We start from the raw sequence: 100,431 nt of genomic DNA, 5'->3' as shown, positions 1-100,431 counted from the left end.
TAAGGGTCATGTGCGGCTCCATTGAATGAGTTGACCGGTCAGTCTAGTCTTAAGTCCGAAAAAAGCCGCGTGAAAGCGACTTTTGCTGTTCGGCGGCGGCCTGTCCGGGGGGATCAGGCGGCGGGAATCGTCTCGACCGAAAGGCCGAGCGTGCGAAAAATGCCGTCCTTCAGGTCGCGCCGGAGCGGTTCGAGATCGTTCTCGATCCGCGCCAGCATCACGCGGCCCATGAGATAGGTGAACATCTCGTCCGCCTTGGCCTTGACGTCGGACGCGGCGGGCAGCAGGCCCTCCGCGACGAGATCGCGGATGACATTCTGGTAGTAGCGGGTCTTGTGTCGCCGCTGTTCATCGAATTTGGCGCGGATTTCCGGCTCCTGCGCCCCCATTTCCGACCCGAGGGACGCACAGGGGCAGCCACAGGCGTGGCCATATTTCTCCGCCGCCTGCTTCTGGCTGTCGTAGATGAAGGCGGCGAGCTCTTCGAGCCGCTGCAAGGGCGGAGAGGCCGGCGAGAAGATGCGGTCGTAGGTGGCGCGCAACTCCTTGTCGGCATGGTCCATGGCGGCGACGGCGAGATCGGCCTTGGACGGGAAGAAGTGATAAAAGCTGCCCTTGCGCACATCCGCGGCCTTGCAGATGTCGTCGACGCTGACGGACCCATAGCTGCTGCGCCAGATCAACTCCAGCGCGGCGGCGATCAGCCGTCTCTTGGTTTCGGGAATTTGGCCGCCCATCACATTGCTCCTGACAGGCAATTTAGTCCTGTTGACCAAATAGTCAAGAGCGCTGCGACTGTCGTTTTTCTGCGTTCAGACCCAGACCCAAACAGCTAGATCCCGGCGCCGATGGACGCGCCGCCGGCCGCGGACGGCGACAGCGCGCGCAGCGCATCGCGGCACGCCTGTTCGCAGGCGTGGCAGGTTTCGGCGCAGATGCGGCAGTGATCGTGCTTCTCGGCATGGCCCTGACACGCGGCGCCGCAGGCCCGGCATGCGTCGCAACAGACCTGGATCACCTGCCGAAGCACGCGGTCATCGCCATCGCCGGCGCGCCGGCCGCCGACGCGCGCCATGACGTCGCAGAGATCGGCGCAATCGAGATTGAGCCTGATGCAGCGCACGAGTTCGGCGACCATCGGCTCGCCCAGACAGGCGTCGGCGCAGATGCGGCAGCTTTCCGCGCAGTCGATGCAGGCTTCGATGCAAAGCTCCAGCGGTTCGGCGAGCCCGTGGGCGTGTGCGGGATGGGATGACAGCATGGATTGGATGTGCATGAGCGACCTCTCTGGCTCCGGCGCGCGCGCGCATCCCCAGGAACTCGGCCGCGTCGAGCGGCGTTCCGAACGCGCCTTGTTTTCAGGGAGAGGCGGATGCGTGTGTGCGAGACCATGACCCGAGACGTCCAGGTGGCGCAGGCCGACGACACGATCGCGCGGGCGGCCGAACTGATGGCGGCGCATGACGCCGGGGTGCTGCCCGTCCGCGACAACGGGCGCCTTGTGGGCATCATCACCGACCGCGACATCGCCGTGCGCGCCGTCGCCGCGCGAAAGGGGCCGGAGACTCCCATCCGCGAGGTGATGTCGCGCGACGTGACCTTTTGCTTTGAGGACCAGGATATCGAAACGGTGGCGCGCGCCATGGGCGAGGTTCAGCTCAGGCGCCTGCCGGTGATGGATCGCGGCAAAAGGCTGGTTGGCATTGTCTCGATCGGCGACGTGGCGGTGGTTGCGCCGGAGGCGGCGGCGGGCGGCGCGCTGATCGGCATTTGCCGCCCCGGCGGCGCGCACAATCAGACATGATGGTGTTCGGCGACGGCGAGCGCAAAACCTCGCCGCACGCCGAGATCGCGCGCATTCGCGGCATGGATTTTTCTTCGCGCGAAGCGGACGAAATCACCTGCGCCTTCATTCTCGCCTGCGAACTGGCGCAGGGTTTGGCCGACTCAGGCTTTGAAACCATGCAGGTCCCGCGCGCCTTCGCCCAGCTTTTGCTTGACGGACCGGAGGGCGACGCCGCTCCCGCGCTGGAGGCGCTCGAAACCCTGGCGGCTTCGCCCTTGCCGGACCGCATTACCTGCCGGCGCCAGGAAGGTTTCGCCTTCTACGGGCTCCAGCCCGCCCGTTACGCCCAGGCCGCCCAACAAGCCAGGGGCGTGGAGGCGGTGATCGGCATTCGCAGCATTGGCGTGGCCCTCGCGGCCTTGATCGCTGCAGCGACGCATGCGCCCTTCGTGACCAGCGTGCGGCCGGAGGGCCCGCCGTTTCGGCGCGCATGCCGTTTTTCGCCGGACGTGGCCGCGCGGCTGAAGGCGACCACGGGCGTGATCGCGGTGGCGGACGAAGGGCCTGGCCTTTCCGGAAGTTCGTTCCTGTCGGTGGTCCGGGCGCTGGCGGATGTGGGTGTCCCGCTCTCCCGCATAAATCTGTTTCCGTCGCACGGCCACGGACCGGGACCGGAAGCCGACCCGCCCATGCGCCAAATCTGGGACACGCTCGTCCGCCATGTCGCGGAGGACGACGACAAACCCTGGGCGCAATGGACCGACATCACCGGCCCCTTGCGCGCGCCGCCGCGCGACCTCACCGGCGGCGCGTGGCGGCGCGCGCGAAAAGGCCTCGACCAAGCCCCCTCCGCGCCAATGTGGGAGCGGCGCAAATTTCTTCTCGAGGGCGCGCGCGGGACCTTCGTGTTGCGCTTCGCCGGGCTCGGCCCCTACGGGCGCGAAATTTTTCCGCGCGCAAAAATGCTGGGGCAAAGCGGCTTCTCCCCTCGCCCGCTCGGCTTTCGCGGCGGCTATCTCATCGAGGAATGGATCGCCGACGCCATGCCGCTCGACCGCGCGCCACAACCAGACTTCCCCGATCGCCTTGCAGATTATCTCGCCTTTCGCGGCGGCTTGCCCGCGGGTCCACATGGCGGCGCCGCGCTGGTCACGCTGGCCGAGATGCTCTGCCGAAACACCAAGCTCGCCCTGGGCGTCGACCTCCCGAAGCGCGACTGGGCGGCGCGGGCAAAAAGACTCGAAGGCAGGGTGCGCCGCGTCGCCACCGACAACCGCCTTCACGCCTGGGAATGGCTGAACACGAACGGGCGCATCTTGAAGGCCGACGCCAGCGACCATTGCGCCGACCACACGCTGATTGGCGGCCAGGACCTGGCCTGGGACGTCGCCGGCGCCCTCTGCGAATTCGCGCTCGACGAGGAAGCCCTGCTCCATCGGCTCGCGCAGCGGGGCTGCTGCATCGACCGCGACCTGCTCGCCTTCCTGCGTCCCTGCTATCTCGCCTTCCGGTCCGGGCTTTGGCGCATGTCCATGGACCAGCGCGCAGCCGCCGCCCTCTACGAAGGCTATCGCGCGCAGCTCGCGGAACAGCTGCAGCTCAATACTTCAGCTCAAGAACCCTCTTTATAATCAAATGTGAAGCTGGAACCGTCGCGCGCGACTCTCCGTTGTCAGCTCATATTGACATGTCACTAGGGTTCAATGGAGTTGCCCATGTCCGAAGGCAAGACCACCACCGACCACGCGACGATCCGCCAGTGGGTGGAGGCGCGCGGCGGTCGTCCCGCGCGGGTGAAGGGCACCGGCAGCGCGCGCGACGCCGGCCTGCTCCGCGTCGATTTCGGTCCGCAGGAAGACCGGCTGGAGCCGATCAGCTGGGAACAGTTTTTCGAGACCTTCGAGCGCAGCAAGCTGGCTTTTCTCTACCAGGACAACCAGGACAGCCGCTTCACAAAACTCATCCGCCGGCACAGCCACTGAGTCGGCGCCCATGTCGAACATTCTCATCACCGGCGGGGCCGGCTTCATCGGCCGCCATGTCGCGCGCGCGCTTCTCGCCAGGGGCGACAAGGTGCGGCTCTACGATGCGCTGATCGCGCAGGTCCATTCAGGCGCAGCCGATGCGCCGCCCAACGGCGCCGAATTGGTCGTCGGCGACATCCGCGACGCCGCCCGCCTGCGTGAGGCGCTGGCCGGGGTCGACAAGGTGATCCACCTCGCTGCGGAAGTCGGCGTGGGTCAAAGCATGTACGCCATCGACCGCTATGTCGGCGCCAATGATCTTGGCACCGCCGTCTTGCTGCAGGCGCTGACCAGCACACCGGTCGCGCGCGTGGTCGTCGCCTCGTCGATGAGCATCTATGGCGAAGGTCTTTATCGCGACGCAGAGGGACGCCCAGTCGAGGAGGTTTCGCGGGAGGGCGCGAGACCGGGCCATTGGGACCTGCCTGATCTCACGCCCGCGCCCACGCCGGAGAGCAAGCGCCCCAACCTCGCCTCGGTCTATGCCTTGACGAAATTCGTGCAGGAACGGCTGACCCTCAGCGTCTGCGCCGCCTATGGCATGGAGGCCGTGGCGCTGCGGCTGTTCAACGTCTACGGGCCGGGACAGGCGCTTTCAAATCCCTATACCGGCGTGCTCGCCATCTTTGCGTCGCGGCTGCTCAACGGACGGCCGCCGCTGGTGTTCGAGGATGGGCTGCAACAGCGCGATTTCGTCCATGTCTCCGATGTCGCCGCAGCCTTCCTCGCCGCACTCGATGCGCCGCAAGCCGCGGGCCAGGTCTATAATATCGGCAGCGGCGAGCGGCGCACGATTCTGGATGTGGCGCGCACGCTGGCGCAGGCGATGGCGCGCCCCGAAATCGCCCCCGAGCTCACGGAAAAATGCCGCGCCGGCGACATCCGCCATTGCTTTGCCGACATTTCCAAGGCCAAGGCCGAACTCGGCTTCACGCCGCGCGTCGAATTTTCCGACGGCCTCGCCGAGCTGGTGGACTGGCTGCGCGCGCAAAGCGCGGTGGACGGCGCCGAAGAGGCGCGGCGCGAGCTGGAAGCGCGGGGGCTGGTGGCATGAGCGCGCCCGTTTCCAGCGCGCAAGCGCCCATTGTCGTCACCGGCGGCGCCGGCTTCATCGGCGCCAATCTCGCCGATAGGCTCGCCAGCGACGGCGAGCATGTCCTGGTGTTCGACACGCTCGCGCGGCCCGGCGTCGAGCGTAATGTGGCCTGGCTCAAGCGCCGCCATCACGGCCGCATCGCGTTCCGGCGCGCCGACATTCGCGACCTCAACGCCTGCGCCGAAGCCGTTTGCGGCGCCACGGCGGTGTTTCATTTCGCCGCGCAGGTGGCGGTGACGACCAGCCTGGAAAATCCGGTCGAGGATTTCGCCGTCAATGTCTGCGGCGCCATCGGGCTCCTCGAAATCCTGCGGCGGCGCTCGCCGCGCACGCCGCTGATTTTCGCCAGCACCAACAAGGTCTATGGCGATCTCGCCGAGGTGCCGCTGCGCCTGAGCGATGAGGCCTACAGGCCGGTCGACGCATCGCTGGCGGCGAACGGGGTGAACGAAACCCAAAAACTCGATTTTCATACGCCCTACGGCTGCTCGAAAGGCGCTGCGGACCAATATGTGCTCGATTACGCGCGCTGCTTCGGCCTGCGCACGTCCGTGCTGCGCATGAGCTGCATCTACGGACCGCGCCAGATGGGCACGGAGGACCAGGGCTGGATCGCGCATGTCCTGCGCCGCGTGTTTTCCGGCGAGGCGATCACCATTCATGGCGATGGCCGCCAGGTCCGCGACGCGCTTTATGTCGATGACGCCGTGAGCGCCTATGCCGCCGCGTTGACACGCATCGACGACATTGCGGGCTGCGTCTTCAACCTCGGCGGCGGCCCCGCCAACGCCGTCTCGCTGCGGGACGTGATCGCCTGCGCGGAAAACCTGTTCCAACGCCCGGCGCGCCTGGTCTTCGAGCCCTGGCGCGCCGGCGATCAACGCTGGTACGTGTCGGATGCGCGCCGGGCGCGCGACGCGCTGGCGCTCGCCGATCCCCTGCCCTGGCGCGACGGCCTCGCGCGGCTCGCGGACTGGATCGCGGCCGAGGCGCCTCAAGCCCGTGCGGAGGCTTAAGATGCGCGTGGCGCTGGTCAATCCCTGCTGGCGGTTCGACCGCTCCATCTATTTCGGCTGCCGCGCGCCGCATCTGCCGCTCGAACTCGGCTACGCCAAGGATTTCTTGGACCGCGCGGGCCATGACACGCTGCTCTGCGACGGCGGCCTGATGGGACAGGACAATGACGTTTTGGCGCGCGAGGTCAAAGATTTTGGCGCCGATCTCACCGTGGTCGCCACCGCGCCCAGCTATCTGTTCTGGCGCTGCGCCCCGCCCGAATTGCGCTCGCCCCGCGCCTTCCTGCTGGCCCTTGGCGAGGAGGGCGGCCGCAAGATCATTGTCGGTCCCCATGGCTCGGCGACGCCGGAGACCACGCTGACAAAACTCGGCGCGGATATTGTCGTGCGCGGCGAATGCGAGGAAGCCATCGTCGAGATCGCGCAAAAACCTGTCGCGGACATTCCCGGCCTCGCCTTTCGCGACAACGGAGTCATCAAGGTCAATGGCGACCCGCGCGCAGCGCGCTTCACCGACCAGCCGGCGCTGTCATGGCCGGACGAATGGATCGCCGCGCATCCGCACCATCACCACCGCTTCGACGCCCAGCCCGACGGCCCCGGCGCGGAAGTGGAGGCGTCGCGCGGCTGTCCCTATCATTGCAGCTTCTGCGCCAAGATCGACTTTCGCGAGTCCTACCGCCGTCGCGACCTCTCGCCGCTGCTGCACGAAATCGACCGCCTGATCGCCCAGGGCGTGACCTATCTCTATTTCATCGACGAAATCTTTCTTCCGCAAAAAGCCCTGCTCGAAGCCATGGCGTCGCGACAAATCCCGTTCGGCATCCAGACGCGGATCGATTTGTGGAAACGCGACATGCTTGACCTGCTCGGGCAGGCGCGCTGCGTCTCCATCGAAGCCGGCGTCGAAAGCCTGACGCCGCAGGGGCGCGCGGCGCTGGACAAGAATTGCCGCGTGTCCACCGACGAACTGGCCGCGCGGCTGATCCATGCGCGCAAGCGAATCCCCTTCGTGCAAGCCAATCTCATTCAATCCCCGGGCGACGACCTCTCTCTCGTTCACGACTGGCGCGAAAAACTCAGCGCCGCCGGCGTCTGGGCCAACGATCCCGTACCGCTCTACCCCTATCCGTCCTCCCCCGACTACCGCCGTCTCTGGGGCGCGCCGGACGGCGAAGCCTGGGAGCGCTCGCACGCCTGGTATCTGCGCGAGCACGCGCGCTTCAGCGACATCCAGGACGATTCCCCCCTCCCCCTGCCGGTGCTGGAGGCGTCATGCGCGCACTGCCGCTAAAACTGTTCATGACCGCAGACGCCGTCGGCGGCGTGTTCACCTATGCCCTCGACCTCTTGCGCAGGCAAACACGCCTCGGCGTGCGCGCCACGCTCGCCGTGCTTGGCCCGGGCCTGAGCGAGGCACAACTCGCCGCCGCGCGCGCAGTGGACGGGCTGGACATCATCGAAACCGGGCTGCCGCTCGACTGGCTCGCCTCATCGCCGCAGGAAATTCTGTCGACCGCGGAACAGGTCGCGGCGCTCGCCCGCAACAGCGGCGCCGACCTCGTCCATCTGAACACCCCCACTTGCGCCCTGGCCAGCTTTGACGCGCCGGTGGTCTGCGCCCTGCACTCGTGCCTCGCGAGCTGGTGGGCGAGCGTCGAGGGCGGCGCGCTCCCGCAAGATTTCGTCTGGCGCACGCAGATGCTGCGCGACGCCCTGCGCCGCGCCGACGCCGTCATCTGCCCCAGCCGCGCTTATGCGGCCCGCGTCTGCGATCTCTACCGCATCGCCCCCTTCGTCGTGCACAATGGCCGCGCCGCCCCAACGCCGCCCGCCTTCCCGCCGCCCGCCGCGCCCGCTTTCGCCTTTTCCGCCGGGCGGCTGTGGGATCGGGGCAAGAACGCCGCAACGCTCGACGAAGCCGCAGGCGAAATGCGCCTGCCCCTGCTGCTGGCCGGCCCCTGCGCCAGCCCGCAAGGCGAGCGCTTTTCCGCCAGGCGGGCGCGGCTCACCGGCGCGCTGGAGGCCCCGGTCTTGCGCCAGATTCTCTCGGAACGTCCGGTTTTCCTCTCGGCCGCGCTCTACGAACCTTTCGGCCTCTCCGTGCTCGAGGCCGCGCAAGCCGGCTGCCCGCTGGTCCTCAGCGACATCGAGACCTTTCGCGAACTCTGGCAGGGCGCGGCGCTGTTCGCGCCGCCGCGGCTCGCGAGCGCCTTCGCGGCGAACGTCAACAGGATCGTGGTCGACGGCGACCTGCGCGAGGAGCTGCGCAAGGCGGCGATGCGCCGCGCCCAAACCTACAGCGCGGCGGCGATGGCCGAGGCGACAATGGCGATCTATCGCGCCGCTTTGGCGCGCAACACGGGAGCGGTGGCGTGAAGATCGTCTATTTCACCCATTCGCTGCTGTCGTGCTGGAACCACGGCAACGCCCATTTCTTGCGCGGCGTCTTGCGTGAACTGGCGTTGGCCGGACATGACGTCCGACCGATGGAGCCGGAGTCGTCCTGGAGCCTCGGGCACCTGCTCGCCGAGCATGGCGAGGCGGGGCTCGCCCCCTTTCGCGCGGCCTATCCGGACTTGCGTCCCACGCGCTGGTCGTCGCCGGCGCAGGTTCGCGCGGCGGTGGACGACGCCGATCTCGTGCTCGTCCACGAATGGAACGAACCGCAACTCGTCTCCGCGCTCGGGCGCATGCGGATGCGCGGCGCTCCCTTCACACTGCTGTTCCACGACACCCATCACCGCGCCGTCAGCGATCCCCAGGCGATCCGCGCCTTCGATCTGTCCGGCTATGACGGCGTGCTGGCTTTTGGCGCGGCGCTCGCCGAAATCTACGAAAAAAACGGCTGGAAGGAGCGCGCCTTCATCTGGCATGAGGCGGCGGATACAAGGCTGTTTCGTCCGCCGGACCACGACGTCGCCCGGTCCGGACTGGTATGGATCGGCAATTGGGGCGACGGCGAGCGCAGCGCCGAAATCGAGGATTTTTTGCTCAAGCCCGCGGCGCGCGCGGGACTGCCGCTGGACATTTACGGCGTGCGCTATCCCGACGCGGCGCTCGCGACCTTGCGCAAATACGGCGCGATCTGGCGCGGCTGGCTCGCCAACGCCAGCGCGCCCGAAATTTTTGCAAGACATTTGGCCACCATCCATGTGCCGCGCCGCTATTACACAAGCGTGCTGCCGGGCATCCCAACCATCCGCGTGTTCGAGGCGCTGGCCTGCGGCATCCCGCTCGTCAGCGCGCCCTGGTCGGACAGCGAGGGCCTTTTCCGCCCGGGCGATTTTCTCGTCGCGCGGGACACGGACGAATGCGCCGCGCATCTCGCGCGCTTGCGCGATGACGCCGGTCTTCGCGCCGAACTGGCGGCCAGAGGGCTGGAAACCATTCGCGCGCGGCACAGCTGCGCCCATCGCGCGGCGGAGCTGCTGGCGATCGCGAAAAACCTCTCGAACAGGGAGGCCGCCGCGTGAACATCGCCTTTTACGGATCGAGCCTGCTGTCCTCCTATTGGAATGGCGCCGCCACCTATTATCGCGGCCTGCTGAAAAACCTTTTCGACCTCGGCCATTCCGTCACCTTTTACGAGCCGGACGCCTACCAGCGCCAAGACCATCGCGACATGGAGCCGCCCGACTGGGCGCAGGTCGTGGTCTGGCCGGCGACGCCCGAGGGCCTGCGGCATGTGCTCACGCGCGCCGGCGACGCCGACGTGGTGATCAAGGCGAGCGGCGTCGGCGTGTTCGACGACGAACTTTTGCGCGGAGTGCTGGCGGCGGCGCGGCCGCAGGCGTTGCGGATTTACTGGGATGTGGACGCCCCGGCGACACTGGCGGACATGCGCGCGACCCCGGACCATCCGCTGCGCAGCGCCCTGCCCTCGTTCGACATGGTGCTGACCTATGGCGGCGGCGACCCCGTGGTGCGCGCCTACGAAAAACTTGGCGCGCGGTTCTGCGCGCCCGTCTATAACGCGCTCGATCCCGACACGCATTTTCCTGTCCCGGCGGAGCCGCGCTTCGCCTGCGATCTCGCCTTTCTGGGAAACCGCCTGCCCGACCGCGAGCACCGCGTTGAGACGTTCTTCTTGGCGCCCGCCCGGCGCATGCGGGAAAAAACCTTTCTGCTCGGCGGCAATGGCTGGGGCGACCATGCGACCCCACCCAATGTGCGCCGGACAGGACATGTGTTCACGCGCGACCACAATGCGCTGAACTCCAGCGCGGGCGCCGTGCTCAACATCGCCCGCGACAGCATGGCGGCCAACGGTTTTTCGCCGGCGACCCGCGTGTTCGAGGCCGCCGGCGCCGACGCCTGCCTCATCACCGACGCCTGGGAGGGCATAGACATGTTCCTGGCGCCGGGTCGGGACATCCTGGTCGCGCGCGACGGCGCCGATGTCGAGGCGATCCTCGCCGAACTCACGCCGGCGCAGGCGAGAGCAATGGGCGAGGCGGCGGGCGCGCGCATTCGCCGCGAGCATACTTACGCGCAGCGCGCCGCGCAGGTCGATGTTCTGCTGCGGCGCGCGGCCGAAATGAAACGCGAGAAGGCGGCGTCATGAGCGCCTACGACCTCGTCGTTCTCGGCCTCAGCCTGTCCTCCTCCTGGGGAAATGGCCACGCCACCACCTATCGCGGTCTGCTCAAAGCCTATGCGGCCAAGGGCTTTCGCATCCTGTTCCTGGAGCGCGACCAGCCCTGGTATGCAGAAAACCGCGACCTGCTCGCGCCCGATTATTGCAGTCTCGCGTTTTATCGCGATCTCGACGGGCTCGAAAACTATCGAAACGAGATCGCCAAGGCCGGCGCCGTGATGGTCGGCTCCTATACGCCTGATGGCGCCGCCGTCTGCGCTTTCGTCCAAACTCACGCCCGCGGCGTCACCGCGTTTTACGACATCGACACGCCCGTCACCCTTGCAGCGCTCGATCGTGACGAATGCGCCTATCTCTCGCCAAAGCTCATCCCGGGCTTCGACCTCTACCTGTCCTTCACCGGCGGCCCGATCCTCTCGCACTTCGAACGCGCCTTTGGCGCAAAGGCGGCGCGCACACTCTACTGCGCCGTGGACCCGGAGCTTTACCGGCCCCTGCAAACACAACCGCAATTCGACCTCGGCTATATCGGCACTTACGCCGAAGACCGCCAATCCGTGATCGAGCGGCTGTTGATCGAACCGGCGCGACGCGCGCCCGACCTGCGCTTCATCGTCGCGGGTCCGCAATATCCGGAAACCATCGACTGGCCGGCAAACGTCCTGCGGATCGATCATGTCGCGCCGAGGGATCATTCCGCCTTCTACAACAGCTGCCGCTTCACGCTCAACGCGACGCGGCGCGACATGGTCCGCGCCGGCTATAGCCCGAGCGTGCGGCTGTTCGAGGCGGCGGCCTGCGGCGCGCCGATCATTTCCGACGCCTGGGACGGACTGGAAAGCCTTTTCGCCTTCGGGACCGAGATCACAGTCGCGCGGGACGTCGCCGACGTGTTGCGCGCATTGCGCGAAATATCTGAACCCGAGAGAAAAAAAATAGCGAAACGCGCGCGCGAAAAAGTGCTTGGCGCGCATACCGCGGCGCATCGCGCCGACCAATTGGCGGGCTATATCGCGCAAGCCGCGCGCGCCGCCGCGCCGGCCTGAGGAAGGGGTCGCAATGGGCCAACAGCAAGAGACTGTCGCGCTGGTCGCGGGCGGCGCGGGGTTCATCGGCTCGAACCTCACCGACGCCTTGCTGGCGCGCGGATGGCGGGTGCTGTGTCTCGATAATTTTCTCACTGGCCGATACGACAACTTGCGCCATTTGGAACGTGAGCCGCGCTTCGACATTCTGGACGCCGACGTCACCGAACCGCTGCCGCCGCGGCTCACCCGCTCCGGGCGCCGGATTTCCTACATTTTCAATCTCGCCTGCGCCGCATCGCCTCCGCATTATCAGGCCAATCCCGAACACACGCTGCTGACCAATGTGCTGGGCACATGGCGGCTGCTCGGGCTTGCCCAGGCGCATGGCGCGCGTTTCCTCCAGGCCTCGACCAGCGAGGTCTATGGCGATCCAGAAACCCATCCGCAACGCGAAAGCTATTGGGGCCACGTCAATCCGACGGGGCCGCGCGCCTGCTACGACGAGGGCAAGCGCGCGGCGGAAACCCTGACTTTCGACTTCTTGCGCGCGCAACGCGGGGATGTTCGGGTGGCGCGCATCTTCAACACCTACGGGCCGCGCATGCGCGCCGACGATGGCCGCGTGGTGTCGAACGCCATCACCCAGGCGCTGTCAGGCGACGACATCACCCTTTATGGCGGCGGCGAGCAGACCCGCTCGTTCTGCTATGTCGACGATATGGTGGATGGACTGATGCGGCTGATGCTGCACGAGGACCCCTATCGCGGCGCCATCAATCTCGGCAATCCCGAGGAGATCACGGTGCAGAATCTCGCCGCGCGCGTGCTGCGCCTCACCGGCGCGCGCTCCGGCGTCACTTTTCGGCCTCTGCCGATCGACGACCCGCGCCGGCGCCGCCCCGATATTTCCGTGGCCGAAAAAGTGCTAGGCTGGCGGCCGCGCGTGTCGCTCGATACAGGCCTGAAGCGCACCATCGCGCATTTTTCCGGCGTCGCCCGCGAGGCGGCGATGATCCCGCTCAAACGGCGGGGATCGGTGAAGCCGCCGGCGTGATCCTGTCGCTGGCGTAGCGCCGCACCATGCGCGCGCAAAATTCGGCATATTCCTCGGGGACGAGCGGCGCGCTGGTATGATGCGCGGCCATCCCGCAATGCTCCGGCGTAAAACAAAAGGTGACGGTGACGTCAAAAGGCTCCAGCGCGCCCATCATCCGGTCGAAGAATTTTTCCGCGCCAGGCCGGAAGGAATCGGCCCAGGACAGGCCCGTCCGCAAATGGCGCACGCCCAATCGCTTCATCCAGGCGACGGCCTCGTCAAGGCGCGGATCGTCGAAGCGAAACCATTGCATCAGCCCAAAAGTTTGCGCATGGCGGGCGAAAACCTCCAGCGCCTTCTTCGGCGTTCCATCGGCGCGGATCAGGCCCATGTGGAAATGGCGGTAGTACGAAGACCCTTCCGCCTCCTTGTGGCGGGTGGTGGCGCCCCAGCTCTGCGGGAGATCGAACAGCGAATACCAATGCAGGCGAGGCGCGCGACCCGCCAGCAGCTGAGCGGTGCGCTCCAGCCCCCAGGCCTGCACCTCCTCGGCGCCGAAGCTGGAGACTCCGACTTCGGTCACCCAGATCGGCAGATCGGTCACGGCCTTGATCTCCGCGATCTTCTCAGGCCAATCGTCGATGGCCCAAAGATTCCAGTCGAGCGGAAAGCCATGGACGGCGACGGCGTCGACATGGCCCAGCACGCCGCGTCCCTTCATATTGGCCATGAACGCGGGGTCGATGGGAGAGATGCCGCCGAGCACGCGCGTCAGCGAAGGATTTTCGGCATGGATCGCTTGGCCCGCGAGACCGGCCATTCGTGCGAACAAGGCCCAGTCGGGATCGATCTCCGGGTCCCAATGCGATTTGTTGTTGGGCTCGTTCCAGATCATCGCGGCTTCGATCATCATCTTCCTCGCGCAGGATAGACCGCGCCCTCGCCAGCGGGCGCGCCCGCGCAACGGCACAGGTAGACGTCATCTTCGGGATGGCTTGTGATCTCGAAGCCGGAGGAGCGCAGCATGGCCTCGACGCAGGCCCGATTGGGCGTCCACCAATTGGTGGGATCATGGGCGTAGCGATGCTCGATGAAATGCAGTTTTGGATAATCCGCCCGATCGAACGGGCGCCTGTCGAAGAAATCCGCATCCGCAGGGATCGGCTCGACCTGCATGGAGCCGCGCAACATGCACTGGAACAGCATGGAGCCGCCGACGACATGCTCGCGAATGAGATCGAGCGCGAGCAGCGGATGGCGCAAGTGGTAGAGCACGCCCATGAACAGGACGATATCGAAACGCTCGCCCAGGCTCGCGACATCATAGACCGACATGTTGCGGAATTCGACATCGAGGCCGCAGATGGCGGCGGCAAATCGCGCCTGGCGCAAATAGGCCTTGTCGAAATCGATTCCCACCACGCGGGCGGCGCCGCGCCTCTTCATCTCGAGACTGTAAAAACCGGCGTTGCAGCCGATGTCCAGCACGCTCCGTCCGCAGAGGTCTTGCGGGAGCGCGTGGCAAAACCGATTCCATTTCGCGCGCGGATAATCGCCGAGAAAATGGTCGGGCGCGGTCATCACCCCGTTGAGATCGAGATTGTGGAACCAGGGGCCGAGCGCGGTCACTTGCGTGCGAATTTCGTCGGTCGAGAGCGCCATCACCAGATCACTTCGTTGAGGCCGGCGAGTTTCATCTCCCCCGGCCCCGCAGCGAGGCGGGTGATCGAGGCGAGCGCAATGTCAAAGCGTGGCCCGGCGTCGAGCGGCAAACCAAGAACGCCGCAGACCACGGTTTTTATGACGTCGGCATGGCTCACCAGCGCCACGCGCTCCGCCGTCAAGGTTTTGATATGCGCGAGGGCGCGGGCCTGAACCTGTTCCATGCTGTCGCCGGCCGGCGTGCGCGCCATCGCCCGCTGCTCGTTCCACTTGCGCCACGCGGGGTCGGCGTCGAGCGCGTCAAAAGTCTTGCCGGTCCAGGCGCCGAAATCGATTTCGTCGAGCCCATCGGCGATGCAAGCTTCGCCCAGGCCGCTGGCGCGGGCGATGGCCTCGGCCGTTTCGCGGGTCCGTTCGCGCGGACTGGTTTGGACGGCGTCAAGCTTTTCCGAGGCGAGGCGCTTCGCCAGTCGCTCGGCCTGGGCGCGTCCGGCGGCGCCCAGACGCACGCCCGGCATTCGCCCCGCGAGAAAGCCGCCAACATTGTCATGAGCGGCGTGGCGCACCAACAAAATGGTCCTCACGCCTTTTTCCTCGCAGGCGGGCGTTCGGCGCCGGCGACAAATCGGGCGACAAGCTCCCGCGCCTCGGCGTCGGAAAACTGTTGCGGCGGCGATTTCATGAAATAGCTGGACGGGCCGATCAGCGCGCCCGCCTCGCCGCGATCCATGGCCAGCTTGGCGCAGCGCAGGGCATCGATGACCACGCCGGCCGAATTGGGGGAATCCCAAACCTCCAGCTTCAGTTCGGCGCTGATCGGCGCGCCGCCGAAACCCGAACCCTCCAAGCGAATGAAGGCGAATTTTCGATCCGCCAGCCAGGGCACATAGTCGCTTGGACCGACATGCAGGTTGTCCGCGGGCAGCGGCTCGGCGCATTGGCTGGCGACCGCCTGCGTCTTGGAGATTTTTTTCGAGACCAGGCGTTCGCGCTCGAGCATGTTGCGAAAATCCGCGTTGCCGCCGACATTGAGCTGGTAGGTGCGCTCCAGGCGCACGCCGCGCTCGGCGAACAGACTCGCCAGGACGCGATGGACGATGGTCGCGCCCACCTGGCTCTTCACATCATCGCCGATGATCGGCAGGCCGCGCGCCTCGAATTTCGCGCGCCATTCGGGACGCGAGGCGATGAAAACCGGCAGGCAATTGACCACGCCGCAGCCCGCGCGCAAAGCCTGAGCCATGTAAAATTCCGTCGCGCGCTGCGCCCCCACCGGCAAGTAACAGAGCAGCACGTCGCACCGGCTCTCGCGCAAGACGCGCGCGACATCGCAGGGGCGCGCGGGCGATTCCTCGACCACATCGGCGAGATAGCGGCCGATGCCGTCAAGCGTCGGCCCCCGCGACACCGTCACGCCAAGCGGCGCGACAGTCGCGAAAATCTGCGTGTTGTTCGGGGCGGCATGGATCGCCTCGGCGACGTCGCGGCCAACCTTGGCGGCGCTGACGTCAAAAGCCGCGGCGACCTCGATGTCGCCGACGCGATAGCCGCCGAGATCTGGCGACATCAGCCCGGGAATCGCCGCGCCCGGCGCGGCGTCACGATAATAGGTCAGCCCCTGAATCAGGGAGGACGCGCAATTGCCCACGCCGACCACGCCCAGGCGAATTTTTCCTCCCATGAAACGCTCCGGCGCAAAAGATTGTCAGCACGAACCCAGCTTCAACCCGCGCCTCCCCGCCTTGTTCCCGAGCGGTCACAAATCCGGCGGAACTCAGCGCTTCATCGCGGCGTTGCCAAGACCAACAAGAGCACAAAGACAAACAAGAGCACAAACAAGCGATTGGCCTCCCCATGCCCAGCAACGGCAAGAAACCGGATCGCGCCAAACCGGATCGCGTCGACGTGCAGCGCGCGCAAAAAAAGCTCGCGCGCGCCGCCGGGCTCGTCATCATCCGTCGCGAAAAGCTGGCGATCACGCGCAAGCGCTGCGGGCGCGGCTATCGCTATTTCGATCCCTCCGGCGCCGCCATCGTCGAAAAAACCGTGATCACGCGCCTTGCCGCGCTCGCCGTTCCTCCCGCCTATCGAGACGTGCGCTTCGCCGACGAGCCGCGCGCGCATTTGCAGGCGGTGGGCCGCGACGCCGACGGCCGCGTGCAATACCGCTATCATCCCGACTGGACGCAGGTGCGCGACCAGATCAAAGCGGAGCGGTTGGCGCATTTCGCGCAAGCGCTGCCGCGCATAAGGCGGCGGATCGCCCGCGACCTGCGCGGCGCGCCAGGCGAGCGCACGATGGCTTTGGCCGCCGTGGTGGAGCTGGTGGCGCTCACCGCCATCAGGCCGGGCGGCGAGCGCTATGCCAAGGAGCGCGGCACGCGCGGCGCCGCCACCCTGCTAAAATCCAATTTCTGCGAGAAAGACGGGCTGCTGCAGCTGAGCTTCCGCGCCAAGGGCGGGCGCGATGTGGCCTGCGAAATTTACGACGCGCGATTTCGCGACGTGATCGCCGGGCTGAAGACTCTGCCGGGGCGCCGCATGTTTCAATATCGAAGGAATGGCGAAGCCCGGCCGGTGAGCGCCGCAGATGTCAATCTCTATCTGAAGGCGATTTCCGGCGTCGCGGTTTCGCTCAAGGATTTTCGCACGCTGGTCGCCTCCGCGCGCGTGCTGGAGCAATTGGCGGGCGTCGAGCCCGCGCCCGGCGCGCGGCGGCGCAAGTCGCAGATTCTCGAGGCCGTGCGCGACGCCGCCGCGACCCTGCACAACACGCCCGCCATCTGCCGCAAGAGCTACGTGCTGCCGGCAATCGTCGGCGCCTTCGAGGCCGGCGCGCTATCGCGTTTCTCCGATGCGATCAAGCGCTGCCGCTCTCCGGAGCGACGCGCGGCGCTGCTCGCCGAACTGATCAGGGACGAGGCGTGAGCCGATCGAGCAGCGCGCCAAGCCGGCCTCGTCCGTAAGCGAGCGCCTCGTAGATCGTATAGGCGGCTTGCGCCCAGAAAAGGTAGAGCCAGAGCGCATCGAGGCTGCGCGCCAACAGATAGACGCGCGCGCTGTCGCGCGCGATGCGGCGCCGGGCCCGATAGATGAGCTTGCGCCTGAGCGCCAGATCGGTCGAGGGCGTCACGCGTTTCCGGGGGACGATCCCGTGGCGCCTGCGCAGCGCCAGGCGATAGGCGAGCCCCTCGCGGCGATGGCGCAGTCCCGCGGCTTGCGTGCGCGCAACGAAATCGGCGTCCACGTCGTCGAGCCGCAGCCGCCCTTGCGCCCTCGCCTGTCCCACGAGGTCGAGAAGGACGGGCGAGCGGATCACGACGACATTGGTCCCGCGTCCATCCGAAGCATAGGGCTCGACCCAGGCGTCGCCAAAACTCATGTCCGCGGTCTCGGCCACGACATCGTCGCAGACATCGCAGGCGGGGTGCTGGAAAAAGCCGGCGCCCCAGTCGCCGCCGGCCAGATGCATCCAATCTTTCTCATGCGTCGCGCCCGCCGCGTCGGTGGCGCGGACGCGATACCAATTGGCGGGGCGGCGCGGGTCTTTCACGCGGTAATCGATGCCCGCCAACTCGCCCGGCCGCACGCCGATCTGCCAGGCCAGACTCTCGCCGAAATGCGCGCTTTTCATGTGGCCGCAGAACAGGCCGAGCGTGAAGACGATCCGCGCATGCAACAGCGGGTCGCGGCGGCGCAGCAGATGGACCGCCTTGATGAAACAGGGAACGCCGACGACCGCGTATCGCCCCGGCCGGGCCCGGATTTCCTCAAGAATGGGCCAGAGCGTCACGGGATGATAGCGCGATTTGGCGCCGGCCCTGACATCCTCAACGTTGCGGGAGATTTGATATGCAAACAGCGGCGGTTGCGGCGTGACATGGGCGACGCCATCCACGAGACCTGTGCGCAGAAGTTCGACGGCGACCCAGCTCGCCATGCCGCCCGAACTTCCGTGAGCGCGAAACTCCGGCTCGACGACATGGCCGACGCAGCATTTGTCGAAACGTCCAACCGCCGCCCTGTTGTTTGTCGCAGTTGGAAAACGCCGACGCGAAATCTCGTCCTCGTTGGGCGTTTGCGGTGAGAACGGGCAGATGGCGGAAACGTCCGTCGCGCCAAGCGGCGCGCACCGCCCATAGGCGTCCAGCGCCGTCGGGCCGCAGGCGCCGCAGCCGACACACAGTTCGGAACGTCTCATGTCCTGCGGCGTCACGGCGGAATCGCGCGGGTGAGAAAAGCTTCAGACGTCGCACGCAAACCCGCAAGACGATCTTGAACTTGGACGCCCAGCGGCGCCGACAGCGCTTCCGCGACCGCCCCGGGCGCCGCAGCCAGCCGCGCCTCAAGCCCGAGCAGCGCGCAGAGATCGCGCAGCTTGGTCTCCCGATATGACGTTGCGACGCAGGCGAATGGCTTTTGATAGGCCAGGGCGAAAACGCAGCCGTGAAAGAAGTCGGTCGCGACCGCCGCGCAAGACGCCATGAGCGCGCGAAACAGCTCGGGGTCGGCGTCGATCCGCTGCTCGTCCGTCCAGGCGTTGCGATAGCCGATGCTCACGAGCCTGAACCCGCGCCTCCGCGCCCAGGCGCTGGCGGCTGCAGCGAACCAGTCGGGAAAGCCGTGGCCGTAGACCACGACGAAGGGACTCGCCGCGACATCCGCCTGCGGCGGGTTGAGGAGGCAAGGATCAAGCACGATGTCCGGTTCGGGAAGACCGGCTTGAACGAGCAGCTTCCGGCTGGTGAGATCGCGCGCGGACAGCGCGGAAAAATTCGCGAGCCTGGCGCGCCAGGGCGGATCAAGCGCCCCGCCATTGCCAAAGCTTGCAGCATAGGCGACGCGCGGCGGTCGAAAACCTTCGCCGAAAAAGGCGGGGACGCCGCCGTACCAGGGGTGGCGCAGATTGAAAATCTCGTCGCTGCCGATCAGGATGAGATCGCACTGTTCGGCCTTTTCCGGCGCGTCCAGCGGAAAGCGCGCAGACAAAGGCAGGCGTTCCACAGCCGTGCGAAAGCCGCGGATTTTTCGCATATGGGCTCGCACGTCCTCGTGCGTCTGCTGGGGCGCGAGCGCGCAGCGCAGTTCGGCGCGGCGCGCGGCGAAGGAGGCGTGGTCGAGCAAGACCGCGCGCCTTCGCCGGCCAACCCATTCGAGCAGGCAACGCGCCTGCCAATAGGACCCGTAGTTCACGCATCGATGAAAGGTGAGGAGGCCCACCGGCGCCATGGCTCACGCCAGCCCGGCGAGCTGCCGGATCGCCTGGGGCGCGAAAGCGCCCAGCGCCGCCCCCCTCGCGTTGAGCGCGTCGAGCGTCTCCGGCTTTTCCTCGAACAGCGTCATGGCTTCTCGACGATCAAGCCGACATCGCCCACGCGCGACAGCACCGAAAAAGCCGCGGAAGCGCCGGCGCGCAAAATTTTCAAATCAAGCACGCCGTCGCGCAGGCTGATGTGGCGGATGACCAGTTCATCCAAAAAGTCCGGAAGGGACGGACGGTCGAAGGTGACGCGACCGCGGCCTACATCGAAGCCAAGACCCAGGGCCGCCTGCATCAAGGCGAAAGGCGCGGCGGACGCCCAGGCTTGTGGCGCGCAAGCAACCGGATAAGAAACCGGCCCCAGGTTGCGGGCTCGTGGAAAACCGCAGAACAATTCGGGGAGGCGCCGCAGGTCGAAAGAGATGGAGGCGCGAAACAGGCCCTCGAAGATCCGCAGCGCCTCGGCCTTGAAACCGTATCGCGCAAAACCCATGGCGATCAGCGAATTGTCGTGCGGCCAGACCGAGCCATTGTGATAGCTCATCGGATTGTAGCGGGCGGATTCCGCCGAAAGCGTGCGCACGCCCCAGCCGGAAAACGAGGCGGTCGACATCAGCGCCTCGACCACCCGGCCCGCCCGCTCGGGTCGGGCGACGCCGGTGAACAGGGCGTGGCCGGCGTTGGAGCTGCGCACGCGACAAGGCCGCTTCTCGCCATCGAGCGCGAGCACATAGGTCCCCAAGCCTGCGTCGAAAAAAGCGGCGTCGAAACGGTCGCGCAACACGCCCGCGCGCGCCTCATGCGCCGCGGCCTCGCGGTCGAGCCCGAGGGCGCGGGCCAGACGCGCGGCGCCGAGCCAGGCGGCGTAAACATAGGCCTGCACTTCGACCAGCGCGATCGGGCCTTTCGCCAAAGACCCGTCTTCGTGGGAAATGCTGTCGTGGCTGTCCTTCCAGCCCTGATTGGCAAGGCCTTCGTCGGTCTGGCGGTGGTATTCGACAAAACCGTCGCCATCGCGATCGCCGTGAACGGCGATCCAATCCAGCGCCGCCTTGAGCGAAGACCAAAGCGCGCGCACGGTTTCGACATCGCCGGTGCGCTCGAAATAACTCGCCGCGAGCATGACGAACAGCGGCGTGGAATCCACGGATCCGTAATAGCGCCGGAACGGAACTTCGCCCAATTCGGCCATTTCGCCGTAGCGGACCTCATGAAGGATCTTGCCCGGCTCGGCGTCGGCTACGGCGTCGAAATCCTTGGCCTGGTTGGCGGCGAGATGCAGCAGCACGCCGCGCGCGATGGTGGGGTCCATCCACAGGGTCTGGAAGGCGGTGATCAGCGCGTCCCGGCCGAACACCGTGCTGAACCAGGGCACGCCCGCGTAAGGATAGGCGCCCTCCGGCGTGTCGGTGACGAGAATGGCGAGATCGCTGGCGGCGCGGTGGAGGCCGTCGTTAAAATATTGGTTGGAGGAGGTGGCGACGGCGGCGCGCGCGTTGCGCTCGCGAAGCCGCGCGCGCGCGCTGTGCAGCGCCGAGCGAAAAGCCTGCCGGGCGGACCGGCCGCCGTCGCGCGCCTCGCAGCTGATCTCGATATAGAGGCCGAGGGTTTCGCCGGGGCCCAGCGCGATGCGGTACAGCGCCCGTTCGCCGCTCAGTTCCGAGGGCCTCGGCTCGAATTGCAGCACGGTGCGCCGTGTCCGCCCGTCGAGGCCGGTATAGGCGAGCGCGACGCTGTCCTGCGCCACCCTGGGAGCGTGGAACTCGCCCTTTCGCGCGCGCCGCGCGCCGCGCACTTCGAACAGATCGGCGAAATCCGCGGAAAAATCGAAGGCGATCTCAATGTCGCGGGGCGCCACGTCAAAATTGTGCAGCGTCAGGCAATCGTGGCACGCCGCGCCGAACAGAAAACGCTGGCGGCGCAGGTGAATGAGACTGTGCTGCAAATCCGCCGATCCGTCTCGCGCGGCGAGATGCGGATTGGTCATGTCGCAGGTGAAAGTGGCGTTGTCCTCGCGCACCGTCGAACTCAGCAGCAGCGGCCGCACGTTGCAAAAGCTGAGGAACAATTTCGAGAGATGGCGGGTGTCGCGGTGGAACAGGCCGAGATTGCCGCCAAGCTCCGGCGCAGCATCGCCATGCGCGTCGAACACCGCGAACGTGTCTTCGCTCTTGAGGCTGCGCGGGGTGATCTCGATATGCGACGTCTCAGCCGCGATCACATAGTCCAGCGCCGTCGGGTCTACGACGTCCTTCACCGCTTCAGAGAGAGGCATTGTAGTGACCGTTGATCGCCGGGATCGGAGTCCTGGCCTTGGCGAAAATCCGCATGCGCTGGTAGATCTCGACATAGTCGCTGGCCATGCGCTCGGCGGAAAAACGCCGTTCGAAAGTGCGGCGGATCACGGCGCGGTCGAGCGTCCGCACGTCCTCCACGCGCTTGACCGCCTCGTCGATGCTGCCGACCAGAAAGCCGGTGACGCCATCCTCGATCACCTCGGGCACGGAGCCATGGCGGTAGGCGATGACCGGCGTCCCGCACGCCAGCGCCTCGATCATCACCAGACCGAACGGCTCCGGCCAATCGATGGGAAACAGCAGCGCCCGCGCGCCGCCGAGAAATAGCGCCTTTTCGCGTTCGTCGATCTCGCCGACATATTCGACGTTCGGCGCGGCCTTCACCATGGGCGCGATCTTCTGCTCCCAATACTCCATGTCGGCGCTGTCGATCTTGGCCGCGATCTTCAGCGGCGCGCCGGCGCGCACTGCGATTTCGATCGCCCGGTCGGGCCGCTTCTCCGGCGAGATGCGTCCCAAAAAGGCGAGATAGCCGTTGTCCGACGCCGAGAAGGGCAGCAGGCTGACGGGCAGGCCGTGGTGGACCGTGCCCACCCAATTGGCGTCGGGGATCGGCTTGCGCTGATGCTGCGAAATCGACACCAGCGGGAATTCCTCGAACATTTCGTGCATGCGCACCAGCAGCGGCAGGTCGAGGCGGCCGTGCATGGTCGTCAGGCAGCGCGCGGTATGATCGCGCAGCATGGCGTAATGCAAGAGATCGAGGTGGACATGGACGATGTCGAAAGCGCGAACGCCGCGCCGCACCTCCTCCAGCATGATCAGATGGCTGGCGAGCGGATCCTTCGGCGCGGGCGCGAGGCGCAGGCCCATTTCGCACATCGGCCGCAAGTCGGCTTGCGTGAATGAATCCGCGCTGGCGAACAGCGTGACCTCATGGCCGGCCCGAACCAGCTCCTCCGTGAGATAGGAGACGATGCGCTCCGTTCCGCCGTAACGTTTCGGGGGCACGCTCTCCATCAGAGGCGCAATCTGGGCGATCCGCATGGTCAACTCCTGGCCGCGTGCAACGATGTGTGATTTCGGAAAATCCTTTTTTAGACAACGTCGTACAGCGCCTCAGGTTTCGCCTGAGGCAAGATTTTGTGAGAGCGCCGCCGCCGACCGTACGGGCCGGCGACGGCGCCAAATCGCCGTGCGATTCAAATCCCGCGAGCGCTCGCGCGGGCGTCACGCAGCCTTCTTGTTGATGCTGGAATCGGCGAGCCGGGTGAGCAAGGCGTCGGTTTCCTTCTCCTCCTTGAGCGTCTCCTCGAGCAGCGGCACCGCATCCTTCATGCCGAGCTGCTGCGCCCAGGTCTTCAAGGTGCCATAGCGCGAGATCTCATAATGTTCGACGGCCTGCGCGGAGGCGAGGAGTCCCGCATCCAGCGTCTCGGCGCCGCTGAAATCCTCCATCACTTCCTTGGCCTCTTCGAGCATGCCGACGATGGCGTGGCATTCCTTGCCGCGCGAGGCCTTGCCGACCATTTCAAAGACTTTTTCGAGACGTTCGATCTGATCTTCCGTCTGCTCCCGATGGTGCTGGAACGCCTCGCGCAATTCATTGGAATGCGCGGCTTTCGCCATCTTCGGCAAGGCGCGCAGAATCTGCTTTTCGGCGTAGTAGATGTCCTTGAGCGTCTCGGTGAAGAGATCCTGAAGCTGTTTTTCCTGAGGCATGGGTTTGTCCTTCATTGTGGTCCCGGCCAAAAACCTTGCGCCGGCGGCGGGGTTCCCAGCGGTCTGACATTTCGCGTCTAGGTTGGACGCTCTTCCTGCTCCGCCTTGGCGGCGCGCACCTCCTGCTTGAGTTCGCCCAGTTCGGCCTCCGTCAATTCCTCGGCCGCCACCACCCGATCGGTGGCGTGAGCGGTGGCGCGCACGAGTTCATCGAGCTTGAGGTGAATGGCCGCGGTATCGCGGTTCTGCGAGGTCTGGATCAGGAACACCATCAGCAGCGTAACGATGCTGCTGCTGGTGTTGATCACCAGCTGCCAGGTGTCACTGAAGCCGAACACCGGTCCCGTGACCGCCCAGACGACGACATAGAGCACCGCCAACGCGAATGCGTTGGGGTGGCCGCTCAGCAGCGACATTCTGGTGGCGAATCGGCGAAACCGGTCGGCGTGACTCGAGGCCTCGCCGACCGAAGGGCTGACGCTCATGGAAACAGCCGCTCCTATTTCTGCGCGTGTGCGCCGAGGTCCTCGGCCATCTTCAAGTGCTTCTGCAGCGTGGGAACGTTCTGCTCCGCCCATTTCTTCAGGTCGGCGTTGTCGCCGCTCTTGGCGTAACGCTCGAACACGTCCACCGTATCCTTGTGGCCGCTATATTGGTCGTCACGATAACGACGATCGAAATCCGCGCCTTGCAGCGTCTTCAGCTTGTCCAGCATGGACTGCTGCGCCGCGCTCACGCCGGTGGGAATGGTGACTTTGATCTGTTTGGATTGCACGAGATCCTTCAGCTCGGTGTCCAGCTTTTGATGATCCTCGATCATTTTCGACGCGAAGGTCTTCGACATCTGGTCGCCGCGTTCCTGCGCGAGCTGGCTCGATTGGATTTCAAACTGCCCGGAATTGGCGGCCTGGGTGACAAAATCCTGCGTCGTCGGCGCAAGGCCCAGGGCGGAGTTGATGCCGAGCTTTTCGCCGGTGGTTTCGGCAAGCGCCACGGTGCTGACCAGAGCAAAGGCGGTGAGCATAGCAATTCTTCGCATGGTGTTCTCCCCTGACACCGGAATGCAACGGGACACAATCAGCTTTGTTCCCTCGCTCATCGACGTAATCTGAGCGCCGTCAGCGCCTCAACCACCGCCATTTCGCTCTGCTGGTCACTTTTTTGCTTGGCAACCCGCTCCTCACAACGCGCGTTTCTTTGCTCAAGCTTGAAGCCCGCCCAAATGACGCTTGAACCCTCGGGATCGGACATTGCCTTGCGATTGGCTTTGACGCTGCTGGCTTGCGGCGCGCTGGGCCTCGACCGCAGTTCGCGCGGGCGGACGGCGGGCCTGAGAACGTTGATCCTGGTGGGGCTCGCGGCCGCGACCGCGACGATCCTGATGAGCCTGTTGACGCCGCTGTCGGGAAAGGCGCCGGATTCCTTCGTCATGCTCGACCCCATGCGGCTGCCGCTTGGAATCCTCACCGGCATGGGCTTCATCGGCGGCGGCGTCATTCTCAAGCGCGGCGACCTCGTCATCGGCGTCACCACCGCCGCCACCCTTTGGCTCGCCACAGTGCTCGGACTTTGCTTCGGCGCGGGCGAGCTCCAACTCGGCGGCGCGGCGGCCGGGCTGGGACTCGCCACCGTCTGGGGACTGAAGCGCGTCGAGGAGAGACTGCCGCGCGAGCACCGCGCCGTCGCGCGTCTCACGCCCCTGTCGGATGGCAAGGGCTTCGAGGAGATCGAGCAGCGCGCGGCCGCGCTCAATTATCGAATCCGGCCGCTCGGGCGCCGCCGCGAGGCGGAGACGACCACGCTCGTCTGCGAAATCATCTGGACCGGCGCGCGCCGCTTCCCCCTCGATCTCATGCGCGAACTCGACGCCATCGCCGTGGTGCATTCGCTCGACATCCCGGCCGAGCCGGAATGATGTTTCTCGCATGGAACTGGCGTCGCGATCGGGCGTTCGTCGTCGTCTGCATCGAAGGAGCCGCATATGGGCGAAGCCTTTTTCCGCATTGCGCCCGCCGGCGACGAATGGCGCCTTGACTCCGAGCAGGAAGATCAGGCGCAGCACGTCGCCTACATGACCAAGGAGGCGGCCTTCGAAGCCGCCGTCGTCGCGGCGACGCGGGCGATGCGCCAGGCTCACGCCGTGCACATCACCGTCGATCCCGCGCCAAACGTCCTGGCCGGCCAGGACCAGAACCGGCCAAACCCGAACTGAACCCTCGAAAGAACAACCATGGCGCAAGCTTTCCGACCCCTCGCCGTCGTCACCGGCGCCTCGAGCGGCATAGGCCTTGGCCTTGCCCGCTGCTGCGCCAGCGCCGGCCATGATCTGGTGATCGCCGCGGATGACGCGGAGATCGAAAAGGCCGCACTTTCGCTGCGAAGTTTTGGAGTCGCCGTCGAGGCGGTCGAGGCCGATCTTTCCACGAAGGACGGCGTCGATCTGCTCTGCAACGCCGTGAGCTGGGGCGGACGCGCGCCGGAAATTTTATGCGCCAACGCCGGGATCGGGCTGGGCGGCGGCTTCTTGGACCAGGACCTTGCGAAGGCGCTGAAGGTCGTGGACACCAATGTCAGTGGAACCCTGCGGCTCCTGCACCGGATGGGCCGCGACATGCGCGCCAATGGAGCCGGCCGCATCCTGATCACCGGCTCGATCGCCGGCTTCACGCCTGGCGCGTTCCAGGCGGTGTACAACGGCACCAAAGCGTTCCTGGACTCGTTCTCCTTCGCCCTGCGCGCCGAGTTGGAGGGGTCGGGCGTGAGCGTCACCTGCCTGATGCCCGGCGTGACCGACACCGAATTTTTCGCCCGCGCCGAACTCGAAGACACGAAACTCGCTCATTCGAAAAAGGACGACCCCGACGAGGTCGCCCGCATCGGCTTCGACGCCATGATGCGCGGCGAGGGCGATGTGGTGAGTGGCTGGTCGAACAAGCTGAAGACGGCGCTGGCGCTGATCACCCCCGCCGAAATGCTGGCGCGGACCCACAAGCGCGAAGCTGAGCCCGGATCGGCGCGAAAGGAGTGAGCATGAAGCAGGCGAGCGAGAAGGAGCGGCGCGACGCGCTGAAGGCGCAAAGCCGGCGCGAGGGCCAGCAGCCCTATGCGACCGAGCTGGACGACCGCAACCACGAGCAGGCGAAGAAGGAAGAGAAGGACAAAAAGACCGAGGGCGGCCCTCACGGACCGCCCTCGTAACCTCACTTCTTGCTGACGGCGTCCTTGGCGTGGCCCGCCGCCTTCTGCGCCGTTCCCTTGGCTTCCTGGACGGCGCCCTTGGCGCGCAGCTCCTTGTCGTCGACGGCCTTGCCGACAGCTTGCTTGGCCTTGCCGGCGACCTGATTGGCGGCGCCGGAAATCTTGTCACTGGTTGAGGAGGACATGAAAAGCTCCGTTGCTGGACGCCCGCCTTGGCCTTCGCCTGACGGGACATCGTGCATGGGGGCGGCTTGGCGCCACCCCCTGCTCAAACGACGCTCAAGTCTTGATTTTGTTCCGCTATTTTCGTCGACCGCCCCGCAGGCAGGTAGGGGATGTATTTGCGGTCGCTGTCCTGAATATGATTGATGAGCCAGTCCTTCAAAAAATTCATCACGTCCAGGGACAGCGCGCCGCGGACCCCGTCCCGCACCTGCGCCTGGATCTCCAGGACACGTGTGGCCAGGCGCTCATGCTCGCGCTTGTGCTCGGCGCTGTGCGGATAACCGGCGTCGGAGAAAAGCGCCTCCTCATGGCGGAAGTGGCTTTCGGTATAGGCGACCAGGCCATCCAGCACGCGCCCCAGCACATCGTTCGCCTTGCCGGCCTGGATCGCGTCATAGAGTTCGTTGACCAGCCCGACGAGCTTTTTGTGCTCGTTGTCGATGCCGACGACGCCGAGGCTCATCTTCTCGTTCCAGGTCATCAGGGGCATGCGGTCCTCTTTCATGCCATCGCCGCGCCCGGCGAACTTCGGCGCGACCGCGCTCGTCGAATTCTCGGATAAAGCCGAATTCTCGGATAAAATGGCTGTGTCGCTCAGGCTCCAAGCCTGCGCCGCGAGGCTTGCGCCAAGCTTGCGTCTTTTACGCACGCGAGGGTTGCGGAATCCGTCGATTCAGGCGGCGGTGGCGGGGTCGCCCTTGGTCCGCGCGTTGAAGAACAGCGCCTGGCTGATCACCGCGCGCACCATGTCTTCGTTGAACGGCTTGGCGATCAGGAACGCCGGCTCGGAGCGCTCGCCGGTCAGCAGCAGTTCCGGATGCGCGGTGATGAAGACCACGGGAACATCGAAGGATTTCTGGATGTCGTTCACCGCTTCGACGCCGGAGCTGCCATCGGCGAGATGCACGTCGGCCAGCACCAGGCCCGGGCGCAAGCGGTTGGCGAGGTCCACCGCCTCGCGCCGCGTGCGGGCGATTCCCGCAAGCGTGTGGCCGAGACCCATGACGAGATGTTCGAGATCCAGCGCGATCAGCGGCTCGTCCTCGATGATCAGGACGTCCGCCGCAACCTGCGCGCCGATTTCGCGGCCCGCCGTCTCCAGGAGCTGTGAAAAGGCCGCGGGCGCGCATCCCAACACCCGCGCCGCCTGATCGGGCGAAAACCCCTCCACCGCGGTCAGCAGGAACGCCTGACGCGGAAGGGGCGTGAGCTTGTCCAGTCGCTCGTCCGAGGCGCCGCCGCGCGCGCGCGGTTCGCTGGCGTTGACCGGCAGCGCGTTCCAGATGCGGGTGAAGGCGCGGTAGGTCGCCATGCGGGAATCGCCCTGGGCGTCGAACAGGCCGGGGTCTTCGACCAGCGCCTCCAGCATCGCCACGACACAGGCGTCGCCGCCGCCCTGGCTCCCGCTCAGGGCCCGCGCGTAGCGCCTCAGATAAGGGAGCTGCGGGGCGATCATCGCGGCGAGAGTCATTGGGGGCTCCGATTCAGGTCCGCTTAACGACGCCCGAGCGCTTCCCCGGGTTCCCAAAGATTTTGGGGAACGCCGGGGCGTGTTGGGCGTTGAAACCGCGAGCGTGGCGCAAGACCGCGCCTCCCCACCTTTATTTGCGATGGATTGACATGACTGAGAAGGAAGAGGTCGTCGGAGCGCCGCTCGACAAGACTTTGCAGGCGCATCTCGGCAGGCAGCTGCGCCGGCTGTTCAATGAAACCGCCGCCGAACCCGTGCCGGATCGCTTCGTCGATCTGCTGGAGCGTCTGGACAACGAGTCGCCGCGTCCGCCGCATCCCCAGCAGGCGCGCGCTCAGGAGGCGCTCTGATGGCGGAAGCCCCGCGGCCCGACGCCGACTTCAAATCCGCGCTGCTTGCGGAAATTCCGCAATTGCGCTTTTTCGCCCTGTCGCTCTCCGGCCATCACGACCGCGCCGACGACCTCGTCCAGGAAACGCTGATCAAGGCCTGGGCGGCGCAACAGCGTTTTACGCCCGGCAGTTCGCTGCGGGCGTGGCTGTTCACCATCATGCGCAACACCTTCTACTCGAATTACCGGAAGGCGCGCCGCGAGGCCCCGGACCGCGATGGCGATTCCGCCGCGCGGCTGTTCGTCAATCCCGAACAGAACGGCCATCTCGATCTCGACGACCTGAAGACCGCCCTGGCGAAACTGCCCGAAGAGCAGCGCGTGGCGCTGCTTCTGGTCGGCGCCACCGGCCTGTCCTACGAGGAGGCCGCGCAGATCTGCGGCTGCGCGCTGGGCACGATCAAGAGCCGCGTCAATCGCGCGCGGCGCAAGCTGATGGCGCATCTCGCCATCGACTCGGTGGGCGAATTCGGCGCCGAGTTCCTGGCGATCAACGGATCGTCGGCGCCGGGCGAAGCGGCCTGAGTCCGGAACAAAGGCGTCCCGCTCACGTTGCCTGTCTTTGCCGAGACGGAGTTTGAACCATGGGCATCGACATCAAGGCGGAACGCGACGAATTGGCGACGACGATCAGCGACGCGGTGGTCGCGATCCGGGCCGCCCTGGCGGAGTTTTCCGAAACCGCCGCCGCGCGCCGCGACGAGGCGGCGGACGCGGTGAAGCAAGCCGGCGCGCGCGCCGCCGACCAGGCCGGACATGTGGCGGCCGAGGCGCGCGCCACCGCCGATCGCGGCGTCGAGACGATTTCGGACACGGTCGCAAAGAATCCGCTGGCGGCGCTCGCCATTGCGGCGGGCTTCGGCTTCATTCTGGCGCATCTGACCCGGAGCGACCGCTGAGCCACGCGTCCGGTCCTTCGCCGCGGTCACGGGCGTCGAGGCCGAAACGCAAGCTGACGCGGCACCCTGCGCCCTCGCGCGCATAGCCGATTTCGCCCTGAACGTTCTGGGCCAGCGATTTCAGGATTTTGGAGCCGAGCCCCGTGCCCTTAGCTTGCGCGCTCGGATCGAATCCCGCGCCATCGTCGGACACGGAGAGGACGGCGCCGTCGCCCTCCCGTTCCACGGCGATGCGGATCTCGCCCGACGCGCCCTCGGCATAGGCGTATTTATAGGCGTTGGTGACGAGTTCTCCCACCATCACCCCCAGCGACACCGCCTTGTCCGTGGTCACGGTGATCGGTTCGACCGCCGCCACCAGCCTGTGGCGGTCGCCAAGCTGCGTGCGCAGGTCGTCGACCAAGGATTCCAGATAATCCTTGAGCGCCACCAGACCGATGCGGTTGTGCATATAGAGTCTGCGATGCACGCCGCCGACCGCGGTGATGCGGGCCTGCGTCTCCTGCAGCGCCTGGATGGCGGCGGGATCGCTGAGCGCGCTGGTCTGCATCCGCACCATGGCGACGATCAGGCCGAGACTGTTGGCGATGCGGTGATTGACCTCGTGCAGCAGCATTTCGGCGCGATCGCGCGCCTCGCGCACCGCCTTCTGTTGCTCGTCGCGAATCCGCTTCAGCCGCCAGCGCTCATAGACATGTTCGATCGCCGCGGTCAGCAGTTCGAAAAACTCATCGCCGCCATCCTTCACCACATATTCGTCGGCGCCTGACTTGAGCGCGGTCACCGCGGTGCGCGCATTCATGTCGCCGGTGACATAGACGATGGGCGGGCGGGTTTCGCGGGGCCCGAGTCGCGCCATAATATCGAGACCGGTTTCGCCGACCAGCGTATGGTCCAGGGTGATGACATCGACGCCGCCGGCGGCGACCTGGGCGATGACCTCATCGCCGCTTTGCAGGACCGTGGTGTTGTGACCGCGCAATGAAAGGCGCTTGCGCACCAGCACGCCGAACCCTTCGTCGTCATCGACGAACAGGATGCGCAGATCGGAACGATATTCTGAACCAAAGGGCATGGTCAGTCTAGGGGTCCGCCTTCAATCGATTGGAACCTGGATCACCGACAGGAACAAGCCCAACTGCCGGATCGCGTTCGCGAAACTATCATAGTTCAGCGGTTTGACGATGTACACATTGGCGCCGAGATCATAGCACTTCTCCACCTCGTGTTTATCGTCCGTCGTGGTCAGCACGATCACCGGCGCCCGACGGGTGTTGTCGTTCGACTTGATCGCGGAGAGAAGGTCGGCGCCGGTCATGTCGGGCAGATTGAGATCGAGCAGGATCAGATAGGGACGCGGCAGCCTTGCGTTCAACAGATAGTCCAGCGCCTGCGACCCATTGCCGAACGTGACGATGTCGTTGGCGACCCCCGCGCGGCGGATGTTCTTTTCGATCAGTCGGGCATGTCCCTCGTCGTCCTCGATCATCACGATCGAAACGGCGCGGTTGCGGTCAGACATTTCTGTCCTCCCTTGGTTCATGGTTGAGAAAGGTCCTGAGGTCGTTAGGCAGCGTCACAGTGAAGATGCTGCCCGACCGGCCGTCGGAGCGCACGGCGATGTCGCCGCCCATGCGGCGCGCCAGCGTGCGCACATGCGCGAGGCCGATGCCGTCGCCGGGCCGGTCCTGGGCGCCCGCGCGGCGGAACAGTTCGAAGATGCGGCTTTGATCCTTCAGGTCGACGCCCCGGCCATTGTCCTCCACCTCGACGATCGTCTGCGCCGCCGTCTGCCGGCCGCGCAGCACGATGCGCCCGACGCGCGCGTCGGAGAGATATTTCGCCGCATTGTCGAGCAGGTTGGCGAACACCTGGGACAGCGCGTCGCGGTCGCCGACGAGGCTCGGCAGGCGGCCCTCGATCTCGACCTGCGCGCCGGCGCCGTTGAGACGGTGCGCCACGGTGGCGATACAGTCGCGCGCCAATTGATCGAGGTCGATGGCCTGGGGTTGCAGCGCGAGTCCGCCGAGCCGCGACAGTTTGAGAATGCCCGCGATCAGCGCATCCATGCGGCTGGTGGAGGAGCGAATGAACTTCAGCGCTTCGGGAATGTCGTCCCTCACGGCCGCCAGGGCCTTTTCGGCGAGCGCCTTTTCGGCGCCGGGTTCGTCGCACGCCGTCTCCACCAGCGGCTTCACGGTGGCGAAAGCCGTCTCCAGCTCCCGGGCGAAACCGATGATGTTCACCAGCGGCGCGCGCAGGTCGTGGCTGACGATATAGGCGTAACGCTGGATTTCCTCATTGGCGCGCTTGAGGTCGCGCGTGCGCGCGGCCACGCGATGTTCAAGCGCATCATTGGCGGCGGCGAGGTTCTGCTGCGCCGAAGCCAGAGCGCGGGAATGGCGGAACTGCTGCGCCACGGCCAAGGCCGCGAGCAGGAACACGGCGACGGAGCCGAGCACGTCGGCCACACTCATCTTGTCGGCGCTGTCCTGAAGCTCGACGATCCATTGCTTGCGCATCGTCGCGAGGCGATCCAGCTCGGCGTTTGTCCGTTCGCGGATGCGCGACATCAGCTCGCGTCCATGATTGGCGCGCACGATGTCGATCGCGGCGTCACGTTGGCCCGCCTGCGCCAGCGCGACAGTCTTCTCCAACTCATCATATTTCTTCGACACGATCTCGCGCAGGGCGTCGAGGCCTTGGGCGTCGATGTTCAATTGCCCGAGTTTTTGTACCGCGATCGCGAGATTCTCTTCGCCGCGGGCGCGCGCGGCGCGAAACGGATCGAGATAATTGGGATCGTTGACGAGCAAATAGCCGCGCTGGCTCGATTCCGCTTCCAGGACCTGGGTGTAGACGCCGGAGATCCTCACTTCGGCGACAGCGAGTCGGGCCACGTCCTTGGCGAGACTCTCGGTCTTTTCCGAAAACACATGCGCGCCATAGGCGAGCGCGAGCAGCACCGCGACGCCCGCGGCCGCCAGCGCTGCATTGAGGTTTGTCAGACTCGGCTCAGCCCGTTTCATGCCCCGCCAAACACCTGCATGACGAGCGAGACGAGGAAGAACACCAGGAAGACGCCGAAGATGATGCGCGCGACGCCCGCGGAGGCCGAGGCCAAACTGGTAAAGCCAAGCGCGCCGGCAACCAGCGCGACCACAAGAAAGACGAGCGTCCAATAGAGCATTTTCGCGCCTCCAAGCCGTTCAAAGGCAACGGCCTAGAGCGACGCATGGTTCCGCTTGCGCGCCGGTTCGCGCCAGACTTTTCGCGGCCTTTACGGGGAACGCGCGCCGACGGATGCGGTTACCTCAACTGAACGTTGCAACAAGCGAAGGACCTTTCATGGCCAATGTGGAAATCTTGGGCGCAAAGCCCCGCGTCGAATCCATCCAATCCGGAATCGACCCGGCCGCCCGCACAAAGATTGCGGAAAGCCTCGCGGAGATCCTGAGCGCCACTTACAGCCTGGTCGTCAAGACGCATGTCCATCACTGGAATGTGGTGGGGCCGCTGTTCCATTCCCTGCACGAAATGCTGGAGGAGCAATATGGCGAATTGTTCGAGGCCACCGACCTGTTCGCGGAGCGCATTCGCGCATTGGGTTTCCCGACGCCTGTGCCCGCCATTTCGGTGCAGCCCGCCGCGCGCGAAATGGGCGCGGAAGAGATTGTCGAGGACCTGATCGCGGACCACGAGGCCGCTGTGCGCGTCATGCGCCAGGCGGCGCTGAACGCGGAGGACCAGAAGGACGTGGTCACCCACGACATGCTGGTCGCGCGCATGGAATGGCACGAGAAAACCATCTGGATGCTGCGCGCCGTCATCACCAAGTGAGGAGGGGACAATGGGACGTGGACTTCTGCTTTGGCTGCTTGGCGTGCCGATCCCGATCATTCTGCTGATCGCGTTTCTCTACCGCTGACAGGCTGCACGTCTTGAAGGCGTCGCCGACGGCGGCGCCTTTTTCCATTTCGATTTCGTCTGCTCGTTTAATTGACGGATTCGGCCGGGCTGTCCGCGCCTTGAGCGCGCGCGGACGGCGTCGCTGTTAACCTTTTGTTAACTGTTTCGCACCTACAACCCGGAGGTGACGTACGTAATGATGACAACCTAACGTAATGAGGTCCTGCGTGACGACCACGAATATCATCGATCGCGCCATCGGGTCTCGCCTCCGCTCGGAAAGGCTCGCCCGTCAATTTGACGCGCCATCCTTTGCAGAAAGCGTCGGCGTGGCGCCGGAGCGGCTCGAAGCCTTCGAAACAGGGATCGAACGCATCGATGCGCGCACGATGGTGACCATTTGCAAGCGGTTGAATGTCAGCATTCGTCATTTCTTCGAGCTCTCCGGGCTGCTGGGCTCGAACAAATCCGACTATCCCCTCGCCGCCGAGTGAGTCTTCAGGCCGTCCCTTTTCCCGTAGTCTTCCGCCTTTTGAGCACGCACGCTCTTGAGCGCCTGCTCGATATGGCGGATGGCGCGGGTCAAGGCTGAACGGTCCGTCGCGCCCGTTGCAAGTTCCGCTTGCGCGAACAGCAGGTCGATCTCGATCAACTCGGAAAAGTGATTTTTGACGGCGAACATCGGCCCTCTCCGTGGATGATGTCCATGGTCGCCGCCTAAGCTTTCGCCAAGCTTGTCCGCAAGAACCAAAAAAGCGCGCCCCGAGGGGCGCGCTTTCTGCATGACCGGGCTTCAGCTCAGGCTGCGCCGCGCTGTTGCATGGAGAACACGCGGGTCTGCAGGTCCAGGATCGCCGTGGCGAAGCTGGTCGCATTGTCGGCGAATTCGCCCCAGATCGAGGCGGCGCTCGGCGCGCGCGCGACGAGCTTGCCCGAGACGTCGTCGGTCTCGAAGCGCAGATCGGCCGAGAACTTCCGCGCCAAGCCCTGCATGGCCACATTGCCCGACAGGCAGGTCATGTAGAGCGCGTCGGCGCGGCGGTTTCGGGCGGCGCGCACGATGCGCGACATCAGTTCGGTGCCGACGCCGCGACGGCGCCATTCCTTTTCCACTGAGAACGCCGCTTCCACGGAGCCGCCGATGATGTTGTTGCCGACCGATCGCAACTCACCCGCGCCCCGCAGCACGCCGTCCACGTAATAGCCATAGATCACGTCGTCGATGCCGAAGCAGCGTTCTGCGTAGCGGATAAGAAAATCGTCGTTGACCGCCATTGCATAGCGGTCGTACCGGCTCTTGGCGTCCAGACGCAGCAGATGGTCACGGAACGCCGGCAGGTCGGCCGGCCAAAGTCTGCGAACAACGCCTCCATGGATCATAGCCTGTTCCATGTGGTCTTCCTATTCCTCTGCGCGGCCGCTAGGCCGCTGTGGATCAATGCCCCCCTCGCAGAGCGTTTCCCCTGTTATGCTTATTATGGTGCAGCGCAGCAAAAAGTTCAAGGGTCAACATTGAGCAGGTGACCGAAGTCATGGTTTTACCTAGATTTGACCATGATTCCTGTCTACCAAGCCAACCTTGCCCGGAGTTGGCCTTACTTGCCCTTACACTTTCTATTGCGCTGCAGCACGCTTGACGCATCGGCCTGCGGCGCCATTTTTCCGATCGGCATCAAGCCAGTAATTCAACCAGTGCGGGAATCAACGGCTCATCTGCTGGAGGCATCGAATAGTCCCGCAGCCTGGGCGGCGCAACCCATTTCAGCCTTTGACCTTCGCGTGCGGCAATATGTCCTTCCCATCGACGACAGATATAAAGTGGCATCAAAAGATGAAAATCTGGATAACCATGGCTGGCGAAAGTAAGTGGCGCAAGGCAAGCCTCTTTTACAGAGATGCCGAGCTCCTCGCGTAATTCGCGGATCAGCGCCTGTTCCGGGCGCTCGCCCGGATCGATCTTGCCGCCCGGAAACTCCCAGAGACCGGCGAGCGTCTTGCCCTCCGGCCTCTGCGCGATCAGGACGCGGTTGTCGGCGTCGACCAGGGCGACGGCGACGACAAGCAGCAGCTTCATGGCATGTCCTTGGAAAGCGCGCCTATGACCGGTAATCGCCGTTGATGGCGACATAGTCCTTGGTGAGATCGCAGGTCCACACTTTCGCCGAACCCTTGCCGATGTCGAGGTCGGCGCGGATGACGATCACGTCCTGCTTCATCACGTCGGAAACGGCGGCCTCGTCATAATCGGGGTCGCGCAAGCCGTTATGCGCCACGCGGATTCCGTTGAACCAGATCGACAAGCGATCGCGTTCGGCCTTCTCGCCGGCCTTGCCGACCGCCATGACCACGCGGCCCCAATTGGCGTCCTCGCCGGCCACCGCCGTCTTCACCAGCGGCGAATTGGCGATGGAGAAGGCGACGCGTTTCGCCGCCTTGTCGCTGTCGGCGCCGGTGACCTGCACCTCGATGAAGTGCCGCGCGCCTTCGCCGTCGCGCGCAACCTGCTGGGCGAGATCGACCAGCAGCGCGTCGAGCTTTTCGGCGAAATCGGCGAGGTGTTCGTCGCGCGCCTTGCGGATTTTCTTCTGGCCGCGCGCTTCCGCCGCGCCGGTGGCGAACAGCATCAACGTGTCGGAGGTCGAGGTGTCGCTGTCCACGGTCACCGCGTTGAACGAGGTTTTGACCCCCTTGGACAGCAGCTTCTGCAGCGCGTCGGAGGAAATGGCCGCGTCGGTGAAGACATAGGAGAGCATGGTCGCCATATCGGGCGCGATCATGCCGGCGCCTTTGGCGATGCCGTTCAGCGTGACTTCGACGTCGCCGATCATGGCCTTCGCGGTGGCGACTTTCGGAAAGGTGTCGGTGGTCATGATGGCGCGGGCGGCGTCCAGCCAGGCGTCGGCGCGCGCGTCGGCGGCGAGCCGATCGAGCACGCCCTCGAATTTCGACGCGTCCAGCGGTTCGCCGATCACGCCGGTCGAGGCGAGGAAAATCTCGCTCTCGTCGGCGCCGATCGCCTTGGCCGCCAGTTTCGCCGTCAATTCCGTCGCATCCTTGCCGACCTTGCCGGTGAAAGCATTGGCGTTGCCGGAATTGACCACGAGCGCGCGGGCCTTGCCGCCCTTGAGCATGTCGCGGCACCAATCCACCGGCGCCGACGGGCATTTGGAGGTGGTGAAGACGCCGGCGACGGAAGCCGGCTTGTCGAACACGGCGAGCACCACGTCGGTGCGCCCCTGGTAGCGGATGCCGGCGGCGCCGGCGGCGAGGCGCACGCCGTCGATCGGCGGCAATTCGGCAAAGATCGTGGGCGCAAGGGGGGAAAGCGGGGCGGGCGCGGCCATCGTAAATCCTCGGGCTGTTCGCGCCGCCTCTCAAGGACAAGGCGGCGCAAATTCGTCCTCGTTTGCGTCGCCTGAGCGGCGCCGTCAAGCAGGAACCTGCGCGACGGCGTTTTGCGCGCTTGCATGACAATAGGATGACCGCGCATCCGCGAAGATGCTCAACAAAAAGCCCCACCGAAGCGGGGCTGTTTGCTCAACAAGACGCCCCGCCGAAGCGGGGCTTTCGGGGCGAAATCACTTTTTCGCCGGTTCGTCCGTGCGGGTGATCTTGGCGCCGTCGCGCAGCTTCATGATGGCTTCGCTCTGCACCTTCTGTTGCACGAAATGCTCGACCTGCGGCTTGACTTCGGCAAAGGTGGGGAACGGCTTCTGGCGCTTGTCCAAGACCTTGATCACATGCCAGCCGAACTGGGTCTTGACCGGATCGGAGACGTCGCCGGGCTTGGTCTTGAAGGCGACCTCGGCGAATTCCGGCACCATGCGGTCTTTGGTGAACCAGCCGAGATCGCCGCCCTTCGAACCCGGGTCCTTGGACAATTCGTCGGCGAGTTTGCCAAAATCCTCGCCCTTCTTCAGCCGCTCCTCGACCTTTTTCGCCTCGTCCTCGGTGGGCACGAGGATGTGCAGGGCGTGGATTTCCTCTTCGGGCTTCTGCGCTTTGGCGGCGTCGTCATAGACCTGCTTTTCCGCCGCTTCGGTCACGCCTTCCTTGGTCACCTTGGCCAGATAGGTCTCCATCAGCAATTTTTGACGGAAATAAGCAAGTTTTTTGGCGAATTCCGGGGTCTGGTCGAGCTTGTCGGCCACGGCCTTCTGGTTCACCAGCGTGACGTCGATCAGATAATCCAACAGCGCCTTCTGGCGGGCCGCCTCGTCCATCTGCTTGGGCAGGGAGCTGCCGACATCCTCGGCCGCCGTGGCAAGATCTGCGTCGGTGATCTCGACGCCGTTCACCGTGGCCAATACCTTTGCGGCGGCGGGGTTCAGCGCGAGCGCGCACAGCGGAAGGGCGAAAGCGGCGCGGCGCAGGCCGGCGACGAAGGGAAAAGCCATAGGGTGCAAACTCCAAGAGTGAATGGCGCGGACGTTGTGCCTGAAATCGCGCGCCGTCACAAGTTCTGTGAGGTCAGCGAGCGATTGCGCGGGACCTTGCTATGGTCTAGACGAAGGGGATGGAGTGCGACATGGCCGAGAAAAAGATAGACTGGACCAACGCCCGAACCCTGATCGCCCTGGCGATCCTCGTCGGCACCGAACTCGTCGGCGCCTCCTGGGCCGCCGGATGGGCGCTCAGCGGCCTGTTCCAGCTCGGCGCGACCGTCGGCCGCGTGATGGAGGTGGTCTTCATCGTGATCGGCTTCATCGGTCTTTATTATTTCATGCGCCAAGCTGTCGAGCACGAACCGTTCCGCCGCTGATCCTTCAAGGCCTCCCATGACATCTCCCTTCGATCGCAGGACGTTCTGCAAGAACTTTGCTTTGTCCGCCGCCGCCGGCCTCGCGGGTCTGGGAGGCGGCGCCGCGATCGCCGCCGCGCCCGGGCTGAAACTCGGCCCGGAAAAGCCGTTCACCTTCGAGGCGCTCCAGGCGCAGGCCAAGAAAATGGCCGGCGAGGCCTATGTCGGCCCGGAAACGCCCGCGCCGGACGTGCTGCAAAAGATCGACTACGAGGCCTGGGGCAAGATTCGTTTCAACAACGACTACGCCCTCAACGCCACGGGGCCGAACCGGTTTCCGGTGACGTTTTTCCATCTCGGCCGCTTCTTCAAGAAGGCGGTGGCGATCCATGTCGTCGAGAACGGCAAGGCGCGCGAGATCATCTACGACCAGTCCTATTTCGACATGCCCGCCGATTCCCCCGCGCGCCAACTGCCGAAGGGCGTTGGCTTCGCCGGCTTCCGCTTCCAGGAGCCGAAGGACGGGAGCAAATACGACTGGCATACCAATGACTGGGTGGCCTTTCTCGGCGCCTCCTATTTCCGCGCCATCGGCGCCCTGCACCAATACGGCCTTTCCGCGCGCGGCGTGGCTCTCGACACGGCGGTCGCCGACCGCAACGAGGAATTCCCGGATTTCACCAAAATCTGGATCGGGCCGCAGCAGGGCGATTCCGTCACCGTCTACGCTTTGCTCGAAGGCCCCAAAATCGTCGGCGCGGTCAAATTCATCATGACGCGCAGCGAAGGCGTGGTGATGGACATCGACCAGTCCTTCTGCCTGCGCGGCAATGTGGTGCGTTTCGGCGTCGCGCCGCTCACCTCGATGTACTGGTTCTCCGAAACCGCGAAGCCGACCGCCATTGACTGGCGCCCGGAGGTGCACGATTCCGACGGCCTCGCCATGTGGACGGGCTGGGGCGGCCGGCTCTGGCGCCCGCTCAACAATCCGCCGCACATCATGGCCTCGGCCTTTTCCGACATGAACCCCAAGGGGTTCGGCCTGCTGCAACGCGACCGCGTGTTCGACCATTACATCGACGGCGTGAATTACGAAAAACGCCCAAGCCTGTGGGTCGAGCCCAAGGGCGAGTGGGGCAAGGGGGCGATCCATCTGGTGGAGCTGTCCACCGATGACGAGATTCACGACAATATCGTCGCCATGTGGGTTCCGGACGCTCCGGCGGTCGCCGGCTCCGAATTCCATTTCTCCTACCGGCTGCACTGGCAGGCGGACGAACCCTTCTTCCCCGCCAATCTCGCTCGCGTTGTGGCGACGCGGCTTGGCCGAGGCGGCCAGCCCGGCCAGCCGCGCCCGCCGGGCGTGCGCAAATTTTTGGTCGAATTTTTGGGCGGGCCGCTGGTCGATCTGCCCAAGGGGACCATGCCGGAGCTCGAGGTCCAGGCCTCGCGCGGAACCTTTGGCGAGTACCGCCTGATGGAGGCGGTGCCCGACGACGTGCCCGGCCATTGGCGCGTGCAGTTCGATCTCGCCAATGTCGAGGGCAACGACCCCGTGGAACTGCGCGCCTATCTGAAACTCGGCGACCGCGTGCTGTCGGAAACCTGGATGTTCCAGTATCATCCGCTGCAACCGGGAACGTAAGGGAGACTTCCTTCTCCCCTTGCGGGAGAAGGTGGCGCGTCAGCGCCGGATGAGGGGGCGCCTCCGTGTGACGAACCCCTCATCCGTCTCGCGGCTTCGCCGCGAGCCACCTTCTCCCGCAAGGGGAGAAGGGGACAAGCGGCATGGCATCGGACTCTCACGGACACGCGCACGCGCATTCCCACAACCACGCCCCCGCCCCGCGCGAGGCCAGCTTCTCGCTGCTTCGCCTGTCCGCCCTGCAGCGCATCGGCCTCACGCTGATCGTCGTAACCCTGCTGTGGGGAGGCGTGTTTTGGGCGCTGTCCTGACTCCCCCGGCGATAACAATTCGCGATCTCACCCTCGGCTACGACCGCCATCCCGCCGTGCATCACCTCGACGGGACCATCCCGCCCGGCGCGCTGCTCGCCATCTGCGGCCCCAATGGCGCCGGCAAGTCCACGCTCATCAAGGCGCTGGTCGGCGTGGTCAAGCCGATGGGTGGCGCGATTGAATTCGGCGGCGGCCGCGAAAAGAAAAAAATCGCCTATCTGCCGCAAGCCGCGCAGATCGATCTCAGCTTTCCCATCGACGTCTTCGACATGGCCGCCATGGGTCTGTGGCGCGGCATCGGCATGTTCGGCGGCCTCAGCAAGGCGGACTCCCAAAAGGTGCGTCAGGCTTTGGCGGCGGTGGGCCTCACCGGTTTTGAACGACGCCAGATCGGTGCGCTGTCGGGCGGCCAAACCCAGCGCCTGCTGTTTGCGCGCCTGATGCTCCAGGACGCCCCGGTCATCCTGCTCGACGAACCTTTTTCGGCGATCGACGAGCGCACCGTGAGCGACCTGCTCGCCCTGATCGGGCGCTGGCGCGACGAGGGTCGCACCATCATCGCCGTTCTCCACGATTTTGATATGGTGCGCCGGAGTTTTCCCGACACCCTGCTGCTGGCGCGCGAAAAAATCTTTTGGGGCGCCACCGAGCAGGCGCTGTCGCCGGAAAATCTTTCGCGGGCGCGCAAAATGATCGAGGCGTTCGACGATCAGGCGAGCGCCTGCGCCCGGGCCGGTTGATTTTCAGCGCGAAGACACCCGATCCGGCATGTCGATCGCCACCCAGACATTCGGGTCCTCGCGCGACTGGCGCTTGACAAAACGATAGCCGGTCGCGGTCCAGGGGCGGATGTCGTCGCTGAGATTGTCGAGAACGAAATCGCCGCGGTCGGTGGCGACCGTTAGGATGGCGTGACCCTGCCCCTCCAGGTCCCGGACAATGGTCATCAGCAGCGCCTGACGGGGAAAGCCCGCGTCGATGAGCTGCTTGCGCTTGGCGAGCGCAAAAATCTTGCAGTCACCCTTGCCGTCGGTCGGATAATCCCAGTGGTCGAGGATCGTGCCCCAATGGTCGAGGTTCGACACCGGCTCGATCGAGGCATTGACCTGCCGGTTGACGCGATCCAGCGCCTTCCACGACGCATCCGTCAGTTTGACATCGCGCGCGGGAAGCGCCGGCTGCTCGCATTCGCTCGGCCGCCGGCCGCAGAAATCCACCCAGCCATAGGGAATGGAGGTCTCGCCCAGCGTCTTCGCGGCGCTCGCATGCGGCAGAGCACTCGCCGCCTGCGCGGCCGGGACGCCCGCGATCAGCAGCACTGTGGCGATGACAAGACGTAACGACATGTTCGGCTCCGGCGCCGGCTGTGGTTTTCGACGCCAGAGTGATGAAGAGGGCCTTGCCGCCCGCGGAAAAAATTCGGTTGGATTTTACGCAACGCCCCACCCCTCCGAGACAGGGTGAATAGCGCGTCAAGAACCTCCAAGAACCTCAATGCCGCCCGGTTTGACGGCTATGGTCGCGCATTGGGATACAGGGAGACCATGGCATGCGGAATTGGCGTCGATTCTGGAGCGCCGCCACCGTGGCGATGGGCCTGGGCGTTGCGCCCGCCCTCGCCGACAGCGGCGCCATTCGCCTCACCATCGTCAAGGGCGGCTGGTTCCTCGGCGCGCATGGCGGATCGGGCGTCCTGGTTTTCCACGGCCGGCGTTACCCGCTCTCGGTCGGCGGCGTCGACGCCGGCCTGGTGTTCGGCCTGTCCAAGACCGATTTTCATGGTCGGGTCACCCACATCCGCACGCCTTCGGATGTCGCGGGCGTCTATGGCGCCGGCGGCGCCGGAGCTGCCCTGGTCGTCGGCGCGCGGGTGATCGCGCTCACCAACGAAAAGGGCGCCGTGCTGGAATTGCAGGGCCGCCAGATCGGCCTGATCGCCAATCTCGACCTGAGCGGTCTCGTCATTTCGCTGCGCTGACCGAAACTAACCCTCTGTTAACCGCCATATTTCCGTCGAACGCGGGGCTTAGACCCCCGCGCCCAGGCAGTCAAAACAGAGAGCCACATGCGCAAAATTCTCGTTTCCGTCGCCTTTGCCGCTTGGGCGGGTCAGGCCTGCGCGGCCGATCTTCCCTCGGCCAAGGCGCCGCCGCCGCCGCCCGTTTTCACGGCCGTCCCGGTCGCGTTCAGCTGGACCGGCTTTTACGCGGGCATTGAGGGCGGCGCCAGTTTCATGAACGCCCGCGGCGACTTGAACGCCAATGGCGTCCCGGCGTCCTATGGCAAGAACGCGACCGCCGGGATGCTCGGCGGCATGGTCGGCTACAACCAGCAGCTCGGGTCGGTGGTCCTCGGCGTCGAAGCCAATGGCGACGCCATTCTCGGCGGCAAGCACACGACCACGGCCACGGACGCGCTCGGCAACCCCTATGCCGTCAGCGCCACGCACAGCTATGACGCCGATCTGCGCGGCCGCCTCGGCTTCGCCATCGACCGCGCCCTGCTGTTCGCCGCGGGCGGCGTCGCCTTCGGCAATGTCAATATGGGCTATGCCGGGCCGGCCCTGCCCGGCGGCGCAACCTTCAATTCCGACCGCGTCGGCTGGACGGTCGGCGGCGGCATGGAATACGCCTTCACCAACACCATCATCGGACGCGCGGAATACCGCTACACCGATCTCGGCTCGGCCACGCATTTCAATGCGGCGACGGGCGTGTCCGACAAGACCCGCTTCGACTCGAACGCGGCCCTGCTCGGCCTCATGTACAAATTCGGCGCCCCGTCGCACTAAAAAATTCGCTCCATGGCGCTATACTGGCGCCATGGAGCCTCGCCAAACCGCCCCCGCCGTCGCCCGCAACCGCGACGCCATCCTCGCCGTGCTGCGCGGCATTCTTCCGCAAACAGGCCTCGTGCTGGAAATCGCCAGCGGCACGGGCGAGCACGCCGTCCATTTCGCAAAAAATTTCCCCGACCTCACCTTCCAGCCCTCGGACCCGGACCCCTTCGCGCGCAAAAACATCGCGGCGTGGATCGCGGCCGAAAACCTGAAAAATGTCGCGCCGCCGCTCGCCCTCGACGCCTCCGCCCCGGACTGGCCGATCGCGCGCGCCGACGCGCTGCTGTGCATCAACATGGTCCACATCTCGCCCTGGGCGGCGACGCTCGGCCTGTTCGCCCAAGCCCGAAGACTCCTGCCGGCCGGCGCCCCGCTCTATCTCTATGGCGCCTACAAGCGCGGCGGCGCCCACACCGCGCCAAGCAATGTCGCCTTCGACAATTGGCTGCGCGCGCAAAACCCGGAATTCGGCGTCCGCGACCTCGAAGCTTTGGTGGAGACAGCCGCGCAACACGGCTTCGGCCCGCCCGAGATCATCGAAATGCCGGCCAACAATTTGAGCCTGATCTTCCGGGCCCCTTGCCAAGCGGCGCAAAACCCCGTTTGAACGTTTTCGCGCAGATCCGGACTCCCTCATGACCACTTCCCTGACCCAGCACGTCTCCCCCATCGACGCGAAAGCCGAAGTCGTCGGCGCCTTCTTCCTCGGCCGCCTGCCGGTCCTCGTGCTGGCCAATGGCGAGGTCGTGCTCGCCGAAATCGGCGCGGAAACGCGCCTGAAAATCCACGAGGACGGCGCGATCCTCACCGCCGCCAGCGACGGCAAGCGGGTTTACACCGGCGGCGACGACGGCAAGGTTTTTTCAATCGACGCCGCCGGAAAAATCGAGGCGATCGCCCAGGAAAAGGGCTGGATCGACGCCCTCGCCGCCCGCGAAAGCGACGGCGCGCTCGCCTGGTCCTCGGGCAAGACGGTGCGCGCCCGCGACGCCAAGGGCGAGATCAAGACGCTCACGGCGCCCTCTTCGGTGCGCGGCCTCGCCTGGTTTCCAAAAGGCTATCGCCTCGCCATCGCCCATTACGGCGGCGCCTCGCTGTGGTTCCCCAATGTCCAGGGCCAGCCGGAGCCGCTGAACTGGAAGGGCTCGCATCTCGACGTCACCGTCACCCCCGATGCGCGCTTCGTCGTCACCTCCATGCAGGAAAACGCCCTGCACGGCTGGCGCCTCGCCGACAAGAACGACATGCGCATGACCGGCTATCCCGCCAAGACCCGCAGCTTCGCCTGGTCGCACGACGGCCAGTGGCTGGCGACCTCGGGCGCCGACGGCTGCATCGTCTGGCCCTTCGCGGGAAAAGACGGCCCGATGGGCAAGGCCCCGCGCGAATGCGGCGTACGCTCCAACGTGCTGGTCAGCGCCGTGGCCTTCCATCCGGGCGCGCTGGTGGTCGCCATGGGCTATGACGACGGCATGATTCTTCTGGTTCGGCTGACCGACGCCGCCGAAATTCTGGTGCGCGACACGGCGGACGGCGGCGCCATTTCGGCGCTGGCCTTCGATTCCAAGGGCGCCCGCCTCGCTTTTGGCGCGCGCGGCGGCGCGGCGGGGGTCCTGGATTTTCCGAAAGGATAAAATCGCTGCCGTTTGCCGCAAAGTCCGGTAATATGGCCAAACTCCTTCTGCGACAGACCTGAGCGTGACCGACATTTCCCCCGAGACGCCCGCCGGCGAGGCCGCCGCCGCGCAAGACGCCCCCGCGACCGCCGAGGGCCGCGAAATCGAACTGAAATTCACCCTGAGCGCCGCGGGCTTCGCCGCCGCGCTGAACGCGCCGCTGCTGCGCCGCGACGGCGACAAGGCCGCGCCGAAAAAACTGGTCTCGGTCTATTACGACACGCCCGACTGGGACCTGCTGCGCCAGAAGACGGCGCTGCGCGTGCGCCGCTCCGGCCGCAGCCCGGCGGTGATGACGCTCAAATGGCGCCCCGAGGCCGAGAGCATTTTTTCCCGCGGCGAGATCGAGCACCGGGTGCGCAGCCTCGACCCCGACATCACCCTGTTCGAGGGCGAGCCCGGCGACGCCCTGCGCGCCCTGGTCGGCGACAAGCCGCTGGTCGCCAAATACGAAACCCGCATCGCCCGCACCACAAGGCTGCTGACCGCCGGCGCCGCGACCATCGAGGCCGCCTTCGACGAGGGCGAGATCGTCGCCGGCGAAAAAACCACAAGATTGCGCGAGCTCGAACTCGAACTGAAAAGCGGCCCGGAGACCGATTTCTACGCCTTCGCCAGCACGCTCGCGAGCGCCCTGCCCCTGCGCCTCGACGCGGTCAGCAAGGCCGAGCGCGCCAGCCATCTGGCGCTCGGCAGCGCGCCCACCCCGGTCAAGGCGAAGATCGCCGCGCTGTCGGGCGAGCTCAACCTCGACGCCGCCATCGCCCAGGTCATCCTCACCACCCGCGACCATTTCCTCAGCAATTGGGCGAGCCTGCGCGAGAGCGACGATCCCGAATCCATCCACCAGATGCGCGTGGCGCTGCGCCGGCTGCGCGCCGCGCTCGCCATGTTCAAGCGCGCCGTCCCCTGCCCCGAGCTGGAAGCTTTTCGCGCGCGCGCCAAAGTGCTGGCGACGGCGTTCGGCGCCGCGCGCGATTGCGACGTGCTGCGCGATCTCGTCGAAGCCGGCCCGAAGCCGCATTTCCCCGAACACGCCTTCGACCCGCTGCTCGCCGTGCTGGAGCGGCGGCGGGCCGACGCCTACACCCAGGCGCGCCTGCTGATCGAAAGCGCGGAGCCCACCCTGTTCGCGCTCGATCTCGGCGGTTTCGTCGCCCGGCGCGGCTGGCGCAACGCGCTCACCGCCGAGGGCCTGAGCGGCCTGACCGGCCCGGTCGGCGCCTTCGCCGCGGAGGCGCTGGAGCGGCTGCACAAGCGCGCGCTCAAAAAAGGCCGCAAGCTGACCAGCCTGCCGGACGAACAGCGCCACGAATGCCGCATCGCGCTCAAGAATCTGCGCTACGGCGCGGAGTTTTTCGCCGGCGCCTTCGACGAGGACGCAGCCTCGGATTTCGTCCGCGCCACGGCGCATGCGCAAAACATTTTGGGCGCGCACAACGACGTCGCCACCGCCGAACATTTTTTGAGCGAACCCCACGACGAAAAGGCGACGCGCGCGGCGGGCGTCGTGCTCGGCTGGCACGCCCGCGAAGCCCTCACCGCCGACGAACATCTTTCGAAGGCCTGGAAGGGGTTCAAGGCCGCCAAACCGTTCTGGACCTAGCCCAGGCGATGTGGTGACGCCACGAGCGCACGCCCTCGCCCCGCTCGCGCACGGCTGTCCGGGGAGAAGTCGGTTCTACAGATGCGCGAATGTCCGCATGACGATGCAACTTCATGTCGTCATGGCCGGGCGTCGTCCCGGCCATCCACGCGGCGCCGCAATGCGAGCTATTGGAGATTTCTCCAGCAGTTTTGGGGCCCCGCCCACCGCCCCCGGCAATGTTGCGCAAAAAAGTGAAAACGACGCCGACACAAGATTTTGTTCACTATATGTTCCACGTGAAACGCCCCCTCGCAACACATTGTTTCACAACCATAATTTTGGCGCCAAAACCCCGCCCCGCGCCGCCCCGGCCGGCAGACCATAGATGTCGTACGCAACCCAAGAGTTGCACACGCAAGAATCGCGCGATTTTTCGCAGAAAATGACGTGAAATTCACAGCAAATGCGAGGATTCGACAAAGTTTCGAAGCCATCGCCACAACCCAGACTTGCAAAAACAGCTCGCCCCCCAAAAAGACGATCACCAGTCCGCGGCGCGGCGGGGCAGCGTCTCCGCCAAAAACTCGATCCAGGCGCGGGTCTTGGCGGCCGGGCGCCGGTCGGGATGGGTGAGCGCATGGACCGCGCCGACCGGCATGGGCGGCTGGTCGAGCGTCAGTTCGACCAGCGCCCCCTCCGCCAGCGCCTGCGCCGCGATATAGCGAGGCCCGAACACCACCCCCTGCCCCGCCAGCGCGGCGCGCAACAACGCCTCGCCATTGTTGGCGCGCAACCATCCGCGCACGGGCGCCTTGATCGCGCCATCCTCGCCAAAGCTCCAGGTCGACGTGCCCGCCTGCTCGGTAAACGTGTAGCCAAGGCAATCATGCGCGATCAAATCCGACAGCAGCCGCGGCCTTCCCCGCCGCGCCAGATAGGCGGGCGAGGCGCAGATCACGGTGCGCATCGGCGCGAGTTTGCGCGCAACCAAACTGCTGTCGGCGAGACGACCGATGCGGATCGCCATGTCCCAACGCTCTTCGAGCAGGTCGACGAAACGGTCGCTGAAGCCGAATTCCAGGGTCACGCCGGGATAAAGCTCATGGAACAGCGGCGCGAGCGGCGCGATGTGCAGAAGGCCGAAGGTCGCGGGCGCGCTGACGCGCAACACGCCTTCGAGGGCGAGCGCGCGCGACGAGGCCTCGGCTTCCGCCTCGCCGATCTCGCCGAGAATGCGCTCGGCTTTGTCCAGATAGGCGGCGCCGGCCTCCGTCAGCGACAGTTTTCGCGTGGTGCGGCGCACCAGCGTCGTGCCCAGCCGCGCTTCCAAGCCGTCGAGATGCTTGGCCGCCATCGCCGGCGACATGCGCAAGTCCCGCGCCGCCGCGGAAAGGCCGCCAAGCCGCATGGCGCGCACAAACACCTCCATGCCGGTCAAGCGATCCGCCATTTCATCCTCTCAGTAGAAACTCAAACAACCCGAGAGCGCATTATCATTTCTGGAGAGAAAATCTATACCGGAGTCAAGGCGGGCGTTTCGACCGCCAGCGCCAAAGCAAGGAGAGTTTCATGACCATCGCCATCACCGGGGCCACCGGACAGCTCGGCCGTCTCGTCATCGCCGCCCTCAAGACCAGATCGCCCGCCGCCCAAACCATCGCGCTGGCGCGTTCGCCGGAAAAGGCCGCCGATCTGGGCGTCGAAACGCGCGCCTTCGATTATTCCAAGCCCGACGCCCAGACCGCCGCGCTCGCGGGCGTCGACACGCTGCTGCTGATTTCCTCCAGCGAAATCGGCCAGCGCGCCGCGCAGCATCGCCATGTGATCGCCGCGGCCAAGGCGGCCGGCGTGTCGCGCCTCGTCTACACCAGCCTGCTGCGCGCCGACAGCTCGCCCCTGAGCCTTGCGGAGGAACATCGCGACACCGAGCAGGCGATCAAGGCCTCCGGCCTCGACTTCACGATTCTGCGCAACGGTTGGTATAGCGAGAACTACACCGGATCGGTCGGCCCGGCCGTGGCCGCCGGCGCCTTCATCGGCAGCGCCGGGAACGGACGCATCGCCTCCGCCGCGCGAAAGGATTATGCCGAGGCCGCGGCGATCGTCCTCACCTCCGCCGGGCACTCCGGCCGCGTCTACGAACTGGCCGGCGACGCCGCCTATACGCTGACCGAGCTCGCCGCCGAGATCAGCCGGCAAACCGGCAAGGCCATTCCCTACAAGAACTTGCCGGAAGCGGACTATGCCGCCGCTTTGGTCGGCGCCGGCTTGCCCGAATTTTTCGCGCGCGCCATCGCCAGCTGGGATGTCGCGGCGGCGCAAGGCGCCTTGTTCGACGAGGGCCGCGCGCTTTCGACCCTGCTCGGCCATCCGACCACGCCGATCGCCGCAAGCGTGAAACAGGCGCTCGGCGCCTGAGCGCGTCCAGATCATCGCGGCGCACGGCCCAAGCGTCGTGCGCCGCCCGCTCTCGTCAAGGCAGCCTCGTCCGCGACAACAGCACCGCCAGCTCCGCCTGGCGCGTGGTTCCGGTCTTGGCGAAGGCGCTTTTGAGATGCGTGCGCACCGTGCCGATGGAAACATCCTGTTCGGCCGCGATCTCCACGGGGGCCATGCCCTCCGCCACGGCCTGGGCGACCCGCGCCTCGGCCGGCGTCAGGTCGAACAGCCCGCGCAGGATCGTCGCCTCCGGCGCCGCGTTTCTGGAAAGCTCGGTGACGACCAGCAGGCAGGCGGCGGAGCTGAACACGTCCTGCGCCGCGCGCAGGATCGGCACGACATGGACGACCATCGGCGGGCGGTCGAGACGGCCGGTCACCGGCAGCGAATGCAGGACGCCCGAATCCCAATGGCGGGCCTTCAGCCGTTCGAGAACGGCTTTGAGCAAGGCGTCCGCCCGCTGATCCGTCATCAGGCAGCGTTGCGCGCCGTCCTGAAACAGCGAAGGCATGAATCGCTCGAACAGATCATTGGTCAGCAGGATTTTGTGCGACCGCGACAGAACGGCGGCGGGCAGCCCCAGGGCGCGCAGGGTTTCGGCGGCGGCCCTGGCCTTCTCCAGGCCCAGCCGGGCGGCGACCAGCGCGGCGCGACGCAGCGGCCCGGCGACGGCGTTGAAGGATTCGATCTCCTCCCGGCTGAACGGACCGTCGACATAGGGCCGCTCCCAGCTGAACACGATATTGTCGCCGGAGGGGACCGGCGTGACGATGCCGGCGCACCATCCGCCGCCATTTTCACGAAGAAAACGGTAGGTGGGATCGGTTTCCATCTCGGCCGGCGAGAGGAGGTCGTGATCGCTGACAAAGCCGAACAGGCCGCGCTGCACCGCCCGCGCCGTCCTGAGATTTTTCTCCGCCCAGCCCTGCTCGAAAAAGGCTTGGACCAGGTCGACCATTTGCGGCGACGACACCCATCCGGAAAAATGCGGGTTTGTCGCGAACAGCGCGCCGCCAAAGGAAGAACTCGCCCGGCAGAACGACTGCAAGACATTGGGCCACAATTCGGGAACGATTGCGGCTTCATAAATCTGATCCGTCAGGGCCTCGAAGCGTCCCAAATCCAAGCCCTCCGAGCGAAACGCTTGATCGAGCCGACCGGTCTCCCGGGATCGCTCCTGTCCAGATCACCACATTCCGAAGGGTTCGGCCACAACTTCGCGGTGGCGGTCAGATGAGGCGAAGCAGGGATGTTTTCGGCCACCAATGAAGTGGGACGCCAATAAGTAGCCCTCACCCTGAGGAGCCCGCCTTAGCGGGCGTCTCGAAGGGCGGGGGCGGCCCACGAATGTTGCTAGCTCTTCCGCTCCAACTCGCCCGCGGACGCCTGCCCCAAAAACAGATCGCAAAAGGCGCGCGCCGCCAGCGGCAGGCGCCTGTCGGCCCGGTGCAGCAAAAACCAATGTTTCATCAGCGGAAACCCGTCGACCGGCAGAACGGACAAGCGCCTGGTCTCCAGTTCGAGCGCGATCGTCTTCAGCGGCACGATCCCCAGGCCCAGCCCGGCCGCGACCGCCTGTTTCACCGCCTCATTGGTGTTGACGTCGCAGCTCGAGCGGAATTCCAGGCCCTTTTCGGCGAAAAACCGCTCGATATTGGCCTGCGTGCCCGATCCCGGCTCGCGCGCGATCATCGCCTCCTCCCCCAGGAGATCGACGGGAACGCGCGCCAGTTTCGTCAGCGGGTGATCGGGCCGGGCGACCACGACCAGCGGATTGTCCATGAACTGATGCGCCACCACGCTGGCGTCCTCGGGCGGCCGGCCCATAATGGCGAGATCGGTGCGTTTTTCCAAAAGCGCCGCCAGCACGGAATCATGATTGTCGACCTGCAGGCTGATGCGCACGGAAGGGTGGCGCTTCACATAATCGGAGACGATGCGCGGCAGGAAAAAACTCATGGTCGAGATCAGCGCGATGCGCAAAATCCCGCATTCCAGACTGACATATTGCTTCATCGCGGATTTGAGATCCGCCATTTTCGCCATCATCTCGCGCGCATGGCGCGAAAGCTCCTCGCCGGCCTCGGTCAGAACCAGTTTCTTGCCGGCATGGTCGATCAGCGGCAGGCCGACCTGCTCCTCGAGCTGCTTCACCTGCATGGACACGGCGGGTTGCGTCAGATTGAGTTCGCCGGCCGCGCGCGAGATCGACCCCAGGCGTCCCACGGCTTCAAAAATGATCAACTGGCGAAGCGTGATGTTAATCCGACCACCTCCCGCTGAAACCGGCGCAAGCCAAGCCGCGCTTATACACGTATAACCAGAACTGAATTGCAAATCCAAAGCGTTAACATAGATTTATAACAGACGTGAGGGGATGGTCCCCCACAAAATCACTGCACGGAGATCATATTATGATCAAGCTGACCCCCTCCGAATGGACTGCGGCGGCTCTGGCGACGGCGATGACGCTGGGTCCGCTGGTTCCTTACGCCCTTTCTTAACATCGTCCGCGCCGCGCTTGCTCCATGGCCGCAGCGCGGCGCGCGACCCAACGCAAGGAGGCAAGCGGAACCCTGATCCAGCGGGCGCAGTGTCGGAGAGGCGTGCTGACCCCCAGCAGCTCTCGAACCGGCTGCGCTCGCAAGGCGAACTAATTGCCCCCCACATATTTGACGATATCGGCGATTGAGCCGCGATTGGCGGCGTCACAGAATTGCGCATCGAGTTCGGCTTGCACCGAGGCCGACAACCACCAGCTCATCGAAACCTTGGACATGGCCGGCGTCTTGTTGCGGAGCGCAGCGCATTGCGCGTCGAACAAAGGATCGTTCGCCGCCGGGCCGATCTGCGGCTTCTCCTTCATCACGATTTTGAAAAAGCCCATCTGCTCCACGCCATTGATGCGCGCAAGCTCGTGCACGGCGAGATCGGCCGCCTCCTCGCCATGGCCGCCGCGCGTGGCGAGCAAAGTGTTCACCGGCGCCGCCAGCATGCCCAGCGCCTCGGTCCAAAACCCTTCATCAATCCGCCCGAATTTCGGCGTGGCGGCCGCGCGCGGCGGCGTTTTGCGATCGGCGCCCACGACATCGGGATCGTTCTGCACCCAGACCAGCGCCGGCTTGACGCCAAGACCGCTCAGCGCCCGGGCGAGATCGATCGCCGTGCTCAGCCCGGAATTCTCGAAATAGCCGCCATCGACCACACGGTCGCCAAAGCCGGCGTCGGCCTCGTTGCGCAGCACGCCGGCCGGCGAAATCACGGGGAAGCGGGCGCTGAGCAGAGCGGCGGTGGACAGGCGCAGGTCCGGCGCATCGCGCAACAGCGGCCGGTCGGCGGCGCCGTCATGGGCGGCGGGGCAATCGCCGCCGTCGGTCGGACAGGGCCGCGACATCAGCTCGAACACGTCATAGGCCTGCGAATAGAGCGCAATGCGCCCGTTGGCCCCGTCCGGGCTGGCATAGGTCGAGATCAGGTCCGAAGCGATGATGCGGCGCCCCGTCGAAACCGACGTGCCGTTGAGCAGCAACAGCGGCAGCCATCCCTCGCCATCGGCATAGCCCATGGCGCGACACAGTCCCTTGCCCGGCTGGGCGCTGCAATTTTGCGGCGCGCGGCTGCGCCCGGAAATATAGCTGTAATGGCGCTCCCAGCTCTGCTCCAACAGAGCGGCGCGATCGAGGATCATCGACCCCGTCTCGGGCGGGATCGCGCGCGGCGCGAAATTGTCGCGAAAGCCCAGCCCAATAAACCCGCTCGACAGATAATCGCCTGAGACCAGCAGCTGCAGGCAGGAGCGCCACGAGGTTTGCGGATCGGGGGCGCGCGCGGCCGCGCCGAACCACAGCGGCGCGCTCATCACGCAAGGCGGAGCGCCGCCGCGCTCGGCCGCATCGGCAAGCGCCGCGCGGATGGTCGCCGCCCCGAACGCCCCGCCGGACACGCCCGAAATCGCGAAAATCTTTCGGCCAGGCGCGCCCTCGCCCTTGGTGCGATCCAAAATCTCGCCGGCGAAAGTCGCGGCCATGAAGGCGGCGCGGCTGGCGCCGCCTTCGGCCGCGATCACCAGCGCATAGGGGCACTTGCCGGCATCGTCCGCACAGCCATTGGCGGCCCGCCATTTGTCGACGGCGCGCTTGAGTTCGATCTGCCGGCCCGCAAGCTGCTCCACCGGCTTTTGCGGCAACAGCCGCACGTCGTTCAAATGGGTGTTGGTCGCGGTCACCCCCACGGCGACCGCGACCAGCGGAATCAGCACCGGCCACCCTTTTCGATGACCGCGCCGCGCCAATTCGCTCAGCACCAGCACCAGCGCGCCGAACAGGAGCGGAATCAGCAGCGCGCGATCAAACCACAGGGAGAGCCGGTGCGGCGCGGCATAAGCGACGACGAACAAAGCGAAGGTGAACACCAGCGAGGCGCGGGCGAACAGGGTGAGCCGCCGCTTCACCCGCGCGGCGCCGTCGGAGGCGCGCAGATCGGCGCGCCGCTCGATCCAGCCGAGCAGCCGCCGCCGCCCGATGACGAAGATGATGAACAGCAGCGCTGCGACAGCGTCGCCCAGTGCGAGCCACAGGATCTGGCTCTGCGCGCGCCTGACCTCCTCGAGGTCGCGCGCGGCATCCATGGCGGCGTCGCAGAAATACAGGCCGAATCCGACGGCGATGAACGGGATGAGTCCGAGGAGGCGCGGCGTCCAGCGGATCGCCCAGTCCAGCTCCTGGCGCAGCTCCTCCTGCAAAGCCGCGCGCTCCGTCTCCGACAGTCTCCGCCGCACGGCGACGGGAATCAGCCAATGCGGCTCCTCCAGCACGCGGCGCGCGCCATAATGGACCGGCCAGGCCCAGAGCAGGAACACGGCGGCCAAAAACCCGAGCCAATGGCCGATCTGCGCCAATGTGCTGGAAAAGGCCAGATCCGCGAACAGGTTTTGCGCCTGGACCACGCCGAACAGCAGGAAAAAGCCGGCGACGACCGAAATCAGGGAAAAACGGCAGGCGGCGAGCAATCGCGCGAGCAGCACACATTTTCGCCAAACACGCGCGAGCATCCGCGCCTCCTGAAATCAAGCCGTGAAACGCCGGCGCCAGAATGCGCCAATGCTCCCTCTGCGGCAACAGTCTACCTCAAGGTCGCACGTTTCCGCCTGGGACGCAGTGCGGCAAAAAGCGCGCGACATGCAGCGCGAGCCGAACAATTGTTCGCACATGCGAAATGGACGTGGAGTTTCGCGGCGAAGGGTATAAAATGAGGCAGAAAATTCGAGGCGCCCATTGATGCCGCAAATGATACTGCTGACCGGCAGCGGCATATCCGCCGATTCCGGTCTCGACACCTTCCGATCCTCAGGCGGACAGAGCCTTTGGGCGCTTTATGATCCCGACATCGTCTGCAACTATGAGGTGTGGGAGGAGAATTTCGAACTCGTGCACGAGTTCTATTCGAAGCGCCGCGTCGAACTGGCCGGCGTCGAACCGAATGCAGCGCACAAAATGGCGGCGGAATGGCAAAAACGCTACGGCGCCGAGCTGATCACCCAGAATGTCGACGACCTCTTCGAGCGCGCCGGCGCCCGCGACGTGGTCCATGTCCACGGCCGCCTCACCGGCCTGCGCTGCCTGAGCTGCGAGGCGCAATGGGACTGGGGCTATCGCCCGTTCAATCCGGCGGAGCATCGCTGCCCCAATTGCGGCGGGCTGCACGAGGTCAAGCCGGATGTGGTGTTTTTCGGCGAAAGCGCGCCGCTCTATCAGCGATTATGGGAGCGGCTGGATTCGCTCAGCCACGAGGATCTGCTGATGGTGATCGGCACGTCGGGCAACGTCCTGCCGATCGCCGGCATTGCGCGCCACACCCGCGCCGTGACGATTCTGTCCAACCTCGAACCCGAACCGACCATCCCCGAGCGCTATTTTGATCATGTGATCCACGGCCGCGCCGCGGAGCTCGCCCCGCAGCTCGACGAACTGGTCAAGAAAATCCTGGATTAGGCCGGCAGGAGACAGCGGCGGGCGAAGCCCGCCGGGTTCCTCCCCAAACTTTGACGCCTCAGGCGGTCCCGACCTGCCCGCGGCGCGCCTCGATTTCGGCGCCCATGGCGCGCACCAGACAGGCGCGGGCGAAGGCGAGCAGCTCGTCGGGGCAGGATTCGAGATTTTCCAGCACCTGCATCAGCAGCCGGAACTGCGCGGTGGTGAGATCGGCGCCTTCGCCGCCGAGATAGTCGATCAGCCAATGCGCCTGCTCGAGGCTCGGCCGGCGGCCGGCGAAATCCTCGAGAAACCAGCCGCCGACCTTGTCGGCGAAGAACCGGCCCCAATCGGGACAAGCGGGCAGACGGGCGCGGGCCAGCGCGCCGAGCGCATCGATCTCGCTTTCGGTCAGACCGTCCTCCAGCTTGGGCAGATTGGAGAGCATGCCGACGTCATCGGCCAGGATCTGGCCGCGCCGGGAGATGGCCGCACAAATCTGCGGCGCGAGGTCGAGAGCAATGAGCGTGCCGGAGGTCATGGTTTATCCTTCCCATCGATGGAAGGACGTTAAGCGCCGGCGCTGTCCAAAGGATTAACGATGATTATGCTTGAAGACATCTTGGGCTTTATCCCTAACAGACAGTAAACCCGCATCCCCACCCAAAAAAATCTCTCTACATACAATAAAGTAGCCCTCATCCTGAGGAGGCCCCGCAGGGGCCGTCTCGAAGGAGAGGGCGGGCCACGGCTTTGTCCGAGCCCGCCAAAAACTCACACGTGAACCGCCTCGGCGGCCTCGTCCAGAGTCAGATCGACCATCAGCTCGCCGGCGATGTCCTCGAGCGCCTGGCACAGATTGACCATGCTGAGCCCCTCGGGCAGCAGCAGCCGCGCCCGCGCCTTGAACATGGCTTCGCCGGAGAAGGCGCCGCTGGTTAGCTCGCTCTCCAGTTCGATAATGCTGACATGCGCCTGGGCGAGCACATGGGAGATGTCGCGGATGATGCCGGGCCGGTCGAGCCCGATGGTTTCCAGACGCACGGTGCGCCCGACCACGGCCGGATGCGGATCGGTGCGCTGCACGATGATGCGCAAGCCCTGGGCATCCAGCGCGCGCAGCGCGGCGACCAGCGCATCGGCCTTTTCGGCGTCGATGGCGACCAGCACCATGCCGGCGAACTGGCCGGACAGGCTGGCCATGCGCGTGTCGAGCCAATTGCCGCCGCCGGCGGCGATCGTGTCGGAAACCGCGCTCACCAGACCGGGACGATCCGGGCCGATCACGGTCAGAACCAGATGAATTTGCATGAACCGCTCCTGTTGCGTCGGACCATAGCCCATGCCCGCCGCCGCCGGAAGTTCACTTTGCGCTATGCGCAAGCCGCCAGCGCCGCGCCCATCCCTTCGGCGCGGCGATCCAGCGCCGCCCGGATACGGGCGGGAACCTGACGCCGCGATTTTGCGCGCGGCAAAGGCATTTCCTCGAGAACCCGGCCCTTGGGATAGAGCGCTTCATGCTCCGCCCAATTGTCGAAATTCATGCGGTCGACATTGTCGACAAAAGTTTCCGCCGGAACGCCTTCCGCCAGCACCAGCGCATGATCGTCCAGTTCGACGTGGTAATAGACGAAAAATTCGGGAACCCTGGTCTCGCGAACGATCGACGTTCCATTGACCAGCGCGCCCGCCTGGATCAGCAGGCCCTCGACCAGCAGCGCGTGGTCGGGAGACACCAGCAGGTCGCGCGTGGGGAGAGTATCGCCCAGCGCGCCCGCCCGGATGCGGATCGGATGGCTGCGCACCGGATCGACGAACCGCGCCGCAACCTTCAGCCGGCCGAGCCAGACGACAGGCCGGGCCTCGCCATCCGCCGTGAGCGCCAGATCGCCCGGCCGCAGCGTTTCGATGGCGGCCTCGCCCGAGGGCGTGCGGATGCGCGTGCCCGCCAGGAAGCAGAGGGTTTCGCTCGTGTCGGAGAATTGCGCGGTCTCGACGTCGGACAGCGTGTAGACGGTGTCGGCGTCGGCGATGACGACTCCGCCGGTTTCGTAAGTGATCGTGTAATTGGCGCGCAGGCCGGCGAACACGACCGTGTCGCGCCCGGCGCCGCCCCTGATCGTGTCCGCGTCCTGGTTCACATAGAAAACGTCGTCGTCGCTGCCGCCGATCGCGGTCTCGATATGGGTGCCATAAGCGATGCAGATATTGTTGGTGAGCCCGCCGACGCTGCTGAACGCGCCCTGGTTCAGGTTCACCGTGCACGACATATTGTAGCCGGAGAGATCCAGGGTGTTGTTCAAGCCGTGGTCGAACAGGGTCGCGATCGGCGCGGTGTCGACGGTGAAGTCGAAGAACACGCGCGACTCGTCGCCGATGTTGCAGTTGAAGCCGAAGATCTGCCCGCCGCCATAGACCCCGCTGCGCGACGCCCCGTACATCTGCTCCACGGCGAGAATGTCGAAGGCCATCGGTGTGTAAGGCGTCTGGCGGTCCACCCCGTCGGAGGCGCCCCACGCGACCGCGCGCGTGTCGCTGGTGGTCTTGGCGGCGTCCGCAGGCGAAATATAGGACATGACCGTGTACAGACGGTCGTCATAAACCGTGTATTGATTGTCCCCCGCGCCATTGTAGTCGCCGCCATGGCCGAGGCCGAGCAGGTGCCCGGCTTCGTGGACCAGCGTGCCGACGCCATAACCGCCCAGGGCCGAAAACGAGGCGATGTCGCCATAGGGACTGTTCGGATCGGTGTTGATCACGATCCCGACCGAGGCGCCCCCCTGGCCGGGGTCGATCTTTCCGATCTGAGGGCCGGGCGTGTAGGTGTCATATTCGTGGACATCGCCGGAGGGATCGCTGACGAAGACCACGTCGGGCGCGCCCGCCGACTCCACGAATGTGATGTCGGCGATGCCGGACCAAAGTTTCAGCGCGGCGACGACCATGGTCTTCTGGGCGGACGTCCAATTCCCCTGGGACGCGTCGAAGGCATAGGTCACCACCCCGCCGCCCGTTCCCACGACGGCGTCGCCGCCGCCGTTCTGCCATTTGTGGGGAATCAACCCGTAATCCGACCAGTAACTCCGGGCGGCGACGCCGTCCGTCGCGGTCAAGCCGGAGAGATAGGATATCTCGGAGAGCGCATTGGGGTCTGTCGAAATCGAAACGGGAAACGAGAAGGTCATGAAGCAGAGTCCAGAGAATTCAACCCTCTGCTTAACTTAAAGGAATGATCAAACAAATTTGCTTTTTTGCCGCATCGACCGAAAGGCTGGCGCGCGAAAAAATTCAATTTCGCGCGCCGCGTTTTTTTCACATCAAACGCCCTTGTTTTCCAGGGCGGCCATGATCTCGTCCATGATGGCGGGATCGTCGATGGTGGCGGGCATGGTCCAGGGATCGTGGTCGGCGATCTTCTTCATCGTGCCGCGCAGGATTTTGCCGGAACGCGTCTTGGGCAGACGGTTCACGGTGATGGCGATCTTGAACGCAGCCACCGGGCCGATCTTGTCGCGCACCAGCTTGACGATTTCCTGCTCGATCTCGATCGGCGATCGGCTGACGCCCGATTTGAGCACGATGAAGCCGCAGGGCTGTTCGCCCTTCAGCTCATCCTTGACGCCGATCACCGCGCATTCCGCGACATCCGGATGCGAGGCCAAAACCTCCTCCATGCCGCCGGTGGAGAGCCGATGGCCCGCGACATTGATGATGTCGTCGGTGCGGCCCATGATGTAGAGATAGCCGTCCGCGTCGATGAAGCCGGCGTCCGCGGTCTTGTAGAAGCCGGGGAAGTCGGTGAGATAGCTCTCCTTCATCCGCTCGTCCTGCTTCCACAGCGTCGGCAAGTTGCCGGGAGGCAGCGGCAGTTTCACGACAATCGAGCCCATCTTGCCCGCGGGGACCGGATGCGCCGCCTCGTCGACGATCTGCACGTCATAGCCGGGCATGGCGACGGTCGGCGAGCCGTGTTTCACCGGCAGCGCGCCGAGCCCCACGGGATTGCCGGCGATGGCCCAGCCGGTTTCGGTCTGCCACCAATGGTCGATCACCGGCACGCCCAGGATCTGCTCGGCCCAGGCGACGGTGTCCGGGTCGGCGCGCTCGCCGGCCAGGAACAGGGTGCGCAGGCTCTTCTTCACATTGTAGCGCTTGAGGTGATCGGCGTTCGGGTCCTCCTTGCGCACGGCGCGGAAGGCCGTAGGCGCGGTGAACAGAGCCGCGACATTATATTCCTCGATCATGCGCCAGAACGCGCCGGCGTCGGGCGTGCCGATCGGCTTGCCCTCGTAGACGACGGTGGTCGCGCCATAGAGCAACTGGCCGTAGAGAATGTAGGAATGGCCAACCACCCAGCCCACGTCGGAGGCCGCCCAAAACACCTCGCCGGGCTCGATGCCATAGAGGTTTTTCATGGTCCACATCAGCGCGACGGCATGACCGCCATTGTCGCGCACCACGCCCTTGGGAATGCCGGTCGTGCCCGAGGTGTAGAGGATGTAGAGCGGATCGGTCGCCTTCATCTCTTCCGGCTCGACGGTGCGGCGCTCGGCGAGCGCGGCGGTCACCAGCGTCGACCAGTCGAAATCGCGACCGGCGATCATGTCGGCGGGCTGTTGCGGCCGCTGCAGCAGAAGCACTTTTTCCGGCTTGACCGCGGCGAGGCTGATGGCTTCGTCGAGCAGCGGCTTGTATTTGACGACGCGGTTCGGCTCGATGCCGCAGGACGCGGTCAAAATCACCTTGGGCTCGGAATCGTTGATGCGGGTCGCGAGCTCCTTGGCGGCGAAACCGCCGAACACGACCGAATGAATGGCGCCGATGCGGGCGCAGGCCAGCACGCCGATCACCGCTTCCGGGATCATCGGCATATAGGCGAGCACGCGGTCGCCTTTGCCGACGCCGAAATCCTTCAGGACGGCGGCCACCGCATTCACTTCCGCGAGCAGCTGCGCATAGGTGTAGGTGCGCTTGATGCCGGTGACGGGGCTGTCATAGATCAGCGCGGCCTGCTCGGCGCGCCCGTTCTTCACATGACGGTCGACGGCGTTGTAGCAGGTGTTGAGCGTGCCGTCCGGGAACCAGCGGCCATAGACGCCGGCATTCGGATCGAACACGGTCTGCGGCGCCTTGATCCAGTCGACCGCCTTGGCGGCCTCGCCCCAGAATTCGAACGGCTTGTCTTTCCAATGGGCGTAGACGTCGTGATATTTGCTCGCCATGGGCTCCCTCCCCGTGATTTTTGGCTGAACATGTCGCGCGGAAAGTGCGACGCCGCGTCGCAGAAGTCCAGAACGGCGGCCGCTCAACCTTAGGCTAATGGCAGGCGGGCAAAGCGCTTTCGCCGCCATGCGCTTCGTCCGCGAACGGGCCTCGCCGCGCAAAGGAGGGACGCGCGGCGCGAACGAAAGCCCCAAATGAAAATCCCCGCCGGAGGGGCGGGGATTTCAGTTTGCCGACAACGGAGTTCAATGGACCGTGGCGTCGACCTTTTCACCCTTGAGCCGGGTTATTTCGTCCTTGAGAATGAGCTTGCGTCGCTTGAGTTCGTGCAATTTCAGTTCGTCCGTCCCCGGGAGGGTCTCTTCCTTCTCGATTTCCCGTTGCAGCGCCTGATGCCGGCGCTCGAGTTCGGCGAGATGGGCTTGCATGGACATGCACAACTCCTGTCGATGTTTTGACGACTGAATCATGACACGGCTGGCGCCGACTGCAAGCGGTAATTCACGGCGGGGCTCAAGCTATTAGGATAAGCATCATTGATCTTGCCCTTGACGGCGCAAACCCCCATAATCCGCGCCGAAATGGCGGTGGATGAACGGGCGGCAGATCGGTCGATGACCAAAGACATGAGTGAAGAAGAGCGGGCCGAATTCACTGCCGAACTGGAGCGTTTGCGGGAAGAACACCGCGATCTCGACGCCGCCATCGAGGCGCTGACCTCCGTTGGCGCCTATGACAGGCTGCAACTTCAACGTTTGAAAAAGCGCAAGCTCGCGCTGCGCGACCGCATCACCTTTCTGGAAGACGCGCTGACGCCGGATATTATCGCTTAAACGCCAAATTCCGCTTTGCCTTCGCGGCGCGGCGCGATAGGAGGACGGCTTGTTTTTTTGCCGGAATCCGCCGTGTCGAACCCAAACAGTCCCGTCGCCATTATCATGGGCAGCCAGTCCGATTGGTCGACCATGCGTCACGCCGCCGAAACCCTGGAAGAGCTGGGCGTCTCCTCCGACGCGCGCATCGTCTCGGCGCATCGCACCCCGGACCGCCTGATCACCTTCGCCAAGGGCGCGCGGGACGCCGGCTTCAAGGTGATCATCGCCGGAGCGGGCGGCGCCGCGCATCTGCCGGGCATGACCGCCGCCATGACCTCCCTGCCCGTTCTCGGCGTTCCCGTGGAATCCAAGGCCTTGTCGGGCAAGGACTCGCTGTTGTCCATCGTGCAGATGCCCGGCGGCATTCCGGTGGGCACGCTGGCGATCGGCAAGGCCGGCGCGATCAACGCCGCTTTGCTCGCCGCCTCCATCCTCGCCCTCACCGACCCGGAGCTGGCAAAGCGCCTCGAGGCGTTCCGCGCCCGCCAGACGGAAAATGTCGCGGAGCGGCCGCATGACTGAACGGGCCCTGGCCCCCACCGCCAAAATCGGCATTGTCGGCGGCGGCCAGCTCGGCCGGATGCTGGCGCTCGCCGCCGCGCGCCTCGGCCTGTCCTGCCACATTTATTCGCCCGGCGAGGGCGAGCCGGCCTATGAAGTCGCGGCCAAATCCACCATCGCCCCCTATGACGATCAGGCCGCGCTCGCCCGCTTCGCCGCGAGCGTCGACGTCATCACCTATGAATTCGAGAACATCCCGGCGGCTACAGCGGAATTCCTGCAAAAGCTGAAGCCGGTGCGCCCGTCGCCGCGCGTGCTGGCGCTCACCCAGGACCGCCTGGTCGAGAAGGATTTTGTCGCAAAACTCGGAATCGGCGTCGCGCCCTATGCGCAAGTCGACGACGCCGGCGCGCTCGCCCGCGCGGTGGCGCGGATCGGCCGCCCGTCGATCCTCAAAACCCGGCGCTTCGGCTATGACGGCAAGGGCCAGACCACGATCAAGGAAGGCGCGGACCTCGCGGTCGCCTTCCGCTCGCTCGGCGGACAGCCCTCCATTCTCGAAGGTTTTGTGCCTTTCGCCATGGAAGTCTCGGTGGTGGCGGCGCGCGGCCTCGACGGCGAATTTTTGGCCTGGGACGTCGGCGAGAACGTCCACGACAACCACATTCTCGACACCACCACCGTGCCCGCGCGCATGTCGCCCGACCTGCTCCGCCGCGCCACGGAAAAGGCGCAAAAGATCGCCGAAGCCCTCGACTATGTCGGCGTGCTCGCGGTGGAAATGTTTCTGGTCAACGGGCCGCAAGGCCAGACCCTGCTGGTCAACGAAATCGCGCCGCGCGTGCACAATTCCGGCCACTGGACGCTCGACGGTTCGGTCACCTCGCAATTCGAGCAGCACATCCGCGCCGTCTGCGGCTTTCCTCTGGGCTCGCCGCGCGCTCACGGTCCAGTCGTCATGCGCAATCTGATCGGCGACGACATCAAGGAATGGCGCGATCTGCTGCGCCAGCCCGGCGCCTGCCTGCATCTTTACGGCAAGACCGAAGCGCGCCCCGGTCGGAAAATGGGCCACGTCACCTTCCTAAAGGTCTGAGATGGCCAACGCCACATTTTCCCAGGTTTCGACCTCGATTTTCGAGATCATGTCGACGCTGGCGCGGGAAAAAGGCGCGGAAAACCTTGGCCAGGGCTTTCCGGAAGGGCTGGAGCCGCCCGAACTGATCGAGGCGGCCGTAAAAGCCCTGCGCGAGGGCTCGCACCAGTACCCACCAATGATGGGCCTGCCCGCGCTGCGAAAAGCGGTGGCCGACAATGCCCGCCGTTTCCTGGGCCTGGAGGCCGCTCCGGACGAGGTCATGATCACCTCCGGCGCCACAGAGGCGCTATCGGATTGTTTTCTCGCCCTACTCAACCCCGGCGATGAAGTGATCGTGTTCGAGCCGGTCTACGATTCCTACGCGCCGATCATCCGCCGCGGCGGCGCGGTCCCGGTCGCTGTCAAACTGACGCCGCCCGACTGGCGCCTGCCCTTCGAACGCCTGAAAGCCGCGATCACGCCGCGCACCCGCGCGCTGGTCGTCAACACGCCGATGAACCCCGTTGGAAAAATTTTTGATACCGAAGAACTCGGCTTCCTCGCCGAGCTCATGCTGAAGCACGATCTCGTCGCCATCTGCGACGAGGTTTATGAGCACCTTGTCTTTGAAGGCGCGCACAAAAGCCTGTTCGGCATCGCGGAGATCCGCGATCGCGTGGCGCGCATCGGCTCGGCCGGCAAAACCTTTTCGGTCACCGGCTGGAAGGTTGGCTATGTCATGGCCGATCCAAAACTGCTCGGCCCCATCGCCCGCGCCCACCAGTTCGTCACTTTTACGACCCCGCCAGCCCTGCAAGCGGCGGTGGCGGCGGGCCTGAACATGCCGCAAGCCTATTTTGACGCCCTGAAACAGGCGCTGCAAACCCGCCGCGATTTTCTCACCAACGGTCTGAACACACTGGGGTTCAAGGTCCGCCCGGCGCAAGCGACCTATTTTGCCGTGGCCGATTTTTCCGCCTTCGACAGCGACGGCGACGACCTCGCCTTTTGCAAGCGCATGGTCGAGGAAGCCGGCGTCGCCGCGATTCCGCTCACCGCCTTTTACGAAAACCGCGACCTGCGCAGCCACATCCGCTTCTGTTTCGCCAAGCAGCAGACAACGCTCGAACGCGCCCTGCAAAAACTGGCGAACTGGGGCGCCCCGCAATAAAAAAGCGCGCCCAACCGGGCGCGCCCAAAATTAGCCCTCATGGTGAGGAGGAGGCGAAGCCTCCGTCTCGAACCACAAGGGCGGTCCACGGCTCTGTCAGCCGCGTCGCCCTCAACTTACGCCTGCCGCGCGATCATCAAATTCTTGATTTCCGCAATGGCCTTGGCGGGGTTCAACCCCTTGGGGCAAGCGCGGGCGCAGTTCATGATGGTGTGGCAGCGATAGAGCCGGAACGGGTCTTCCAGATCGTCCAGACGCTCGCCGGTGCTTTCGTCGCGCGAGTCGATCAGCCAGCGATAGGCCTGCAACAGAGCGGACGGCCCGAGATAGCGATCGCCGTTCCACCAATAGGACGGACAGGACGTCGAGCAGCACGCGCACAAAATGCACTCGTACAGGCCATCGAGTTTTGAACGATCCGCAGGCGACTGCAGCCATTCCTTTTCCGGTGCCGGCGTCTCGGTCTTGAGCCAGGGCTCAATGGACGCATGTTGCGCATAAAAGTGGGTGAGGTCCGGCACCAGATCCTTGACCACCGGCATATGCGGCAGCGGGAAGATTTTGACCGGCCATTTCACGTCGTCGATGGCTTTGGTGCACGCAAGCGTGTTCTGGCCGTCGATGTTCATGGCGCAGGAGCCGCAAATGCCTTCGCGGCAGGAGCGGCGCAGCGTCAGCGTCGGATCGATCTTGTTCTTGATGTAGAGCAGCGCATCGAGAACCATCGGACCGCAATCGTCGCGATCGACAAAATAGGTGTCGATCTGCGGATTGTTGCCGTCATCCGGATTCCAGCGATAGATGCGGAACTCGGTGAGCAGGCGCGCATTGGCGGGCGCGGGCCAGACTTTTCCGGGTCCATAGACCGAGTTTTTCGGCAGGGCGAGTTCGACCATTGTAAATCCTCGATCAGTACACGCGAGCCTTGGGCTCGATATACGAAACCTCGTCGGTCATGGTGTAGCTGTGGACCGGGCGGTAATCGATCGACACCTTTTTGGCTGTGTCGTCGATGGTGGCCAGCGTGTGCTTCATCCAGTTGACGTCGTCGCGTTCGGAGAAATCCTCGCGGGCATGGGCGCCGCGCGATTCCTTGCGGTTTTCCGCGCCGACCATGGTGACCACCGCCTGGACGATGAGATTGTCGAATTCCAGGGTCTCGATCAGGTCGGAATTCCACACCAGCGAGCGGTCGGTGACCTTTAGATCGTCGCGGCCGCCCCACACGTCGTGGATCAGCTGCACGCCTTCCTGCAAAACCTCGCCGGTGCGGTACACGGCGCAATTGTTCTGCATCACCTTCTGCATCTTCAGACGCAGCTCGGCGGTGGGCGTGCCGCCATTGGCGTTTCGGTAATGGTCGAGACGCGACAGAGACAGATCGGCCGAGTCGGCCGGCAGCTCCGCCTGCTTGGCGCCGGCCTTGACCAGCTCCGCGGCGCGCAGACCGGCGGCGCGGCCGAACACGACGAGATCGATCAGCGAGTTCGAGCCGAGGCGGTTGGCGCCATGGACCGACACGCAGGCGGCTTCGCCGAGCGCCATCAGGCCGGGCACCACCACATCGGGATCGTCGCCCCGCTTGGTCAGCACTTCGCCATGATAGTTCGTCTGGATGCCGCCCATATTGTAGTGAACGGTCGGCAGCACCGGGATCGGCTCGCGGGTCACATCGACGCCAGCAAAGATTTTGGCGCTTTCCGAAATGCCGGGCAGACGCTCGTGCAGGATGGCGGGATCGAGGTGATCGAGGTGCAGATAGATATGATCCGCGCCCTTGCCAACCCCGCGGCCCTCGCGGATTTCCATGGTCATGGCGCGCGAGACCATGTCGCGCGGCGCCAGGTCTTTCACCGACGGCGCATAGCGCTCCATGAAGCGCTCGCCCTTGGCGTTGGTGAGATAGCCGCCTTCGCCGCGCGCGCCCTCGGTGATCAGGCAGCCCGCGCCATAAATGCCGGTCGGATGGAACTGCACGAATTCCAAATCCTGGATCGGCAGGCCGGCGCGAAGAATCATGCCGCCGCCGTCGCCCGTGCAGGTGTGCGCCGAGGTCGCGGAGAAGTAAGCGCGGCCATAGCCGCCGGTCGCCAGGATCACGAGTTGCGAGCGGAAGCGATGGATGGTGCCGTCGTCCATCTTCAAGCAGACCACGCCGCGGCACTTGCCTTCCGCATCCATGATCAGGTCGATCGCAAAATATTCAATAAAAAACTCGGTCTCGTTCTTCAGCGCCTGCCCGTAGAGGGTGTGCAGCATCGCGTGACCGGTGCGGTCGGCGGCGGCGCAGGTGCGCTGCGCCGGCGGGCCCTTGCCGAAATCGGTGGTCATGCCGCCGAACGGACGCTGGTAGATCTTGCCCTCGGCGGTGCGCGAAAACGGCACGCCCCAGTGCTCAAGCTCGTACACCGCCTGCGGCGCGTTGCGGCACAGATATTCGATGGCGTCCTGGTCGCCGAGCCAATCCGACCCCTTGACGGTGTCGTACATGTGCCATTTCCAATTGTCCGGCCCCATATTGGCCAGCGAGGCGGCGACGCCGCCCTGCGCCGCAACCGTATGCGAGCGCGTCGGAAACACTTTGGAGATGCACGCGGTGCGCAAGCCCGCCTGCGAGCAGCCGACAGTGGCGCGCAAGCCGGCGCCGCCGGCGCCGACCACCACCACATCGAACGTGTGGTCAGTGATCGGATAGGCCTTGTGAGAAGCCATGTCTAAACCCTTGAAGTCTGGAACAGCGCCAAGGCGCGTTACTGAAGGAAGCTGAGGCGCAGCACCGAATAGGTGCAGACGAAGCCGATGCCGGTCGAGAAGCACAGGTTCGCCATCAGCGCGAGTTCGCGCATGTGCTGGTGGCGGATGTAGTCGACGATCACCGAGCGCAGGCCGACCGCCATGTGCCAGATGCTGGCGAGCACGAACACGATCATGGTCATGGCGGGGATCGGCGTGCCGAGCAGCGCGCGCGCCTCCGCCAGATCGGATTTCGCCAGCATGGCGACGATCACGACGAAGCCGACGGTCAGCGGCAGCAGCGCGAAGGAGGTGAAGCGGATTTCCCAGAGGTCGCGGGTGCCGGCGCGGGCGGTGCCAAGATGTTTGACACGGGCGCGGGGCGTCTGGAGGTTCGGGTCGGCTTTGGGCATGGAGCGACTCCTCAGAGCAGGAAGGCGCCGGCCCAGGCCAGCGCGGTGAGGATGACGGCGCCGATCAGCGAGCCCCAGGCCAGCAGACTGCGGCTGACGGGATCGAAGCCGCGCGCGGCCTCCCAGACGGCGTGACGCAGACCGCCGCAGACATGCAGCATCAGCGCGAACGTGTAGCCGAACAGGATGACGAGGCCGAGCGGCGAGCCGAAGAAGCGGGAGACCTCGGCGAAGGCGACGCCGCCGCTGGCCGCCGTGAACAGATAGACGGTGAGCAGGATCGTGCCGAGATAGAGCGCGACGCCGGTCACGCGATGCAGGATCGACATCGCCATGGTCGCCGACCAGCGATAGATCTGGACATGCGGCGAGAGCGGACGGCGCTGCGCGATCGGCAGCGGGCTGGATTTGGCCTCGGCCATGGGACGCCTTTCTGTTGGACCGCAGAGCCGGCTGCGACGATTGGGCGCGGCGCCGGCTTTGAAAGTTGAAGTTTCGATAATCGAAAGCCGCCGCCGGCGCAATGCAATGCAAGTCAGCCCTTAGACTGACAATAAGGCTTGCGAACGCGCGGAGGGAGCGGCAAGGATTGCGGTGGAATTTCGTGCGGCCGCCATGTTTTCGCCCCGGCGGGACGGCAAGCTCGACCCGATTTGGAGACTTGCGCTTGATTTCGACAGACCTGTTCCGCGCCGGGCGCGCAGCCGCCGCCTTGGGCCTCGCCCTGTTCCTCCTGGACGCAGCGCCCGCGGAAGCGGCGGCGCGACTCACCCTGTCCTCCGGCGGCGTCTCGCGCGCCGCGGTGATCGTCGAGCGCGAACGCCTCAAATTGCGGCGCCGTCCGCTGATCATCGTGCTGCAGCGCTCCGGCGGCGTGGTCGCGCGCGGCCGGCGCCACCACGGGCTCGAACAATTCGCCGGCGCCAAGCCGATCTTCGTCTATCCCGAGGCGCTCGGCGGCCATTGGCCGGTGACCGCCGGACCGGATTCCGATCGCGAACTCGCCTTTCTGCGCCAGCTTACCGAGCACCTGATCGCCCAGGGCCGGGTCGACCCGCGCCGCATTTTCGTCGTCGGCGTCGGCTCCGGCGGCCCCCTCGCCTTTCGCGCGGCCTGCGCGGGCGTCGGCCGCCCCATCGCCGGCCTCGCCACCGTCGCCTCGGCCATGCCGCAGGACCTGACCGCCTGCGAACCCGCCGCCCCGCTCGCCTATATCGCCGTCAACAGCGCGCAGGACGCCAAAATCCCCTTCGCCGGCGGCAAGGCGACGGCGGGCGACACGGTGTTCGACGCGTTCGGCGCCGAGCAGACCCTGCAAACCTTTGCGAAAATCAACAGCTGCGGCGCGCGCCGCGACGTCAAGGACGCGCGCACCCGCGGCGCCATCGCCAGCTTCTCCGGCTGCAAGGCGCCGACCGAGCTGATCCGCCTCGACGCCGGCGCCCATCACACGCCCGGCCGCGCCCCCGACAACGGCGAAGCCTCGGATTATTTCGACGCCAACCGCACCGTCTGGGATTTCCTGCAGCACAGCGGCGCGTAAGGAAAACCCCTCCTCCTTAAGTACAGCCCGGCGCTCCTCCTTCTTTAGGAGGAGTTTTCGGCTGTTTTCGCCACGGAACGCGCTGGCGAATGCGCGGGAATGACGCCGCCGCGCCAAGCAGATAGCGCCCTTAAGCGATTGCTCATCACGACGCGCGCCTGCCTTTTCGGCAGGCGAACGACAGGGCTTGCGCTCGCCTCGTAATTGATCTAGATCAACGGCCGACTTTGATGCAGATCAAAGGTCGCCGCGAGACTCGAATGCTTGCGCTTTCGATTCAGAGGGTTGGCGCTGTCCGTCCACCGCAGCGTCAACCCTGGTCGGCACAGAAGACATGAGGATGCCATGACCCTGAACATCGATATCGCCAGCCCCTTCGATTTCGTCGAAGCCGAAGCCGTTGCCCCCGTCGTCGCCGCCGTCCCGGCCAACACCGAGCGCCGCGACGCCGTCCTGTTTTTCATCGGCTTCTTCGCCCTGCTCGGCGCGACGCTGCTGACCGCCGCGACCGTCGGCCTCGCCGGCGTCGGCATGATCGCCATTGTCGCAGCCGCCGCCATGATCGTCATCTGCCTCCTCTTGACTGCCGGCTGACCTCCTCCCCGGCGTGAAGGGAAGCCCCGCGGACTCTTGGTCCGCGGGGCTTTTTTAATTCTGGCGGACCGCCAAAAAACGCGAAATTCCGTTTTAAAACCAATAGATTAGCCCTCACCCTGAGGAGCCCGCGCGAGCGGGCGTCTCGAAGGGCGGGGGCGGTCCACGCGTCTTTCAGCAGACCGTCCGCCGCACTGAGCGGGCTCAGCGTCGCAAATGCGACAAGGCCCCTGGCGCCGTCCTTGCTCCACATCAGCGCAATGTGGAGCATCGCCATGATCGAACTGACGCCCAGCGCCGTTTCCGCCGCGAAAACCATTGTGGAGACCGCCAAGACGCCCGCCTCCGGCCTGCGCATCATGGTCGAAGCCGGCGGCTGCTCCGGCTTCATGTACAAGATGGAGCTGGCCAGCGAACAAGCGGGCGACGCCGTCATTGACGCGGATGGCGTGAAAATCTTCATCGACGACATTTCGCAGCCCATGGTGGCGGGCATGGTGGTCGATTACGCCAGCTCGCTCGAACAGTCCGGCTTCGTCTTCAACAACCCCAACGCCACCGCCTCCTGCGGCTGCGGCAAGAGTTTCGCCTGATGGCGCCGGCCTATCTCGACAATAACGCGACCACGCGGGTCGCGGCTGAGGTGGTGGCGGCCATGCTGCCGTTCTTCACCGAAAATTTCGGCAACGCCTCGTCCACCCACGAGTTTGGCGCGGCGGTCGCCCCGGCCCTGAAGGCGGCGCGGCAGTCGGTGCAAACCCTGATCGGCGCCGAATTCGACCACGAGATCCTCTTCACCAGCGGCGGCACCGAATCCGACGCCACCGCGATTCTCTCGGCCCTTGAGACCCAAGCCCCCCGCGCGGAAATCGTCACCAGCGCGGTCGAGCACCCCGCCGTGCTGAATTTTTGCCAGCACCTGGAAAAGACCGGCCGCGCCAAAATCCACATCATCCCGGTCGACGAGACCGGCGCTCTCGACATGGACGCCTATCGCGCCGCGCTGTCTGAAAAAACGGCGGTGGTCTCGATCATGTGGGCCAATAACGAGACCGGCAAGATTTTCCCGGTCGCCGAACTCGCGGCGCTGGCGCATGAAGCCGGCGCTTTGTTCCACAGCGACGCCGTGCAGGCCGCCGGCAAACTGGCGCTGAACGTGAAAGACACGGCCATCGACATGCTGTCGCTGTCCGGCCACAAGATTTGCGGCCCCAAGGGGATTGGCGCGCTCTATGTGAAGAAGGGGACAAAATTCTCAGCCCTGTTTCGCGGCGGCAAGCAGGAGCGCGGCCGCCGCGCCGGCACCGAAAACGCCCCCGGCATTGTCGGCCTCGGCGTCGCCGCCAAACTCGCCCAGAACACCGATCTCGCCCGCATCGCCACGCTGCGCGACCGCCTGGAAAAAGGCCTGCTCGCCGCCATTCCGCAGGCGCGGGTGAACGGCGCCGGCGCGCGCCTGCCCAATACGCTCAACATCGCCTTCGCCTGCGCCGACAGCGAGGCGCTGCTGCACAAGCTCGACCGCGCGGGCGTCGCCGCCTCCTCGGGCTCGGCCTGCGCCTCCGGGACGATGGAGCCGAGCCACGTGCTGCGCGCCATGCGCGTGCCCCCGCTCTATCTGCAGGGCGCGCTGCGCTTTTCGCTGTCGCATGAAACGACAGAGGCCGAAATCGACCTCGTGTTGCAAAACCTTCCCGAAATCGTCTCTTCAGTGCGCGAGAAATCGCCGCTGTGGGGCGAAATGCTCAAAAAGACCGCGTGAGATCAACCATGCTCAAAACCGGCTCGCACATCCAGATCAACGACACCACGCTTCGCGACGGCGAACAGGCGCCGGGCGTCGTCTTCACCCTCGCCGAAAAGGTCGCCATCGCCCGCGAACTAGCCGCCGCCGGCGTCGATGAAATCGAGGCGGGCACCCCCGCCATGGGCGACGAGGAAGTGGAAGGCATAGCCGCCGTCGTCTCCCAAAATTTTTGTACGCGCGTCACGGCATGGTGCCGGCTCAGCGAAACCGACGTGGACGCCGCGCTTCGTGCGGGCGTCAAACACGTCAATATTTCAGCCCCCATGTCGCGGCTGCAAATGCGCGTCAAACTCAAGGCCGAACCGGATGAAGTGGCGGCCCGCGTCACCCGCGTGATCGGCTACGCCCGCGAAAAAGGCCTTGAGGTTGCGCTGGGCGGCGAGGATTCGTCCCGCGCCGACCTGCGCGACATCGGCCTGATCGCCGGCGCGGCGGCAAAACTCGGCGTGTTCCGCTTCCGCTTCGCCGACACCCTCGGCCTGCTCGACCCGTTCTCGACCTATGAATATATCAAGCGCCTGCGCGACGAGACGGATTTGCCGATCGAATTCCACGGCCACAATGATTTGGGCCTCGCCACCGCCAACACCCTGGCCGCGATTCGCGCCGGCGCCAGCGCGGCCAGCGTCACCGTTCTGGGCCTGGGCGAGCGCGCCGGCAATGCGCCGCTGGAGGAAGTGGCGGTCGCCCTGCCCCGCACCGCCGACGCCCGCACCGGCGTCGACCCGACCAGACTGATGGAGCTCTGCGACCTCGTCGCCAAGGCGTCCAGGGATTCGATCCCCCGCGCCAAACCCATCGTCGGCGCCGATATTTTTACGCATGAATCCGGCATCCACGTCGCCGGCCTGCTCCATGACGTGCGCACCTACCAGGGCCTCGACCCCGCCATGCTCGGGCGCCGCCACAAGGTGGTGATCGGCAAGCATTCCGGCCTCGCCGCAGTGCGCTCGGTCTGCGCCGCCGTCGGCCTCGACCTCGACAATTCCGTCGCCGCCCGCGTGCTGGCGCGCGTCAAAAACATCGCCAAGACCACCAAAACCCTGGTGCCCGACGCCCGCGTGCGCAGCGTCGCGCGTCAGGAGCTCGAAGGCGCCGAAACCCGCGACATGGCCCCCGCCCGCGCGGAACTGAGGTTGCATCCATGAGCGGCTTTTTCGTCGATTGGAACGGCGATTTGCGCGCGACCGACGATCCCGGCGGCGGCTACACGTGCGAAGTGGATTTGCCCGTGCGCTATGTCGCGGTGAAGAACAAGAACGGCGTCACCATCCACGAGGCGACGCTGTACCGAAACCAGGCCGACCTCGACAAGGCGAAGATCAAGGCGACACTGGTTCCCGGCTCAAAATCCTGGGGCAGCCCCAAGGAAGGTTTTTAGTTCAGGAGGTCCGCTTGGTTCCGATCACCGTTCTCGTCGACGAAAAACCGAAATGCGTGGTCCGCCCCAACGATCTGAAACATTTGCAGCGATTTTTGCGCACCGGAAAACCCTGGCTTCTGGCGGGCGCGCCCGAGGGAACGCTCAGCCATCGCGAAGCCGACGAGGCCGAGCGCGTCATTTTTGAAAACGCGCGCGGCCTGCACTGCATCGCTGGCGGCGAGGACGAGGATTTTTTCGGCGCGCCGCTGTAACCGGTCAGCGGACGACGCGAAAGAAGAAACGCCCCTGGGTCTCGTCGCCGTCGTCGGACTTCGCCCACCAGCGCACGCTATAATCCCCCGGCCCCAGCGGCCGCACCATCAGCGTCGCCCGCGGCGAGTCTTTGGTGATTGTCAGCCCGCCGACATCGACGCGCGCGCCCGCGGCGTCGCGCACTTCGCCGGACGCGCCCTCGGGCGCCTCGGAAAAATCCAGCACGACACGGTCAGGCGCGGCGGCGATGGTCGATCCGACGCGCGGCGCGGCGCGGTCGAGTTCGACGGCCGCCGAGGCCGAAGCCGGCAGCAAGGCCAGCAGGGCCAAAACCCGCGCGGCGCTGAGGGCCAAAACCCGCGCGGCGCTCATGGCGCGCCTCCGCCGCCGATCATCGGCGGTCCCCCGGCGAACAGCGGCCGCGACAGTTGCGGCGGCAAAATCTCGTCCAGAGCGAGATGCAATTGCGCGCGCACGCCGACATCCCGGCCGCTCAGCCGGTTGATCGGGATCATCGCTTCGACGCCGAACTGCCAGGCTTTGTCGGTATAGATCACGCCGGGATTCACGGTCCCGACCGTGGCGCGCCCGGAGGAAAACGTGTTCGCCACCGGCGTCTCCAACGCCAGTTCGACCAGCGGAACCAGCCGGTTCACGAATCGCGGCAGGTCGAAGTCGACGACATGCTGGCGCAGATAGGGCATGGAATATTGCAGGGTCACGCCGGTGCTGAGCAGCTGGGGATTGCGTTCGACCTCGAACCCGGGTCCGATCGTGCTGGACCGCGCCGGGACGGAATAGCCGATATCGCCGGTCACGGCGAAGGGACGCAGCAGGTTGAGCGCGAAGGGCAGATCGCCAAACCCTTTGCCGAACGCCAGACCCGCCGTGTAGACATGATAGGTGGGCGCGCCAAGGGCCAAAGCGCCGGTGTTTCCCCATTCGACGGAAAACAGGGCGGACACCATCAGCTCCTGCTCCGGCAGGGTGACGAATTGGTATTTGACGCCGGTCTCGACCGCGCCGGGCCCGAATGTGGCCCCCTGCGGCGTTCCCAGCCAGCCCCAATGGCGGCCGAGCTCGACCGACAGGTTTTCGAACAACCGCTTGGAGTAATGGCCGCCGATATCAAATCCCTGTCCGGCGGGATCGCCGGTGCTGGAGGCGACAAAATCCGGCAAGGCCAGGGCTTCGTGGACGCAGGGCTCCTCAACGGCGAGCGTCGCCGGGAAGGAGCGCCCGCCCGCGACACAATGAGCCTCGGCGAGAGACGGGGAAAAAGCGCAGAGCGCGACAGTGACGGCGCGGGGATATCGCATCAGGCCTCCAGAGGAACCTGAATGTTATAACATAACACTCCTCGCGCCTGTCAACGACTTCTGGCTTATTTGGTATTGCGCATCATGTCGGCGAGCGACCGGATCTTGGCGTGCAATTGCGTGCGGACATCGGCGTCGGCGACATGCTCCGACAGCGCGAGATCCATGCATTCCATCCAGACGTCGGCGGCGTAATTGTCGATGGGAAAGGCCTGGTGGCGCTGGAGCATGGGCGGATGGCCCTTTTCCGACGAATAGAGATCGGGTCCGCCGGTCTGTTCGGTGAGATATTTCTTCAGCACGCTCTTCATGGCGATCAGGCCGTCGCCATGCATGGCGCGAATGGTCTGCGCCTGCGGCAACAGGCTCATGTGGCGGTAAAAACTATCGACCACCTTGTTGATCGTCTCGACGCCGCCGATGCGCTCATAAATGCTGCCCGCAGCCGACTCACTCATGACATCCAAACTCCATCAGGACCGGACCTTCATCCGGCGAAAAATCTTTGGCGCGCCCAGGCGCCTTTGTTGATCGTAGCCGCGCGTCAACGCGATGTCACCCTCATCCCTGCGGAAGCGACGGAGCTCATTCGCTGTTGCGCATCCAATCCGCGAGCTTTTTCATATTGTCGCGCAAGGTGTCGCGCGCCTCGGGGTCCGACACATGCTCCGCCAGCGCCTGGTCCATGCAGGCCATCCAGGCGTCGCGGGCGGCATTGTCGATGGCGAAACCCATATGGCGCTGGCGCATGCGCGGATGCCCCTTGACCGGCGAATAGAGCGCGGGCCCGCCGGTCCATTCGCTCAGATATTTCTTCAGCACCACTTTCACGCCGGCGAGATTGTCGGCGTGCATGGCGCGGATCGTCTTCGCCTGCGGCAATTCGTCCATGGCGCGATAAAAACTCTCGACCACGCGATCGATGGTCACGGCGCCGCCGATGCGCTCATAAAGGCTCATGCCGGGAAATCCAGCACCATCGGGTCCTCGTCGGCCAGCGCGATTTCCGCGCGGCGCAGCGCCCCCTCCGCGTCATATTCATAGGCGTGGGTCAGCTCGATGTCGCCATAGACCAGCTTTTCGAAGCGCAGCAACCGGCCATCGCCATCGTAATCGGCGCGAATATAGGTGTTGCGGTTGGACAAGGCGTCCTGTTCGATCTCATTGACCATGCGCAGCGGCAATTTGATGCCGCTGGTGGACAGAAAATAGCGTGTCGTCATGCTCAACCCGGCGGAACCGTAATGTCCATGGTGTCGTCGTCGTCCCAGGCGCGGTCGTCCTCGACCAGCCTGACGCCATGGATGCAGACGTCGCCGGTGACCACGGCCACGCCGATTTTTTGCAGCTGCGCGCCCTCGCAAGGCCCGGACACGCAGGTCCCGCTTTCCAGATCAAACCGGGAGCCATGCCGACCGCAGCGCAGCGCGCCGCTTTCGTCAAAAAACGTCCCGGACCCGACATTCAGCCACACGCCCTGGTGCGGGCAGGCGTTGCGATAGGCGAAATGGTCGCCCCTGGCGTTGCGGGCGATGACGATGCGAAACGGTTTCTGCCCCTCGCCGTCGGGCTCGGCGAGATCGAAGGCGCGCGCGCCGCCGCGCGGAATCTCCTCGACCTCGCAAATGGCGAAATATTCGCGCGGGCTTTCCGCACTGACGCTCATGACGGCTCTCATGTCTCCTGAACGGTCACGGAAATTGCAAGAAACGAGCCAGTGTCGGAGAACGCACATGCCGATGAAACTCTACATGACGCCCGGATCCTGCTCGACCTCCATCCACATCCTGCTGGAGGAGCTGGAGGAGGTTTTTGAAGCGCATATCGTCAACCTGCCGGCGGGCGATCAGTTCAAGCCGGACTATCTCGCCATCAATCCCAAGGCGAATATCCCCGCTCTGGTGCGCCCGGACGGCTCGGTGCTGACGGAAGTTCCCGCCATCGCCTTCTGGCTGGCGAAGACCCGGCGCAAGGGACGCTTCTGGCCCACCGATCCCGAGGAGGAGACGCGGGCGCTGGAGACGATGATTTTTGTCGCCTCGGCGATCCACGGCCAGGGCTTCGCCCGCTATTTCGCGCCGGGCAATTTTTGCCCGGATTCGTCGCTGCACGAGAGCATCAAGGCGCAGGGCCTCGCGCTGGCGCAAAAGGCTTTGGCGCTGGTGGACCGACAGCTGGAGGGCCGCGACTGGATCGCCCAAAATTTTTCGGCGGCCGATCCCGTGCTGTTTTACGTCGTATTCTGGGCCGACAAAGTGGGGATGAAACTGCCGGCCAACCTGCTGCGCCATTATCGCGCCATGCTGGCGCGCCCGGCGGTGAACCAGGTTTTGCGCGAGGAAGGGTATAGGCCGGAAACGCTGGCCAAGGGCGCCTGAGGGCAAGGGCGCCTGAGGGCTTGTCTGACTTGCGACAAAGGGCGAAATAGAGGCTGCGCGTTTCTTGCATGGCCGCGCGGAAAACGCGACCGGGAAGGTTTTGGTATGACGCTGGACGAAATCATCGAAAGTTTCGAGTTCCTCGACGATTGGGACGACCGGTACCGCTATCTGATCGAGCTCGGCCGCAGCCTCGACCCGCTGCCGGAAGAGGCCCACACCGACGAGAACAAGGTGCGCGGCTGCGCCAGCCAGGTCTGGCTGCAGACGACAGTGGAGCGCAACGCCGACGGCGTTCCGGTCCTGAACTTTTTGGGGGACAGCGACGCCCATATCGTGCGCGGCCTGGTGGCGCTGACGCTGGCCTTTTTCTCCGGCCATACGGCGAAGGACATTTTGGCGGCCGACGCGCCGGCCCTGTTCAAGCGGCTCGGCTTCGAACAACACCTGACGCCGCAGCGCTCCAACGGCCTGCGCTCCATGGTCGAGCGCATCAAGCGCGACGCGGCCGCCGCTCTGGCGGCGGCATAAGCGAACCGCCAAAAAATGAGCCCTCATGCTGAGGAGGCCGAAAGGCCGTCTCGAAGCACGAGGGCGGACCACGCGTGAGCCCGCCGGTTGCGACGCCGGCGGGCTTCAATTTGACGATTACGCTCCGGCCTCCGCCTTGAGCGCATCGAGATCCCCTGCCGACAGCCTGAAAACATGCCGACCGCCCGACAGAGCCGCGCCGGCGTGCGGAACTTTCTGGCAGAGGAAATTGAACCATTGCTGCCCCGACATAGTGCTGGGACGCTCGCCGATCTCCTTGATCGTGCCATCGGGATAGTAGCAGGCGTGAACGATCACTTGCGTCATGTTGTGACTCCCTGACGAAAACGCCCCCTCCCCAACGCTCTCCCGCTTCGCCCGAATCCCGGAGAGCGCCAGGTTTTTCCGCGCGAAGACCGGGGGCGGTCCCCTTCGCGCGCGGCGCCGCTTGCTGAAAAAAGGCAAGCCGGCGCCTCTCCCGCGCGAACCCCATCCGCGCGGGCTTCCATCCGATCCTGAAAAACGGATCAGACGAAACTCAGAATTTCCACCTTGATGTCTTCGGCGCCCAAGACCTTGGTCTGGCAGGCCAGTCGCGATTTCGAGCCGACGCCGACGAGTTCGTCGAGCTTGGAATTCTCTTCCCGCGTGGTCTTGGTCAGGCCTTTTCGTCCTTCAAGCACGAAGATGTGGCAAGAGCCGCATTGCGCCTTGCCCTCGCACTTGTGCGAAAATCCAGGGATCGCTTTCAAGATGACGGAGAGAAGCGACTCGCCTTCAGCCGCCTCCACCACCTGGCCCGTCGGGGCCAAAGTCACAGATGCCATGTTTCCAACTCCAAAATTTTACGTCGCGGCTCTTTTGGCCGTCGATCGTTATTCTCCGACTCCGCCCCTAGAGAGGGGCGGCGCCGGTATTCGCCGAGACCAGCGCGTCCTTCGCGGTGGCCATGATGAATTCGATCTGCTCCGGGCTCAGGTGTGAGTGGAACGGCAGGGCGACGGCGCGATCGGCCACCTTTTCGGTGACCAGCAGATCGCCGCGACGCCAGCCGCGTTCAAAGTAATGGCGCTGCAAATGCAGCGGCGTGCAATAGGGCGAGCCCTCCACCTGTTCGAGAACCAATTCCTCAATGATGGAATCGCGCGTCTTGCGGTCGTAGCGCGTGCCCAGATGCACGACATAGACGAACCAATGCAGCTCCGTGACCTCAGGCCCGACATAGGGCGGCTTGATGCCTTCGAAAGCCTGGATGAATTTCGAATAGGTCTGTTCGGTCTCGCGCCGCTTCTCCAAAATCTCGTCGATCCGGGACAATTGCACGAGCCCGAGCGCGGCGGTCAGATCGCTCATCTTCGCCTGAAGCGCAGGCGCGCTGGTGACGGCCACCGAGCCGCGCTCCTCCAGCGCATGGGACCGGCGCCGCCGCACCGCCATGGCCAGATCGACATCGTCGGTGACGATCATGCCGCCCTCGCCGCAGACCAGCGGCGACGGCTGCGAGAAATCAAAAAAGCTGGCGTCGCCAAACGTGCCGACCAAAGCCCCCTGATAGCGCGAGCCAATGGACTCCGAACAATCCTCGATCAGCGGCAGCTTGGTCTTTTCCGCCAGAGCGCGGAACGCGGTCCAATTGGCGGGATGACCATTGCTGTTGAGCACGACAATGGCGCGGGTCTTTTCCGAAATCTTGGCTTCCGCCTTGGAGGCGGCGACGCAGCCCGACCAATAGTCGATGTCGATGAAGACGGGCGTCGCGCCGATCGCCGCAATGGCCTGGGCGCATTCGCGGAACGAATAGGAGGGCGCGATCACCTCGTCGCCCGGCCCCACGCCCTGCGCCAGCAGGATCAGCGCAAGACCGATCGTTCCGCTGGGAACCGCAATGGCGTAGCGCCGCCCCAGATATTTCGCGAAGGCTTTTTCGAACTCGTCGACGACAGGCCCCGCCCCCAGAAACGGCGAACGCAGCACCGCCTCCACCGCCTTCAGCTCGGCGGCGGTCAGATCGGGATCGGAGAGCGGAATCGGCTCGTCCGGAATTTCGATATATTGGCCTTCGCCTTCGTCGGAATAATCATATTCGGTCATCAGCCGGCCCGCCGCGCGAGAATGAAGCCGGTGGCCTGGGTCGGATCGGGCACCACCTGCGGACAATGGTCGCCGCCGACCAGATGCAGGTCGAACAAACCGACTGTCTTCCACGGCGTCTCCGCGACATCGGAAGCGTCGCAGCGCAACCAAGCCATCCGCGGATATTTTTGCCGCAATTCCGCCAGCACGGCCGGCGATTGCGCCGCCGCAACCGTCGCCTCGATGTCGCTCAGGACCGCTTCGTCGATGCCCATGATCAAACTCCAGAACGTCTCGTTGGCGCATAGCCCCGCCCGAAAACCGGGAGCCACGTTTCGGGGCTATGCGCTAGACCGGCTCGATTTCCTCTTCGAGGCAGCCGACCACATATTTCTGTTCGAACTCGACCATGTAAACGGGCGTGTTGCTCTCGACATGGGCGCCGACCTGGACGATCTCGCCCAGCGCCCCTTCCGCCGCCAGCACCGCATCCTCGGGCGCGTCGGGGAAGGAGCCGTCATTGACCAGATCGGTCAGGCACCGCACGCGCATGCCCCATTGATATTTCGGTTCGCGCGGATCGATCATGCGTCAAGCTCCTGAGGCAGGGGAAGGTCATCGTCGTCGTTGGAGGCGTCGGCCCATTCGAGTTCGCGGCGCTTCATGCCGACGCGATTGCCGCTGTCGAGAAACTCGACGCCGTAAATATAGAACTGCTGCAGGAAGGTGCCGATGCTGACGACATAGCCGACCTCGCCCTTCTTCACGAGAAGGTCGCCGATCTCCTTGCCGGCATAGGTGCCGTCATTGCGCACCAGACGTTTGGCTCGCACCTTCGCGCCGTAATTGAAATACGGCTGATTCACGAGTTCGTTGACCTCGCTGTCGCGAACGATGTTGCTCATGTCCGGTCCCCGTTCAACCGTGCGCGAACCGTTTCGCGCACCATTTCATCCTCGTCCTCCGCCAGCTCCGCCAGCAGGTCCGTCTCGATCCGGCAGGCCGCCTCATAGCGTACGCGCCAGTCCTCATCCCCACGCATCCGCGCCAGAAATTCCGGTGCCAGACGTTTTGCCACCTCGACCCGCACGCGTGGCTCCGGGTCGGTCATCATGCGCAACAGCACGTTCTTTTCCGCGCGCTGTGCCACCACCCGCCGCACTTCCGGCTCGGGATCGCTCACAAGCCACTCCAGCAGGTTTGGCGCCAGTTTTCGCGCAATCACCTGTCGGACATAATAGTCTTCATCCCGCAACATCGGGACGAGATCGGCGCCGTCCAGCAGCGAGACGATGCGGATGCGCACCTCGCGATGCGGGTCGTGGCGCAGCTTCAAAATATGCTTCGTCGGCAGCCGGCGCGCCGCATTCCAGCGCACGGTTTCCTCAGGATCGTCAAGCAGCGGAATGAGCCCGAACACCGCCGCGCGCTTGGCGGCGATGGCGCGGATCTCGAAATATTCGTGCTTGAGATAGTCGTTCGACAGTTCCGGATTCCAGTGAAAAAACCGGTCGATGCGGCGCGCGTAACGGTCGTTCACGCAGGCGTGGGAAAGCTGACATTTGCCCTGGGCCAGCATGTCCTGATGCCGACACGTGCGACAATCGATCGGTTCGCCGCGCCAGTCGATGGTTTCGACAATCTCGTCATTCATCGCCGGCCTCCGCAGTTTTTGCGCGCGCGAGCACGTCGAGCAGCAGACGCGCATTGATGCGGTCGGTGGGATCGAGTTCGAGCAATTTGAGCGAAGCCTCGCGCCCCTCCTCGAGATCGCCGAGACGCAGGTGCAGATAGGCATAGCCCTTGAGGCAGAACATGAAGAAGCGCGCCATCACATCGTCATAGGAGCCGAAGTCGGCGTCGCCCGCGCGCACGTCGCGCCAGTCGACGGCGAAATTCTTTTCGCGCGCGGTTTTGATCAGGCAGCGCCGGCCGATCGCGAGCGCTTCGGCCAAACGGCCCTTGTAGAAATAGTACCGGTACCAACCAATCAACACGGCGAAATGGTCGGGCGCGAAACACTCCGCCGCGCGCAAAAAAGCTTCGGCTTGCTCGGGGTCCGCGTAGCTCAAACCCGCCTGTTCCAGCGCGCGTTCGGCCTCCGCTGCGAGGCCGCCGCCGAACAGCGGATGCGACAGCACCCCCTCTTCGGCGAAGATCACATCACTCTGACGCGACGCGGACTGGATCATGTCACTTCGTGCTGCAGCAAGCCTGTTGCTTCGGGTCGTGGAAGACGAGGCCGGTCGAGGTCGGCGTATCCGCGAAGTCGATGGTGACGTCCTGCAACAGCAGGCGGCTTTCCGCCGGCAGGAACAATTTTACGCCGTCCTGGATGACAGTGGCGTCGCCGGGCAGCGGTTCGGCGATCACGGAAATGTCGGCGGACAGACCGGAACAGCCGCCGGGCGACACGGCGAGCCGGAAGCCGGCGCCGGGTCCGCCATCGGTCATCACCATCATGCGCATGAAACGGTTGGCTTTCGGGGTGAGGACAAAATTGGTCATGGAGGGGGCTCTCGATGAAGGGCGGGCTCTGGCTCCTTCTCCCCGAAAGGGCGTCCGCGAGGACGCCCGTCTTTCGACGAGCTATGCGGGGAGAAGGCGGGGGATGAGGGGCTGGGGCGTTGGCTTCAATGTCGTCAGGAAAGCAGCCGCGTGGGGTTGTCCTGATGGCGCCGAGGCCAACGCCCCAGCCCCTCACCCTAACCCTCTCCCCGCTTGCGGGGAGAGGGGACAGGCGCGTCACGCCTGGTAGCGCGGGTAGCTCGGATCGATGATGCAGGTCTTGTCCACCGGGCACACCGCGACGCATTGCGCGGTGTCGAAATGCCCGATGCACTCCGTGCATTTGGCGGGATCAATCACAAAGGTCCCGCCCTTTTCCGAAATGGCCATGTTCGGACATTCCGCCTCGCACGCCGAACAGGACGTGCATTGCGATGCAACGATCTTGTACGCCATGACGAACTCCTATTCCGCGATCAGCGCGCCTTGACGGATTTCGGCATCGCCGCGCGCGACATGCGAAACCTCGCCGGACTTCACCTTCTCGAGATAGGCCTTGAACCAGGAGATCGCCGATTTCTCGATGAACTCATGGGCGAACTCATCCACCGGCTCGATGCCCGCCTTGATCAGGTCGTTCTTCGGACAGCCGCCGATCTTGGCGACGAATACCGCATGGCAATCGTTGATGGCGCGGATCACCGTGCCCAGCGTGTCCTCTTCGCCAAAGCCGCCCTGGCAATACATGTCGACGCGGCGGTGACCGACGAATTTCGAACCAGACGTCGAGAGTTCGTAGATCTGGAATTCTTTCGCGTGACCAAAATGCTCGTTGATCAGACCGTTGCCTTTGGTCGCCACGGCGACCAAAACCTTGACGTCGCTCTCCTCGCCGGCAAGCGCAGCCATTTCTTCGTTCTTGGCTTCGACCTTGGCGACGCGCTCCTGCTCGACCGCGGCCTGATAGGCCTTGCGCGACTCGAGGTCGTAATTGACCTCCATGTCCATGATCTTGTCGGTGGTGAATTCCGCCGAGCGATCCTCGCCCAACAGACCCACCGCGTCGGCGCGACACTGGCGGCAGTGGCGCATCATGTTCATTTCGCCTTCGCAGGCGTCCTGCAGCGCCTTCAGCTCCTGCGCCGTCGGGCCGCGCTGCCCGGTCAACCCAAACACGGTGCCATGCTCAGGAGCCGAGATCAGCGGCATGATGTTGTGCAGGAAGGCGCCGCGCGACTTCACCGCCTTGTTGACCTCAACGAGATGCTGGTCGTTGACGCCAGGGATCATCACCGAATTGACCTTGCAGAGGATGCCGCGCTCAGTCAGCATTTCCAGACCGCGAAGCTGGTTCTCGGAGAGAATGCGCGCGGCTTCCACGCCCTCGATGCGCTTGTGATCCCAAAAAATCCACGGATAGATTTTCGCGCCGACCTCGGGATCGACCATGTTGATGGTGATGGTGACGTGATCGATATTGTATTTCGAGATTGTGTCGATGTGCTCCGGCAGCGCCAGACCATTGGTCGACAGACAGAGTTTTATATCCGGCGCGGTCTTGGCGATCAGCTCGAAGGTTTTGAACGTCTTCGCCGGATTGGCGAGCGGGTCGCCGGGGCCGGCAATGCCCAACACCGTCATCTGCGGAATGGTCGCGGCGACGGCCACCACTTTCTTCGCCGCCTGTTCCGGCGTCAGACGCTCGGAGACCACGCCGGGACGCGATTCATTGGCGCAGTCATATTTGCGATTGCAGTAATTGCACTGGATGTTGCACGCAGGCGCCACGGCGACATGCATGCGGGCGAAATGGTGATGCGCCTCTTCGGAATAGCAGGGATGGTTTTTCACCTTCTCCCAGATTTCCGCCGGCATGTCGCTCGGTCCGGCCGACGAGCCGCAGCTCGATTTGCCCGAACCGCCCGATGTGCCGCAGCCCTTGTGCTCGGCCATCTGCTGCATGATCGCGTCCATATCCACGCCATCGGCGCCCGCTTGATGCGTCAAAGATTCCATTGACCAGCCTCTCCAGCGAATTCAATCCTGCGCCATTGGTAGCAAGGGCCGCGCCAGAGCGCGCCAAGACGACTTCCTGTTTTAAAACAGTTATTTAATACGGATTGACAAAGACAATTGTCGTAGAGGTCACAGAAATCAAGACGCCATTTTCGACCTGTTGCAAAGCTGACAATAAAACCGTCCGTCATTGCGAGGAGCGCAGCGACGAAGCAATCCACGCTGCGACTTGCACGCAAGGTGGATTGCTTCGCTCCGCTCGCAATGACGCTCAACGCCACGACAAAAAAAATGGGAGCCCGGAGGCTCCCTCAAGTCGCGCCGCAAGGGCCGCAGACAGGTTCGTTTCACGCCATGATGATCTCGCAGGCGCGCGCCAATGGAATGGCGAGCGGCACGATATTCTCCGCCGCAAAGAAACGCTTTTCATTGAGCGTCAATTCCTGGTCGGGCTCGATCACCGCATAATGCGGCGGCGCCGACCGTTTCGAAACCTGCCGCGCATAGGTGCGCAGCATCTGGTCATGGAAGCGGCAACCGATGAACAGGAAACCGCGATCGCCGCGACGATCCTTCACCGCATCGGGGATCGGCGTCTGAATGTCGATCTCGGTCAGAACCTCGACATAATCGGCGTCGGAGATCAGATAATTCTTCGCCGGCGTCACCGAGCCATGCGGCTTGTAGAGCAGCGTCTTCCAACCCGCCGCATCCGCAGCCTTGGCCTCGCCGCCGGCGGCGTCATAAAAGCGGAACCAGCGGTCTTCGCCAATGCCGGCGCGCGAAATGCCCTGCACTTCGCCCCACTCTCCCTTGTCGGCGAGCGCTTTTCGCATCGCGCCGTCATACCAGGTGTCGACGATCAGCGGCAGGTTCAGCCCGGCCAGAAACGTCTGCAGCGGCGCAGGCGCCACCGGCGCCGAAAAGGCTTCCGTCATGAACAGGACAACGGTCGGCCGCAGCTTGTAGCCTTCGATATATTGCGCGGACGCCCAGGCGTTGCCGCGGGCGCGGCGCGGCAGCGCCACCTTCTTGCCGAAGAACTCGGCCAGCCCCTCGGGACCCAGCGGAATCGCAGGCTCGGTCATCCCCACAATGGCGGGGCCGAGATAGGGGACGATGTCTCCGCCGCGCAGTTTCGCGGCGACTTCGCCCAAAATCTTTTCCGCCTCGGGGCCGGAAAGAATCGCCTCTTCGGCGATCGCGTCGGAAAGAAGGGCCGCTGTCGCCATGCTCAATCCTCCGCGCGCTTCTTGGCCTCGACCGTGATGGGCAGACGGGTGTCCGCAGGCATTTCGGGAAGGTCGAGAATCCAACCGTTGGCGACCTTGATCCAGCCTCCCCAGAGGGTCTCATGCTCCTTCTCGACAATCGGCTCTTCGAGATCCTTTTTCGGGACGTAAATCGAAAGGCCGAAGTCGGCGGACTTGCGGATCATGACTTTCATGGAAACCTCGGGGGACTGGGAGGGACGCCGGCGCCAGGCGCCGGCGCTTCAGTTGAAGAAGGCTCAGGCCTTCACGCAGGTCTTCGGCACCGGGCAGACTTCGGCGCATTTGGCGCCGTCATTTTGACCTTCGCATTCGGTGCACTTCTTGGGGTCGATCACGAAGGTGTCGCCCTTCATCGAAATCGCCGCATTGGGGCACTCGAACTCGCAGGCCGAGCAGCCCGTGCACTGCGAAGCGATGATTTTGTAGGCCATGGTCTTCTCTCCTCATTCAGCCGCACGCGGCTGAGCATTCAACGCGATCAAACGGAGCAAGCGGTGTGCCATGGGATTTCCGTACGAAATCGTGGGAAATCGCACAGTTTTGTCGTCGTCGTCAGCCGACGGTCAGATCAGAAAGCGGCACGAAGGGCTTTTGCGGCTTCACCTCTTCCTTGGGCGCCACCGCATCCTTGTGGACCTTGAACAGCCGCTCCTGAATGGGCGAGCTCTCGACAAAATCCTGATAGGCCTGCTCCAGATGTTCGGCGCACAAGGCCTTGATCTCGTCGTCGCTTTTGCCCTCGAAGGAGCCGTCGAGTTGCAGCCCCTTCAGATATTGGCCCATGCGCCGCATGATGTGCAGGCGCGACACGCGCACCACCGCCGGGTCGAACGCCACCCCGAGGTGATTGAAAAAATCTTCCGCCGAGGACAGGCGGCCCAAATCATCCAGCGCGCTCATCGTCAAACCTTTCTTCTTCGTGTCGTTGAACCCGACCCTGCATATGGTTGAGCCGGGCCTCCAAAAATTCGACGCGGTCGAGCAGCATCGACAGCACTTCGCCGACGGGATCGGGGATCAGGTGATGGTCGAGATTGACCCGGCCATTGCCGAGCGCCCGGCGATCCATGGCGCGCACGATGCGGGCGGGAATGCCGACCGCGGTGACGCCCGGCGGCACCTCTTCGACCACCACCGAATTGGCGCCGATCCGCGCGCCGGTGCCGATCCGGATCGGCCCCAAAATCTTCGCGCCGGCGCCGACCAGCACCCCGTCTTCCAGCGTGGGGTGGCGCTTGCCCGGCGTCCAGCTGACGCCGCCAAGCGTCACGCCATGATAAAGCGTGACCCCGTCGCCGATCTCGGCGGTTTCGCCGATCACCACGCCCGCGCCATGATCGATGAAGAATTCGCGGCCGATGGTCGCGCCGGGATGGATGTCGACATTGGTGAGCAGGCGCGCCACCCAGGCGAAGAACCGCGCGGGAAATTTGGCGCCCGAGGTCCAGAGTCGGTGGGAGAACCGATGCCAGATGATGGCGTGGACGCCGGGATAGGTGAGCAGGATTTCGACCGCATTGCGCGCGGCGGGATCGCGCGCCTTGACGCAAGCGATATCGTCCCGCCACCGCGACCAAAGGCTGACGCGCTCCGCCTCAGCGTTGACCGCCGGCATGACCGCGTCTTTCATCCCCTCAATGTCCCGGACGCTTGAAGCCGGTCGGGGCGGGAACGACGCGCACGAATTCGCCGAGCTTTTCGACGATGCGCGCCTGGATGCCTTCCAGCGTGGCGCTGGCGAGGCTGCAGAAGATGCAGGCGCCCGTCAGCTTGACGTTCACCACCTTGCCTTCGATCGACAAAAGCTCGCAGTCGCCGCCATCGCGCTTCAGCGCCGGACGAATTTCCTCGATGGCTTCGCGCACGAGCTTTTCACGTTGGTCTTCGACGGTCACGGGCGCCTCGGCGACAATGGTTCCGGTGTGCATGGTCATAACGATTCCCCTCTCTGATCTGGATCAGCCAAAACTCTTGCCGCAGGAGCAGGCGTGGCTGGCGTTGGGATTGTCGAACGTGAAGCCGGCGCCCTCGATGGCGACGACGAAATCGATGGTCGTGCCATAGAGCAGCGGCAGGCTGTCATGTTCGAGGAACACTTTGACGCCGTCGCGCTCGACGACCTCGTCATCCTCTTCGGCGGCGCGAACCAGACCCATCAGATATTTGTTGCCGGCGCAGCCGCCGGACTCGACCTTGAGGCGCAGCCCCTGCACCGGCTCCGGCGCCTTGGCGATCGCGTTGCGCACAGCGTCAAGCGCGCTGTCGGTGAGATGGATCATGTCGTCCTCCAGGGAGTAGAAGCCTTTGGACATCAAGGAAGCAAAAGCCGCGCCAGAGGCGCGGCTTTTGTAACACATTGATTTCAATGTTTATTCTTCGGCGTGTCAGCATCCCGACAGTCGGCAAGGCGACAGGGCGCCCGTTCAGGCGGCGCCGGCCTGATCGAGGCCGCGGAACACGGCGCAGCGCTTGAACACCTCGAGATCGGGCGCGATGTCGCGATGCCGACAATATTTCGAGACCAGTTTCGCCAGCCCCTTGATGTCGCGGCCGCTGGTCTGGGGATAGAGGTCGACCAGCGCGCCGATCAGCGCCTCGTCGAGGTCGAGCGCAAACTGCCCGGCCATCACGCCCCAGATTTTTCGCCGCGCCTCGGCGTCAGGCGCATGAAAACGGATCAAAGCGATGCAGCGCGAGACAATGGCCTCGTCAATGTCGTCGATGCGGTTCGTGGTCAGGAACAGCAGCCCGTTGAAATATTCGAGCACACGCAGAAACACGCCGACCACCGCATTCATGGTCATGTCGTCCTGGCGCCGCTTGATATAGACGTCGGCCTCGTCGATCAGCATCACCGCGCCCCAGCGCTGCGCGCGCAACAGCGCCTCCTTGAGCGCGGTCTCCATGGCCGCGACATTCAGACCCAATTGCCCTGAGTGAACGCGATACAACGGCCGCCGAACGATCTCGGAATAGACTTCGGCCGTCAGCGTCTTGCCGACGCCGGGCGGTCCCGCGCACAAAACGGTGGTGCCGCCGGATTTCCCGGCGACAATGTCGTCCATCAGCACGTCCATTTCGGCGGTGAGAATGTCGATGAGATCGGTCTGCTCCTCCGGCAGCACCAGTTTCTGTTTCAGGTCGGGCTGATAGGCGTAGGGCGTCAAATCCTCGACATGCGCCCAGACATAATGGTGCAGGTCGAGATGGAACATCAGGATGAAGGGATGCACGGGAATCCTGCGAAACAGATCCGCGCCCTTGTTTTCATTGACCTCGGCGACCTCGTCCTCCTCGAAAAAGGCGTTGCTCTTGGCCGCCTTGCGCAAATAGGAGCCGAGCAGATCGCCGGTCAGCTCCAAGGTCAGCGCGCGATTGGCGAGCAGGCTTTCATCATTCACCAGACGCGCGGGCGCGCCGCCTGAGGAGAGAATGACGCTATCCTTGCGCGCCCAGTCGGTGTTGCGGTGGGTGGAGGCGGGATCCTCGGCGAAATAGCCCAGGCCCACGCCGGAAAATTGCGCGCCATAATGCGCGCGCCATTCGAAATATCGCTCCGCATTGGCGTCATAGGCCGCGATCAACTCGGGCGTCTCGTGCAAAAACCCTTTGGACGCCAAAATCTCCGCGACGGTCTTGCCCTCGACGTCGCCGGCGGAGATGCGCAATTGCGCCGTGGCCAGCTCGCCCTTGGAATTGGCTTTCAGCTCGACGAAAATGCGCCCGGTCTCGTCATTATTGGCCGGCGTATAGTCGATGCGCGAGACCACATAGGGCAGCGGCCGCCCGCGCGCCGTCAGCGTGAACAGCCAGCCCCGCTCTCCGCCCTCGACGAGAAAGCGCGCCAGCGCGGGAACCACGGCTTCGAGATCGTCGGCGGCGAATTTGGGACCGTCGCCGGAAAAGGCGCGGCGCAACGTGGCGATTTGCGCCTGCTGGCTCTGCAGCGCCGGCCCGGCCGCGCCATAAAGCGCGTGCAGGCGCTCGATCTGGGGCGCGGAAAGATCGAGAAACGAGACCTCGACCTTGTCGCCGAACAGCAATTGCTGTTTGAGCGATTCAAGTTCGGGGAAATCGTCCGCCAGAGCCTCCACAAAGGGGCGCGCGATGTGAATTTTGACGCTCATGTCGCCTTCCGTTCACCGAAAACATCCGGTTTTGCGACAAGCAGGGAACAGGCCATACATTTTGTGGCGAAATTTTCGGCAAACCATTTGCATGGCTGTTTTCAGCGCGACGATGCGCGAAGATTTTATGCGGAGTGTGAAATGACATACGAGACGACCGCCCTCGCCGGCCTTGAAACGGCGGGCCGCCTGCTCAACGCCGTCTACAAGGGCCCGAGCGACAAGAGCGGTTACCTGGCGTTCCGTGGCGATTTCGCGCTGAAATTCCAGGAGGCCCTGGCCGACGAAAAGCGCCCGCCGGAATATTGCCTGGAGCAGGCCCTCGCCATCGTCAAGGACGGCGGAACCACCATCGACGCGCTGGCCGGCTACATCCACGACATCAACAACCTCAAGACGTTCAAGGACATCGTCGGCCCGCTGCTGTCGTCGACCGGCAATTACGTTATTTTCGCCGGCAACATCGACTTCCTGGCCAAATATACGGTCACCTTCGGCGACGCGACCCTCACCGTGTTCCCGCTGGAAGAATCCACCGTGTGGAAAGAGCTGTCGGACCTCTCCGGCCTCGACAAGAACGATTTCAAGAAGCTCGACGGCGGCGGCAAGGTGCAGCTGATCCTCGACAAGGCCGCTGAAACCAAGGGCGTCCACGAAAAGATCAGCTTTGAGGATTTCCTCACCAAGGCCCTGCCGGTGCGCAACCGCAACGAGAACCGCCCGGTCTGATTTTTCCCCGATCGTCGCGCCTTCACCCTTTCGCGGTCCGCCCGCGAAAGGGTTTTTTGTTGGCCGGTGGGGATAGCGCCCCCGCGCGAACCGGCGGCATCAGGTTTTTCGCGATGAAAACGCTTCAAGCCCGGCGGACACTGGTCACTGTTCGGTAACCGTCATTGCGAGCGAAGCGAAGCAATCCACCCTGCGATTGCCGGCCCCTGCCGGCGGGAAGCGGAATTGCGCCATCGAAACGTCAACCGCGCCAAGTCGCAGGCTACACCGCCTGCGCCTTCGCGGCGAAAGCCTTCAAATCCTCGCCAAGTCGCGCGGTCTGCCGCGTCAGCGCCGACGCTGCGTCGATCACCTGATGCGCCGAGAGGTCGGTTTTTTCTGCGGCCGTGTTGACGCCCACGACATTTGCGGCGACTTCGCGAGCGCCGGCGGCTGCCTCGTGAATGTTGCGTGCGATCTCGCGCGTGGCCTCTCCCTGCTGCTCGACGCTCTGGAAGATGGTCCCGGTATTTTGGCTGAGGTCGCCAATGCGCGCGGCTATGGCCTCGATCGCCAGGCTGGCGTCGCGGCTGGCGTTCTGGATTTCGCCAATCGCCGCTGTAATCTCGTTTGTGGCCCGCGCGGTCTGGCTCGACAGCGTCTTGACCTCGTTGGCGACAACGGCGAACCCCTTGCCGGCATCGCCGGCGCGCGCCGCCTCGATGGTGGCGTTGAGCGCCAGCAGGTTGGTTTGTCCGGCGATCGTCTGGATCAGCTGGACAATGCCGTTGATCTTCTCGGCATTGTCGCGCAGCGTGCGGACCAGCCCATTTGCGGTCTCGGATTCGGCAACGGCGCGGTCGGCCGCCTCGGCTGACTTAGCGACCTGCGTATGAATTTCGGTGATGGAGCGCGTCAATTCCTCGGCTGCGGAGGCCACCGTCTGCACATTGACGCTGGTCTGTTCAGAGGCGGAGGCCACGCTCGCGGAGCGGGCGCGCGTATTCGTGGCGGTTTCGGTCATGTCGCGAGCGGTCGTCTGCAATTGCACGGAGGCCGCGGCGAGGTCCGCAAGCGACTCCTGCGTCTTGGCGTTCAAGCCCTTGAGCAGGGCGTCGAGACCCTGACATTTCTGCTCGCGCTCCGACAGCAAAGCCTCCTGGTAAACCGAAATCGCGGTTTCCATGTCCAGCATCACCGCGGTCGAGATCGCCCGCAGCACATCCCTGAGTTTCCGCGGCGACCAGCGATTGGAGTCCACCGCGATGTCGAACAGCCGCCGCAGGATGAACTGGTAGCCGCCGACATACCAGCGCGGCTCCAGGCCGATCCGGAAATGCACCATGCCGATCTGGCGCACCGCGTCGAAATAGGCGTCGTCGAATCGTCCGGAAAACAACTGCATCCAATGGCCAGTCTGCGCCCTCTTGAGATGCGGGCACTTGCCGGCGACCATCCGGTCAAGGTGATCGACGGTGCTGACGTGGGCGTAAAATCCATCGATGATTTCCGGCAGCTTCGGCTTGACGAGCGTCCAGATTTCGGGAAGCACCCGCCGCTCCTCCGGACGGATGTCGAAGAATTTCAGTCGCGCGCAGTTGTCGGCCCCACGGTCGGACGTCAAGCGAAACTCCCAATGTAGACATTGCGCCGCGATCGACACGGAGCGGTTATTCTTATTTCTGATTGATTTTATCCCGCCGATGCCTTGCGCCAGGCTGTAACAACCCTCAAATCCGCGCCCATGAGCAGGGGCGGAGCTTCAAGCGACAATGCCCCTTGAGCCGCCATGGCCGATGTTCGAACGCGCATTCTGCGATTCTTTTGAGCCGATGGCCGCCCCCCACCCCTTCAAATCGAACACCTGCGGACGCCCCTCCCCGGCGCTGTCACGCCTCCTCGTCCTCATCCTCGATCAGCGTCAGCCCCAGCACGCAAATATCGCCGTCGATCACCTCGAGGCGCACCTTCTCCAGAAACTCGCCCTTGCACGGCCCCGAGGAACAGCGCCCCGACCCGATCTCGAACAGCGAGCCATGCTTGCCGCACAGCAGCCGCTGTCCCGAATCGTCCAGAAAACTGTTGCGCTCCCAGTCGAGATGCGAACCGTGGTGCGGGCATTTGTTGCGATAGCCAAAAACCTGCTTGCCCCAGCGCACGACGACAATGGGATACGACTCCTTCTCGCCGGCCTCATTGATGATTCCGAGGTGAAATCCCTTGGCCTTCTGGCTGGGAATGTCGCTCAGCGCGCAGACAACAAAAGCCTCTTCAGACATGCGCAACTCCGTTCTTCTCCGACAAGGATAGCAAGAACCGAGCTAAAGCATGATCCCAAAAAATTGGGAGCCGGTTTTTGGACAAGATCATGCGCCAACAGAAAAGCTGGACCCTGATGCGCATCAGGGTCCAGCATGGCATGAGTCTTGAAAATTTATGCCTTGATGACATCAGGAGGGACCATGCCGGTTCTCGTCAAAACCACGCTCGACGGCCGCAAGCTGGAAGTGTTCGACCAGGGCCTGACCCTGGGCGGCAAGCTGGAGGCGCGCGACCTCATCCCGGTCGCCGAACATCCCAATCGCGCCAAAATCCTCGAAGTCGCGCCCGACGCGGTTTTCATGGCGGGTCGTGTCCCGCTCAACGCCGCCGAGGCCGAAATCGCGCAAAAGGCGCTGGATGACGCCGAGACCAGGCATCTCACCGACCCCAAACTGATCGAGGAGCGGTTTCGCCGCCTGATGTGGAAGCGCGCGAAAGACCCCGGCCTGGATTGACGGGCGCGGCGCCGGCGGGCTGGTCGTTTCGCCAAACTGCCGTAAACTGGGGTCCATGACTGAAAGACCCCAGCAATTCGCCAGCGACAATTACGCCGGCATCTGCCCCGAAGCCTGGGCCGCCATGGCCAAAGCCAACGCAGGTTCGGCGCCCGCCTATGGCGAGGATCTCTGGACGAAAAAGGCCGCGGACGCGTTCCGCGACCTGTTCGAGGCCGAATGCGAAGTTTTTTTCGTCTTCAACGGCACCGCCGCCAACTCCCTCGCTTTGTCCTCGGTGTGCCAAAGCTTTCACAGCGTGATCTGCTCGTCCGCCGCCCATGTCGAAACCGACGAATGCGGCGCGCCCGAATTCTTTTCCAACGGCGCCAAACTCTTGACCGCTCCAAGCGCAGACGGCCGGCTCACGCCCGAAAGTTTGCGCGCGCTCGCCACCAGCCGCAGCGACATCCATTTTCCCAAGCCGAGCGCCGCCTCGATCACCCAGGCGACCGAGACGGGGCTGGTCTATTCCGTCGAGCAGGTGCGCGCCATTTCCTTCGTCTGTCGCGAACTCGACCTGAAACTGCACATGGACGGCGCGCGGTTCGCCAACGCCTGCGCGGCGCTGAACTGCGCGCCCGCCGACATCACCTGGCGGGCGGGCGTCGACGTGCTGTGTTTCGGCGGCGCCAAGAACGGCCTCGGCCTCGGCGAAGCCGTCATTTTCTTCGACAAGGCGCTGGCCAAGGATTTTGAATATCGCTGCAAGCAGGCGGGCCAGCTCGCCTCGAAAATGCGGTATCTCGCCGCCCCCTGGTTCGGCCTGCTCGCCAGCGGCGCCTGGCTGCGCAACGCCCGCCACGCGAATTTTTGCGCCCGTAGGCTTGCCGACAAAGTCCGAGACCTGCCCGGCGTATCCCTGGCCTTTCCGGTCGAGGCCAACGCCGTGTTCCTCAACGCGCCCGAAACCGTGCTCGACGCCTTGCGGCAAAAAGGCTGGCGTTTCTACACATTCATCGGCGGCGCCGCGCGCTTCATGTTCGCCTGGGACGCCGATCCCGCGCAGGTCGATGCGCTCGCGGCCGATCTCGCCGAGGTCGCGCAATCCTGTGTGGCCTTCGACCGCAAGGTCAGGTAACTCTAAAGGCGCGAACTTGCATGCGCGGGGGAGATCGGCCGACATGAGCGCAAGCGTCGACGAGAATCGGGAGAGCGGGCTCAAAGCCAAGATCTGGAAGGAAATGAAAAGCTTCTTCTGGATATTTCTCTATCTTTACATCGCCTTCGGCTTCTACACGCTCGCAGTCGGCATTGCGCATCGCCAGGATGGCATGGGCTCGGTCTCGCATGGCTTCGCCGCGATCAATGCGGCTGTGTTCGGCAAGATCATCCTCATCGCCGAGCAGGTCGAGTTCGGCCGCCAGCTCCGCAGCGCCCGCCTGGTCACCCTGATCGCCTGGCAAAGTTTTCTGTTCACGCTGCTGCTGGTGGCGTCGCACTTCCTCGAGCACGCGCTGCTCTCCTATTTCCACACCGGCGCGTTCGACATCACCCAGGACCTCGGCGGCGGCGGCTGGCTCGGCCTGTTGATGGTCAGCCTGATGATGTTCTTCGCGCTGGTCCCGTTCTTCGCCTATCGCGTGCTGTCGGAGACGATCGGCCCCGACCTCTTTCATGCGCTGCTGTTCAAGAAGCGCCGCGCAAGGCCATGAGCCCGGCTCCTGCGGTAGGCGAGAAAGCCCGGATCAAAAAGGTGTTTTTCCGCAGCGCCGTTTATTTTGCGCTCTCGGGCGCGGCGCTGGCTCTGGTGATCTGGTCGTTCCTCGCGACCACACGAACGGAAGGCGCATGCGGCGCCTCCACGATCAGACCGCTGTTCCCATGGGGCGTGTCAAAAACCTGGAGCTGGAGCGGGACGTGCTGAATTTACGCCCGCTGCTCGAAAAAATGCGCGAGCCGCGAAATCCCCTCCTCCGAGCCGAAGCACGAGGCGAAATCGTCGCAATCGCTGCACACCGGCGCCGGGCAAAGAGAAAAACCCTCTGAAGCGCAGACCATGCGATAGATAAATTTCTTCCACTTCATGTCGGCCGAATTTTTGAGCTTCAGCCGGGTGAAATGCCGCGTCATCAGCTCGGACAATTCACCGCGATTGCGCAGCCCCAAATCCTGCCAGAGATGATGCGGCTCCTGGCAGCGCCGCGCGATCATGGTCGCCAGCGGATGCAAAAAGGCGTAGTCGCCATTGCCATACATCAGCAGCAGGTCGCGCGCGGAGTCTTCTTCCGTGGAGGGCGCGGGCGCCGCGCCGGCCAACGCCGCGAGCCCGTCGGCGACGCCCGGAAACAAGCGCTCGCCCAGCGCCAGCAGAGCGTCCGCGTCGAGGCCGCTGGTGGCGGCGAGACCCACATTGTCTTCCCGCGCCTGCGCCAGCGCAAGCGCGAGAATGGAGGCGCAAACATGCGCATCGAAGGACCCGTCGCCAATTTCGGGCGCAGCGGCCTCCATCAACCAGCGATAGGTCCGTTCGGGGCTCATGCGGCGACCGCCTCATGTTTTTGACAGTTGGACGGGCAGACGCGAGCGCAGGCGCCGCAGCCGATGCAGGCGCCGCCGTCGGCCATCACCATCACCTTCTTCTCGATCTCGTCGGCGTCCTCATCGTCATCGTCAATGTATTCGCCTTCGTCGTTGATGCCCTTGAGGGTCATCACGTCGCGTCCACACACCTTGAAGCAACGGCCGCAGCCGATGCATTTGGCGGGGTCGATCGCAACAAGGTATTCCGGCTTCCAATCGCGGCCGTCACGTGTGCTCGCCATACTCTCTCTCCTCTCGGGCCGATCAAGCTTCGCCTTAAACGCGCTTGTCAGGCCGCGGCTTCCGCCGCTTTCAGCTCGGCGCGCTTCGCCTCCAGAATGGCGAAGGCGTCCTGGGTTTTTTGCGCGACCTCCATGATGGTCTCCCAGCCGATGGGGAGTTCTTCGGAGAGATCGTGCAGGTTCATTTTCGCGTTCATGGCGCGAGCGGAGAGTTTTTTGATCTCCGCCTTCAAGGCTTCAACGTCGCTCATGCTTTCCTCACTGCCTCTGACGGGCTTATTTCAGTAGCGGGCGGCTTCGGGGAATTTGTCGATCATCTCGACGCCGGCCTTGACCATTTTCTCGCCTTCCTCGGCGAGCTTCGCGTAGGATTCGAAGCCGAAGCGATGGATGTCGCGCAGTTGCTTGTTGACGACGATCAGACGCCCGCCAATCAGGACCATGCGGCCAAAGCCTTCATGGCTCATCTTCAGCATCGGCGTGATCATCACCTTGCTCTCGGCCTCGATCGACAGGCCGATGGCGTTATAAAAAAGCTCGAGGCGCCAGATCGTGTCCGGATCGGGATCGGCGATGATCGGGATTTTCTTGCGCTCTTCCTTGGTGACGATGTACTCGCCCAAGAGCTTGGCGTCGCTCTTGCGCTCCCAGGTCCCGTGGGCGTCCTGCGCCCGCCAGACCTTGGCGAGCGTCTTGAGGAAGGGATTGGACGCAACCAGGGCGTCGTCGTCGAGTGCGGCGGCTTCAGTCATTCTCAATCCTCGAAATCGAACACGCGTTCCTTGCCCTTGCCCATCGCCTTGCGGATGAAGGGCGGCGGATTGCCGTTGAGCATCGCCTGCAGCTTCTTCAGCAGCGACTCGATGTCCTCGGGCTCAGGCACCTTGATCGGATGAATGTTGTTGGCGACGACGCGCGCCGCGCCGGAGCCGCCGATGGCCGCCACATAGAGAATGGCGCAGTCCTTGATCGCCTCGATCTTCGGCGCGAGCTTGTCCTCGTTGCCGTCCTCCTGAAGATCGCCGGAAAAGGTGACGGTCTCGACAAAACTGTAGCCGTTCTCGTCCAATTCATAGATCGAGATTTGCTTGGCCCAGCCGAAATGGGCGTCCACCCTTTTCAGGTCTTGTGTAGCAAACGCGACTTTCATGGCTCGCCCTTTCTCTGGGTCTCAGTGTGACAAGGACGTTGCAATCGCGGCGCCATTTTCATCGGCGGCCCAAGGATTGCGCCACGTGTCCGGCGTGACATGCGTATTGGCCTCGCGATGGGCGATGACGAGATTGGCGATCTTGAAAATCAGGTCGCGCGTCCCGCGATAACCAACGGAAACCTCATGCGCGGCGCCGATGCGATCGAACATCGGAATGCCCATGCGATGGAACGGAATTTTCAGACGCTCCGCCGCCTGGCGCCCATGCGAATGGGTGACGAGCAGGTCGCAGTCCTTTTCCGCCGCCAGCCGCTCCAAATCCTCGAGATCGCCGATGACGACTTCTTCCGTGTCGAGCTTTTGCAGAACCGGCGAAGAGGTCGTCGTCACCGCCGCCTCGATGCGCGCGCCCATCTCGCTCAGGAACGAGCCGATGTCGTGCAGCAGATCGGGCTCGGCGCCGATCGCCAGTTTGCGTCCGCCAAGATGGAAATGACCGTCGAGCATGGCGTCAACCAGCTGTCCGCGCTGCCGCCGATATTTGGCCGGCGCCTCGCGTCCCGAAATCTCCATCAGGAAGCCGATCAATTCATCGCTGGCCTCGAGCCCGCACAGCCGTTCGAACAGCCGGTAGGGGACGCCCGTCTTCGCCTGAAGCGCTTCCGCGGACGCGCGCATGTGCTCGCCGACCGCAAGGGTCCAGCCGGCCTCGCCCATGACAGCGACCTCATCGACGCCGACGCCGCCGATCGTGGTCGGGGTGAAATCGTCGGGGATATGACCGTCGAGCGACTGGCCGATATCCGGCAGGAAGGTCGGCGTCAGGCCAAAATCCTCGATGATGGTGCGCAGCTCCTCGATGTCGCCGGGGCTGAGATGGCTGCCCGGCAGCACATTCACCGCCTTCATGTTTTTCGCGTCGCCCTCCGGCTTGCGCACCAACTCCTCGACCAGACGCACCACCGCCTTCTCGAACCCGTCCTGAAAGGCGCCGGCGAAATCGGGCGTGGAGACATGCACCAGCGGAAAGTTTTCCAGTTCGGGATTCCGCTGCCGGATCAGTTTGATAAAACCGCCGAGGTCGTCGCCCTTGGTCTCGGTGACGCCGGTGGTGGCGATGCCGATCACCTCAGGCTTGGTGCGGCTGATGATGTTGAGCACCGCCTGTTCGACATTTTCAAAGCCGCCCAACACCGTCGCCACTTCCGACATGGCGGTGGTCTGCATCGGAATGGCTTCCTTGAAATGCCGCACGAACAGCACCAGCCCGAACGAGGTGCAGCCCTGCGAGCCGTGCAGCAGCGGCATGCAGCCGCGCAAGCCCATGAAGGCCAGAGCCGCGCCAATCGGCTGGCTCATCTTCAGCGGATTGACGGCGCAGCTCTTTTTCGCGTGCGAAATCTTGGCCATTGTCTCACTCCGCCGCGACATTGATCTGTTGTGTCGGCTGTCCGACAATCGCGCCCTGATCCAGGATTTCCTGGATGCGCACGGCGCAGGCGCCGCAGCCGCCCGAGGCCGCGGTCTTCTCCTTCACCGCTTCCGGGGTGGCGGCGCCGTCGCGAATGGCGTCCTCGATGGCGCCGAGCGTCACGCCCTTGCACATGCACACCGGCTTGGCGCGCCGCGTCTCCTCAGCCTTGACGGGATCGGCGGCCAGCTCGGCCTGCTCGGCGGCAATTTGCGCCAGCGCCTTTTCCTGCCAGCTCTCGCCGGGCTTGGCCCAGGGCGCGGGCTTGCGCACCTGTTTCCACACCGGATTGGAGAGCGTGCGGTCGATCTCCTTGACCAGGTTCACCATGCCGACATAGCCCATGTAGCAGTGATGCCGTTCCTGGTTAATGTCGAGCCAGGGCATGGTCGCCTTCAGCGCCACGAATTGCGAGCGTCCGCCGGACAGCATGATGTCGGCGCGCGCGTCCCTCAGCATTTTGTACATGTCGCGCGGCTTCATATCCTCGATCATATGGGCGTCCTGGCCCATGATCTCCTTGATGCGCTCCTTGTCCTCGCGCGTCGATTTTTTCACGGACGTGCCGACCATTTCAAAGCCGGCTTCGAGCAAAGCCGCCACCACCGACCAGCTCTTGACGCCGCCGGTGATCAACAAAACCTTTTTCCCCTGCACCCGCGGTTTCAGCTTGGCGATGGCGGCGTAAGCGCGCTTTTCCTCGCGCTCGCACACCGCATTGACGCGGTCCATCAATTCGGGATCGGCGCCGCGCTCGATCAGCAGACGCGCCAGCTCCTTCAGCGAATCCGAGGAATCCTCAATGCCGTAGAACGAGCCTTCAAAGAACGGGATTCCCCAACGCTCCTCCATTTTCCGCGCGACATTGATCATCGACTTGGAGCAGACCATCATCGAAGCGCGGGCGCGATGCGCGGAGGCGACTTCGTTGAAACGGCCGTCGCCGGAAATGCAGGAGACGATGCGGATGCCGAGTTCATCAAGGATCGGTTTGATCTGCCAGAACTCGCCGGCGAGATTGAATTCGCCGATAATGTTGATGTCGTAAGGGGTGGTGTATTCGGGCTCGACCGTGCCGATGACGTAATCGAGCAAAGCCTCACCGGCGAGCTTGGCGCCCAGGTTCTTGGAGCCGACAAAGCCCGGCACATTCACCGGAATGACCGGCTTGCCAAACTTTTGCGAGGCCGCCTTGCACACCGCGCCGATGTCGTCGCCGATCATCGCGGGCACGCAGGTCTGATAGACAAAAATCGCCGGCGGATCGTATTTCTCAAAAATCTCCTTGCAGGCCTTGAACAGTTTCTTCTCGCCGCCGAACACGACATCCTGTTCGCTCATGTCGGTGGTGAACGAGGTGCGCCACAGCGTCGGGCCGGAGGAGGCGGAACCGCGATTGTCCCACGAATTGCCCTCGCAGGCGATCGGGCCATGGACGAGATGGGCGACATCGGCGAAAGGCTGCAAGGCGATCTTGGCGCCGTCAAAGGCGCAGCCGCCGGCGGCGCCGCCGGGCACCAACTGCTTGGTGCAGCCCTTCTTTTTCTCCTTCATCGACTTGTTGGCGTTCTTGCCGCAGCCGGGCTCGTTGAACACGTCCTGAATCTTTGAGGAAAGGGACATAAGTCCTCCTGTCGCGTTCGGCACAGCGGGTTTGTCGTGTTTCCGCCGCGCGCAAAACTCTTTGACGGGAAGGGCAGCAAGTGTCGTGCCGAACAGGCCGGCAAGCCCGTACCGCGGCGCGCCCAGACCTGCTAAGGATCGACCAGGAGTCGCCCACGAGCGCGACTCTTGCGAGGGGTGTCATGACGATTGTCGCCGCATATCTCTACCGGGACGGCCAGCGCGTGCGCGAGGTGTCCATCGACGAAAAGGTGGCGTGCGCGCAGGATGATTTTGTCTGGATCGGCCTCGCCGATCCCACCCACGAGGAGATGCGCGAACTCCAGCGGACCTACGATCTGCATCCCCTGGCGATCGAGGATGCGCTGAAGGCGGGCCAGTTGCCCAAGATCGACATCTATGGCGAGCAATTGTTCGTCGTCGCCATGACGGCGCATCTGGAAGACAATATGATCGCCTATGGCGAAACCGCGATGTTCGTCGGCCGCAACCACATCATCAGCGTCCGCAGCGGATCGGCGCGCTCGCACATCGAACTGCGTCACGCGCTCGAGGCGGCGCCGACGCTGCTGAGGCAAGGCGTCGACTATGTGCTCCACGCCATCCTCGATTACATCGTCGACGGCTATTTCCCGCTGATCGAAACGATCGAGGACGAAGTGCTGGCGATGGAGCAGAGCACCGTCGACCATTTTTTGGGGCGGGAAGAGATCACCCGCATTTTCTCGCTGCGCCGCGAACTCATCCGCTTCCAGCGCGTGCTCGTCCCGATGCGCGAGGTCGCCGCCAAACTTTTACGCAGCGACCTGCCCTGCATCGACGTGGACGCGCATCCCTATTTCAACGATGTCCTGGACCATGTGCGCCGGGTCCAAACCATGGTCGACGATCTGCGCGAAGTGCTGACCTCGGTGTTCGAATTCAGCAACCTGCTGGAGCAGCAGCGCACCGGCGCGATCACCCGCCAGCTCGCCGCCTGGGCGGCGATCCTGGCGGTGCCGACGGCGGTGGCCGGCATTTATGGCATGAATTTTCAGAACATGCCGGAGCTGAAGACGGAATACGGCTATTTCGTCGTCATCGCGGTGATCGCGACAACCTGCCTCGCGCTCTACATCCGGTTCAAGCGCGCCAAATGGCTCTAGAGTTTATTTTAGCTAGAACAATTCATTAGAGCGCGTTCGGCGGCTTCAGATTCAATGGGGGATTCCCAACTGGCTTGAACAATGCGATTCTTTCTTCGTGATTGCGAGGGAGGAATCCC

123 protein-coding genes are annotated in these 100,431 nt (G+C 64.5%); 50 read left to right on the top strand and 73 right to left on the bottom strand.

Going from position 1 to position 100,431, the window contains the following annotated elements; genetic code table 11:
- Positions 1–113: 113 nt before the first annotated feature.
- A complete protein-coding gene (locus M2320_RS15575) occupies positions 114–737 on the bottom strand; it encodes a TetR/AcrR family transcriptional regulator (RefSeq protein ID WP_264598047.1) in 624 nt (207 codons plus the stop codon).
- Between the two features lie 95 nt (positions 738–832).
- Complete coding sequence (locus tag M2320_RS15570; protein WP_184427102.1) at positions 833–1,276, bottom strand: four-helix bundle copper-binding protein; 444 nt, start codon at positions 1,274–1,276, stop codon at positions 833–835.
- Between the two features lie 96 nt (positions 1,277–1,372).
- Here M2320_RS15570 and M2320_RS15565 point away from each other — a divergent pair, with 96 nt between their 5' ends.
- The 11 genes from M2320_RS15565 to M2320_RS15515 all read left to right on the top strand — a co-directional run bounded on the left by M2320_RS15565 (position 1,373) and on the right by M2320_RS15515 (position 12,604).
- A complete protein-coding gene (locus M2320_RS15565; RefSeq protein WP_184427101.1) occupies positions 1,373–1,804 on the top strand; it encodes a CBS domain-containing protein in 432 nt (143 codons plus the stop codon).
- Complete coding sequence (locus M2320_RS15560) at positions 1,801–3,417, top strand: hypothetical protein (RefSeq protein ID WP_264598046.1); 1,617 nt, start codon at positions 1,801–1,803, stop codon at positions 3,415–3,417. The genes M2320_RS15565 and M2320_RS15560 overlap by 4 nt, the downstream gene beginning before the upstream one ends.
- Before the next feature lie 84 nt (positions 3,418–3,501).
- Entirely contained in the window at positions 3,502–3,768 is a 267-nt protein-coding gene (locus M2320_RS15555) for a hypothetical protein (RefSeq protein ID WP_264598045.1), read from the top strand.
- 10 nt (positions 3,769–3,778) lie between these two features.
- Positions 3,779–4,864: an NAD-dependent epimerase/dehydratase family protein gene (locus tag M2320_RS15550; protein ID WP_264598044.1), complete on the top strand. Its 1,086-nt coding sequence runs from the start codon at positions 3,779–3,781 to the stop codon at positions 4,862–4,864.
- Positions 4,861–5,922 (top strand): NAD-dependent epimerase/dehydratase family protein, encoded by a 1,062-nt coding sequence (locus tag M2320_RS15545; RefSeq protein ID WP_264598043.1) that lies wholly within the window; start codon positions 4,861–4,863, stop codon positions 5,920–5,922. Before M2320_RS15550 ends, M2320_RS15545 begins: the two co-directional genes overlap by 4 nt.
- 1 nt (position 5,923) lies before the next feature.
- Positions 5,924–7,216 carry a TIGR04295 family B12-binding domain-containing radical SAM protein gene (locus M2320_RS15540; RefSeq protein WP_264598042.1) on the top strand — a complete coding sequence of 431 codons (1,293 nt, stop codon included), beginning with the start codon at positions 5,924–5,926 and terminating at the stop codon, positions 7,214–7,216.
- Positions 7,198–8,301 (top strand): glycosyltransferase family 4 protein, encoded by a 1,104-nt coding sequence (locus tag M2320_RS15535; protein ID WP_264598041.1) that lies wholly within the window; start codon positions 7,198–7,200, stop codon positions 8,299–8,301. Before M2320_RS15540 ends, M2320_RS15535 begins: the two co-directional genes overlap by 19 nt.
- On the top strand, positions 8,298–9,398 hold the full coding sequence (locus tag M2320_RS15530) for a CgeB family protein (RefSeq protein ID WP_264598040.1): 1,101 nt from the start codon (positions 8,298–8,300) through the stop codon (positions 9,396–9,398). The genes M2320_RS15535 and M2320_RS15530 overlap by 4 nt, the downstream gene beginning before the upstream one ends.
- A complete protein-coding gene (locus tag M2320_RS15525) occupies positions 9,395–10,489 on the top strand; it encodes a CgeB family protein (protein ID WP_264598039.1) in 1,095 nt (364 codons plus the stop codon). Before M2320_RS15530 ends, M2320_RS15525 begins: the two co-directional genes overlap by 4 nt.
- A complete protein-coding gene (locus M2320_RS15520; RefSeq protein ID WP_264598038.1) occupies positions 10,486–11,568 on the top strand; it encodes a CgeB family protein in 1,083 nt (360 codons plus the stop codon). The genes M2320_RS15525 and M2320_RS15520 overlap by 4 nt, the downstream gene beginning before the upstream one ends.
- Positions 11,569–11,581: 13 nt before the next feature.
- On the top strand, positions 11,582–12,604 hold the full coding sequence (locus M2320_RS15515) for a UDP-glucuronic acid decarboxylase family protein (protein WP_264598037.1): 1,023 nt from the start codon (positions 11,582–11,584) through the stop codon (positions 12,602–12,604).
- Here the strand turns inward: M2320_RS15515 and M2320_RS15510 are convergent.
- From M2320_RS15510 to M2320_RS15495, 4 genes are read right to left on the bottom strand one after another with little or no spacing between them, the layout of a single operon-like run.
- Entirely contained in the window at positions 12,570–13,496 is a 927-nt protein-coding gene (locus M2320_RS15510) for a glycosyl hydrolase (RefSeq protein WP_264598036.1), read from the bottom strand. The genes M2320_RS15515 and M2320_RS15510 overlap by 35 nt on opposite strands.
- Complete coding sequence (locus tag M2320_RS15505) at positions 13,496–14,248, bottom strand: TIGR04290 family methyltransferase (RefSeq protein WP_264598035.1); 753 nt, start codon at positions 14,246–14,248, stop codon at positions 13,496–13,498. Before M2320_RS15505 ends, M2320_RS15510 begins: the two co-directional genes overlap by 1 nt.
- Positions 14,248–14,832, bottom strand: a complete 585-nt coding sequence (locus tag M2320_RS15500; protein WP_264598034.1) for a histidine phosphatase family protein — start codon at positions 14,830–14,832, stop codon at positions 14,248–14,250. The genes M2320_RS15505 and M2320_RS15500 overlap by 1 nt, the downstream gene beginning before the upstream one ends.
- A complete protein-coding gene (locus tag M2320_RS15495) occupies positions 14,829–15,929 on the bottom strand; it encodes an inositol-3-phosphate synthase (RefSeq protein ID WP_264598033.1) in 1,101 nt (366 codons plus the stop codon). The genes M2320_RS15500 and M2320_RS15495 overlap by 4 nt, the downstream gene beginning before the upstream one ends.
- A gap of 173 nt (positions 15,930–16,102) precedes the next feature.
- On the opposite strand from M2320_RS15495, the gene M2320_RS15490 reads away from it, so the two are divergent.
- Positions 16,103–17,176, top strand: coding sequence for a DNA topoisomerase IB (locus M2320_RS15490; protein WP_264598032.1), 1,074 nt, complete (start codon positions 16,103–16,105; stop codon positions 17,174–17,176).
- On the opposite strand, the gene M2320_RS15485 is transcribed toward M2320_RS15490, so the two are convergent.
- From M2320_RS15485 to M2320_RS15455, 7 genes are all read right to left on the bottom strand, one after another.
- Positions 17,160–18,449 carry a Coenzyme F420 hydrogenase/dehydrogenase, beta subunit C-terminal domain gene (locus tag M2320_RS15485; RefSeq protein ID WP_264598031.1) on the bottom strand — a complete coding sequence of 430 codons (1,290 nt, stop codon included), beginning with the start codon at positions 18,447–18,449 and terminating at the stop codon, positions 17,160–17,162. The two genes, M2320_RS15490 and M2320_RS15485, sit on opposite strands and share 17 nt — an antisense overlap.
- 11 nt (positions 18,450–18,460) lie before the next feature.
- Positions 18,461–19,477: a polysaccharide pyruvyl transferase family protein gene (locus tag M2320_RS15480; RefSeq protein ID WP_264598030.1), complete on the bottom strand. Its 1,017-nt coding sequence runs from the start codon at positions 19,475–19,477 to the stop codon at positions 18,461–18,463.
- 110 nt (positions 19,478–19,587) lie between these two features.
- Positions 19,588–21,783: an amylo-alpha-1,6-glucosidase gene (locus M2320_RS15475; RefSeq protein ID WP_264598029.1), complete on the bottom strand. Its 2,196-nt coding sequence runs from the start codon at positions 21,781–21,783 to the stop codon at positions 19,588–19,590.
- Positions 21,770–22,852, bottom strand: a complete 1,083-nt coding sequence (locus M2320_RS15470; protein ID WP_264598028.1) for a glycosyltransferase family 4 protein — start codon at positions 22,850–22,852, stop codon at positions 21,770–21,772. The genes M2320_RS15475 and M2320_RS15470 overlap by 14 nt, the downstream gene beginning before the upstream one ends.
- A 183-nt stretch (positions 22,853–23,035) precedes the next feature.
- Complete coding sequence (locus M2320_RS15465) at positions 23,036–23,527, bottom strand: ferritin-like domain-containing protein (protein ID WP_264598027.1); 492 nt, start codon at positions 23,525–23,527, stop codon at positions 23,036–23,038.
- 77 nt (positions 23,528–23,604) lie between these two features.
- The gene (locus tag M2320_RS15460; protein ID WP_184427080.1) at positions 23,605–24,012 is read right to left on the bottom strand and encodes a low affinity iron permease family protein; all 408 of its coding nucleotides are present in this window, start codon (positions 24,010–24,012) and stop codon (positions 23,605–23,607) included.
- A gap of 14 nt (positions 24,013–24,026) precedes the next feature.
- The gene (locus tag M2320_RS15455) at positions 24,027–24,566 is read right to left on the bottom strand and encodes a DUF4142 domain-containing protein (RefSeq protein ID WP_184427079.1); all 540 of its coding nucleotides are present in this window, start codon (positions 24,564–24,566) and stop codon (positions 24,027–24,029) included.
- 183 nt (positions 24,567–24,749) lie between these two features.
- Between M2320_RS15455 and M2320_RS15450 the strand changes: the two genes are divergently transcribed.
- The 4 genes from M2320_RS15450 to M2320_RS15435 all read left to right on the top strand — a co-directional run bounded on the left by M2320_RS15450 (position 24,750) and on the right by M2320_RS15435 (position 26,725).
- A complete protein-coding gene (locus tag M2320_RS15450) occupies positions 24,750–25,442 on the top strand; it encodes an MgtC/SapB family protein (protein WP_264598026.1) in 693 nt (230 codons plus the stop codon).
- Positions 25,443–25,508: 66 nt separating this feature from the next.
- Complete coding sequence (locus tag M2320_RS15445) at positions 25,509–25,739, top strand: hypothetical protein (protein ID WP_264598025.1); 231 nt, start codon at positions 25,509–25,511, stop codon at positions 25,737–25,739.
- 18 nt (positions 25,740–25,757) lie between these two features.
- Positions 25,758–26,555 (top strand): SDR family NAD(P)-dependent oxidoreductase, encoded by a 798-nt coding sequence (locus M2320_RS15440; RefSeq protein WP_264598024.1) that lies wholly within the window; start codon positions 25,758–25,760, stop codon positions 26,553–26,555.
- Positions 26,556–26,557: 2 nt separating this feature from the next.
- Positions 26,558–26,725, top strand: coding sequence for a hypothetical protein (locus M2320_RS15435; protein ID WP_184427075.1), 168 nt, complete (start codon positions 26,558–26,560; stop codon positions 26,723–26,725).
- A gap of 2 nt (positions 26,726–26,727) precedes the next feature.
- On the opposite strand, the gene M2320_RS15430 is transcribed toward M2320_RS15435, so the two are convergent.
- The 3 genes from M2320_RS15430 to M2320_RS15420 all read right to left on the bottom strand — a co-directional run bounded on the left by M2320_RS15430 (position 26,728) and on the right by M2320_RS15420 (position 28,421).
- Complete coding sequence (locus M2320_RS15430; protein ID WP_184427074.1) at positions 26,728–26,910, bottom strand: CsbD family protein; 183 nt, start codon at positions 26,908–26,910, stop codon at positions 26,728–26,730.
- An 83-nt stretch (positions 26,911–26,993) separates the two neighbouring features.
- On the bottom strand, positions 26,994–27,440 hold the full coding sequence (locus tag M2320_RS15425; protein ID WP_264598023.1) for a bacteriohemerythrin: 447 nt from the start codon (positions 27,438–27,440) through the stop codon (positions 26,994–26,996).
- 183 nt (positions 27,441–27,623) lie between these two features.
- Complete coding sequence (locus M2320_RS15420; protein ID WP_264598022.1) at positions 27,624–28,421, bottom strand: response regulator; 798 nt, start codon at positions 28,419–28,421, stop codon at positions 27,624–27,626.
- Positions 28,422–28,570: 149 nt separating this feature from the next.
- Between M2320_RS15420 and M2320_RS15415 the strand changes: the two genes are divergently transcribed.
- From M2320_RS15415 to M2320_RS15405, 3 genes are read left to right on the top strand one after another with little or no spacing between them, the layout of a single operon-like run.
- A complete protein-coding gene (locus M2320_RS15415; RefSeq protein ID WP_264598021.1) occupies positions 28,571–28,771 on the top strand; it encodes a NepR family anti-sigma factor in 201 nt (66 codons plus the stop codon).
- The gene (locus tag M2320_RS15410) at positions 28,771–29,337 is read left to right on the top strand and encodes a sigma-70 family RNA polymerase sigma factor (RefSeq protein ID WP_184427071.1); all 567 of its coding nucleotides are present in this window, start codon (positions 28,771–28,773) and stop codon (positions 29,335–29,337) included. The genes M2320_RS15415 and M2320_RS15410 overlap by 1 nt, the downstream gene beginning before the upstream one ends.
- Before the next feature lie 59 nt (positions 29,338–29,396).
- On the top strand, positions 29,397–29,711 hold the full coding sequence (locus M2320_RS15405; RefSeq protein WP_264598020.1) for a hypothetical protein: 315 nt from the start codon (positions 29,397–29,399) through the stop codon (positions 29,709–29,711).
- Here the strand turns inward: M2320_RS15405 and M2320_RS15400 are convergent.
- The 4 genes from M2320_RS15400 to M2320_RS15385 are packed head-to-tail and all read right to left on the bottom strand — an operon-like array spanning position 29,677 to position 32,901.
- A complete protein-coding gene (locus tag M2320_RS15400) occupies positions 29,677–30,786 on the bottom strand; it encodes a sensor histidine kinase (RefSeq protein WP_264598019.1) in 1,110 nt (369 codons plus the stop codon). The genes M2320_RS15405 and M2320_RS15400 overlap by 35 nt on opposite strands.
- Positions 30,787–30,807: 21 nt before the next feature.
- A complete protein-coding gene (locus M2320_RS15395) occupies positions 30,808–31,233 on the bottom strand; it encodes a response regulator (RefSeq protein WP_264598018.1) in 426 nt (141 codons plus the stop codon).
- The gene (locus tag M2320_RS15390) at positions 31,226–32,740 is read right to left on the bottom strand and encodes a sensor histidine kinase (protein WP_264598017.1); all 1,515 of its coding nucleotides are present in this window, start codon (positions 32,738–32,740) and stop codon (positions 31,226–31,228) included. The genes M2320_RS15395 and M2320_RS15390 overlap by 8 nt, the downstream gene beginning before the upstream one ends.
- A complete protein-coding gene (locus tag M2320_RS15385) occupies positions 32,737–32,901 on the bottom strand; it encodes a DUF1328 domain-containing protein (RefSeq protein ID WP_264598016.1) in 165 nt (54 codons plus the stop codon). The genes M2320_RS15390 and M2320_RS15385 overlap by 4 nt, the downstream gene beginning before the upstream one ends.
- A 158-nt stretch (positions 32,902–33,059) precedes the next feature.
- Between M2320_RS15385 and M2320_RS15380 the strand changes: the two genes are divergently transcribed.
- Together M2320_RS15380 and M2320_RS15375 are read left to right on the top strand one after the other, a co-directional pair.
- Entirely contained in the window at positions 33,060–33,551 is a 492-nt protein-coding gene (locus tag M2320_RS15380; protein ID WP_184427065.1) for a Dps family protein, read from the top strand.
- Between the two features lie 296 nt (positions 33,552–33,847).
- Positions 33,848–34,114: a helix-turn-helix domain-containing protein gene (locus M2320_RS15375; RefSeq protein WP_264598015.1), complete on the top strand. Its 267-nt coding sequence runs from the start codon at positions 33,848–33,850 to the stop codon at positions 34,112–34,114.
- Here M2320_RS15375 and M2320_RS15370 read toward each other — a convergent pair.
- The 5 genes from M2320_RS15370 to M2320_RS15350 form a co-directional block, all read right to left on the bottom strand.
- Positions 34,093–34,302: a hypothetical protein gene (locus M2320_RS15370; RefSeq protein ID WP_264598014.1), complete on the bottom strand. Its 210-nt coding sequence runs from the start codon at positions 34,300–34,302 to the stop codon at positions 34,093–34,095. The two genes, M2320_RS15375 and M2320_RS15370, sit on opposite strands and share 22 nt — an antisense overlap.
- A gap of 116 nt (positions 34,303–34,418) precedes the next feature.
- Positions 34,419–35,012 carry a GNAT family N-acetyltransferase gene (locus M2320_RS15365; RefSeq protein ID WP_184427062.1) on the bottom strand — a complete coding sequence of 198 codons (594 nt, stop codon included), beginning with the start codon at positions 35,010–35,012 and terminating at the stop codon, positions 34,419–34,421.
- A gap of 280 nt (positions 35,013–35,292) precedes the next feature.
- The gene (gene mutT, locus M2320_RS15360; protein WP_184427061.1) at positions 35,293–35,694 is read right to left on the bottom strand and encodes an 8-oxo-dGTP diphosphatase MutT; all 402 of its coding nucleotides are present in this window, start codon (positions 35,692–35,694) and stop codon (positions 35,293–35,295) included.
- A 22-nt stretch (positions 35,695–35,716) separates the two neighbouring features.
- Positions 35,717–36,964, bottom strand: coding sequence for a bifunctional glutamate N-acetyltransferase/amino-acid acetyltransferase ArgJ (gene argJ / locus M2320_RS15355; RefSeq protein ID WP_264598013.1), 1,248 nt, complete (start codon positions 36,962–36,964; stop codon positions 35,717–35,719).
- 234 nt (positions 36,965–37,198) lie between these two features.
- Entirely contained in the window at positions 37,199–38,017 is an 819-nt protein-coding gene (locus tag M2320_RS15350; protein WP_184427059.1) for a peptidylprolyl isomerase, read from the bottom strand.
- A 131-nt stretch (positions 38,018–38,148) separates the two neighbouring features.
- On the opposite strand from M2320_RS15350, the gene M2320_RS15345 reads away from it, so the two are divergent.
- The 4 genes from M2320_RS15345 to M2320_RS15330 all read left to right on the top strand — a co-directional run bounded on the left by M2320_RS15345 (position 38,149) and on the right by M2320_RS15330 (position 41,060).
- Positions 38,149–38,382 carry a hypothetical protein gene (locus M2320_RS15345; protein ID WP_184427058.1) on the top strand — a complete coding sequence of 78 codons (234 nt, stop codon included), beginning with the start codon at positions 38,149–38,151 and terminating at the stop codon, positions 38,380–38,382.
- A gap of 16 nt (positions 38,383–38,398) precedes the next feature.
- On the top strand, positions 38,399–40,006 hold the full coding sequence (locus tag M2320_RS15340) for a glucan biosynthesis protein (RefSeq protein WP_264598012.1): 1,608 nt from the start codon (positions 38,399–38,401) through the stop codon (positions 40,004–40,006).
- Between the two features lie 143 nt (positions 40,007–40,149).
- Positions 40,150–40,317 carry a hypothetical protein gene (locus M2320_RS15335; protein ID WP_264598011.1) on the top strand — a complete coding sequence of 56 codons (168 nt, stop codon included), beginning with the start codon at positions 40,150–40,152 and terminating at the stop codon, positions 40,315–40,317.
- Positions 40,302–41,060 (top strand): metal ABC transporter ATP-binding protein, encoded by a 759-nt coding sequence (locus M2320_RS15330; RefSeq protein WP_264598010.1) that lies wholly within the window; start codon positions 40,302–40,304, stop codon positions 41,058–41,060. The genes M2320_RS15335 and M2320_RS15330 overlap by 16 nt, the downstream gene beginning before the upstream one ends.
- 3 nt (positions 41,061–41,063) lie before the next feature.
- Here the strand turns inward: M2320_RS15330 and M2320_RS15325 are convergent, their stop codons facing one another.
- Complete coding sequence (locus M2320_RS15325; RefSeq protein WP_264598009.1) at positions 41,064–41,666, bottom strand: transglutaminase-like cysteine peptidase; 603 nt, start codon at positions 41,664–41,666, stop codon at positions 41,064–41,066.
- Between the two features lie 203 nt (positions 41,667–41,869).
- On the opposite strand from M2320_RS15325, the gene M2320_RS15320 reads away from it, so the two are divergent.
- From M2320_RS15320 to M2320_RS15300, 5 genes are all read left to right on the top strand, one after another.
- On the top strand, positions 41,870–42,298 hold the full coding sequence (locus M2320_RS15320) for a hypothetical protein (protein WP_264598008.1): 429 nt from the start codon (positions 41,870–41,872) through the stop codon (positions 42,296–42,298).
- 87 nt (positions 42,299–42,385) lie between these two features.
- Positions 42,386–43,111 (top strand): outer membrane protein, encoded by a 726-nt coding sequence (locus tag M2320_RS15315; RefSeq protein WP_264598007.1) that lies wholly within the window; start codon positions 42,386–42,388, stop codon positions 43,109–43,111.
- A gap of 31 nt (positions 43,112–43,142) precedes the next feature.
- Entirely contained in the window at positions 43,143–43,766 is a 624-nt protein-coding gene (locus tag M2320_RS15310; protein ID WP_264598006.1) for a class I SAM-dependent methyltransferase, read from the top strand.
- Positions 43,767–43,794: 28 nt separating this feature from the next.
- Positions 43,795–44,793: a WD40 repeat domain-containing protein gene (locus tag M2320_RS15305; protein ID WP_264598005.1), complete on the top strand. Its 999-nt coding sequence runs from the start codon at positions 43,795–43,797 to the stop codon at positions 44,791–44,793.
- Between the two features lie 64 nt (positions 44,794–44,857).
- Positions 44,858–46,441: a CYTH and CHAD domain-containing protein gene (locus M2320_RS15300; RefSeq protein WP_264598004.1), complete on the top strand. Its 1,584-nt coding sequence runs from the start codon at positions 44,858–44,860 to the stop codon at positions 46,439–46,441.
- 523 nt (positions 46,442–46,964) lie between these two features.
- Here the strand turns inward: M2320_RS15300 and M2320_RS15295 are convergent.
- Complete coding sequence (locus M2320_RS15295; RefSeq protein WP_264598003.1) at positions 46,965–47,873, bottom strand: LysR family transcriptional regulator; 909 nt, start codon at positions 47,871–47,873, stop codon at positions 46,965–46,967.
- Positions 47,874–47,992: 119 nt separating this feature from the next.
- Between M2320_RS15295 and M2320_RS15290 the strand changes: the two genes are divergently transcribed.
- The gene (locus M2320_RS15290) at positions 47,993–48,841 is read left to right on the top strand and encodes an SDR family oxidoreductase (protein WP_264598002.1); all 849 of its coding nucleotides are present in this window, start codon (positions 47,993–47,995) and stop codon (positions 48,839–48,841) included.
- A gap of 55 nt (positions 48,842–48,896) precedes the next feature.
- Here the strand turns inward: M2320_RS15290 and M2320_RS15285 are convergent, their stop codons facing one another.
- From M2320_RS15285 to M2320_RS15275, 3 genes are all read right to left on the bottom strand, one after another.
- Positions 48,897–49,982, bottom strand: coding sequence for a helix-turn-helix transcriptional regulator (locus tag M2320_RS15285; protein ID WP_264598001.1), 1,086 nt, complete (start codon positions 49,980–49,982; stop codon positions 48,897–48,899).
- A gap of 233 nt (positions 49,983–50,215) precedes the next feature.
- Positions 50,216–51,106, bottom strand: coding sequence for a LysR family transcriptional regulator (locus tag M2320_RS15280; RefSeq protein WP_264598000.1), 891 nt, complete (start codon positions 51,104–51,106; stop codon positions 50,216–50,218).
- Between the two features lie 409 nt (positions 51,107–51,515).
- Positions 51,516–53,912 carry a hypothetical protein gene (locus M2320_RS15275; RefSeq protein WP_264597999.1) on the bottom strand — a complete coding sequence of 799 codons (2,397 nt, stop codon included), beginning with the start codon at positions 53,910–53,912 and terminating at the stop codon, positions 51,516–51,518.
- Positions 53,913–54,138: 226 nt separating this feature from the next.
- Here M2320_RS15275 and M2320_RS15270 point away from each other — a divergent pair, with 226 nt between their 5' ends.
- Positions 54,139–54,852 (top strand): SIR2 family NAD-dependent protein deacylase, encoded by a 714-nt coding sequence (locus M2320_RS15270; protein ID WP_184428304.1) that lies wholly within the window; start codon positions 54,139–54,141, stop codon positions 54,850–54,852.
- A gap of 58 nt (positions 54,853–54,910) precedes the next feature.
- Here the strand turns inward: M2320_RS15270 and M2320_RS15265 are convergent, their stop codons facing one another.
- The 5 genes from M2320_RS15265 to M2320_RS15245 form a co-directional block, all read right to left on the bottom strand.
- Positions 54,911–55,372 (bottom strand): hypothetical protein, encoded by a 462-nt coding sequence (locus M2320_RS15265; RefSeq protein ID WP_264597998.1) that lies wholly within the window; start codon positions 55,370–55,372, stop codon positions 54,911–54,913.
- A gap of 233 nt (positions 55,373–55,605) precedes the next feature.
- Positions 55,606–56,142: a glycine cleavage system protein R gene (locus tag M2320_RS15260; protein ID WP_264597997.1), complete on the bottom strand. Its 537-nt coding sequence runs from the start codon at positions 56,140–56,142 to the stop codon at positions 55,606–55,608.
- Between the two features lie 62 nt (positions 56,143–56,204).
- Positions 56,205–58,016, bottom strand: a complete 1,812-nt coding sequence (locus tag M2320_RS15255; RefSeq protein WP_264597996.1) for a Hint domain-containing protein — start codon at positions 58,014–58,016, stop codon at positions 56,205–56,207.
- Positions 58,017–58,148: 132 nt separating this feature from the next.
- Positions 58,149–60,053 carry a propionyl-CoA synthetase gene (locus M2320_RS15250; RefSeq protein ID WP_264597995.1) on the bottom strand — a complete coding sequence of 635 codons (1,905 nt, stop codon included), beginning with the start codon at positions 60,051–60,053 and terminating at the stop codon, positions 58,149–58,151.
- 246 nt (positions 60,054–60,299) lie between these two features.
- Entirely contained in the window at positions 60,300–60,488 is a 189-nt protein-coding gene (locus tag M2320_RS15245; protein WP_184428300.1) for a YdcH family protein, read from the bottom strand.
- A 180-nt stretch (positions 60,489–60,668) separates the two neighbouring features.
- Between M2320_RS15245 and M2320_RS15240 the strand changes: the two genes are divergently transcribed.
- From M2320_RS15240 to M2320_RS15225, 4 genes are all read left to right on the top strand, one after another.
- The gene (locus tag M2320_RS15240; RefSeq protein WP_184428401.1) at positions 60,669–60,887 is read left to right on the top strand and encodes a YdcH family protein; all 219 of its coding nucleotides are present in this window, start codon (positions 60,669–60,671) and stop codon (positions 60,885–60,887) included.
- A 105-nt stretch (positions 60,888–60,992) separates the two neighbouring features.
- Positions 60,993–61,451: a 5-(carboxyamino)imidazole ribonucleotide mutase gene (purE, locus tag M2320_RS15235; protein WP_184428400.1), complete on the top strand. Its 459-nt coding sequence runs from the start codon at positions 60,993–60,995 to the stop codon at positions 61,449–61,451.
- A complete protein-coding gene (locus M2320_RS15230) occupies positions 61,444–62,526 on the top strand; it encodes a 5-(carboxyamino)imidazole ribonucleotide synthase (RefSeq protein ID WP_264597994.1) in 1,083 nt (360 codons plus the stop codon). The genes purE and M2320_RS15230 overlap by 8 nt, the downstream gene beginning before the upstream one ends.
- A gap of 1 nt (position 62,527) precedes the next feature.
- Positions 62,528–63,679, top strand: a complete 1,152-nt coding sequence (locus tag M2320_RS15225; RefSeq protein ID WP_264597993.1) for an aminotransferase — start codon at positions 62,528–62,530, stop codon at positions 63,677–63,679.
- 116 nt (positions 63,680–63,795) lie between these two features.
- On the opposite strand, the gene M2320_RS15220 is transcribed toward M2320_RS15225, so the two are convergent.
- The 4 genes from M2320_RS15220 to sdhC are packed head-to-tail and all read right to left on the bottom strand — an operon-like array spanning position 63,796 to position 67,247.
- Positions 63,796–64,575 carry a succinate dehydrogenase iron-sulfur subunit gene (locus M2320_RS15220; protein WP_184428297.1) on the bottom strand — a complete coding sequence of 260 codons (780 nt, stop codon included), beginning with the start codon at positions 64,573–64,575 and terminating at the stop codon, positions 63,796–63,798.
- A gap of 13 nt (positions 64,576–64,588) precedes the next feature.
- Positions 64,589–66,391, bottom strand: coding sequence for a succinate dehydrogenase flavoprotein subunit (gene sdhA, locus M2320_RS15215; RefSeq protein WP_264597992.1), 1,803 nt, complete (start codon positions 66,389–66,391; stop codon positions 64,589–64,591).
- Between the two features lie 38 nt (positions 66,392–66,429).
- Positions 66,430–66,825 (bottom strand): succinate dehydrogenase, hydrophobic membrane anchor protein, encoded by a 396-nt coding sequence (gene sdhD / locus M2320_RS15210; RefSeq protein WP_264597991.1) that lies wholly within the window; start codon positions 66,823–66,825, stop codon positions 66,430–66,432.
- Positions 66,826–66,836: 11 nt separating this feature from the next.
- A complete protein-coding gene (sdhC, locus tag M2320_RS15205; protein ID WP_184428294.1) occupies positions 66,837–67,247 on the bottom strand; it encodes a succinate dehydrogenase, cytochrome b556 subunit in 411 nt (136 codons plus the stop codon).
- 245 nt (positions 67,248–67,492) lie between these two features.
- Here sdhC and M2320_RS15200 point away from each other — a divergent pair, with 245 nt between their 5' ends.
- From M2320_RS15200 to M2320_RS15170, 7 genes are all read left to right on the top strand, one after another.
- The gene (locus M2320_RS15200; protein ID WP_264597990.1) at positions 67,493–68,368 is read left to right on the top strand and encodes an alpha/beta hydrolase family esterase; all 876 of its coding nucleotides are present in this window, start codon (positions 67,493–67,495) and stop codon (positions 68,366–68,368) included.
- Between the two features lie 345 nt (positions 68,369–68,713).
- On the top strand, positions 68,714–68,962 hold the full coding sequence (locus M2320_RS15195; RefSeq protein WP_264597989.1) for a hypothetical protein: 249 nt from the start codon (positions 68,714–68,716) through the stop codon (positions 68,960–68,962).
- Positions 68,963–69,237: 275 nt separating this feature from the next.
- Entirely contained in the window at positions 69,238–69,555 is a 318-nt protein-coding gene (locus M2320_RS15190; RefSeq protein ID WP_184428291.1) for a HesB/IscA family protein, read from the top strand.
- Positions 69,555–70,724: a cysteine desulfurase NifS gene (nifS, locus tag M2320_RS15185; protein ID WP_264597988.1), complete on the top strand. Its 1,170-nt coding sequence runs from the start codon at positions 69,555–69,557 to the stop codon at positions 70,722–70,724. Before M2320_RS15190 ends, nifS begins: the two co-directional genes overlap by 1 nt.
- An 8-nt stretch (positions 70,725–70,732) precedes the next feature.
- The gene (gene nifV / locus M2320_RS15180) at positions 70,733–71,917 is read left to right on the top strand and encodes a homocitrate synthase (protein WP_264597987.1); all 1,185 of its coding nucleotides are present in this window, start codon (positions 70,733–70,735) and stop codon (positions 71,915–71,917) included.
- On the top strand, positions 71,914–72,150 hold the full coding sequence (locus tag M2320_RS15175; protein ID WP_184428288.1) for a hypothetical protein: 237 nt from the start codon (positions 71,914–71,916) through the stop codon (positions 72,148–72,150). Before nifV ends, M2320_RS15175 begins: the two co-directional genes overlap by 4 nt.
- 14 nt (positions 72,151–72,164) lie before the next feature.
- Positions 72,165–72,404 (top strand): hypothetical protein, encoded by a 240-nt coding sequence (locus M2320_RS15170; RefSeq protein ID WP_184428287.1) that lies wholly within the window; start codon positions 72,165–72,167, stop codon positions 72,402–72,404.
- A gap of 4 nt (positions 72,405–72,408) precedes the next feature.
- Here M2320_RS15170 and M2320_RS15165 read toward each other — a convergent pair whose 3' ends face one another.
- From M2320_RS15165 to M2320_RS15140, 6 genes are all read right to left on the bottom strand, one after another.
- Entirely contained in the window at positions 72,409–72,777 is a 369-nt protein-coding gene (locus M2320_RS15165; protein ID WP_264597986.1) for a copper resistance CopC family protein, read from the bottom strand.
- Positions 72,774–73,724, bottom strand: a complete 951-nt coding sequence (locus M2320_RS15160) for a hypothetical protein (protein ID WP_264597985.1) — start codon at positions 73,722–73,724, stop codon at positions 72,774–72,776. Before M2320_RS15160 ends, M2320_RS15165 begins: the two co-directional genes overlap by 4 nt.
- Before the next feature lie 65 nt (positions 73,725–73,789).
- Positions 73,790–74,182: a group II truncated hemoglobin gene (locus M2320_RS15155; RefSeq protein WP_184428284.1), complete on the bottom strand. Its 393-nt coding sequence runs from the start codon at positions 74,180–74,182 to the stop codon at positions 73,790–73,792.
- Between the two features lie 127 nt (positions 74,183–74,309).
- On the bottom strand, positions 74,310–74,684 hold the full coding sequence (locus tag M2320_RS15150; protein ID WP_264597984.1) for a group II truncated hemoglobin: 375 nt from the start codon (positions 74,682–74,684) through the stop codon (positions 74,310–74,312).
- Complete coding sequence (locus M2320_RS15145; RefSeq protein WP_184428282.1) at positions 74,681–74,947, bottom strand: DUF6156 family protein; 267 nt, start codon at positions 74,945–74,947, stop codon at positions 74,681–74,683. The genes M2320_RS15150 and M2320_RS15145 overlap by 4 nt, the downstream gene beginning before the upstream one ends.
- A gap of 2 nt (positions 74,948–74,949) precedes the next feature.
- Positions 74,950–75,390, bottom strand: a complete 441-nt coding sequence (locus tag M2320_RS15140) for a Rieske (2Fe-2S) protein (protein WP_184428281.1) — start codon at positions 75,388–75,390, stop codon at positions 74,950–74,952.
- Between the two features lie 73 nt (positions 75,391–75,463).
- Between M2320_RS15140 and M2320_RS15135 the strand changes: the two genes are divergently transcribed.
- Together M2320_RS15135 and M2320_RS15130 are read left to right on the top strand one after the other, a co-directional pair.
- Positions 75,464–76,102, top strand: coding sequence for a glutathione S-transferase family protein (locus M2320_RS15135; RefSeq protein WP_264598048.1), 639 nt, complete (start codon positions 75,464–75,466; stop codon positions 76,100–76,102).
- Between the two features lie 105 nt (positions 76,103–76,207).
- Positions 76,208–76,633, top strand: a complete 426-nt coding sequence (locus M2320_RS15130; protein WP_184428280.1) for a SufE family protein — start codon at positions 76,208–76,210, stop codon at positions 76,631–76,633.
- Positions 76,634–76,750: 117 nt separating this feature from the next.
- Here M2320_RS15130 and M2320_RS15125 read toward each other — a convergent pair whose 3' ends face one another.
- The 19 genes from M2320_RS15125 to M2320_RS15035 all read right to left on the bottom strand — a co-directional run bounded on the left by M2320_RS15125 (position 76,751) and on the right by M2320_RS15035 (position 88,631).
- Entirely contained in the window at positions 76,751–76,960 is a 210-nt protein-coding gene (locus M2320_RS15125; protein WP_184428279.1) for a hypothetical protein, read from the bottom strand.
- 200 nt (positions 76,961–77,160) lie between these two features.
- Entirely contained in the window at positions 77,161–77,460 is a 300-nt protein-coding gene (locus tag M2320_RS15120; protein WP_184428278.1) for a 2Fe-2S iron-sulfur cluster-binding protein, read from the bottom strand.
- A 67-nt stretch (positions 77,461–77,527) separates the two neighbouring features.
- Positions 77,528–78,724: a DegT/DnrJ/EryC1/StrS family aminotransferase gene (locus tag M2320_RS15115; RefSeq protein WP_264597983.1), complete on the bottom strand. Its 1,197-nt coding sequence runs from the start codon at positions 78,722–78,724 to the stop codon at positions 77,528–77,530.
- Entirely contained in the window at positions 78,724–78,981 is a 258-nt protein-coding gene (locus tag M2320_RS15110; protein ID WP_264597982.1) for a hypothetical protein, read from the bottom strand. Before M2320_RS15110 ends, M2320_RS15115 begins: the two co-directional genes overlap by 1 nt.
- Before the next feature lie 73 nt (positions 78,982–79,054).
- A complete protein-coding gene (locus tag M2320_RS15105) occupies positions 79,055–79,294 on the bottom strand; it encodes a nitrogen fixation protein NifZ (RefSeq protein WP_264597981.1) in 240 nt (79 codons plus the stop codon).
- Entirely contained in the window at positions 79,291–79,611 is a 321-nt protein-coding gene (locus M2320_RS15100; RefSeq protein ID WP_184428274.1) for a nitrogen fixation protein NifZ, read from the bottom strand. Before M2320_RS15100 ends, M2320_RS15105 begins: the two co-directional genes overlap by 4 nt.
- Positions 79,608–80,360, bottom strand: coding sequence for a 4Fe4S-binding leucine-rich repeat protein (locus tag M2320_RS15095; RefSeq protein ID WP_184428273.1), 753 nt, complete (start codon positions 80,358–80,360; stop codon positions 79,608–79,610). Before M2320_RS15095 ends, M2320_RS15100 begins: the two co-directional genes overlap by 4 nt.
- Entirely contained in the window at positions 80,353–80,898 is a 546-nt protein-coding gene (locus M2320_RS15090; RefSeq protein ID WP_264597980.1) for a hypothetical protein, read from the bottom strand. The genes M2320_RS15095 and M2320_RS15090 overlap by 8 nt, the downstream gene beginning before the upstream one ends.
- A 1-nt stretch (position 80,899) precedes the next feature.
- A complete protein-coding gene (locus M2320_RS15085; RefSeq protein ID WP_264597979.1) occupies positions 80,900–81,214 on the bottom strand; it encodes a HesB/IscA family protein in 315 nt (104 codons plus the stop codon).
- Positions 81,215–81,451: 237 nt separating this feature from the next.
- Complete coding sequence (locus tag M2320_RS15080) at positions 81,452–81,670, bottom strand: 4Fe-4S binding protein (protein WP_264597978.1); 219 nt, start codon at positions 81,668–81,670, stop codon at positions 81,452–81,454.
- Between the two features lie 9 nt (positions 81,671–81,679).
- Positions 81,680–83,230 carry a nitrogenase cofactor biosynthesis protein NifB gene (gene nifB / locus M2320_RS15075; RefSeq protein ID WP_184428269.1) on the bottom strand — a complete coding sequence of 517 codons (1,551 nt, stop codon included), beginning with the start codon at positions 83,228–83,230 and terminating at the stop codon, positions 81,680–81,682.
- A gap of 347 nt (positions 83,231–83,577) precedes the next feature.
- A complete protein-coding gene (locus tag M2320_RS15070; protein WP_264597977.1) occupies positions 83,578–84,462 on the bottom strand; it encodes an SIR2 family NAD-dependent protein deacylase in 885 nt (294 codons plus the stop codon).
- Positions 84,463–84,464: 2 nt separating this feature from the next.
- Positions 84,465–84,677: a putative nitrogen fixation protein NifT gene (gene nifT, locus M2320_RS15065; RefSeq protein ID WP_184428267.1), complete on the bottom strand. Its 213-nt coding sequence runs from the start codon at positions 84,675–84,677 to the stop codon at positions 84,465–84,467.
- A 63-nt stretch (positions 84,678–84,740) separates the two neighbouring features.
- Positions 84,741–84,935 carry a 4Fe-4S dicluster domain-containing protein gene (locus M2320_RS15060; RefSeq protein WP_184428266.1) on the bottom strand — a complete coding sequence of 65 codons (195 nt, stop codon included), beginning with the start codon at positions 84,933–84,935 and terminating at the stop codon, positions 84,741–84,743.
- A gap of 121 nt (positions 84,936–85,056) precedes the next feature.
- Positions 85,057–85,404, bottom strand: a complete 348-nt coding sequence (gene nifW, locus M2320_RS15055; protein WP_184428265.1) for a nitrogenase stabilizing/protective protein NifW — start codon at positions 85,402–85,404, stop codon at positions 85,057–85,059.
- Positions 85,388–86,134 (bottom strand): serine O-acetyltransferase, encoded by a 747-nt coding sequence (gene cysE / locus M2320_RS15050; RefSeq protein ID WP_264597976.1) that lies wholly within the window; start codon positions 86,132–86,134, stop codon positions 85,388–85,390. The genes nifW and cysE overlap by 17 nt, the downstream gene beginning before the upstream one ends.
- Positions 86,135–86,138: 4 nt before the next feature.
- A complete protein-coding gene (locus tag M2320_RS15045; RefSeq protein WP_184428263.1) occupies positions 86,139–86,438 on the bottom strand; it encodes a NifU family protein in 300 nt (99 codons plus the stop codon).
- Between the two features lie 24 nt (positions 86,439–86,462).
- Positions 86,463–86,783, bottom strand: coding sequence for a HesB/IscA family protein (locus M2320_RS15040; protein WP_155447764.1), 321 nt, complete (start codon positions 86,781–86,783; stop codon positions 86,463–86,465).
- A 144-nt stretch (positions 86,784–86,927) separates the two neighbouring features.
- Complete coding sequence (locus tag M2320_RS15035) at positions 86,928–88,631, bottom strand: ATP-binding protein (RefSeq protein WP_264597975.1); 1,704 nt, start codon at positions 88,629–88,631, stop codon at positions 86,928–86,930.
- Positions 88,632–88,772: 141 nt separating this feature from the next.
- Here M2320_RS15035 and M2320_RS15030 point away from each other — a divergent pair, with 141 nt between their 5' ends.
- Positions 88,773–89,360 carry a hypothetical protein gene (locus tag M2320_RS15030; protein WP_264597974.1) on the top strand — a complete coding sequence of 196 codons (588 nt, stop codon included), beginning with the start codon at positions 88,773–88,775 and terminating at the stop codon, positions 89,358–89,360.
- Between the two features lie 262 nt (positions 89,361–89,622).
- Here the strand turns inward: M2320_RS15030 and M2320_RS15025 are convergent, their stop codons facing one another.
- Together M2320_RS15025 and M2320_RS15020 are read right to left on the bottom strand one after the other, a co-directional pair.
- Positions 89,623–90,963 carry a globin-coupled sensor protein gene (locus tag M2320_RS15025; RefSeq protein WP_264597973.1) on the bottom strand — a complete coding sequence of 447 codons (1,341 nt, stop codon included), beginning with the start codon at positions 90,961–90,963 and terminating at the stop codon, positions 89,623–89,625.
- Positions 90,964–91,228: 265 nt separating this feature from the next.
- On the bottom strand, positions 91,229–91,618 hold the full coding sequence (locus tag M2320_RS15020; protein WP_264597972.1) for a Rieske (2Fe-2S) protein: 390 nt from the start codon (positions 91,616–91,618) through the stop codon (positions 91,229–91,231).
- Between the two features lie 183 nt (positions 91,619–91,801).
- On the opposite strand from M2320_RS15020, the gene M2320_RS15015 reads away from it, so the two are divergent.
- Genes M2320_RS15015 through M2320_RS15005 form a run of 3 tightly spaced genes read left to right on the top strand, consistent with a single transcriptional unit; the run spans position 91,802 to position 93,810 of the window.
- Positions 91,802–92,116, top strand: coding sequence for a hypothetical protein (locus M2320_RS15015; protein WP_184428256.1), 315 nt, complete (start codon positions 91,802–91,804; stop codon positions 92,114–92,116).
- Positions 92,117–92,171: 55 nt separating this feature from the next.
- The gene (locus tag M2320_RS15010; RefSeq protein ID WP_264597971.1) at positions 92,172–93,236 is read left to right on the top strand and encodes a threonine aldolase family protein; all 1,065 of its coding nucleotides are present in this window, start codon (positions 92,172–92,174) and stop codon (positions 93,234–93,236) included.
- Positions 93,237–93,279: 43 nt separating this feature from the next.
- Complete coding sequence (locus M2320_RS15005; RefSeq protein ID WP_184428254.1) at positions 93,280–93,810, top strand: hypothetical protein; 531 nt, start codon at positions 93,280–93,282, stop codon at positions 93,808–93,810.
- Positions 93,811–94,024: 214 nt separating this feature from the next.
- Here the strand turns inward: M2320_RS15005 and M2320_RS15000 are convergent, their stop codons facing one another.
- From M2320_RS15000 to nifE, 7 genes are read right to left on the bottom strand one after another with little or no spacing between them, the layout of a single operon-like run.
- A complete protein-coding gene (locus tag M2320_RS15000; protein WP_264597970.1) occupies positions 94,025–94,636 on the bottom strand; it encodes a nitrogen fixation protein NifQ in 612 nt (203 codons plus the stop codon).
- Positions 94,633–94,920 carry a ferredoxin III, nif-specific gene (fdxB, locus tag M2320_RS14995; protein WP_184428252.1) on the bottom strand — a complete coding sequence of 96 codons (288 nt, stop codon included), beginning with the start codon at positions 94,918–94,920 and terminating at the stop codon, positions 94,633–94,635. Before fdxB ends, M2320_RS15000 begins: the two co-directional genes overlap by 4 nt.
- Positions 94,921–94,967: 47 nt before the next feature.
- A complete protein-coding gene (locus M2320_RS14990; RefSeq protein WP_184428251.1) occupies positions 94,968–95,171 on the bottom strand; it encodes a CCE_0567 family metalloprotein in 204 nt (67 codons plus the stop codon).
- A 30-nt stretch (positions 95,172–95,201) separates the two neighbouring features.
- Positions 95,202–95,672 (bottom strand): NifX-associated nitrogen fixation protein, encoded by a 471-nt coding sequence (locus M2320_RS14985; RefSeq protein ID WP_264597969.1) that lies wholly within the window; start codon positions 95,670–95,672, stop codon positions 95,202–95,204.
- A gap of 2 nt (positions 95,673–95,674) precedes the next feature.
- Positions 95,675–96,070 (bottom strand): nitrogen fixation protein NifX, encoded by a 396-nt coding sequence (nifX, locus tag M2320_RS14980; protein ID WP_264597968.1) that lies wholly within the window; start codon positions 96,068–96,070, stop codon positions 95,675–95,677.
- A 21-nt stretch (positions 96,071–96,091) separates the two neighbouring features.
- On the bottom strand, positions 96,092–97,483 hold the full coding sequence (nifN, locus tag M2320_RS14975) for a nitrogenase iron-molybdenum cofactor biosynthesis protein NifN (protein WP_264597967.1): 1,392 nt from the start codon (positions 97,481–97,483) through the stop codon (positions 96,092–96,094).
- A 4-nt stretch (positions 97,484–97,487) separates the two neighbouring features.
- A complete protein-coding gene (nifE, locus tag M2320_RS14970) occupies positions 97,488–99,167 on the bottom strand; it encodes a nitrogenase iron-molybdenum cofactor biosynthesis protein NifE (RefSeq protein WP_184428247.1) in 1,680 nt (559 codons plus the stop codon).
- Positions 99,168–99,349: 182 nt separating this feature from the next.
- On the opposite strand from nifE, the gene corA reads away from it, so the two are divergent.
- On the top strand, positions 99,350–100,312 hold the full coding sequence (gene corA, locus M2320_RS14965; protein WP_264597966.1) for a magnesium/cobalt transporter CorA: 963 nt from the start codon (positions 99,350–99,352) through the stop codon (positions 100,310–100,312).
- The last annotated feature ends 119 nt before the right edge of the window (positions 100,313–100,431 follow it).

Origin of the sequence: Rhodoblastus acidophilus (assembly GCF_025961575.1) — a bacterium.
GTDB lineage: Bacteria > Pseudomonadota > Alphaproteobacteria > Rhizobiales > Beijerinckiaceae > Rhodoblastus > Rhodoblastus acidophilus_C.
The sequence above is the reverse complement of the archived record's forward strand: the minus strand, read 5'-3'. Positions and strand labels throughout refer to the sequence as shown.

Excerpts from the sequence above, each read along its gene's own strand:
- M2320_RS15070 (WP_264597977.1), bottom strand. The coding sequence starts at position 84,462 with ATGGCGACAGCGGCCCTTCTTTCCGACGCGATCGCCGAAGAGGCGATT.
- M2320_RS15425 (WP_264598023.1), bottom strand. The coding sequence starts at position 27,440 with ATGCCCCTGATGACCTGGAACGAGAAGATGAGCCTCGGCGTCGTCGGC.
- M2320_RS15130 (WP_184428280.1), top strand. The coding sequence starts at position 76,208 with ATGACGCTGGACGAAATCATCGAAAGTTTCGAGTTCCTCGACGATTGG.
- M2320_RS15380 (WP_184427065.1), top strand. The coding sequence starts at position 33,060 with ATGGCCAATGTGGAAATCTTGGGCGCAAAGCCCCGCGTCGAATCCATC.
- M2320_RS15560 (WP_264598046.1), top strand. The coding sequence starts at position 1,801 with ATGATGGTGTTCGGCGACGGCGAGCGCAAAACCTCGCCGCACGCCGAG.
- M2320_RS15345 (WP_184427058.1), top strand. The coding sequence starts at position 38,149 with ATGGCCGAGAAAAAGATAGACTGGACCAACGCCCGAACCCTGATCGCC.
- M2320_RS15395 (WP_264598018.1), bottom strand. The coding sequence starts at position 31,233 with ATGTCTGACCGCAACCGCGCCGTTTCGATCGTGATGATCGAGGACGAC.
- nifB (WP_184428269.1), bottom strand. The coding sequence starts at position 83,230 with ATGGAATCTTTGACGCATCAAGCGGGCGCCGATGGCGTGGATATGGAC.
- M2320_RS15275 (WP_264597999.1), bottom strand. The coding sequence starts at position 53,912 with ATGCTCGCGCGTGTTTGGCGAAAATGTGTGCTGCTCGCGCGATTGCTC.
- M2320_RS15095 (WP_184428273.1), bottom strand. The coding sequence starts at position 80,360 with ATGAATGACGAGATTGTCGAAACCATCGACTGGCGCGGCGAACCGATC.
- M2320_RS15310 (WP_264598006.1), top strand. The coding sequence starts at position 43,143 with ATGGAGCCTCGCCAAACCGCCCCCGCCGTCGCCCGCAACCGCGACGCC.
- M2320_RS15420 (WP_264598022.1), bottom strand. The coding sequence starts at position 28,421 with ATGACTCTCGCCGCGATGATCGCCCCGCAGCTCCCTTATCTGAGGCGC.
- corA (WP_264597966.1), top strand. The coding sequence starts at position 99,350 with ATGACGATTGTCGCCGCATATCTCTACCGGGACGGCCAGCGCGTGCGC.
- sdhD (WP_264597991.1), bottom strand. The coding sequence starts at position 66,825 with ATGCCCAAAGCCGACCCGAACCTCCAGACGCCCCGCGCCCGTGTCAAA.
- M2320_RS15575 (WP_264598047.1), bottom strand. The coding sequence starts at position 737 with ATGGGCGGCCAAATTCCCGAAACCAAGAGACGGCTGATCGCCGCCGCG.
- M2320_RS15040 (WP_155447764.1), bottom strand. The coding sequence starts at position 86,783 with ATGATCCATCTCACCGACAGCGCGCTTGACGCTGTGCGCAACGCGATC.
- M2320_RS15080 (WP_264597978.1), bottom strand. The coding sequence starts at position 81,670 with ATGGCGTACAAGATCGTTGCATCGCAATGCACGTCCTGTTCGGCGTGC.
- M2320_RS15120 (WP_184428278.1), bottom strand. The coding sequence starts at position 77,460 with ATGGCATCTGTGACTTTGGCCCCGACGGGCCAGGTGGTGGAGGCGGCT.
- M2320_RS15450 (WP_264598026.1), top strand. The coding sequence starts at position 24,750 with ATGACGCTTGAACCCTCGGGATCGGACATTGCCTTGCGATTGGCTTTG.
- M2320_RS15290 (WP_264598002.1), top strand. The coding sequence starts at position 47,993 with ATGACCATCGCCATCACCGGGGCCACCGGACAGCTCGGCCGTCTCGTC.
- M2320_RS15015 (WP_184428256.1), top strand. The coding sequence starts at position 91,802 with ATGCCGGTTCTCGTCAAAACCACGCTCGACGGCCGCAAGCTGGAAGTG.
- M2320_RS15485 (WP_264598031.1), bottom strand. The coding sequence starts at position 18,449 with ATGAGACGTTCCGAACTGTGTGTCGGCTGCGGCGCCTGCGGCCCGACG.
- M2320_RS15465 (WP_264598027.1), bottom strand. The coding sequence starts at position 23,527 with ATGCCTCAGGAAAAACAGCTTCAGGATCTCTTCACCGAGACGCTCAAG.
- M2320_RS15225 (WP_264597993.1), top strand. The coding sequence starts at position 62,528 with ATGGCCAACGCCACATTTTCCCAGGTTTCGACCTCGATTTTCGAGATC.
- M2320_RS15490 (WP_264598032.1), top strand. The coding sequence starts at position 16,103 with ATGCCCAGCAACGGCAAGAAACCGGATCGCGCCAAACCGGATCGCGTC.
- M2320_RS15260 (WP_264597997.1), bottom strand. The coding sequence starts at position 56,142 with ATGCAAATTCATCTGGTTCTGACCGTGATCGGCCCGGATCGTCCCGGT.
- M2320_RS15480 (WP_264598030.1), bottom strand. The coding sequence starts at position 19,477 with ATGGCGCCGGTGGGCCTCCTCACCTTTCATCGATGCGTGAACTACGGG.
- M2320_RS15510 (WP_264598036.1), bottom strand. The coding sequence starts at position 13,496 with ATGATCGAAGCCGCGATGATCTGGAACGAGCCCAACAACAAATCGCAT.
- fdxB (WP_184428252.1), bottom strand. The coding sequence starts at position 94,920 with ATGGCGAGCACACGTGACGGCCGCGATTGGAAGCCGGAATACCTTGTT.
- M2320_RS15535 (WP_264598041.1), top strand. The coding sequence starts at position 7,198 with ATGCGCGCACTGCCGCTAAAACTGTTCATGACCGCAGACGCCGTCGGC.
- nifW (WP_184428265.1), bottom strand. The coding sequence starts at position 85,404 with ATGAGCGCGCTGGATGATTTGGGCCGCCTGTCCTCGGCGGAAGATTTT.
- M2320_RS15335 (WP_264598011.1), top strand. The coding sequence starts at position 40,150 with ATGGCATCGGACTCTCACGGACACGCGCACGCGCATTCCCACAACCAC.
- M2320_RS15175 (WP_184428288.1), top strand. The coding sequence starts at position 71,914 with ATGAGCGGCTTTTTCGTCGATTGGAACGGCGATTTGCGCGCGACCGAC.
- nifE (WP_184428247.1), bottom strand. The coding sequence starts at position 99,167 with ATGTCCCTTTCCTCAAAGATTCAGGACGTGTTCAACGAGCCCGGCTGC.
- M2320_RS15405 (WP_264598020.1), top strand. The coding sequence starts at position 29,397 with ATGGGCATCGACATCAAGGCGGAACGCGACGAATTGGCGACGACGATC.
- M2320_RS15565 (WP_184427101.1), top strand. The coding sequence starts at position 1,373 with ATGCGTGTGTGCGAGACCATGACCCGAGACGTCCAGGTGGCGCAGGCC.
- M2320_RS15005 (WP_184428254.1), top strand. The coding sequence starts at position 93,280 with ATGAGCGCAAGCGTCGACGAGAATCGGGAGAGCGGGCTCAAAGCCAAG.
- cysE (WP_264597976.1), bottom strand. The coding sequence starts at position 86,134 with ATGAAAGACGCGGTCATGCCGGCGGTCAACGCTGAGGCGGAGCGCGTC.
- M2320_RS15160 (WP_264597985.1), bottom strand. The coding sequence starts at position 73,724 with ATGCGATATCCCCGCGCCGTCACTGTCGCGCTCTGCGCTTTTTCCCCG.
- M2320_RS15370 (WP_264598014.1), bottom strand. The coding sequence starts at position 34,302 with ATGTTCGCCGTCAAAAATCACTTTTCCGAGTTGATCGAGATCGACCTG.
- M2320_RS15540 (WP_264598042.1), top strand. The coding sequence starts at position 5,924 with ATGCGCGTGGCGCTGGTCAATCCCTGCTGGCGGTTCGACCGCTCCATC.
- M2320_RS15100 (WP_184428274.1), bottom strand. The coding sequence starts at position 79,611 with ATGAGCAACATCGTTCGCGACAGCGAGGTCAACGAACTCGTGAATCAG.
- M2320_RS15440 (WP_264598024.1), top strand. The coding sequence starts at position 25,758 with ATGGCGCAAGCTTTCCGACCCCTCGCCGTCGTCACCGGCGCCTCGAGC.
- M2320_RS15020 (WP_264597972.1), bottom strand. The coding sequence starts at position 91,618 with ATGTCTGAAGAGGCTTTTGTTGTCTGCGCGCTGAGCGACATTCCCAGC.
- M2320_RS15085 (WP_264597979.1), bottom strand. The coding sequence starts at position 81,214 with ATGACCAATTTTGTCCTCACCCCGAAAGCCAACCGTTTCATGCGCATG.
- M2320_RS15515 (WP_264598037.1), top strand. The coding sequence starts at position 11,582 with ATGGGCCAACAGCAAGAGACTGTCGCGCTGGTCGCGGGCGGCGCGGGG.
- M2320_RS15220 (WP_184428297.1), bottom strand. The coding sequence starts at position 64,575 with ATGGTCGAACTCGCCCTGCCGAAAAACTCGGTCTATGGACCCGGAAAA.
- M2320_RS15315 (WP_264598007.1), top strand. The coding sequence starts at position 42,386 with ATGCGCAAAATTCTCGTTTCCGTCGCCTTTGCCGCTTGGGCGGGTCAG.
- M2320_RS15000 (WP_264597970.1), bottom strand. The coding sequence starts at position 94,636 with ATGAGCCCCGAACGGACCTATCGCTGGTTGATGGAGGCCGCTGCGCCC.
- M2320_RS15550 (WP_264598044.1), top strand. The coding sequence starts at position 3,779 with ATGTCGAACATTCTCATCACCGGCGGGGCCGGCTTCATCGGCCGCCAT.
- M2320_RS15245 (WP_184428300.1), bottom strand. The coding sequence starts at position 60,488 with ATGTCCATGCAAGCCCATCTCGCCGAACTCGAGCGCCGGCATCAGGCG.
- M2320_RS15010 (WP_264597971.1), top strand. The coding sequence starts at position 92,172 with ATGACTGAAAGACCCCAGCAATTCGCCAGCGACAATTACGCCGGCATC.
- M2320_RS15365 (WP_184427062.1), bottom strand. The coding sequence starts at position 35,012 with ATGGAACAGGCTATGATCCATGGAGGCGTTGTTCGCAGACTTTGGCCG.
- M2320_RS15325 (WP_264598009.1), bottom strand. The coding sequence starts at position 41,666 with ATGTCGTTACGTCTTGTCATCGCCACAGTGCTGCTGATCGCGGGCGTC.
- M2320_RS15045 (WP_184428263.1), bottom strand. The coding sequence starts at position 86,438 with ATGACCATGCACACCGGAACCATTGTCGCCGAGGCGCCCGTGACCGTC.
- M2320_RS15470 (WP_264598028.1), bottom strand. The coding sequence starts at position 22,852 with ATGCGGATCGCCCAGATTGCGCCTCTGATGGAGAGCGTGCCCCCGAAA.
- M2320_RS15430 (WP_184427074.1), bottom strand. The coding sequence starts at position 26,910 with ATGTCCTCCTCAACCAGTGACAAGATTTCCGGCGCCGCCAATCAGGTC.
- M2320_RS15350 (WP_184427059.1), bottom strand. The coding sequence starts at position 38,017 with ATGGCTTTTCCCTTCGTCGCCGGCCTGCGCCGCGCCGCTTTCGCCCTT.
- M2320_RS15145 (WP_184428282.1), bottom strand. The coding sequence starts at position 74,947 with ATGACGACACGCTATTTTCTGTCCACCAGCGGCATCAAATTGCCGCTG.
- M2320_RS15475 (WP_264598029.1), bottom strand. The coding sequence starts at position 21,783 with ATGCCTCTCTCTGAAGCGGTGAAGGACGTCGTAGACCCGACGGCGCTG.
- M2320_RS15445 (WP_264598025.1), top strand. The coding sequence starts at position 25,509 with ATGGGCGAAGCCTTTTTCCGCATTGCGCCCGCCGGCGACGAATGGCGC.
- nifV (WP_264597987.1), top strand. The coding sequence starts at position 70,733 with ATGCTCAAAACCGGCTCGCACATCCAGATCAACGACACCACGCTTCGC.
- nifS (WP_264597988.1), top strand. The coding sequence starts at position 69,555 with ATGGCGCCGGCCTATCTCGACAATAACGCGACCACGCGGGTCGCGGCT.
- purE (WP_184428400.1), top strand. The coding sequence starts at position 60,993 with ATGGGCAGCCAGTCCGATTGGTCGACCATGCGTCACGCCGCCGAAACC.
- M2320_RS15230 (WP_264597994.1), top strand. The coding sequence starts at position 61,444 with ATGACTGAACGGGCCCTGGCCCCCACCGCCAAAATCGGCATTGTCGGC.
- M2320_RS15150 (WP_264597984.1), bottom strand. The coding sequence starts at position 74,684 with ATGAGCCTTTATGAGCGCATCGGCGGCGCCGTGACCATCGATCGCGTG.
- M2320_RS15090 (WP_264597980.1), bottom strand. The coding sequence starts at position 80,898 with ATGATCCAGTCCGCGTCGCGTCAGAGTGATGTGATCTTCGCCGAAGAG.
- M2320_RS15545 (WP_264598043.1), top strand. The coding sequence starts at position 4,861 with ATGAGCGCGCCCGTTTCCAGCGCGCAAGCGCCCATTGTCGTCACCGGC.
- M2320_RS15035 (WP_264597975.1), bottom strand. The coding sequence starts at position 88,631 with ATGAGCGTCAAAATTCACATCGCGCGCCCCTTTGTGGAGGCTCTGGCG.
- nifN (WP_264597967.1), bottom strand. The coding sequence starts at position 97,483 with ATGGCCAAGATTTCGCACGCGAAAAAGAGCTGCGCCGTCAATCCGCTG.
- M2320_RS15505 (WP_264598035.1), bottom strand. The coding sequence starts at position 14,248 with ATGGCGCTCTCGACCGACGAAATTCGCACGCAAGTGACCGCGCTCGGC.
- M2320_RS15265 (WP_264597998.1), bottom strand. The coding sequence starts at position 55,372 with ATGACCTCCGGCACGCTCATTGCTCTCGACCTCGCGCCGCAGATTTGT.
- sdhA (WP_264597992.1), bottom strand. The coding sequence starts at position 66,391 with ATGGCTTCTCACAAGGCCTATCCGATCACTGACCACACGTTCGATGTG.
- argJ (WP_264598013.1), bottom strand. The coding sequence starts at position 36,964 with ATGGCCGCGCCCGCCCCGCTTTCCCCCCTTGCGCCCACGATCTTTGCC.
- M2320_RS15455 (WP_184427079.1), bottom strand. The coding sequence starts at position 24,566 with ATGCGAAGAATTGCTATGCTCACCGCCTTTGCTCTGGTCAGCACCGTG.
- M2320_RS15140 (WP_184428281.1), bottom strand. The coding sequence starts at position 75,390 with ATGAGCGTCAGTGCGGAAAGCCCGCGCGAATATTTCGCCATTTGCGAG.
- M2320_RS15115 (WP_264597983.1), bottom strand. The coding sequence starts at position 78,724 with ATGACCGAATATGATTATTCCGACGAAGGCGAAGGCCAATATATCGAA.
- M2320_RS15320 (WP_264598008.1), top strand. The coding sequence starts at position 41,870 with ATGCGGAATTGGCGTCGATTCTGGAGCGCCGCCACCGTGGCGATGGGC.
- M2320_RS15495 (WP_264598033.1), bottom strand. The coding sequence starts at position 15,929 with ATGGGAGGAAAAATTCGCCTGGGCGTGGTCGGCGTGGGCAATTGCGCG.
- nifT (WP_184428267.1), bottom strand. The coding sequence starts at position 84,677 with ATGAAAGTCATGATCCGCAAGTCCGCCGACTTCGGCCTTTCGATTTAC.
- M2320_RS15060 (WP_184428266.1), bottom strand. The coding sequence starts at position 84,935 with ATGGCCTACAAAATCATCGCTTCGCAGTGCACGGGCTGCTCGGCCTGC.
- M2320_RS15270 (WP_184428304.1), top strand. The coding sequence starts at position 54,139 with ATGCCGCAAATGATACTGCTGACCGGCAGCGGCATATCCGCCGATTCC.
- M2320_RS15570 (WP_184427102.1), bottom strand. The coding sequence starts at position 1,276 with ATGCACATCCAATCCATGCTGTCATCCCATCCCGCACACGCCCACGGG.
- M2320_RS15105 (WP_264597981.1), bottom strand. The coding sequence starts at position 79,294 with ATGATCGATCCGCGCGAACCGAAATATCAATGGGGCATGCGCGTGCGG.
- M2320_RS15385 (WP_264598016.1), bottom strand. The coding sequence starts at position 32,901 with ATGCTCTATTGGACGCTCGTCTTTCTTGTGGTCGCGCTGGTTGCCGGC.
- M2320_RS15390 (WP_264598017.1), bottom strand. The coding sequence starts at position 32,740 with ATGAAACGGGCTGAGCCGAGTCTGACAAACCTCAATGCAGCGCTGGCG.
- M2320_RS15135 (WP_264598048.1), top strand. The coding sequence starts at position 75,464 with ATGAAACTCTACATGACGCCCGGATCCTGCTCGACCTCCATCCACATC.
- M2320_RS14985 (WP_264597969.1), bottom strand. The coding sequence starts at position 95,672 with ATGACTGAAGCCGCCGCACTCGACGACGACGCCCTGGTTGCGTCCAAT.
- nifX (WP_264597968.1), bottom strand. The coding sequence starts at position 96,070 with ATGAAAGTCGCGTTTGCTACACAAGACCTGAAAAGGGTGGACGCCCAT.
- M2320_RS15295 (WP_264598003.1), bottom strand. The coding sequence starts at position 47,873 with ATGGCGGATCGCTTGACCGGCATGGAGGTGTTTGTGCGCGCCATGCGG.
- sdhC (WP_184428294.1), bottom strand. The coding sequence starts at position 67,247 with ATGGCCGAGGCCAAATCCAGCCCGCTGCCGATCGCGCAGCGCCGTCCG.
- M2320_RS15410 (WP_184427071.1), top strand. The coding sequence starts at position 28,771 with ATGGCGGAAGCCCCGCGGCCCGACGCCGACTTCAAATCCGCGCTGCTT.
- M2320_RS15435 (WP_184427075.1), top strand. The coding sequence starts at position 26,558 with ATGAAGCAGGCGAGCGAGAAGGAGCGGCGCGACGCGCTGAAGGCGCAA.
- M2320_RS15415 (WP_264598021.1), top strand. The coding sequence starts at position 28,571 with ATGACTGAGAAGGAAGAGGTCGTCGGAGCGCCGCTCGACAAGACTTTG.
- M2320_RS15555 (WP_264598045.1), top strand. The coding sequence starts at position 3,502 with ATGTCCGAAGGCAAGACCACCACCGACCACGCGACGATCCGCCAGTGG.
- M2320_RS15165 (WP_264597986.1), bottom strand. The coding sequence starts at position 72,777 with ATGAGCGCCGCGCGGGTTTTGGCCCTCAGCGCCGCGCGGGTTTTGGCC.
- M2320_RS15250 (WP_264597995.1), bottom strand. The coding sequence starts at position 60,053 with ATGGCGAGCAAATATCACGACGTCTACGCCCATTGGAAAGACAAGCCG.
- M2320_RS15340 (WP_264598012.1), top strand. The coding sequence starts at position 38,399 with ATGACATCTCCCTTCGATCGCAGGACGTTCTGCAAGAACTTTGCTTTG.
- M2320_RS15190 (WP_184428291.1), top strand. The coding sequence starts at position 69,238 with ATGATCGAACTGACGCCCAGCGCCGTTTCCGCCGCGAAAACCATTGTG.
- M2320_RS14990 (WP_184428251.1), bottom strand. The coding sequence starts at position 95,171 with ATGAGCGACGTTGAAGCCTTGAAGGCGGAGATCAAAAAACTCTCCGCT.
- M2320_RS15460 (WP_184427080.1), bottom strand. The coding sequence starts at position 24,012 with ATGAGCGTCAGCCCTTCGGTCGGCGAGGCCTCGAGTCACGCCGACCGG.
- M2320_RS15520 (WP_264598038.1), top strand. The coding sequence starts at position 10,486 with ATGAGCGCCTACGACCTCGTCGTTCTCGGCCTCAGCCTGTCCTCCTCC.
- M2320_RS15400 (WP_264598019.1), bottom strand. The coding sequence starts at position 30,786 with ATGCCCTTTGGTTCAGAATATCGTTCCGATCTGCGCATCCTGTTCGTC.
- M2320_RS15110 (WP_264597982.1), bottom strand. The coding sequence starts at position 78,981 with ATGGGCATCGACGAAGCGGTCCTGAGCGACATCGAGGCGACGGTTGCG.
- M2320_RS15240 (WP_184428401.1), top strand. The coding sequence starts at position 60,669 with ATGACCAAAGACATGAGTGAAGAAGAGCGGGCCGAATTCACTGCCGAA.
- mutT (WP_184427061.1), bottom strand. The coding sequence starts at position 35,694 with ATGAAGCTGCTGCTTGTCGTCGCCGTCGCCCTGGTCGACGCCGACAAC.
- M2320_RS15195 (WP_264597989.1), top strand. The coding sequence starts at position 68,714 with ATGACCCTGAACATCGATATCGCCAGCCCCTTCGATTTCGTCGAAGCC.
- M2320_RS15155 (WP_184428284.1), bottom strand. The coding sequence starts at position 74,182 with ATGAGTGAGTCGGCTGCGGGCAGCATTTATGAGCGCATCGGCGGCGTC.
- M2320_RS15125 (WP_184428279.1), bottom strand. The coding sequence starts at position 76,960 with ATGACGCAAGTGATCGTTCACGCCTGCTACTATCCCGATGGCACGATC.
- M2320_RS15305 (WP_264598005.1), top strand. The coding sequence starts at position 43,795 with ATGACCACTTCCCTGACCCAGCACGTCTCCCCCATCGACGCGAAAGCC.
- M2320_RS15030 (WP_264597974.1), top strand. The coding sequence starts at position 88,773 with ATGACATACGAGACGACCGCCCTCGCCGGCCTTGAAACGGCGGGCCGC.
- M2320_RS15255 (WP_264597996.1), bottom strand. The coding sequence starts at position 58,016 with ATGACCTTCTCGTTTCCCGTTTCGATTTCGACAGACCCCAATGCGCTC.